The following is a 115,343-nucleotide window of genomic DNA, read 5'->3' on the forward strand; positions in this document are numbered from 1 at the left end:
ATTTGCAGCAACCGCCACTGCTGATCCTGAGCTTGAACCACCAACAAAAAGACCAACATCCCCATATGGATTTAATACTTGTCCCCCTCTTGAACTGTAGCCAGCCTGCATTTCAGAAGACATCCCATTAGCTAATTCTGTCATATTCGTCTTACCTAAGATAACTGCGCCTGCTTTACGGAGTTTTTTAACAAGAAATGCGTCTTTACCACTAATATTATTCTCAAGTGCAATTGTTCCTGCACTTGTATGCATTGAATCATTTGTTTCAATATTGTCTTTAATAAAAACAGGAATACCATGTAAAGGTCCTCTAACACCTTTTGTTACTCTTTCATAATCTAATGCTTCAGCAATGAATATTGCGTCAGGGTTTATTTCAAGAATAGAATTTATTTTCGGGCCGTCTTGGTCATACTTTGCTATTCTAGACAGGTAATACATTACCAACTCTTTTGAGGATACTTCTCCATTTTCCATAGCTTTTTGTATGTCATTAATCGTTAACTCATCTCTGAAAAATTCATTAAAATTAATTCCCATTAAACTCTCCTTGTACCATCAAATTTAAATGATTTATATTTAGACCTACATTTCTATTCTATATATAAATTCATTAATCCTTCTTCAACTATCTGGCCCCATACATTAGAAAGAGCGCAATTCTCATTCTGGAATTGCACCTGATATCCGCTATAAATTTGAATAGTTATTGAAACAAAATTATTCGCCTTTATCAAAACCTAAATGAACAGAATCTGCAATCCTTTCATAGCCAATTTCCCTATAAATCTTATTTGATGTAGGATTCATCAAATCTGTGTATAGTACGCAAAAATCGAAATCTTTGAGCAGTTCTCTTGAAACCGCCGCAACAAGCGCCCTAGCATATCCATTTTTGCGCTTTTCCTTTGGCGTAAATACCAAAGTAACGGTTACACCGTTCTTTGTCGGACGTGACTTCTTCATCATAGATACAATCTTTCCTTTATCCTCCCAAAGAAAAACCTCACGTTCCTTTAAAAACATTGCGACACGTTTTTTCACGTGTTCGATTGGTGAAATCGGCATTCCGGTATCAATTTCGAATAAGTTGAACCACTTTTCGATAAGTGAAGAATCATTTTCTTCTGCATAGCGCCAATTACCAGGACTATGTTCAAGCGTTTCATTTACCTCATTTAATCGATACAATCCCTGATCCATAAGTAGTCGATGAGTCATATCGGTTTTAATTTCCCACTTCTTCGCGACTTTATATGCCCACGGTTTCAAACTGATAATCGAACGAAAGTCAATGTCATGTTCGAGCATATTTTTTATGAAGAACTCTATTATTTCTTCTAAACGGATTTCATCGACAAAAATTAGATTTAACGGATGCGGGGGAGTCATTTGAAAAAGGGCTAATATTTTTCCGTCCTCTTCAATTGCCGCCATAAATGGATTCTCATAATTACCAGCTTTAATCGCTTGTAGCACACCAAAAAACAGACTGAATATATCTTCCTTTTCCAATAAAATCGGCTCTATCTTTCTCTCAAAATCATGAGCATTATCGTAAACTTTAAATTTCATTTTCAATACCCCATTCTTAATCAGATAATATCGAAAGCACCGATTTAGAAACACTATTTTATCCGGAAATCTGGCCCGTTTGACGCAAAGTCTTTACCCAGCAAATGCTCCCTCTTAATGGAATAACCTGATATGGCCTCATGCTTAGGAGCGATTAATTGTTCTTCTTCTTTCGCCGCGTTAGCTTAAGTATAATTGTTCACAATCTTATGTCACAGTTTATTAAATTCAGAAGTGTTCATTAATTTTTGGAAAAACTCATTTTTAGCTTCCCTATACTCATCCATTTCTTTCCCTTCAAACTCTCTTTTTAACTCATCATATTCCAGCCTGTAAGTATCATTTAGTAATAATACATCTCGAAATTTCCAAAAGAAATCATATTCAGAATCTATGACAGTTAATTGAACTCCTAAAGGAGGAACGGTTGAACCATCTTTAAAAGCCCTGAACCAGTCGGTTTTTACACTGCCTTCATTAAGCTCATAAACTGCTGAAAGTGTCTGAACTGCCTTTAGGAATTGCTCTGGAGAAACTCGTACCTGTATATCTATATCACCTTTTGTAAGGCTATTAGGTACAGCTGTACTACCGACGTGCTGAACATCAGATTCTGGCAAAAGCTCTCTAATTTTATTTTTGTGTACTAAGAAAGCTTTCTCAGCCTTTTCATAAACATGCCTATATTCAAAAAAACTAACATATTCCATATTCCCCCCCCCATAGGATATATTTTATGGTTAATTTTACCATATTATTCAGCTATACTGCCAAGTTAGCGACAGCTTTCTAAGGGCCATTCCTTCTTAAAACTAACTGACCTGTTTGCTGCAAAGTGAAAGGTTATTCACATAGGGATTCTACTTGTTTATCAAATTTTACATTTCCCTTGTAGTACACATCATTTAATTTTAACAGTATAAAGTCACCAACTTCTTTTTCGTTTCGGTAAGCTTTGACTAAGCAACCTTCGTATGTTAAAAGCAGCTCTCTTTCTTCTTGATTCTGGTCACGGATAAACTTTATTTTTCCTGCTCTGTCTATCCATTTGTTAATATCTTCAAGCCTGGTTATTTTCTTTACGTTTACCGTTTTTTTCTTTAATTTCAATTTTTGTTATATAGTTAGCGGTATAGATTTCCCCAAAAAGCATTTCGCCTTCTTTTTTTTGACAAGACATTAGACTTGCTATTAAAACAACTAAACAAGTGTACAAAAGAATGCTTCTCAAGAAACCTTTCCTCCTAATATCACAGAGTAATTTTGCTACTTATATTCTATTAATAGTTCATACAGTCCTTCTCTTATTCGAAATAAAGACTGTTGGAGTAATAAAAAAGGCTGCCGTAGCAGCCAAATCTTTGTTCAACGAACGCACACGTAAGTATATTTCTTCACTAAGCCAACCTAAAATGACTGAGCTGTATTGTATTACGCAATAAATCTTTTTACTCAACAGGCGCTCGAGAGTTGAATAATACTAAAGAGTTTATCAAGCAGTTTTAATTTCATTCCTCATTATTGACCAACCATTCTCTAATCTCTTTAATTGACAGCCCAGTTTTTTTTAACTTGTTAATTGTCTCAATTCTTTTAACTGAAGCTTCTCTAGGGTACCGTCGGGTTAAATTTTCTTCTTTTTGTTCAAATGGAATTAAGCCTGCCTCAGTGTAATGTTTTAAGGTGCTGTATCTTGAATCTGTAATTCGAGCTAGTTCTCCTATAGATAAATAGTCGGATTGCAGAATATCATCTAATGACCGCCTTCTGGACACTAAAATCCCTCCAAATCAACCGACAGACGCGATAATCGTAGTAATTGTGTGTGATATTCTATCTACTAGAGCAAAGATCTCTTTGTTTAATTTTTCATCGTGAAGTTCAGATAGTTTCTCATTAAGATCTTTTTCCTCAAACTCACTAAAATAATACTTTAAGATATGGCTTCCCAGTAACAAACTCGCCAAAGCAATTGTATCTTTTGTAACTGTTCCTACTTCTAATAACTCTGCACGGATTTGTTCAACAATTTGTTTCTTAGTTTCTTCTCCACCTGCATAGCGGTTAGAATGACCTAAAATGCCTCCACTATTTTTAGTGACAATATCCATATCCACTAAATAATCGCCAATTGAATTAAACATATCTTTGAAAAGACTACGGTTAGTAACTAATTTCCTTGCTAATTTTTTAAAGTTAAGTGACCTTTCAGCAAGAACTTCATTATAAATTGGACTTAAAAACTTTTTATTACTTGGTAATTCTTGTTTTACCATTACCTGATCATCTTCAATTAAAATAACCTCTTCTAAAGCAAGTTCCAAAATTCCACTTGCAATCAAAAAAGCGCGAATGCGTAAGCTTCCGAGAGGAGAAACCCCTCCTTTGTCATTTAATGATAACAACAAAAAGCTTTGAGAAATCTGTATATCCTTCATAAAAACACTCCTGAAATTATTATTTAACACTTACTACTTACTACTTACTACTTATCACTTACTACTTACTGTATAACTCAATTTGATTCTTGTCAATGCAATTTAAACTAGAAAGGCAATCCAAATTTTAAAGTTATGATTATCGATCATAAAGAATTTCACTTCTTTTAATCAATTTAATTATCTGATTGTTGAAAACTGCCGCCACTAAATAAAATCTCTCGTAAAGTACTTTCTTTCATAAACGAAATTATTTATTGCGCAGTGGCGTGGAGCATGTATATCACTTGGTAAAATGTAGAGTAAAATGTAACTCCTTATGCCTTCACGAATCCAAAATGACATGAACTCATTTCATTTAATCGCTAAATACATATCAAGGGTTATGAAATCCTACGAATAAGCGAGTATTCGTGAGAAAAACTGTATTTAATTGAGTGAATTCAATAAGATAGCAATGCATTATTCTTTATCATCTGGATTAGAGACCCTTAGTTCCAACAGATTCTGAATGGTATAATTGACTTTTTGAAGGTAATAAACTGAATATGCATAAAGTGATGGATAATATCATCATAACTAAAACACCTATAATCACTACATTCTGAATGGAAGTAATCTGAGCCATCATTCCCATAATGCTAGTTGCCGTTATCACTAAAATTGCTTGAACTAGACTATATAAACTGCCAATCCGTCCCATCACATCAACTGGTATATTATTCTGATAGAAGGTAAGAAACCCAGTATTGGCATAAGCGATAAAAAAGGCAAGAATAAAGAAACCAACTGCTGCAATAATAAACGAACTTGAAAATGCGTATATAATGTAACCAGTTGAGACTAATACCGAACCTAGACCAATTAATACCGATGTATGAATTTTTTTCACAATGATGGAGTTAATTAATGCTCCGACAGCAATACCAACTCCTGCTACCGTGACCAAAAAACCATATTCACTGTCTGATAAAAAAAGTACCTCTTTGGCAAAAGCAGCTTCGAGTGAATCAACAGCACTCGCCATAATAACCATCACACAACTAAATAAAAAGTAAATCAACATTATATAACTGTAGCGGCGGCTATATTCTGCAACAATATACCAATCCTTTTTTACTAATTCGAATGATATTCTGTCATTCGTTGATGTAACAATTGTTTGTTTCTCTATATCAGGCATTACTAAAGTAATTATTCCTGATATAAATAAAGAAACCGCATTTATATAAATTGCAACTATTGGTGTACCAATTAAAAACAATAATCCTGCAACTGCTGGACCTAATAAAAATGCACCTGATGTCACTAAACTATGCAGGGAATTAAATTGTTTTCTTTGTTCTTTCGGAATTAATTTTGTAATATAAGTCATTGATGTTGGACCAAACACCGAACTCGCCATATTTATGATAAATACAATTAAGTATATTAAAGCAATAGACGAAAAGAACGGTAATAATGCTATAAATATAGCTCTGAATACATCAAGAAAAACCATTAATTTTCGTTTGTTTAAACGATCAATCATACTCCCTGTCCAAAAGTTAGTACATAGAGTAGCCAAGGGTTTTATAATATAAAGACCTGTGACTGCAAGTGGTGAGCCATTCATATCCAAAACCATTAAATTAAGAGATATGAAATATATCCATTCACCGATATTTGAGACTCCAATTCCTAATAATAAAATTGATGGATATTTCCAAGAAGCTAGTTTTTTCTTTAAGCTCATCACTTTATCCTCCTATCCCAGCACAAATAAAGACTTCAAAAGAATGATTGATACTTAATGTTATTTATTAATTTTCCCAACAAAAAAATCTCGTCCCCAAGACTCTATGCTAACTAAAGTCTTGGGGACGAGATTTTTTAATCGTGGTGCCACCCCAGTTTATTAATATGTCGCCATATTAATCTTATTAGGTAAAATAATCCTATACCTTAGCTCTATAACGGGAGCTCCCGTCACATCATCCCCTAAAAGGTTCCGATATAATACTCAGAGGCTTGATTCAATAAATCATACTTACTCCTTTTCACCAAACGGAGCTCTCTGGAAAGAATTGATTTTATTTACTCTTCTCTTCATCGCATTTGTTTATTATTTCTATTTTACACAGGTTACCATTTTATGTAAATATAAAATTTTTCGCTATGGCTTCTAGCTATGCCCACAGTGCTAAAGCAATTATACGAACTCAGCTGTGGAAATACTTCATGGTTAGCGAAAGAAGAACTCCCATCAGTTCCTAAAATGCTGGTAGCTCACTCAAAAATCCCAAATGTTACTGCAGATCAACTAGAAAAGGAAATATATGAAGGATACACCAACCACTTTATTGAATGTATTTTATGATGCTTTAGGATATTATCAGGTTTAACACTCCCTGTTTTAGGGAGTGTTTTTGTTTGAACTAATCTCTTTGCAGCCAGGTTAGTCCCGATTTCTATGTAATTAATTCAAGGTAGCGGGATTTTTTGAAAAGATGATGGGCTGTCGATGAGGTCTCTGTCGTCGACTGCGCTTCTTGTGCCGATAAATCCGCTGTCGTCTCCAAAGTTTTGGCCAAAGCCTTGTGTTTTTTTATCTGAATTGTTCCAGTCTGCCAATAAATTTTGTCCGATATTGACCGCTGAAGCATTTTCAAAGGAATTAATTTTCAATAAAAAAATATTAATATTAATAGAAGCACCTGTCATGGTAGTCCCCCCTTTTTTCAATTTATATTCAGGGATTTGATTTTTATCACGCATTAAAAGGGCTTGAAGCCTATAAGCCCTTAGAGTGGCTAGGCAAGGAGGTGGCAGCATGGACTTTAATAAGCTGATGCAATGGATGGAGCTCGCCCAGAAATACCAGACGACGGATTTTTGGAATGGTGTTTTTGAACAGACCTCCTTTAACCAATTTATGAAGGAAAATATGGACATGAGTTCACCGCAGGGTCCCTCGCCTGACAATGGTGCAGCACCCATGCCGCGCAGTGATTTTCCAGCCGTTGATATTTATGTGACAGACACGGAAGTTATTATCCTTGCCGATCTTGCGGGGTATACGAAGGAGAATATTCAGGTATCTGTTTCCGGGGCAAGGCTTTTGCTGAGAGGAAGCATGAATTCAATGATTGCCGGCCAGGCCTTTTTAAAGGAAAGATCGCAGGATGGATTCCGGCGGATCATCGACCTGCCGGAGCCGGCTGAATCGAATCTAATCACTGCCAAATTCGAAAACGGACTTCTCCGTTTAACATATAACAGACAATTTATGGAGGAAGAGCGGGTCAATATCGAGTAAGTTCCGTATCAGAAAGCGAGGATATAACATGCCCTTATTCAGCCAAAAAAAGAACGGAGAAGACACACCAGACTTCGAAACACAGATACGGAGAATCAATACGCTTGAAGTCCATGTTGACCGGTTATTAAAGCTGGAAAACAAGGTCTCTCCCCTGCTAATTGGAAAGAAATATGCTGAGAAGAAGACTGAAACAGGCAGCACGGCTGGCGCTGGTGACCGCTCACTTCAGGATATTAACAAAAGACTTCACCGCCTCGAACAATCCCCCAGGGAATGGGCCAGCAAACTGAATGCGATTGAGCAGCGGGTAAAAATGGAACAAGCCTCAAGAAATTATGATGAATATCTGAATGAAATGGATGAACGGATTTTTGCCATGGAGGAGAAAATGATTCAGCTGCACGGGACACAGCTAGATATCCTTTCCCGCCTTGATGAGATGAGCGCGGAACTTTCGCAATATAAAGGGCAAGGCCCAACAAAAGATAAACAGCAGGTGATTGTCAAAGAAATCAATATTGAAAAGTTTTACCTCGATAAATACGAGCAAAACAATAACTTTGCACAGCTTGGCATCAAGGAATTAAGCGGTGCCCTCAATATCGGGGCAACTTACGGAACCGGAGTTTTTCCAGAGGCGCTCACACAGCAAATGAAGGATGATATGGCTGAGCTGCAGGCGGCGAAGGATGACTTGCCGGACAAGCAGGTGACACCGGAAGAAACAGAGATGAAAGTTGAGGAAGAGTTTTATTCAGAGGTTTCTATTGATGATGAATCAAGTTAGATCGTATTGCGGTCCTTTGTTATTCATGATAAGCGAATTTAATATTTAGATTCGAGGTGCAGTTATATTGGGGCCAAAGTCAAAAAATGATTCACTTCTAAAAAAAAGAGCATGTTTGTATAACATGCCCCCAACTTATCTATTTTTTTGGCCGTTTTCGTATAGATTGTTGCTTTTTTTACCAGAACACTATTTACAATATATGTTAAAATGACACTATGCAGTTAATAATGGCTGGAGGTAATTATAATGATGATTGGAATGCCTTTTTTGGTAGCTGTTGTCCCAGGTTTTTTAGTATTACTTCTAACTTGGTGGTTTAAAAAACTTAATTTATCGTTAGTTGTAAGGCTTTTGCCAAGTATTTTGACAGCTTGTACGTCTATTGTATTGTTTTTCTATGGATATATAGAGGTAAGGGGCTTCGAAGGAATAGCTTATGGGTTTCTTGCGTTTTTTTTGTTGTGTTTTTCCGCACTGAGTTCTGTTATTGCAACTAAAAGTTTTCGTGCAAAACAAGCTTAAATCCTCGTAATATCGTTTAAAGGTGTCAGTCATATCTAGAGACCTTTTATTTTTTTTATTAACAACAAAGTTTACGAAAACAGCCATTTTTTTTAGTATACTGGCATTGGACTTTATGTATTAAAAAGTGTTCCCTGCAGTGCTTTTATATAACGATCTGCTGACTTCTGAACAGCAAGGTCCGCATGCTCTGACACGACTCGGTGAAAAGCATTATAAATACGGTTGAATGGCAGCCCTTTTACTTTGTCCGCCATCTCTCTTACTTTACTGGCTGGAAGTGGAATCAGGTTAGGATAACTGTACATGAAACTCACCCACTGGCGGTCGGCAGCTACTTGAATAATATCACCTGTTAGCAGAATACCTTTATTATCGTTTCCGCCTTCCCAGTGTAAAACAGTTCCTCCTTTAAAATGGCCTCCAAGACGATTTAAAGTAATGCCATTTGTTAATTCAAAAGACTCTCCCGACCAAAAAATGATTTTGTTACTTGGACGTGCTACCCACTCCTTATCGTCTTCATGGATGTAAATAGGTGCATTGAATGTCTCGGCCCATTCAACTTGTGAAGAATAATAATGCGGATGAGACAGGGCAATTGCTTGAATTCCACCCAAACCATTTATTTTTCCAACCGTCTTTTCATCTAAATATGTAATACAATCCCATAACACATTAAAACCCTGATCTTGAATAAGATAGGCTGTTTGACCAATCGCAAATTCGGGTTTTGTTGTAATACTATATAAATGTTTCTCTTCATGCAATATGCTGTTTGAATATACCTCACGCATAGCTTCTAATGTTGTCCAAGACTGTCCCGCAGGATTTACATATTGTCTCTCTTCATTACAAATCAGACAGCTTTTGATTTCCCCCAGTTTTTGAAGGTATTGAACACCGCATGTTGTACAAATAGAAAATGACATAGTTTTTTACACCCCAATAGTAATCAATTGACTAAATATATCAAATATTTACTTATTTCTTCATCTTGAGTATACAACAGGAAACCGAAACACAGGGAGGAAAGTTTTAATTTAGATGGTATATACGGTCCTTCGTTGTTCCGGTTGACGGCAGGTTTAATGATTTAATTAGTTTAGTGGTGACAGATTTTGAAGGCAGGCGGAGAAATTCTCGGATTCGAGGGCCAGTTATGACGGGCCCAAAGAGGAGGATATAATCCTGAAGTGCCTGAATATGGGCATCCGTAGAGGTTTGCTGGCATTGATTGCATATCCACCTGCCGCCCCAAGCTCTAATCATGCTCAGAGCTTCACAGCATGGGCACCAGACACCTGGTAAGAGGTCTTTTTTTGAAAGGTAAAACCGCTGAAGGATGTTAATGTCACTCGGTGTATGATTTCTCAGGAGAAGATTGGAAAGTTTCCTCATTTCCTTTTTAGATAAAACGTCTTCAGTATGTTTCTTTTCGAGCTTGTTCATCAGGTTTTCAAAATTTCCGCTGTGCGTCACAACTCGCTGCAGTTCATGATTTCCTTTAATTATCGTATAAGGACTTGCCACTACGACCAGCGCTTCAATAGGGATAGAAATAAATTTTTTAGATTCCAGCCAGGCACTAAGTTGGCGCTGCTGCCGTTTCACCTGTAAAACGGGGTCTGGAAAAGCCTCCTCCTTTCCATTCAATGTCCGGATCAGCTGGTGAAAAGCTGTATCAAAAAACAGCGTGCCCGAGAAGTTCTTCACTTCAAGGATCAAGATAAATGATGGTGTTATTATTAATGTGTCAATCTGAAAGAACCGATCTTGATCTGACAGCCTAAGATCATGAAGGATGCAGTAATCTTTCGGCAAAAAACTGAGGTGATAATCGAGCGACTGCTCTCCGCGAAATCCCGCCTGCCTTTTTGCCAATTCGTCAGCAATATCCTGGCGTTTAGCATGACCCTGCGGCAGTCTCCTGAGCAAAGCCTCCAGTTTTTCATTATAAATGGGGACAACTCTCTCTTTTATGACCAAAACACCACTCCTTTTTAATAGATTCACAAATATTTCTATGTATATATATGAAACTCCTCCTGAAAATCAGGCATTTCTGTAAAAATCCGTTCTTTCATTTCCAAAAATATGGATAATAAGTCCAAATCGCCTTTCATTCAAGCGAAATGTCCCCTGATTAGAGCGAAACCCTAATCCATTAGAGCCAAATCCGGAATGATTCGAGCCAAATGCCGAAACCCGCAAAATTGAGCATTTTTCAACATGTGAAAGATTTGGATACTCTCTTCTGGTAAAACACTATTGAACCAGTACTCTATCTTCAGAAAATCCTCCTCTATCACTGTGTTTCACCAAAAATGACTCACTTCGTTCTTAAATCCCTTAAGAAGCTGGGCCTTTTTTGTTAACGGGCTAAACATTAGATACTCTTATCTTGTAAAACACTCTCTAAGAGGGTCAACCCTCTTAAAAACGACTCCTTTCTCAATAGTGAATTTCCATTTATTTGGATAATAAGTTCGAATCAGCCTTGATTCGAGCCAAATCCCTCCTGATTAGAGCGAAATCACACGTGATTCGAGCCAAACCCCTCCTGATTAGAGCGAAATCACACGTGATTCGAGCCAAATCAGCCTTGATTCGAGCGAATCCCCTTTCCCGCCTTTAAACCACAAAAAAAAACACCTCAAATGAGGTGCAAATGAGGTGCATCATTTATGCAGCAATTTGATACTCTCTTCTGGTAAAACACTATTGAACCAGTACTCTATCTTCAGAAAATCCTCCTCTATCACTGTGTTTCACCAAAAATGACTCGCCTCGGTCTTAAACTCCTTAAGAATCTGGACCTTTTTTGTTAACGGGCTAAACATTAGATACTCTTATCTTGTAAAATACTCTCTAAGAGGGTCAACCCTCTTAAAAACGACTCCTTCCCAATAGTAAATTTCCATTTATTTGGATAATAAGTTCGAATCAGCCTTGATTCGAGCCAAATCCTCTTCGATTAGAGCGAAATCACACGTGATTCGAGCCAAATCAGCCTTGATTCGAGCGAATCCCCTTTCCCGCCTCTAAACCGCACAAAAAAATACACCTCAAAATTTGAGGTGCATCAATTATGCAGCAGGTAGGCAATCAGGATATAGCGCTGCGGTGCAGATCCAATATATGAAAAAGGATAGCAGGTGCTGACTGTCAGTGTCGCCCTGGGCTTTGGTACAATCACGGTCCGGTCATTTTTATCTACGATTCTCACCTTCCGCACCTTATAGGTAAACTTACCGGCAGACGTTTTTACAATTAATAAATCGCCTACTCCCACTTCGCCAAGTCTGCGGAAAACGGTATCGCGGTGGCCCGAGAGGACTGAATTGTCATTTTCGCCGGGAAGGACACTTTTCGCGTAATGCCCGACTCCCTTTTTCAATTCATCCTCATCAGTTCCGTGGTAAATTGGCAGGCTCGCCTTCAGCTTAGGAATGTACAATGTGCCCATCTCTTCCCCTTGCTTCGGCCGAACAGGGTAAAGCTCTGGTGCAACATTCTGTTTAACGGAAGCTTCAGGAACTGCTGCCGGCTTACTCGCAGGTTCAGCCTTGCTGTCCATCTTGTATAGAAAATATCCTTTTGCAAACGTATAAGCATTTGTTGAGGTAAAAGCAATCCCTAACACAATCAGCAGCAGCGCAGCAATCAGGAGTCCTTTCTTTTTCATCAAGCAGACCTTCTGTATGTTCTGTAAAGCATGAAGCCTGATAAAATCATGGCTAATCCAAGGATAACGTTAGATACATAGTTTCCAGCTGTTTTAGGCAGTTTTCCGCCTTTTTCGGTATGCATGACAGCCGATTTTAGCTTCTTCGCTTTCTTAGAAGCTGTTTTCATAGACTCTGCCTTCTTAGGCTCAGCCTTCACAGCTTCTTTTACTTTAACGGCTGCTGTAGAGACATCTTTCCCGATATCCTTAACTGTAGTTGAGTCTACCATATCACCGGTGATAACCAGGTCAGCCAAAAGCTTTCCGGAAAGGTCATAAATACTTACCTTTAAATTGGCATTCGTCAATTCGTCCATATTTAACAGATCCCAAAGAGTTAAAGGAGTTTCTTTTCCTCCCTTTACAAGGTGGAAATCTGCCTTCAGCTCAAGCATTGAAAACATTTCATCATATATGGAAAGAAATTCTTTTACCTGCTGTGGAGAAAGCTGGTCCAATGTTTCAAATTGGTCGAACTCTTCCATCCTTGTTCCAAGTTCTTCAAACTTCGCAGTTGCTTCAGGCGTAGATAACTTCTCATCGAGTGCAGCAAAATGTTCGCTAATATTTTGAAGCTCTCCGTCTGTTAAGCCGATTTCATCCTTCATGGAAGAGAGGATTTCTTTGAAAAATGCCTCGTCCATTACAGGGCCATCTTCAGAATCTCCATAAAAAGAAACAGCATCATCCAAGTCGCTGACAAACACATAATCATCAAGACTTTCTCCGTTATCCTTCAAAAGGGATTTCAGCTCATCCATCGTTAAATCATAATCGCTCAAAAGTCCATCAAGGTTGCTGTAATCAGCGGCAATAGCTTCCCCTTGATAATCCTTCAATTCGGCAATATTTTTAAAATCTGCAAGCTCTTCATCATATTGTGACAGAGACATTTCGATATCTTCTTTTGTCACATCAAATCCCCGGACAGCAGACAATTCTTTTAAATAGGCATTCAGGTCTGACTCAAAGTTCTGGTCTTGAGCGGCAAATGATAGATTTGGCGAGAAAGACAGCGCGATCAAAAAGGCCAGCAATAGCAGTGAAATTTTCTTCATTAATTAACCCCGTTTCTGATTTATCATACGCCTTTGATTATATGACACTAGCATATTTAAGCACAATCGGTTTATTTTGGTAATTTTATAATGAGATAGTCATCTGCCTTTTGTATGGCCGTAATAAAATGAAAAAGTGTTGATGAATTGTCATTCCGGAGACTATTCTTATTTTACATAGACGTCAGCGGGTATCAAAGAGAACCGCTTGACAGAACCTATTAAAAAACAACAATCCTTATAGACACTTTTCTTAAAGTATGTTGCTATTAATGTAATATATCGGAAATAATTACAGTTTATTATTGAAACAGGGGGAGCAAATGAACAAGATTAAAGTATGGTATGTCCTTTTAGTTTTATCTTTTTTCTACCAAGTTACCTTTTTATACAGTTATCTTACAGAGCGATTAGCAGATTTTAACCTTGTGTTAGCAGATACTTATTGGATTACGGCAGGGTTTTTCGGAGTCATAATTGGCACCTGCATTATGTTTAAAAGGAATATTGGTCTATTTGGCAAGATATTAGCATTTGTCGTTATGTTCTTGGGGATGGGCTTAATTGGTCTATGGTTATTAGCTTTAGCCATTACATCCATGTAATAAGAGGGCTTATCCATAGCAGCAAGATTTACGAAAACAGCCATATAAAAAAAACACCGTTCACAAATTAGAACGGTGTTTCTCAAGCTTATTCTTTTCCTTCTGCACTTGCCTTCAGAAGTGCATTCACACTTTCATTGATTGATTTCCGTAAATCTTTGCTCACGTACATGTATGATCGTTCGTTATCCCACGAAATTGCTTTACTCATATATTTCCCGTTTGGGAGCTTTTCTACATCTATATCAATGAATTCCTCATTATGAATGAAAAATTGTCTTTTTCTCAATTTATCTCCCCCATATAATTTGAATAAATCCTGTTTATGATGGAATCCCCAACAAATCAGCATTTGTATAATTAATGGTAGCACATATCGTCCATTATTGTTCTGTTTTAAGATCTGTGCAAGAAAAAAACAGTGCAAAAAACCTGAAATTCCAGCTTTTTCTCTAATAACTCTCAATTTCTGCCTGATTAACACCCTTAAGGCTTTTCATGTGATAATAAATGTCAGTCGTGTAGACATCATTTGTGGAAACTACAACACAGCTCAGCGCCACATGGTCTTTCTCCTCCTTGACCTTTACCTTCCTTACTTTCAGGTTCTTGCTTTTAAGTTCTTTCAGTAAATCTGTTAAGTTTTGTTCTTTTTGAACCGCAAGCTTTACCCTCACCCGTTTTTCCTTTAAACGGGGTGGCCCGATTTTGTTCAGGACAGGAGGAATGACTTCTACGGCAATCAAAATGAAGATGAGGGCGACAATTGCCTCTTCATAAAATCCGGCTCCGATCGATATTCCGATGCCCCCAGCCACCCAGACAATGGCTGCGGTCGTGATGCCTGATATCACATCATTACTGCGCTGAAGAATGACGCCCCCTCCCAAGAACCCGATTCCAGATACAATCTGAGCAGCAAGCCTGAGCGGATCCATCGGTTTGGTATAGGCTTCGCTGTACAGAGCAGCGGAATGGATGCTCACAATGGTGAGCAGGCAGCTTCCCACAGTCAGAACCATGGTCGTTTTGATGCCTGCCGGCTTTTGCTTTAACTCCCTTTCCAAACCGATAATGATACCGACAATTGCCGCAATGCCAAGCTTGATGACAGTATCGTTATATAAATAAGGCAGAAGCACTTCCTTTAATGTATGCATGGTTTTCCCCCTTTTTCTCTTTCTTATATTTTAGCTGTTTTTAAAAGGATTGATGCCCACTTAAAAAAATAAAAGAGGTTATGAAACTACAAAGGGTTTGTGCGCCTGAAGCAGAAATCGGATAAGACTTTCTCAAAAACTTTCCCAAAAATATATGTATTATGCTATCATTCTTTTCAATCAGCATAACATACTTCGCGAGGAGGTGATTGAATGAACGAATATAAAGTTACGGTCAAGAATGGCAGCAGCATAATACTTTCTGAGATTGTGAAAGCTGAGGATGAAAGAGACGTTCTTGGCGCACTCCTCATTAACAGTGAGCTATTTAATCAGTCATTTACTGATATAAAGATTTTAGAACGCTGATCCATTGCGAGAAACAGCACTTAGTGATACGGGTGCTGTTTCTCGCAATGGATCTGTTAAACGTTAAGGTTGATATTTCATCAAAAACAAAGAACCCATTTATGAGTTCTTCTTGCAGGCATCTTCTTCAACTAAACACCCGGTAGTTGAAGTACAATTGTTCACATTTCTTTGTTAAAATAAAACAAATAATATATTTAAAGATTAAATGGACTAGAGGTGAAGCAAATTGTATTGGACTCCATTATTTGAAAACGATGTACCAGTAGCACACTTCTGCTCTTAATGGAGTAAGAGTGGCTACATCTCTCCGTTAGGGGCAGCTTTGACCTAATTAGACTACGGAGGGAATAAACAAATGAAAAACACCTTATTAGGTTCTTTATTTTTGATTTTGGCTTCAAGTATTTGGGGCGGAATGTATGTGGTTGTCAAAGTTGTAGTAGCGGTTATACCTCCACTGGAACTTGTGTGGTTAAGATACTTGGTCGCTATTGTAACACTTCTCATTGTCGGCTTCATAACACGGCAAAATTGGCGAATAGAGAAACGATATTTCTCATTAATTATAGCCATTGGAATTATTGGCAACGCCATTTCAATAGTGACTCAGGAAACTGGAACAATGCTATCATCTGCACAAATGGGAGCCATTATAACTTCGTCTACACCAGCGTTTATGGTTATATTTGCTCGCTTAATACTTAAAGAACGGTTGACCTTAAAGAAGATACTTTCCGTTTGTTTAGCAACAATTGGGGTTTTTCTTATCGTTGGAGTCGGTCATATAGATGTATCCAGTAAACTTGGTGGCATCTGGCTGATGACTGCTGCTTTAACGTGGGCACTTATGTCTGTACTTGTTAAGCGTCTGCCAAGTGACTATTCACAAGTTGTGGTAACGACCTATTCGATCTTGGTATCCCTAATTGTGTTGACTCCTTTTGTTTTGCCACGGTTACAAGCAATAAATATATCTCAACTGAGTCACCCAACAATCTGGGGAGGACTTTTGTATTTAGGGATTGTCTCAACAGCAGGTGGATTTCTACTTTGGAACCGTGGATTACAAATGCTAAATGCCTCAAGCGGGGGAATATTTTTCTTCTTTCAACCCTTGGTTGGAACATTGCTTGGGTGGCTTATTCTAGGAGAGACCATAGGTGTAATGTTTTGGTTAGGCTCTATCCTAATCCTCATAGGTGTACTATTCGTTATTAAACAGAAAGATTAATATTCACCCCCCTTCGATCAAATCTGAAGGGGGGTGATTCTGGAATGGAAATAATTGATTGCTTCTTAAGTTAACCTGCCCCATAAGCACGATAAAAAAAAGCGTCTCTGACGGCTCTTACTCCAGAGAACGAATCTGCAGTGAGTGAAGAAGGATAACAATATACCACGGAGTATAGTTGATATCCTATTCAAACACTTACGAAGCTATCCTTTAACACCAATTCATGTACTGCCTGCTGTAAAGTTCCAAATATCTGTATTAGGGATAAATCGGCTCCGAGCTGAACAACACTTTGGGCAATTTCGGGTCTTACTCCCGTTACAATAGAACGAACACCAAGCAAACCAAGTACGGCACTAGTTTCAAACAAACATTGGATTACTATTGCATCAAGTTCATAGATGCCTGAAAAATCGCTAATCAAAGTATGGGCATTCTGTTCCTGTACTTTTAAAGGCACATGTTTTAAAATATAATTCGCTCTTTCAGAATTGATAAAACCTACTAGGGGTAACACAGCGACCCCATCCAATATAGGGACGACTGGAGCTGATAGTGTGTTAATTTCTTTGGACACTTTTTCGAGTTTTCTTTCGATTTCTTTGCGCTTTGTTATATCTCTGACGACAGATTGAATCGCTTTTTTATCCTCATACAAAACAGGAGTACAATTTGCTTCTACATCAACTAGTGAACCATCAAACCGTTTTAATTGTTTTTCGATCATTCCAGTTGGTTTATTTTCATCCAAGATAGATTTTGTGTGACTTACTGTCATCTCTCTATACTCTTCGGGTATGATATCGAATACAGATTTACCTATAACTTCCTCACTGGAAGCAGCCCGTAAAAAGTCTACTCCTGCAGGGTTTATATACTTAAATTCTCCATCTTGTTGAATAATAATTGCCTCCGTGGTCGATTCCACAATTTGACGATACAATTTTTCATCCGTATTATTTCCCATGAAAATTCATCACTCCTTCCAAATGCTATAAATTTTCAACTATGAACATTATACAATATGTGAATAATTATTGTACTTTAGCCCCTTATATGTGCTTATTAGTTTAATAATCCTTCTTCCACTAACCTGTCCCGGTAGTTGAAGAAGAAAATCAACAACATACATTAACAGAGCCTTTTCTTTAAATAATTTCCTGGAACTTCACCCGATATAAAAATATGGTGCTTTTACTTAATTCAATAACGTTCTCTATCTCTATTTCAAAAGGCAGCCCCATATTCGTTCCTTCATATTGCCGGTTTATTGCTTCAACAATTTTTCCGGTACAGGCCTCCTGGACAGAAAAAAGTCTTTCAGCATTTAAGTCGACAGTGTCTGCCGCACATATGAATTGAGTTTGCGATGTTCTTTTGACACTGATGTTATTCATCATTCAATCATCCTTTGCCGGTTCGTATTTCTGCAATTATACCTTAAAACTTTCTTTATTTGAATGAAGTAGGCGGACTTTCAGAAGCCTGCTTATTTCTTTTTGAATTTGTCTGTCTTTCTTTACCGTAGACTGTGATGAATAAGAAGCCGATGCCGGCAAAAAAGGTATAAATGGTAATCAGCTGTCCATAACTGATCAGAGATGAAATAAAGCCGAAAAGCAGGTATCCTGCCGTCGAGCCAATTTGTGTGACATTCATATAAAGTGTTGTTGCTGTACCCGGTGCCTCAGGGATGAAGTCCTGGAAATAAGAGATGGCGATTCCTGCTGTAATGGATACTTGAGCTGCGCTTAAAATCTGAAGCGGATAAATCTGCTGAGGTTCTGAAACGAATCCAAATATCAAAAAGTAAACAAAGGCCAGGAAGTAGCCGGCTTTTATTAATATGGAATTATCCATTTTGGTTGCCATCATCCCTACAATAATCATCAAAGGCACTTCAAAAATTGGCGCTACACTAAAGATAATTCCTACCTGCATTTCCGTTCCGTGAAGGGTCTTTGTAACGAATTGAGGCACATTCAGCATGTGAATAGAAGATGCCGAGTATAACAGGAAGGCTGCAGCAAGATTTGCAAGTATATGCAGCCTGCTGACATATTTTTTTACCTTTATGCTTTCTTTATTGGGAACTTCCTGGCGTGCTATTTCTTTTAATAGAAAGATAGCTGTTAATGATCCTAGTAAATAACACGCTGCCACAAAATAGAACAGCCCTTTGAAATCCAGCATCATTACAAGCCAAGCTCCAAGCGCCGGACCGCCTATCCATGATAGGGCAAAAAACATCCGGAAAATATTCATGATGAGCGGAGTCTCCTCAGCAGGAACTTTAGCAGCAGTCATAGTGTCTCTCGCATATGCCCATAGCTGCGGAACGGTCGCAGCCGCACTGCCAAGCACGAAAAATCCGGTTAAACACAGCGCATAATAATTACGCAAGTAAGCAAAAAGGATATAACCGGCCGCTCCGGCTAATGACGAATAGATCAGTATCCTCCGCCGGCTGAGCGTTGTATCAGACTTCTTTGCTATATAACTGCTGATCACCACACCTCCGACCGCCATTATGGTCATAAATATCCCAAATCCAATATTGCTCATCCCTGCTTCATCAATCCCAAATAATGAAGAAAACGGGGCAAAAAAAGACATCCCCAATCCATAAATGATATTAAGCAGAAATAAAACCGGCAAGCCGGGAATCCTCCAAATATAAAGCAACTTATCTCTGAAAGCCGCAATCTTATTCATCATGTTTCGCACTCCTGACTATTTAGCAGTCTTTACATATAATTCGCAAAAAAAATCAGCCTTACAATAATTAATAGTTTCCTAACATACATGCACAAAAAAAGGCTTAAATCTCATCAGATATGGGAAAAAGCTAATGGACGATTATGTTTCTGCGTACTATTAGAAAGGTTTGGAAATTCCTTTTGTATCTTATGCTTGCTTCAATCTTATCATTCTCCTTCCACAAATGGTTACTTAACGGAGGAAAAATGTTAGTCCATAGTGCTCGGGATTCCCATTTTGCAGTTTCAAATGTTCCTTTTCACTTTACATATATACTCAAGTGCCGATAGAAGAAATAAGGATAAAAAAATTAATAGAGGAAAAGCAATATATGAAAAAAGGAGAACGCAACATGAACAATCAAAAAGGAGTTGACATTCAGGGAAGTATCTTTGCGGGTAATGGAGATGTTTCCCCGTGTGAATTCCTTGAAATGTTTAAAAGTTTCATTCGCCAGCACGGGTGGCATTTTGAAGGAAAAGCCATTGCCATTGAAGAAAACGGAGACTTTGTGAAAGAATATGCAGCTTATCACGGGAAATATATTAAGCTTTATGACTACCTTTTACAAAAAAGAAGATCTTATTCGGTTTTAACTCTATCATTTCAGGAGCTGGAAAACATCCTTCAGTTTCATCTTCCAAAATCCGCCTATAAATACGGGGCATGGTGGTCAAATGAATCAAGCGGCACTCATTCTCACGCCTATTCCTGGCTCAACTCCGGTTGGAAAACATCCAGAATCATCCTGGGTGAAAGTGTCGACTTCATCAGAAACGAACCAGAACCGAAGTAAAAAACTGACGGCGGCATAGATAAGAAACAGCCAGTGTGCATCGATGGATATTCGATGCACACTGGCTGTTTCAATTAATGTCCGCCAAGATAAGCCATTTTAATCTGCTCACTCGAAGTCAATTCTTCGGCATTTCCGGAAAGGACAATCCGGCCTGTTTCCATAACATACGCACGGTCTGCGATGGATAGCGCCAGGTTGGCATTTTGTTCTACAAGAAGAATTGTTGTTCCGGCAGCATTGATTTCTTCAATGATCCGGAAAATTGTTTTTACAAGCAGCGGTGCAAGACCCATGGACGGCTCATCCAGCAGCAGCAATTTTGGTTTGGCCATCAAGGCCCGTCCCATAGCAAGCATCTGCTGTTCACCGCCGGATAATGTGCCGGCCTGCTGCTTGAGACGTTCGAGCAGCCGAGGAAATAACTCGTATATTTTATCCATATCTTCACGGATGCCGCTTTTATCCTTTCTCAGGTAAGCACCCAGCTGCAGATTTTCTTCCACGGTCATATTGGCAAAAACGCGGCGGCCTTCAGGAACATGTGAAATCCCCTGCTTCACGATTGTTTGCGCCGCTTTTCCGCCAATCGAATTTCCTTCATAGACAATCTTGCCCTGCTTCGGCTTCAGGAGGCCTGAAATGGTCTTCAACAGCGTACTCTTGCCGGCACCATTCGCACCAATCAGGGTCACGATTTCACCTTCATGTATTTCCAGGGAAACTCCCTTGATTGCCTGGATGTTTCCGTAATAGACGTTAATATTTTCTGCTTTCAGCATTATGAAACCTCCTCGCCGAGATACGCTTCGATGACTTTTGGATTGTTCCGGATTTCTTCAGGTGTGCCGTTAGCAATCAGCTGTCCATGATCCAGTACATAAATCCTTTCGCAGACGCCCATAACAAGCGGCATATCATGCTCAATCAGCAGAACGGTCAGATTGAACTTTTCACGGATCAGCGCAATCAATTCCATCAGCTCTTTTGTTTCTTTAGGGTTCATCCCGGCTGCTGGCTCGTCCAACAAAAGCAGCTTCGGACTGGCAGCAAGAGCCCTCGCAATTTCGAGGCGTCTTTGCTTCCCGTATGGAAGGTTTTTCGCTTTTTCATCCTTATAATGATCAAGATCAAAAATCTTAAGGAACTCCAGCGCTTTTTCATCCATATCCTTTTCTCCGCCAAAATGTCCTGGCAGGCGAAGGATTGAACTTACAATGGTATGCTTGGCAAGCGAATGATAGGCTACCTTGACATTGTCGATTACCGACAGCTCGCTGAACAGGCGGATATTCTGGAAAGTCCGGCTGATGCCTTTTCTAGTAATTTTATAAGGAGGAAGCTTGTTCAGCTTTTCTCCATTCAGGGAAATGGTTCCTTCTGTCGGAACATAAACCCCTGTCAGCAGATTAAAAAATGTGGTCTTGCCTGCGCCGTTTGGCCCGATCAGGCCAACCAGTTCTCCCGGGTACAGCTCAACATTCACATCAGAAACTGCTTTTAACCCGCCAAAACGGATGCCCGCTTGATCTACCTTAAGCAATGGTTTGCTGCTTGCCATCTTTAGGACCTCCTCCGATGTCTTTTCGCTTTTTGAAATATGAAGTCAATTCCCTCGTACCCATCAAGCCTTGCGGACGGTACAGCATCATAACAATCAATACAAGGCTGTAAATGATCATCCTTGTTTCCGGGTAATCCTGCAGGAAGGTGGAAATGATGGTCAATAGAATGGCCGCAATCACTGCACCTGACAAGCTGCCAAGTCCTCCAAGAACAACGAAAATCAGGATATCAAAGGACTTCAGGAACCCGAAGTTCGATGGCTGGATAATATAGAAGTTATGTGCCCATAATGAGCCGGCAATTCCGGCAAAGAAAGATCCGATAACAAAGGCAATAACCTTATAATAAGTTGTGTTGATCCCCATCGCATCGGCTGCCGTCTCATCTTCGCGGACAGAAATACACGCGCGGCCATGAGTGGAGTTGGTGAAGTTGCGGATCACGATGATGGTCACAAGCACACATCCGAATACCCATGGCCATGTGGTGTAATGGGCAACCTGCATGCCGCTTGCTCCGCCGATATAATCAATATTTAAAAAGATAATCCGGACGATTTCCCCAAATCCAAGTGTTGCAATTGCCAGGTAATCTCCTTTAAGCCGCAAGCTCGGAATTCCTATGAGCATTCCGGCAAGCGCCGCTATAAGCCCGCCAACAATCAGTGCAGCGAAAAACGGCATTTCAAGCTTCATGCTAATTACCGCTGATCCATAAGCCCCGACTGCAAGAAAACCTGCATGTCCAATTGAAAACTGCCCAGTAATGCCTATGATTAAATGAAGGCTGACTGCTAAAATAATATTGATTCCCATGAATACCAGCATATTGACGTAAAAGGGATTAAGTGAGCCTCCGGTAATCATAATCTGGACGACCGCGAAAAATACAGCCGATAGCACTATTGAGAGCCAAAAACCTTTTGTCTGCTTCAGTTTAGTCATCGCTTTGTCTCCCTTACACTTTTTCTCTTTTATTTTTTCCGAACAAGCCCTGAGGAAGGAATATCAAAATCAGGATTAGGACCACAAAGGCCACTCCGTCCCTCCAGAGAGAATATCCTGCAGCACTTACCAGCGACTCGATTACTCCAAGTAATAGCCCGCCGACCATCGCTCCGGGAATAATCCCGATTCCGCCAAGAACAGCGGCAACGAATGCTTTCAAGCCTGGAAGTATTCCCATCAATGGCTCAATCTTGCTATAGTATGTACCGAAGATGACACCAGCAGCTCCTGCAAGTGCTGAACCAATTGCAAAAGTGGCAGAAATCGTATTGTTCACATTGATTCCCATCAGCTTTGCAGCTTCTGCATCAAAGGAAACCGCACGCATTGCTTTACCGATTTTCGTTTTATGTACAACGAACTGCAGAATGATCATAAGTACCACGGAAACCACAAAAATCATAATCGACTGGCTGTTTACAGATACACCGAACAAATTGATTTTATCCTGTGGCAAAAAGTTGCTAGGATATGCTTCAGGCTGTGCGCCGCGGATATAGATGACGCCATATTCAATTAATAGGGAAACGCCGATTGCCGTGATTAAAGCCGCAATTCTTGTGGCATTCCTCAGCGGTTTATAGGCGATTCTTTCAATGATCACCCCAAAGGCTGCACACACAATCATCGTTAATAACAAAGCAGGGAAAAAGGATAAGTGCAGAAATTTAATCGAATAAAAACCAACAAACGATCCGACCATGAAAACATCTCCATGTGCGAAGTTAATCAGTTTCACGATTCCATAAACCATTGTGTAGCCGAGAGCGATCAGAGCATATATGCTGCCAAGAGAAATACCGTTAATAATCTGCTGTATCAGTTCCATAGTTCGCCTCTCCTCAACCATTCTGTTTAAATTTCGAATAGGGGGACTATGCCCCCTATCCTTTTTTAATTTAGCTTTAACACCTTGGCCCCTAGGATGGGATTGTAGTCACAACGACGTTTCCGCAGGACGCAGTGTTCTTAGTCGTTGTTCCTTTTGTTCAGGCGCTTGCGCTTTTTTACTTAATCCAGCTCCAGCGCCTAGCCTCTCGAGGTCATAAGTGAATTGAAGGCAAAGAGCGCCTTCTATTCTGATGCGTCTTATGCTTGTCGGAGGCCCCCAGGATGGGGGTCACAAAGACGTTGCCGCAGGACGCGGCGTTCTTGTCTTTGATCCTCTGAACAGGTGCTTGCGCTTTTTGTTTAATCCAGCTCCAGTGCCTAGCCCCTCGAGGTCATAAGCCACATCAGAATTGAAGGCAAAGAGCGCCTTCTATTCTGATGCGTCTTATGCTTGTCGTGGCTGAACAGGCACTTCCGCTTTTTTTATGGGTTTACCTTTGTTTCATATGTTTGTTTGCCGTCGACGTATTTCAGGATAACGGCTGATTTGATTGGGTTGTGTTCTTTGTCCAGTGTAAGCTTTCCAGATACAAGGGAAAGGTCCTTTGTTTCTTCTAGAGCTTTTTTGATTTTTTCAGGACTTGCATCTTTAGAGCGTTTGATAGCATCAGCTAGGAAGTATGCTGTGTCATAGCCAAGTGCTGCGAATGCATCCGGGTCCTGATTGTATTTCTTGTGGTAGGCGGAAACGAATTCTTGAACCTTTTTATCCTTGTCTCCTGCAGAATAGTGATTAGTGATGAACGTGTTTTTCAATGGATCAGCACCGGCAATTTCCGTAAGTTTCGGAGAATCCCAGCCGTCTCCGCCCATGAACGGCACTTCAATGCCTGCCTGGCGGGCCTGCTTCAGGATCAGGCCGACTTCTTCGTAATAGCCTGGAAGGAAGATGAATTCAGGCTTCTTGGCTTTAAGGCGTGTAAGTGTGGCACGGAAATCTGTATCCTTCGCCTGGTATGCTTCTTCACCTACGATTGTACCGCCTTTTTCCGTAAATGACTTCTTGAATGCAGCAGCAAGTCCTTTAGAATAGTCACTCGCACTGTCAATGTAAATGGCTGCCGTCTTAACCTTCAGTGTATCGATGGCATAGTTTGCTGCAACCGTTCCCTGGAATGGATCGATAAAGCATGTCCTGAATACATAATCATTCACTTTTCCGCCTTTTGAAGTGATATCAGGGTTCGTTCCTGTCGGTGTGATCAGCGGCACTTTATTGGTGTCTGCAATCTGGACCTGTGCCAGCGTGTTCGTGCTTGTTGCAGCACCGATGACAGCAGCAACTTTATCCTGGCTGACTAGTTTGATTGAGCCGTTTGTTGCTTCTGCAGCTTCTGATTTGTTATCCACTGCGACCAGCTTCAGCTTTTTGCCGTTTATTTTCTTTTTGTTAATTTCTTCGAACGCAAGCTTTACCCCTTTGTTTACAGATTGGCCGTATGAAGCAACCCCGCCTGAGAGCTCAAGGTTTCCGCCAATCTTAATTGTATCTCCTCCGCCTGAACCGCCTGTGCTGGCAGCTCCGCATCCGGACAGCACACCTGCCGCAAGTGAAAATGATAATGCCATTCCTGCAAGCTTTTTCTTATTCATCAAAAAACCCCCTTAGTAATAGTTCCTATGTACTACCCTGAAAAAGTTAAAACGTAATAGCTTGAATAAAAATAATATTCTGAAAATATTTTATATCATAAATACGAATTCGTCTAGATACTATTTTTCAAGTTGAAAAAAGCGAACGTTTGCACAGCACACATGAGCTTAGAAGAAAAACTATTCTGTCCAAATGGTTATCCTTTTGCTTGTTATACAAAGGATTGTGGTGTTTTATGGATTTTGCCAAGAGGGAGTGGATAAGCTTAATATATCCAGGTGAAGTAACAGTGGCGTGAAGATGTTATTTTAAAAGAATAAAAAAGAAACTGATTCCGTTGGGAAACAGTTTCAAAATTTATAGTAATTTTTAATCATTTACACGGGAAATCGGGATGTCTTTTAAAATTTCACGCATAACCCAGCTTGCGGCAATCAGTCCGGCAACCGACGGAACAAATGCATTTGAGGAAGGAGGCATTTGTGCTTTCCGGATTTTGGCGGCATCATTGCCGACTTCTTTCCGTACTTCTTCTTTGATAACGATAGGGCTTTCGTCAGAGAAAATGACTGGTATCCCCTTTTTGATGCCTTCCTTGCGCAGCCTTGTGCGGATTACTTTGGCAATCGGGTCGGTGTGCGTTTTGGAGATATCGGCAATCTGGAATCTTGTCGGATCCATCTTGTTGGCAGCTCCCATGCTTGAGATCATCGGGATGTTGCGTTTAAGGCATTCCTTCATTAAATGAAGCTTATACATGATTGTATCAGAAGCATCCACTACATAATCAAGGCCATAGCTGAAAAATTCTTCGTATGTTTCTTCTGTATAAAACATTTTCAGTGAAATGACTTCACAGTCCGGATTGATATCTTTGATGCGTTCCTTCATTAAATCTGCCTTTGGCTGACCGACAGTTGAAAGCAGGGCAATTACCTGGCGATTGACGTTTGTGATATCCACATCATCTTTGTCCACCAAAATCAAGCGCCCAACTCCAGAACGTGCCAGCGCCTCCGCAGCAAATGAACCTACTCCGCCGATGCCAAGAACGGCAACCGTTGTATTTTTTACAGTCTCAAGACCATCTTTTCCTATAGCTAACTCATTACGCGAAAATTGATGCAGCATAGTCAGTTCAACTCCATATAATTGTCTTAATCTTTATAATTCCCATAGATGAATATATCATAAACCTCGCTAAAAACAAGCAAATTCCTCGGAATTACATGGGCTGCTGGATTGGATTTTCTTTGCTCTTTTTTGAAAAGCTTTTTTCGTAAATTTTGCTGCTTTGGAATAGGGTGGTTGATTTCCGCTTCAAGATGCTCGCTTTCCGCGGGGCGGGTGTTAAGCCTCCTCGGCTGCGCCTGCGGGGTCTCAACTTTCTCGCTAATCCCGCAGGAGTCTCCCACCTTACGCTCCAATCAACCAGATTTTACAATGGGATCGCCTTGCCGAACTATTTAAAAGACAACAATCTTTAAAAAGAGAGCTTTTTGAAAAAAGTCATTTGGCTCCAATCCCCTTCTATTTCGCTCGAATGGACTGTGAATTCGCTCTAATTAGGGGCTATTTGGCTCGAATGAGGCTTATTCGGAACTATTATCCATTTAACTGGAAATTAACCTGGTGTAAAATCTGTAATTACAGCCATCCATCGAGGGCAGCTTGCCTTATGATGGGTGTTTTTCTAAAAAAGCGTATCAAATGTTTGTCCCAGCGTTTAAAACCAGCCTAGTTTCTTACAGAATTCAGCTTACATGCGAGTCCTTTCGAAAAAATCCGGTGAGCTAGGATACCAACTCTATGAAATAGGGAAAAATTATGATTTACTTACGTTTCAGCCACTCTTCAAATGTCATCATTTCAAAATCTTCTTCTGTATCTAATCGTATTGGAGTTATCAGTTCAATGGAGTTGCCATCTGGATCATCAAAATAGATGGCAGCATGTGCTTGAGGATTGTTAGGCAATACAAGCGGCTGGCGATGTTCATCAAAACCAAAAGCTGTACGAATTGCAATCCCTTTTTCATTTAGCCATTGTTTCGCATGTAAAATATCCGCTCTATCTACATTAAATGCTATGTGGCGTAATGAAGGATGATAAGGCACCTCTACCCGTTCCGTTTCCCACAATCCCAGCCAGCTCTCTCCTTTTGCAATCCAGAAAAATACTAGCTTTTCCGTTTTATAGGCAATTTCCAATCCTAACTTTTTGTAAAATGAAATCGATACTTCTAAATTACTTACTGGCAAATGTGCTTCATATAACCCTTTTATCAATAGAATCACCCCTTTTCTCAGTATATGTTGAAGAATAGAACTTTTATATATTTTACGACATGATCTTGAACCCATAAAAATACCAGCCAGCATGCTACTCCTAAACCAATTGATGTAAATAAATGAATGGAGTTTTGTAAAGCCAGATAAACAGTTATTAACAAAACAGCAGTTGCGGGAAATCCCCAAAGCACTCCTAGTGCAAACTTGCTTAATGTTGCTGTTTCTTCTCCTTGAACATATAGCCATATAATGCTAAGTAAGCTGACAAGCGGAAGAGCAGCTATTATTCCTCCATACGAAGGGAACCTTCTTGAAATCTCCGTAACAACACTGATAACGATAGCTGAAGCAATTATTTTTGCTATTACATACATTGTTTTGCCCGCTCACTTAAAATTTTCAAGGCTTGTTCTACTATATTCACTTCATTTTGGTCGAGTTGTTTCAAAACATCCTCCAATTTTTCTTCATCTAAACTTGTATTTCTATGTAATACTTCTTTACCAGCATCTGTTAAAAAAAGGATTACTTTTCTCTCATCAAAAGGATCTCTTTCCTTTGTTAAATATTTTTTCTCAATCGCTCTTTTAACATGTTCTGAGGCTGTATTATGGGAAACTTGTAAGTATGAAGCTACTTCATTTACCCCTATCTCTTTCTGCTTATCTACAAGCTGAAGAATCCTGATAACTTGGTGGGAGATTTTTTCTTTATGGGGATAATGTAAATGGAAATATATGTCTGTCCAATATTGGTTTAAGAGTGAAACTTTGCTGTTCATTAATACCTCTCCTTTTTATCTTATAATGCGATTATATCGTATAACAGGATATAAAGTAAAGACGTGCTTTAAATACGAATTTCTCTGCCTAAACTAAAAAAACCCCCAGCACATTCAGTACTGGGGGTTGGATTAGACAATATAAAGGCAAGAGTCCCGATTGTGCCGTTTACGCCTTCGTTTTGAACCCGCTCTCCGCAGGTGGGTGCTCGGTTCTGGGCTTCTGTAAGTCCTCCTCGAGGGAAGGCTTTTACGCAGCCTGGAAACTAGGGGCTCCCGTAACTATAAGTGTTCGGTCAAAACTTATAGGTTAAAGAACGTACACATCAGGACTCTTGCTATTGAATGTATCTTATCATATTGTCAGACTATTTTTCAAGAGATATATTATAGGACATTATTCATGTTTTTTTGGTGCAATGCTTAGGGAAAGTTCCTTCAGCTGGCTATCACTTACGCTGCTTGGAGCCGCTGTTAACAGGTCACTTGCACTTGCTGTTTTCGGGAATGCAATGGTGTCGCGCAGGTTCGTGCGGCCTGCCAGCAGCATGACAAGGCGATCAAGTCCAAGAGCGATTCCTCCGTGCGGCGGCGTTCCGTATTCGAAGGCCTCCATCAGGAATCCGAATTGTTCATTTGCTTCTTCAGCAGAGAAACCTAATACTTCGAACATTTTTTCCTGAATGCCGCGTTCGAATATACGAAGAGATCCTCCGCCAAGTTCGTAGCCGTTCAAAACTAAGTCATAGGCTTGTGCGCGGACGCTTGCAGGATCGCTTTCAAGCTTATCCAGGTCTTCGCGGAAAGGCATTGTGAATGGATGGTGAGCTGCAAAATAACGGCCCATTTCATCGTCATATTCAAGAAGCGGCCAGTCTGTCACCCAAAGGAAATTGAACAGGCTTGAGTCAATTAATCCTCTTTCTTTTCCTATTTTAATGCGCAGCGCTCCAAGGGCATCGGCCACAATGCTTTTTTTGTCTGCTACAAACAGCAGAAGGTCGCCGTCTTCGGCTTCAGTGGAGGCAAGTAGTGCTTTTTGTGCTTCTTCGTCAAAGAATTTAGCGATTGGCCCTTTAACAGCGCCCTCTTCAGCTTTAAGCCATGCAAGGCCCTTTGCTCCGTAAACAGCAGCGAATTCGCCAAGAGCATCGATATCTTTGCGGGAATAAGCGGAACCTCCGCCTTTCACATTAATGGCTTTAACCTGTCCGCCATTTGCAACCGCACCAGAGAATACCTTAAATCCGCTGTCTTTTACAAGCTCGGAAAGATCAATCAATTCCATAGCAAAGCGTGTGTCCGGTTTATCAGATCCATAGCGGCTCATTGCTTCATCATAGGTCATTCTTGGGAAAGGAAGGGTTACATCAAGTCCTTTCACTTCTGTCATGACTTTGGCCATCATGTTTTCCGTCATCTTAATGATGTCTTCCTGGCTCAGGAAGCTTGTTTCAATATCGATCTGTGTAAATTCAGGCTGTCTGTCTGCACGCAGGTCTTCATCACGGAAACAGCGGGCAATCTGGTAATATCTTTCTACGCCTGAAACCATCAGCATTTGCTTGAATAGCTGAGGAGACTGCGGCAATGCGTAAAATTCGCCTTCGTGCACACGGCTTGGCACCAAATAGTCACGCGCACCTTCTGGAGTGCTCTTCGTCAAGATTGGCGTTTCAATATCAAGGAAGCCTTCGCTGTCCAGATAGTCGCGGACTGCCTTCGTTGTCTGGTGGCGCATTTTCAATGTCTCGAACATGGCCGGACGGCGCAGATCCAAGTAACGGTATTTCAGGCGAAGATCCTCAGATACTTCCGTTTTGTCTGCAATCATAAAAGGAGGAGTTTTTGCTTCATTAATAATGCTTACAGAATCAGCAGAAACCTCAATTTTTCCAGTCGCGATATTGCTGTTGATGTTGCTTTCGCTCCTTGCAAGCACGGTGCCTGTAATATCAAGCACATACTCTGTACGGATCTTTTCGGCCGTTTCCAGCGCTTCCTTTGAAGCATCCGGATTGAAAACAACCTGGACGATTCCTGAACGGTCTCTAAGATCGATGAAAATCAATCCGCCAAGGTCCCTTCTTTTTTGTACCCAGCCTTTTAATGTAACCTTTTCACCTATTGCTTGTTCAGTGACTTCACCACAGAAATACGATCTCCCAAACATTTCGTTTCCTCCTCAGGATTGCTGCTTTTTAAATTCTTCTACAAATGACTCAAGCGCCATTTCTACTTGCTCGCCTGTTGCCATATTTTTTAAATTGATCTTGTCATTTTCAAGCTCATCATCGCCAAGAACAGCCACATATCGGGCTCCAAGGCGGTCCGCTGATTTGAATTGAGCCTTTGCTTTGCGGTCGAGATAATCCTTTTCAACAGCAAAGCCTGCATTCCGCAGCTGATAGGCAAGCTTAACGGTATAATCTCTTGCAGCATCCCCTAATGAAACAAGATAGCAGTCAATGCCCTGTTCAATCGGAAGCTCTACCTTTTCAGCCTCTAATGCCGCAATCAGCCGCTCGATGCTTAATGCAAAGCCGATCCCTGGCGTTCCCGGTGCATCCGAGCCGCCGATTTCTTCAGCAAGGCCATTGTACCGGCCGCCGCCGCATAATGTTGTAATGGCGCCGAAGCCTTCTGCATCGCTCATGATTTCAAACGCGGTGTGGTTATAGTAATCAAGCCCGCGGACAAGTGTAGGATCCAGGATATATTCAATTCCCAAATCGTCCAGGTGCTGTTTCACCTTTTCAAAATAAGCCACAGATTCTTCATTCAGGTAATCCAAAATGGAAGGAGCTGTTTTCATCAATTCGTGGTCATGATCTTTTTTGCAATCCAGAATGCGCAGCGGATTTTTGTGAAGGCGGTTGTTGCAGTCACTGCAGAATTCATCGATCCGCGGTTCAAAGTGTGCAACAAGCGCATTGCGGTGCGCTGTTCTGCTTTCTTTATCGCCAAGACTGTTCAATACAAGCTTCAGCTTTTTTAAGCCAAGCTCTTTGTACAGGTTCATTGCAAGGGAAAGGACTTCAGCATCAATGGCCGGATCTGCACTTCCCAATGCCTCGATACCGAATTGGACGAACTGGCGGAAGCGTCCTGCCTGCGGGCGTTCATAGCGGAACATTGGGCCCACATAATAAAGCTTTACAGGCTGGTTCGCCCAGCCGAACATTTTATTTTCCACATATGATCTTACAGCTGAAGCGGTACCTTCCGGACGAAGCGTTAAATCACGGTCGCCGCGGTCCTTGAAGGAGTACATTTCTTTTTGCACAATATCCGTCGTATCTCCGACTCCGCGAAGGAAAAGCTCAGTGTGCTCGAAAATCGGTGTCCGTATTTCCTTATACTGATAGCGTCTGCACAGCTCTCTTGCTTTGTTTTCAATATATTGCCAAACCTCTGAAGTACCAGGCAATATATCCTGGGTGCCTCTTGGTATCTGAATCGACATGAATTTTCCTCCTTGCATTTTTTCATGGTAAAAACAAAAAACTCCCGTCCCGTGTAACATCATCGTTACAAGGGACGAGAGTTTGAATTCCCGTGGTGCCACCCTAGTTGAAGCACAGATTCATGCTTCCTCTTAAAAACAGTTAACGCCTGTCTACGTCCATCTCCTACTAAAGATCACTTTTTCAGAGTGAAGCCTACGGAGTGTTCATTCATTAAGGCAGCATGCGGAAATGTTTTCAGCCTGAGGCATTTCCTCTCTTTTCATGTGGTTCTTAACTACTGTTCTCCATCATTGGTTATTGCTTGATATGTAATATAATGTTCTAATCATAAAGACACCCGGTCTAATTGTCAAGACCGGTTTCTGTGAAATCTTAATTTCCTTTTTTATTTTTCAGTTTTTTAACGGCCCTGACATTCATCCCGAATTCTGTGCTGAACTCCATTCCGCTTTGTTCTTTTTGGGTAAAATCCCGGAAATCCACACCTGCCAATTGATTGGCGCCATGCAGGCTCACCTGTCCTTTTTCGCTGAACTTCATGTGTCCATCCTCCTTCAATACTTTCCATTTCCTGCCGATATATAAGCCACAATGACTATTCTTCCCTTTCTCAGCTTTTTTTTGCAGGGAAATTCATTTTTTTATCGAAATTACAGAAGTGGAAAAAGGAGGCCTATTATTAACAGATGAAAAAAAACAGAGTGTTCGCTATACTTACAGCCCTCCTGCTTTTAACTTTGCTTGTGCCATCGCTGAATGTTAAAGGAGAAAGCAGCAAAAACATCACAGTTCCATCTGGGACCGTAAATGTGCGTCAGGGACCTGGTTTAACGTATCCGGTGATCACAAAAATATCCTCTGGTGAAAACTATGAGGTGGCCAGTGAAGATGGAGACTGGTATAAGATACATACAAGCTCGGGTGAAGGCTGGGTCGCAAACTGGCTGGTATCTGCCTCATCCCGTGAAGAACAAACGGAAACCGCCCTAAACTCACGAAAGGGCACCATTACAGGGAGCTCAGTCCGGGTCAGAACAGGGCCAGGTACTGATTTTCAGATCGTTGGCAAACTAAAAAAGGGAACTTCGGTCAGCATTATCGAAACTAGCGGAAATTGGGTGTCCATCGCCTCAAAGGATGATAATGGCTGGATTTCGGCAGATTTCATCACTGCTGGTGTGAAGGAAAAAGAGAAGAAGAAGAAAGAAAAGCAACAGTCTTCTTCAGGAAAAACAGGAACCATAACAGGAAATCATATCAATCTGCGCTCAGCACCTTCGCTTAACGGAGGGGTGCTCGGAAAGCTTGGCAAAAATGAAATTGTATCTGTAATCAGCGAAGAAGAGGGCTGGGTGCAAGTTCAGGCTGAAAATACTGCAGGCTGGGTTTCACATCAATACATACAAATAAACGGTGACAAAAAGAAACAAAAACATGATGCTGTGGCCAAAATCACGGCAGATGATCTGATTGTCCACGAAACTCCCTCCCTATTAGGCAAGGTGATCGGAGTCGTCCATTCGGGAAAAACCTTTCCGATTCTGGATGAGTTAGGCAATATGACGAAAATCAAAATATCCGATTCAAAATCAGGCTGGGTGATGAACTGGTTTACAGTCAGGGAGAATGTGAAAGCACAGACACCGAAAAAAGATGACTTTAAAAACAGTACAGCAGAAATTATCCACGACGGCACAAGCATCCGCAAAAGTCCTGATACGAATGCTGCCATTGTAAAACGCGCCCATACAGGTGAGACCTATAAAATACTTGATGTAAAGAAGAACTGGTGCAAAATTCAGCTTCCATCAGGAAAAACCGCCTATGTAGCAGGCTGGGTCATCTCGATAAAGGGAAGCATGCAGCAAATTGAAAAAGAAGGCATTGAAAAGTATCTCACAGGCAAAACCATTGTGCTTGATCCGGGACATGGCGGCAGGGATAACGGCACAACCGGAATGAGGGGCACTCTTGAGAAAAACCTTACACTCCGGACAGCCCTCCTGCTCAGCGCCAAGCTTAGGGCAGCTGGTGCCAATGTCATTTTAACGAGAAGCAATGATACATATATCCCTCTGACTTCACGTGTTGCAACAGCACATATCCATAATGCCGATGCTTTTGTCTCCATGCATTATGACAGCACACATGATGAGCTTGTCAGCGGGCTCACTACTTATTATTATCATGACTACCAGCAGCAGCTTGCGATGGCCTTAAACAGCTCCCTGCAATCCTCGCTGCAAGTCAAAAACCGCGGCTGGCGTGTTGGAGATTACCATGTAATCCGCGAAAACAAACGTGCCGCCGCTTTGATCGAACTTGGCTATCTGAGCAATCCGGCCGAGGAAGTCATGATCACATCAGACTCCTACCAGGAAACACTTGCACAGAGCATCTATACGGGGCTTGCCCGGTACTTCAAATAAGTAAAGCCTGCAGCACTTACGCTGCAGGCTTTACTTATTTCTTCTCTTTACTGTCAATAATCAGGGTTACCGGTCCATCGTTCGTAAGCTGAACATCCATCATAGCGCCGAATTGGCCTGTTTCAGTAACAATTCCTTTTTTGCGGAATTCTTCGTTGAACAGTTCATAGATGTTGTTTGCTTCTTCAGGCCTGGCCGCTTCCATGAAGTTTGGGCGCCTGCCTTTTCTGCAGTCCCCGTACAGGGTGAATTGGGAAATCGAAAGAACAGCCCCGCCAACATCGATGAGAGAGAAATTCATTTTTTCATTTTCATCTTCAAAGATGCGCAGGTTGGCAATCTTGTCCGCCAGGTACGCGGCATCCTCGGCTGTATCGCCGTGTGTGACCCCGACAAGCAGGACAAGGCCAGATTCGATTTCTCCTATTGTTTCATCATTCACAATCACTCTCGCTGCTTTTGAACGCTGTACGACGACACGCATGCTATCAGACTCCTTAGTTCATGATCCTTCTTACGGAATAAATATCAGAAATTTGCTTGATCCGATCGACGACCTTTTGAAGATGGCTGATGTTATGGATCATGATCGACATGTTGATGGTCGCGACTTTATTGCGGTCAGATTTACCTGACACCGCAGAAATATTTGTTTTCGTTTCATTGACCGCCTGCAGCACCTCGTTCAGCAGTCCTCTTCTGTCATAGCCTGAGATTTCGATATCTACGTTATATTCCTTGCGGTCATTTAATGAGCTTTCCCATTCAACAGGAATTAAGCGGTTTTCCGCCTCGTCTGTTTCAAGGTTAGAGCAGTCGGTGCGGTGAACGGATACGCCTCTCCCTTTGGTGATGAAGCCGACAATATCATCGCCAGGCACCGGATTGCAGCATTTGGATAACCGGATCAGCAGGTTATCGATGCCTTGCACACGCACTCCAGACTCCCTTTTCTTGTTCTTATGGAAGGATTTAAGTTCAGAAACAGCTTCGGAAATGGTCGGTTCCTGTTCCTGCTCTTTTTTCTTCCGCAGCTTTTCAGTCAGGCGGTTTGCAATTTGAAGAGCCGTAATGCCGTTATACCCGACAGCCGCGTACATATCTTCTTCATTTGAAAAATTGAATTTCTCAGAAACGCGTTTGATATTTTCGGCGGTCATGACTTCCTTCAAATCAAATTCCATATTTTTAATTTCTTTTTCAACAAGCTCTTTGCCTTTTTCGATGTTCTCATCACGGCGCTGCTTTTTGAAGAACTGGCGGATCTTATTTTTAGCCTGTGAAGTCTGGGTGAGCTTGAGCCAATCCGGACTTGGGCCGTATGAATGCTTGCTTGTCAGAATTTCAATGATATCGCCGGTTGCAAGCTTATGGTCAAGCGGGACCATTTTGCCGTTCACCTTGGCACCGATCGTTTTATTTCCGATCTCCGAGTGAATGCGATACGCAAAATCAATCGGATTGGAACCTGACGGCAGTTCTATGACATCGCCTTTTGGCGTAAAAATGAACACCATATCCGAAAACAGATCAATTTTAAGAGACTCCATGAATTCTTCTGCATTTGTGGCATCATCCTGGAACTCTAGAATCTCCCTGAACCATGTCAGCTTATCTTCAAGCGAAGATTGTTCATCGATTTCTTTTCCTTCTTTATAAGCCCAGTGAGCCGCTATCCCGTATTCAGCGATCCGGTGCATGTCGGTCGTCCGGATCTGAACCTCAAGCGGGTCGCCTTTTGGACCGATTACCGTCGTATGAAGAGATTGGTACATATTCGGTTTCGGCATGGCTATATAGTCCTTGAACCTGCCTGGCATCGGCTTCCAGCATGTATGGATAATCCCAAGAACCGCATAGCAGTCCTTGATGCTGTTCACCACAATACGCACGGCAAGCAAATCATAAATCTCGCTGAATTGTTTATTCTGAAGGGCCATTTTGCGGTAAATACTGTAGATGTGTTTAGGGCGGCCTGAAATATCAACCTTGATATTGACTTCGTCTACGCGGTCACGAACTTCATCAATAACTTCTTCAAGATATTGCTCGCGTTCAGCGCGTTTTTTCTTCATCAAGTTCACAATCCGGTAGTACTGCTGCGGATTTAAGTATCGAAGGGCTGTATCTTCCAGCTCCCATTTGATCGTGCTGATTCCGAGACGATGTGCCAGAGGAGCGAAAATTTCGAGTGTTTCGTTTGAAATCCGGCGCTGCTTTTCATGAGGAAGATGCTTGAGCGTTCTCATATTATGCAGTCTGTCGGCAAGTTTAATCAAAATGACCCGGATATCCTGGGCCATGGCAACAAACATTTTCCTGTGGTTTTCTGCCTGCTGTTCTTCTTTGGATTTATATTTTATTTTTCCGAGCTTGGTTACGCCATCAACGAGCATTGCCACTTCCTCGCTGAAGCTGTCTGCAAGATCCTTGAGCGTAACGTCCGTATCCTCCACTACATCATGAAGAAATCCTCCGGCAATTGTCGAAGCATCCATTTCAAGGTCAGCCAATATTCCCGCAACCTGGATCGGATGGATGATATACGGTTCGCCAGATTTGCGGAACTGCTCGCGGTGAGCATGCTCGGCAAATTTGTATGCCCTGTGAATAAAGGCAGCATCATCTTCTGAAAGGTATCGTTTTGCCCGTTCAACAACCTGCTCGGCTGTCATTATTTGATCATTAGCCATGAAATCACCTTTACCCCTTAACCGGCACCGAAAGTTCTCTATTTATATAAACTGCCGGCTTCAGTCTGTTTAGTTCAACTGCCTATCGTTTGTCGGACTTTTTTGCATAACCTGACAATTTTTGCACTGGCTATCTGCATGAACGAATCCGGCTATGGGATAGAAGTTTCGCATTTTATCCAAAACCTGAGAGTGAAAAAACATTATTATTACTATTATCGAGAAAATAACAAGAGATGTAAAGCGTTTAGGTACGGTTTTCTGTATTATATGCCGATTTTTTACTGGCAAATCAAGTTTTTTTTATACCTGAGTGCTGCAAACCCTGCTTTTAGCCCAGGAAATGGAGGTGAAATGATGAGTTCGCAGTACATTCAGGGGGGGAATTCTTTTAGACAGTATTAAAAAGTAGAACGAAATGACTGTAACCTCTGTTAAAGGGTCACTTACCTTTAAGAATATCGCTGTCTGTCAGCAAGCTCTTATGACACTGGGTTTTTCTCGCATGGATTTGGAATTCTGTAAAAAACTAAATTACTTTTTATAATAAAACAAACATTTGATACGCTTTTTTTGGAAAAACACTCATGATCTGAGGAGCACCCCCTCGATATATGGCTATTAATACAATGTTTTCAACTGATCATTTTCCATTAAAATGGAAAATAAGTTCAAATAGCCCCTGATTAGAGCCAATTACCTCTCCATTCAAGCGAAATACCCTTCCATTAGAGCCAAATCCACCTTGATTCGAGCGAAATATCTCTAAGAACAAAACAGACTTTCTCTAGCATCCTATTCCACTGGTTTTTTTTGAAAAAGACTCGTCTGGATCTGGAATTCCGTAAGAAACTAGATTCCTTTTTATAACAAAATACACTTCCAGAGGATGGCTGGCTTTACCGGGCTGCTTTATCTGCTGGAAATCAAAATCCCCCCGCTGTTAGCAGCAGAACTCTAGAAAAATAGGAAAAGCACTCCCCTAATGGAAGTGCTTTTTCGTACTGCTTAGTAGGTCATCAATGTGAAAACGTCGTAACCGTTAAGTTTTTCTTTTCCATCCAGGTACGAAAGCTCGATAAGGAATGCGATTCCTGCAACTACGCCGCCAAGTTCTTCAACTAGCTTGATTGTTGCTTCGATTGTTCCGCCTGTAGCCAGCAAATCATCTGTAATCAATACGCGCTGTCCTGGCTTGATGGCATCTTTATGGATGGTCAATACGTCTTTGCCGTATTCTAAGCCATAATCCACCTTCATTGTTTCACGGGGAAGCTTGCCTTCTTTTCTTACAGGTGCAAAACCTATTCCAAGAGAGTAAGCGACCGGACATCCGATAATGAATCCTCGGGCTTCTGGTCCAACGATGACGTCAATGCTTTTATCCCGGGCATATTCAACAATCTGGTCTGTTGCATATCTATATGCATCTCCATCATTCATTAATGGAGTGATGTCTTTAAACTTGATTCCCGGTTTCGGCCAGTCAGGCACGATTGTTACAAATTGCTTTAAATCCATTGCTTTGTTTCCTCCTCAAGGTCTGATGCCTCATGAGCTAATTGACTGAACCAATCGAATAATTGCTGATAAGAAGAATAAACAAGCTCTTTTTCAAGCTCAAATTGCTCTTTCTTTCCTTTAAAAGATTCTGATTCACTCAAATCGCGTTTGCTCGCTTTTTGCGCAAGCATAATTAACCCATTCTCTATTGTAACAAAATCCAGCTCAAAAAACACCTTTGAGATAAAATCAATTGTATCCCGCGACCATCCGCGGTATTTGGCGATGTCATCTCCATACCTTTTAATATCAAGCGGGCCTCTTTTTGATATATATGCATAAAACCATTTAAAATGATCGCGGGTCGGCATGGTGCTTAAGAAATTTTCCTGCTGGTGGTAAAAGTGTGCATAAATCCGTTCTGGCGTTTTGCCGGATATCAGCTTTTCAATCAGGCTGCGCCGCGGCGGCATGTCCATTAACACCAGGTAACTTCCATCAAGCATCAGCTGTTCTGCTTCATGATCTTCTTTAATATGCACTAAATCATCGATTTTCTGTAAAAATGGATAATGTGTTAACGTATCCTCAGAAAAAACGACTGTCTTTCTTGTTTCGGCTGGAATTGCGCCAAGCCATTTTTCTGCTCCATTCAAGCCCCTGTAATCAAAAAGCTGCCATTGTTCCACAGCAAGATCTGCCAGAAAAATCTGCGGCTTGCGGACATTGTTCCATTCATTCACAGAAAGCTCCCCGATGACAGATATCTTAGCAAGCGGGGATAAATGGTCGAATTTGTGTCCAAGATTAAAGCCGACTCCATCGAGTGCCGTTTCATTTTTCTTAAGCTGCAGCTTCAGATGGTTTTGATTTGCCCCGATTTTGCGGATGCCTGCTATCTCTGATTTCTCAATAAGGATTTTCGGTTTGGGGTTGCCCATTCCAAATGGAGCAAGCAGGTTCATTTCTTCAATTGTCTGGATGCTGATGTCTTCTAAAGAAGCGATGCCATCTAGCATGGTGACTGGCATAAAATCCTCTTCTGTCAGCTGTTCTTTGGCAAGCGCATTTAAGCGGCTTCTAAGCTCTGCTACATCCTCGATTTTCAGCGTCATGCCCGCTGCCATCGGATGGCCGCCAAAATGGGGAAGCAGATCGCGGCATTCTGAGAGATTTTTAAACAAATCAAATCCCATAATGCTGCGCGCTGATCCCTTGGCAAGACCCTTTTCCCTGTCAAAGCTCAGCACAATGGCAGGACGGTAAAAGCGTTCTACTAGCTTTGAAGCTACAATTCCCACAATTCCGGAATTCCATCCTTCCTGGCCGACAATCAGGACACCATTATCCCCCGGCGGATACAGCTCTTCCACCTGCCGGATTGCTTCTTCCGACGTCGTCTGCACAATCGCTTGCCTTTCTTTATTCATTGCATCTATTTCATCGGCTATGCTGTCAGCTGTCTCAGCATCTTCTGCCATAAGCAAATCCACAGCAGGGTCCGCATCTCCAAGCCGGCCCGCCGCATTGATGCGCGGCGCCATACCAAAACCAATGGATTCTTCATTCAACTCCTGCTGCTTTGTACCGGACTTCTTGATCAAAGAAACCAGGCCAGGCCGTTTTGTTTGCCGAAGCTTGGCTATTCCGCGCGCTGCAATCAGCCTGTTTTCCCCGAATAAAGGCACCAGGTCGGCAATCGTGCCGATGGCTGCTATCTCCAGTAAATCTTCAGGAAGCTCTCCAAGAAGCGCATGTGCAAGCTTAAACGCCACACCTACACCTGCAAGATCCTTGAACGGATAAGGATTTCCCTCAATCTTCGGATGAATAATCGCCAGTGCCTCAGGAAGCTCAGGCCCCGGCTCATGGTGATCGGTGATGATATAATCCATGCCAAGCTCTTTTGCAATCCTTGCTTCCGCTACCGCAGAAATCCCTGTATCTACCGTGATCATTAATTTTACGCCTTCATCCGCAGCTAGGCGGAAGGCCATTTCGTTCGGGCCATAGCCTTCTGTGAAACGGTTCGGGATATAAAAATCAGCATTGGCACCCAGACGGTTAAGGGCAGTCATCATGACAGTCGTTGAGCTGACGCCATCCGCGTCGTAATCTCCAAAAATCCTGATCTTCTCATTATTTGAAATGGCTTTTTTTATTCTGTCTGCTGCAATATTCATATCTTTCATTAAAAACGGATCATGAAAGGAATCTTTATTTGTAAATAAAAAGGACTGTGCTTCTTCAACTGTCTTAAGTCCGCGATTGGCTAACAGCGTCGCAGCCAAAGGTGTTAAATGAAGCTGTCCTGCTAATGTTTCAACTATATGGGAATCAGCGCTTTGTACGTTCCAGCGTGTTCTTGGCTTTAACATAAATTCACCCCTCAGCCTATTAATTATACAAAAGGCGGCGAGGGGTTTCAAATACATTATTCATTTAGGGGTGCTTTGCCTTCTATCATTTCTTCTTTCACAGGATCCGTGTTTGCCTCTTTTTCAAGCGCCCGGATTCTTCTGCGAAGGGTGAAAATCTTCACCATGCTGATCATGCCGACAATAAACCCGCCCATCAGAACAGAACCTAATATCACTAAAATGAGAGGTGAATTTGCCTTGCCGAAAAGATAATTCACGGTTACAGAATCCACATTGATTACAGCAAATGTTGCAATGATAATAGCAAAAACAAGAGACAGCAAAAACATCCATTGAACCTTCATCACATTCACCTCTCTAACAGATGATATGTAATATAGCTACCCATTCAGTACTCACCCATAAACAAAAAAGAAAGGCCGGCACATCCAATGTGTGCTGGCCTTTCCACTTATTAAACGGTGCCTTCTGTACTTTGTCTTTTTTCAGGTACTGTTTTCAGCGTGCCTTTTTTCTTCAATTCCTTAATCTTAAGATCGACCCAGAACTGGGAAGCAATGAAAAGAGAAGAATACACGCCGCATAACAGGCCAATCAATAACGCAAGCGAGAAGTTGCGGATTGATTCACTGCCGAAGATGAGAAGCGCAATGACTGTGATAACCACCATCAGCACGGTATTGATTGAACGTGTCAGCGTTTGGCGGATACTGATGTTCACAATATCCTTCAGCTCTTCTGGAGTTTTGATCCTTTTTTTCATTCTTAAATTCTCACGGATCCGGTCAAATGTAACGATTGTATCATTGATGGAATATCCGATAATCGTCAGCACGGCAGCAATGAAGGTAATGTCCACTTCAATCCTGAATACACTGAACAGCGTGATGATGAAGAATGCATCATGTATCAGGGCTACAACAGCCGGCACAGCCATTCTCCACTCAAATCGGATGGTTACATAAATGATGATTCCAATTGAAGCGATGATAACGGCTTTAATGGCATTTTTCGCAAGCTCTTTGCCGATTGTAGGCGATACTGTGCTTACGTTCGGCTCATCTCCGTAGACTTGTTTCATATGATCCTTCAGACTGGAGATTTCTGATTTATCCAGAACCCCTTTAATCCGGACGATCCAGGTTTTATTGTTTTTGCCTGCAGAAACAATATCCTCTGTTTTGATATCCATTTTATCGAATTCGCTTTGAATATTCTCAGTTGTTAAAGCATTCTTGGCAGTGAATTCCACTCGGGAACCGCTGCTGAAATCAATTCCAAGGTTCAGCTTGAACACGAACAGGAAAATAATCCCGATGATTGTAACACCAATGGAAATTCCGTAAAACACTTTGCGGAACTTTACGAAGTCAAGCTTATCAAAGTGTGTCGGCATATCCATTGTGTCAATTTTTTCATTCAGGCTGTGAATGTCCTTTTTGCGGACACCGAACCATCCTGGACGTTTATTCACCACTCCGCTGTTCACCCACATACCAAGGAACCACCTTGTTCCATAAACAGCCGTGATGAAGCTCATAAGGATGGAAATGATCAATGTTGTCGCAAATCCTTTTACAGAGCTTGTACCGTAGAAAAATAATACAGCTGCTGCAAGGATGGTTGTTAAGTTTGCATCAATAATAGTCGCAAGCGAGTGCTTGTTTCCTTCAGCAAAGGCGGATTTGATTGTCCGGCCGATCCTTAGTTCGTCCTTGATCCGCTCGTAGGTGATGATATTGGTATCAACTGCAATCCCGACTCCAAGTATCAATGCGGCGATGCCCGGAAGCGTCAGCACAGCATTCATCCAGTCAAACACCACAAGGGTAAGGAAGATATAAATCGCAAGCGTAACAACCGCAATAAGTCCTGGCAGACGGTAGTACACAAGCATGAACAGGAAGATGGCAGCTATGCCGATAATTCCGGCATAAATCGTTTCATGCAGGGCCTGCTGTCCGAACTGTGCTCCAACAGATGTGGAGTACGTTTCCTTAAGGTCTACAGGCAATGCACCTGCATTCAATAAGTCAGCAAGATCTTTTGCTTCTTTCAGTGAAAACTGACCGGTAATCAAAACCGTATTCTGGTTGAAAACCTGGCTTACCCGAGGATCGGATATCATATTATCCTGGGTTTCTTTTTTCTTGATTGAATCTTTTCCTTCTTTAAAATCCATCCATATTGCCAGGATATTTGTCGGAACTGGCATAGATGAAATTTTTTGTGTAACCTGCTTAAATTTATTAGGATCCTTAAGCGTTACTTCTACGACAGGATTGTTATCCTGAAACGATTGCTTCGCGCTTTTAATATCAGCGCCTGTCATCATTTCTTTATCGTTGTAATCACGGAAAGACAGTTTCGCCGTTGTGGACAGAATCTTACGTGCATTATTCTGATCCTTCACACCCGCCAATTGAACGCGGATTCTGTCATTTCCTTCAATCTGGATGCTTGGTTCGCTGACTCCAAGAACGTCCACACGCTTTCTGAGTGCTGTAGCGGCACTCACCAGCTGCTTTTCATTCGGTTTCTTTCCGTCAAGCGTCTTCACCTGATAAAGCACCTCAAAACCGCCCTGCAGGTCAAGCCCCAGCTTGACTTTGTCGAGCAATCCCTTTGTTGTTGTGCCCATCCCTGTGAAAATCAAGATCGCAATCAGGAAAAACGCAACGAGTCTGCTTCTTTTTACCATTATGTAGTAGGCCCCTTTCTTTATACGCCTTATTCTTCCGGTATTTAATGATGGGTAAATCACCACTAAACACCATGATGTTCTGATTAGGACCTGCCTGACCAAACGATAAAAGCGTATCATAAAAAAACAAAATATCTATCCTAATAGCCCCGAAAAACAAGGCTTGTACCACAATTTCTCTTTATTTGCCAAAAAACGCCCGCAACATACTCATTATGATTCAATTTCAAAAGCCTGTCAATTTAAGATTATCTATAAAGCGGAAGCGCCTTGTTCAGCTCGCGAAGCAAATAGGGTTTTGGCCTTGGAAGGCGCTCTTTGCCTTCCGAGGACAAAACATCTTTTGCACAGCGAGCTAGGCGCTGGAGCTAGATTACATAAAAAGCGCAAGCGCCTGTTCAGCCTCGACCAGCATAAGGCGCGTAAGAATAGAAGGCGCTCTTTGCCTTCAATTCTTGCGTGGCTTATGACCTCGAGAGGCTAGGCGCTGGAGCTGGATTATCTATTAAGCGGAAGCGCCTTGTTCATAGGATCAAAGACTAAGAACGCCTCGTCCTGCGGCAACGTCTTTGTGACCCCCATCCTGGGGGCCTAAGCAAATAGGGTTTTGGCCTTGGAAGGCGCTCTTTGCCTTCTGAGGACAAAACATCTTACAAGGAACGAAGGCTAAAAGCTCTGCATCCTGCAGAAACTCCTTCATGACCTGCATCCTGCAGGCCTCAGCGAGCTAGGCGCTGGAGCTGGATTACATAAAAAGCGCAAGCGTGTAGAGGATCAAAGACTAAGAACACCGCGTCCTGCCGCAACGTCTTTGTGACCCCCATCCTTGGGGCCTCCGACCTGCATAAGACGCGTAAGAATAGAAGGCGCTCTTTGACTTCAATTCACTTATGACCACGAGGTGCAGGCAAAAAACAAATATATTAATATTCAGAAAAATAAACTGAGAACTGGCTGCAGGCTCGCCCCTTTTGGCCTCCAGCCCTAGTCCCTGAACAGCTCAGCAAGCTCTTCCAGGGAATTTCCGTCGAGCAGGCTTGGACCTTTATAGGCTTCTATGGTTGTGAAGGTCATGAAGGTGCCGGGGGCCAGGGACAGGATGTCATCCATAATTTCATAAATGTGAATGTCCTCAATCGGCTTTTTCCATTTTTTCTTGATCAGGCATTGCCAGATATCTTCTTCCTTCACAGCATCGAAACCCAGCAATTGCAGTTCCTCTTTTTTATTCTTCAGCGCTGGCAGCATATGCCCGTAATAAGCCTGATACGGATGCTTTTCTTCCATGACCATACCCTCTTTCATTTTAGGGTGAAAAGCAAGTTTTTTAAGTCAGCTTGTCATGCTTTGTCCAGCTTCATGCATATAGATAATTGTATATGATATCAGCTTTTTTGAGAAGGCAGGGATTGGATAAGATGTCAAAATTTTTAAAAGGGACGCTGATTCTTCTTTTAGCCAGTTTAATCACTCGGGTATTGGGCTTTATCAATAGAATTGTCATCGCCCGGTTTATTGGTGAAGAAGGCGTTGGCTTATATATGATGGCACTTCCGACTCTGTTTCTTGTCGTGAATATCACCCAGCTTGGCCTGCCTGTCGCCATATCGAAGTTTGTGGCAGAGGCGGATGCCAAGGGCGATGAAAAGAAAATCAAGAAAATCCTGATTGTAGCCATTACATGCACCTTTTCTCTTTCGATGATTTTCACTCCAGCCATGCTTATCTTAGCGCCTAAGCTGTCCGATACGCTTTTCACTGATTCGCGCACGGTTTGGCCATTAATGGCCATAGCACCGATTGTGCCTATTATTGCGGTATCATCTGTCATCAGGGGATATTTCCAAGGAAAGCAGAATATGAAGCCATTCGCCTTTTCACAGGTGATTGAACAGATTGCCCGGATTACCTTTATTGCCGTTTTAACAAAAGCGTTTCTTCCTTATGGAATTGAATTTGCAGCTGCAGGGGCGATGTTTGCCTCTATTATCGGGGAATTGGTGTCGCTGGTGTATTTAATGACTGCGTTTAAGTTAAAGAAGCATTTTAAGGTCAGAAAGAACTTTTTTGGCATGGTGAAATCAGGAAAAGGAACCTTCCAGGAATTGATGAGCATCGCCCTTCCCTCAACAGGAAGCCGATTCATCGGATCTTTGGCATGGTTTTTCGAACCGATTGTAGTGGCGCAAAGCCTGGCACTTGCTGGTGTCTCTGCCTCCATGGCAACAAGGCAGTATGGTGAGCTGACCGGATATGCACTTCCGCTTTTGATGCTGCCATCGTTCGTGACCACATCACTTGCAACTTCACTCGTTCCTGCCGTAAGCGAGGCAAATTCCAGAGGCGATGTTTTGCTTGTCGAGCGCAGGCTTCAGCAGACATTAAGAATTACCTTCGTCACCGGGTGCCTTGCTGTTGTCTCGATGTTTGTTCTGGCAGAGCCGATTCTGCAGGTGATGTACGGATCATCCAATGCCGCTGTCTTTATAAAATTCCTCGCTCCTTTTTTCATTTTGTTTTATTATCAAATGCCTCTGCAGTCCATGCTTCAGGCAATGAATCTGGCAAAGTCAGCCATGTTCAACAGCCTTGCAGGTGCGATTGTTAAGATTGCCATCATCTGGCTTCTCGCTTCAAAAGAGAACTTCGGGATCATGGGAGCCGCAATAGGAATTGCCGTCGGAACGATTTTAGTTACATTCCTGCACTTTACGACCATTATTAAAATTATTCCCTTCACACTGAAATTCCGGGATTATGCCATACCGCTCGCAATAGCCTTTGCCGCTGGCTGGTGCGGTGATTATACATACCGCACGCTGCTTTATGGAGAACCAGTAGTGCCGCGCCTGCTCCTATCGCTCGCTGTCATTACGATCACCTATACCTTTTTATTGCTTTTGACAGGCGGAATCAAAAAGAAGGAACTAAAGCGGATACCTGTTGTCGGAAACATGCTCTCTAAATTAGCCTTTCACTGACTGTCCTGTTCGTCAATATACAGTTTTCCATCAATGCAGGTGCAAAATGAAACCTGGCTGATGGAATGATAGCCTTGCCTGTTCAGCTGCTGCAGAAGCCATTTTTCATCCTTATGCAGCCTGGAGAGGCTTTTTTCCTGTATCACCCCGTCTATGATTAATGGGAACGGCGAAACCTTTTCCTGCTTTTCCCCCTGTTTTTTTTCAATCACAGAAAGCTGGCCGGATGGCTCCAATATCGCATATTCCACTTCCCCGATATTGAGGATGTCTTTTTCACGCAGCTGTGAAAGCAAATCATCAAAATTATAGCGCTGCTTCCTCATCACATGTTCATCTATTTTCCCCTGGCTGATAATGATCGAAGGTTTTCCGTCGAGCACCTCCCTGAATTTCTGGCTTTTTAGAGAAAGTAAAGCCAGGATAATTTGAATAATCATCAAAAGAACCATAGGCAAAATGGACTTTACTATCGGAATATCAGGGTTCTCAATGGAAAGGACAGCCATTTCTCCAATCATGATAAACACCACTAAATCCAGGATGCTTAATTCACCGATTTCCCGTTTTCCCATCAGCCTGAAAATGACCATCATCACTAAATATAAAATAAGGGTCCTTATTATCACTCCTGCATATTCCATTATGAAAAGCCCCTTTCATTTTTGGCATCGATATCATTAGAATGGCTGGTTTTGTCAGGAATAATGCGTGTTTAAACTTACCATTCCATTTGTTCTAAAAAAATGCCCCCCTGAATATGCTTGTACAAAGACACATATAGCGTGGTGCTCAGAATAGAGGCTTGAAGGGAGAGGAAAATCATCGAAACAAAAAAGATGGGTTCAGCAATTTTATACGGTGCGGGTGTCATCTTCGTCCTCGCAATTATTTCGAGCTTTATCTTCTCGATTCTGCTCCGATTTACAAGCGTGACCGAGACCTCACTCACGTATATCATTATGGCTGCTTCGTTTATTTCCCTGTTTATCGGAGGATTCATCTCTGGCGGAAGGGGCAAAAAGCAAGGCTGGATGCTCGGGGGAGGAACTGGGCTGCTTTATCTTATTATCATCATGCTATTTAAATATCTTGGACACGACTCCCTCTTTTCACTGAAAGAATGGATTTATCAGGGCTGCTTTATTTTAACGGCCATGATGGGCGGCGTGCTCGGGGTCAACTTAAGCTCCAATTCGAAGTGATTTTTTCGGACAATCATCAATTGGCTCGAATGCAGGGATATTTCGCTCTAATCAAACCCGATTTCGCTCTAATCAGGGCTGATTTGGACCAATTATCCATTTTTATGGAAATCAATAACCTTTCCCCTCTTAATAAGACTGAAAAAGCTCTTTACTTTATTGATTGGAGCGAAAGACGCTTGACTCCTGGGGGATTAGCGTTTCAGGCGAGACCCCGCAGGAGCCAAGCGACGAGGAGGCTCGGCGAACGCCCCCCGGAAAGGAAGCGTCTGTAGCGGAAATCTACAGACAACCCTTAAAAAGGCATAAAAAAAGACGGCATCTTTTCAAAAGATACCGTCTTTTTTATGTTATACCAGTTCCTTTTTTTCCGGAGCGCTCTCCGTTACTTCACGGATAGCTGAGCGATCGTATGTAAGTCTGCTTCCATCTCCGCAAAGAACGACGATTTTAGTTTCGTCAATAGAGTCGATGCTTCCGTGCAATCCGCCGATTGTTACGATTCTGTCGCCCTTTTTCAGGCTGCTTTGCATGTTAGAAACGTTTTTCTGGCGCTTTTGCTGCGGACGGATCAATAAGAAGTAAAACACAACAAACATTAAAATCAAAGGAAGAATTGTGCCTATGCCTCCACCCATCATGTATCTCTCCTTTCAATTATCATTATGAGTTAAAAGTTTTTAGCGTTCGGTTTGTTGAATCCGTAACGTTCAAAAAATTCTTCTCTGAAGTCACCAAGACGGTCCTCGCGGATGGCTTGTCTGACCTGTTCCATTAAGTTTAACAGAAAATGCAGATTATGATAAGTCGTAAGTCGAATTCCGAACGTTTCTTCACAGCGAATTAAGTGGCGGATATAAGCACGGCTGTAGTTTTGGCAAACATGGCAGCTGCAGTTTTCATCAATCGGGCCAAAATCACGTGCATATTTGGCATTCTTGATGACAAGGCGCCCATTCGAAGTCATCAGTGTCCCGTTTCGTGCAATCCTTGTAGGAAGTACACAGTCGAACATATCAATCCCTCTGATCGCACCATCAATCAGCGAATCCGGAGAGCCTACTCCCATCAGGTAGCGCGGCTTGTTCTCAGGAAGAAGCGGTGTCGTGAATTCAAGCACACGGTTCATCACATCTTTCGGTTCACCGACAGATAAACCGCCGACAGCGTATCCAGGGAAATCAAGAGAAGTCAGATCCTTCGCACTTTGCCTTCTAAGGTTTTCGAATTCTCCACCCTGTACGATTCCGAACAGCCCCTGGTCAGAAGGGCGTGCATGCGCTTCAAGGCAGCGCTCTGCCCAGCGTGATGTACGCTCTACCGATTTTTTCATATATTCCTCAGTTGCCGGGAACGGAGGGCACTCATCAAACGCCATCATAATATCCGAACCAAGCGCATTCTGGATCTCCATCGCCTTCTCAGGTGACAAAAAGAGCTTGTCCCCATTCAGATGGTTTCTGAAATGTACGCCTTCTTCTTCAATTTTGCGGAATTCACTCAGGGAAAAGACCTGGAATCCCCCTGAATCAGTAAGGATGGCACGGTCCCAGTTCATAAACTTGTGCAGCCCGCCCGCTTCCTTGATGATTTCATGGCCGGGTCTTAGCCACAGGTGATACGTATTGCTGAGGATGATGCCTGCGCCCATCTGCTTTAAATCCTCAGGCGCCATCGTTTTAACAGTGGCAAGTGTTCCTACAGGCATAAAAGCCGGTGTATCAAATGAGCCATGTGGAGTATGGACCCTCCCAAGCCTGGCACCTGTTTGTTTATCTTTTTTTATAAATTCATAACGTATTGCAGTCAACGCAATAACTCCTTTCGTGAAAAACAGCCAAACCGTAAAGGAAGGCATACTCGGATTTAAAGACAGGCAATTACTTAATCAGCATAGCATCGCCAAAGCTGAAAAAGCGGTATTCTTCGCGCACGGCCGTTTCATAAGCATTCAATACATGCTCACGCCCTGCCAGCGCGCTGACAAGCATGATCAGCGTGGATTTCGGCAAATGGAAATTCGTGATCATTCCGTCAATGCCCTTGAATTCATATCCCGGGAAAATAAAGATACTTGTCCAGCCGCTGTCTTCTTTAAAAACACCATCATTTTTGGAAGCAATGGTTTCAAGCGTTCTTGTTGAGGTCGTTCCGACGGTAATGATCCGGCCGCCCTGTGCCTTCACTTCGTTCAAAAGCCTTGATGTGCCTTCGGTCATTTGGTAAAATTCCGAATGCATTTCGTGTGCATCAATATCATCCACACTTACAGGCCTGAACGTGCCAAGGCCGACGTGAAGCGTAATAAACGCGATATGTACACCCATTTCCTTAATCTCTTCTAGCAAATGCTCTGTGAAATGCAGCCCTGCAGTCGGTGCTGCCGCTGAGCCGCGCTCTCTTGCATACACAGTCTGATAGCGGTCCTGGTCATCCAGCTGTTCCTTGATATAAGGAGGAAGCGGCATTTGGCCAAGGTCCTCAAGTATTTCATAAAAAATCCCGTCATATTGGAAATCAAGAATCCGCCCGCCATGATCAAGGACGCCTGTGCAGACAGCCGTCAGCTTTCCGTCTCCGAAAATGATCTTTGAGCCTTCTTTAATTCTTTTTGCCGGTTTAACAAGAGTTTCCCAGGAATCGCCGTTTTCCTGCTTCAGAAGAAGCACCTCGATTTTGGCCCCTGTATCATCCTTGCTGCCAAAAAGCCTGGCCGGAAGCACTTTTGTATCATTCAAAACAAGGCAGTCACCCGGTTTAAGATAGCTTGTAATATTTTTAAATATTTCATGATTGATGCTGCCTGTTTGTTTATCGAGAACCATTAGCCGGCTTTCTTCCCTATTTTCCAATGGAACCTGTGCAATTAAGTTCTCAGGCAAATGAAAATCAAACATATCTACTTTCATGCTGTTCCTCTTCTTCCTGTTTGCAGTTTTTATTCTTGGGCATTTGCTAAAATGCCTGTTTCCCTTTTACGGAGAAGGAAGCTCCATATTAAAATGGCGGCAGGCAAGGTCTGTAATCAGCCTTCCCCTTGGAGTGCGCTGAATGAATCCGATCTGCAGCAGATACGGCTCATACACATCCTCAATGGTATGCGACTCCTCGCCGATCGTTGCCGCAATGGTTTCAAGACCGACTGGGCCGCCGCGGAATTTTTCGATAATCCCTTTAAGTAATTTATGGTCAATATGATCAAGTCCTAAACGGTCAACCTGCATCAATTCCAGAGCATAATCCGCAAGCTCCTCTGTAATCGTGCCATTTCCCCTGACCTGGGCAAAATCCCTTACCCGCCGGAGGAGACGGTTTGCAATCCTCGGCGTGCCCCTTGACCGCCTGGCAATTTCACCGGCAGCGCGGACATCAATATCCGTATCCATGATTTCTGCTGTACGGACAACGATTTCCTTCAGCTGCGGCTCTGTATAATACTCAAGCCGGCTCATGACGCCGAAACGGTCCCTTAGAGGTGCGGAAAGAGAACCAGCCCTTGTTGTCGCACCAACAAGCGTAAAGGGCGGCAGGTCAATGCGGACAGAACGCGCAGCCGGTCCTTTGCCAATGACGATATCCAGGCAGAAATCCTCCATCGCCGGATACAGCACCTCTTCAACCGCCCTTGGCAGCCTGTGGATTTCATCGATAAAAAGCACATCCCCCGGTTCAAGTGCGCTTAGGATGGCGGCGAGATCTCCCGGCCTTTCAATAGCAGGTCCTGAGGTGGTGCGGACATTCACGCCCATTTCATTGGCAATGATGACGGCAAGGGTTGTTTTCCCAAGTCCCGGCGGTCCATATAAAAGCACATGGTCAAGCGTTTCTTCCCTCATTTTCGCAGCCTCGATAAAGACGCTGAGGTTAGCCTTCACTTTTTCCTGGCCAATATATTGTCTGAGTGTTTGCGGTCTAAGGCTTTGTTCAAAGGATTGTTCGCTTAGGTCGGCTTCCTGGCTGAAAACTCTCTCCTCCATATCTCCACCCCTTATTTTAACATCAATTGCAGCGCTTTTTTAATATATTGTTCAGTCGTTAATTCTTCCTTGCCTAGTACCTTTGCAACCTTCTGGACTTCTTTTTCAGAATAGCCGAGCGCCTTCAGGGCGAGCACCGCTTCTTCCAGGTCTTCAAGGTATCCGGCAGCCCGCGCCCCTTCTGCAAGCTTATCATTGAAAAGACTAGGGAAGTAATCCGGCACAATGTTTTCAAGCTTTCCTTTTAAATCAAGAATCATTTGGCGTGCTGTTTTCTTTCCTACTCCAGGAAACTTGACAAGGAAGGTTTCATCTTCATTTTCAATCGCCTGGACCACCTGATCCACCTGCCCGGACGCAAGGATCGCAAGCGCACCCTTAGGCCCGATTCCCGTTACATTCAGAAGCTTTGTGAACAAAGCCTTTTCTTCTCTTGCTTCAAAACCATACAGCGCAAAAATATCCTCGCGCACATGGTGATATATGAAAATCTGGACTTGATCATGCAGCTTCGACGAAAAAATAAAAGGATTCGGTGTCATCACCTGATATCCGATTCCCCCGTTTTCCACCACAATGTATTCAGGCCCGATATAATCTATTGTTCCTTTAATATAATCATACAAATCGCTTCGCTCCCTGATTTTGCTGTACCTCTCATTGTACCATACCACACCTTGAAAGTTGAGAAAAGATTGGGAAGCAACCACGAAAAAGCGGAACACCTTCATGTCCGCTTTGCTTTCTCTTATTCTTATGAAGGAGATTATACGACGCTGCGGCAATTCGCCCGAATCAGCGGGGATTCCGCTCGAATCACCCCTGATCCGGATTTGTTATCCAGTAAAATGGAAATTACCTGCCCCTTCACTGCCCTAGTTTTTAGTTTTCAGGACGGAATAAGGCTTATAAGCTTCTATTACTTCTTCATAATGGTCTTTATTCATAATAGGAATGCCCTTTAACAGTTCTTTTTGTTTATAAGAATCAAGACGGCCTAAATCAATTTGGAAAAAGGAATGTATGATTATCGGGTGATTATCGGGCCTGCCGTTGAATATGGAAAGTGTTCCATCCTCTGATATGCCAAAAAATCCATTAACCTTCATCAAAGGTGAAATGTCATTTTCCTGCTTTTTGAATACCATTTCGTCTGAATTTTGATCCACGAGCTGCCAGTCTTCGTACTTGGCCCAAAAATCCTCCATGGACAAAATGGTTTCAGTTACGGTTTCTTCGCTCACTTCTCCGTCTAAATAGTGCCTCTTGAGAATGACCTTCCTTTCAAGCGGCTCCTTTATAACCGGAGTTGTTTCCTTTTCAGAATGAGATGGCTTTTCCGCGCCAGCTGCCAGCGCACCGGAGGCCGAAATTCCAATAATCATCACGAACAGTAACAGTAAACGGCTCTTCATCTCCAATCACCTCTTCTTTAGAAAATGGAATACCTTTTAGCCCTAGTTTGGCCAAAACAAGAAATTTTATCCGGCTTAAAAAAGTATTTTATAACTAAAAAGCCCGGCACCTCATCAGGATGCCGGGCTCGTCTTATTGAGCGTGATTTTTATGAAGATCCAGGTTGTCAAACAAATCCTGCGCGTCTAAAAGGACCGTATCTCTCGGGCCGCCGTCGCGAAGGTCATTATCAAGTGAAATCACCCTGTAGTAAAGGCCCTGGTCACTTACAACAGTCAGCTCCCTTTTTCCTGAAAGATTATTTATCTTGTTTCTCACTTCTTGTTTAACATCAGAAGGAGACTGATTATTTTTAACGAGCAGGGTGACCAGTATCCGGTCACGTGTAATAATTGCCCGTGAATCTTTTACACCCTGAACGGAGTTGGCTTTTTTGACAATGCGGTCAACAAGCGCACCTTCATACGCAGTGTAATACGAACTTCTTGTTCTTTGGGGAATTCCTTCATGATTATGATAGTTTCTGTCTCTTGTGCTGTAATCCTGGTCTAAGTTTCCGCTGTTATAGCCAAGCGGTACAGCAGGGTTTCCCAGATTCCCCAATCCGTTCCCCTTATTGCCTGAAGACCCAAACAATGGTGCACGGTCACTGATATTCCTTGCCAGGTTATCTTTTGCTGTCATGTTCTTTTCGGATCTGACGGCATCCGTATTTTTCTGGCCGTTTTCAGCTACATTTCCCGCAGAACAGCCGGCTAATCCTGCAGCAAGCATCATACAAAGCGGCATCGTCCATCGTTTTCTCAACGGCAAAACCCCCTTCGCAAAGTGAGATAAAACGTATCTCCCTAATAGGATTCATGACGGGGGCCTGCTTTATACTGACACTTCACACCAGATTTACGCTCCGCTGCTTTCCAGGATTTTTTGCGATATACCGGCATTCATTTTCATCCTTTTTGGATATTCTTCAACGGTCAGCTTCCAGATATGATGCAGCTGTGCCCCGTTTCCGAGCTGATTTTCGCGAATCAGCCTGTTCCATTCTCTGAACACATCTGCAGGATAGGTAAGTGCATATAAAAAGGCCGTATTGTTTTTGTACCTGTTTATTTCAGGATACGTCCATAATTCTTCTGCCGGATTTTCCAGATAGCTTAAAATACGATTGCAATACTGCAGATCATCCATCATGGCTGGAGCGGATGAAATTAAGTCAAAGTCAATTAAAAACAGCTCTCCTTCCTTACTGCGCAAAAAATTATGGTGTGCACAGTCTCCGTGGATGATGACATTTTCCTCAGCACAAAGATCATATTGATGATCTCTCATCCCCTGGAGGGCCCATTCACCCCAGCTTAGCCAGCTCTTCAAGATACTGTCAGACACATACCGCGAAACGTTCTGGAAGTTTTGCCTGAAAGCCTGCAGACGTTCCTGCCATTTATCGATTTGCCGAAAACGGTGAATGCGCACTGAAAATTCCCTTGGAAGCTGCGAGGAAATAGCATGGAATTCGTCCAGCAGACTGAGTCCCTCACTTCGGTCTCTGCTGTCAGAAAAGTGAAACGGCCTGCTTGCGGGCTCTAAGTACTGAATACATCCAAATACCCCGTATTCATAGTAAAACGGGGGAATGTCGTATATATCATATGTTTTGTAAAAACCTCTTTCTTTCAGTAATGAGGTGAGCAGCTTTTGGTTTTCCCAATCCCCCGCAGAATCAAAACGTTTTAAAATCATCGGCTCTGCATTATGGCATTTCAGGATGAACACATGGCTTCTTATATGCTTCAGTGATTCAAGGAGAATGCCATTTTCTTTTAAATAAGACAGGAGACGAGTGTAAAATACACTGTCTCCCCCAAAATTAAAACTCATCGCTTTCATCTGCATAAACCGGCATGCCATATGCTGGCATTGGGCTGTTTCCATCAAAGAAAGGCCCAGCGTATGGATGTTCCTGACCTAAAGGCTGAAAAGGGATTCCTTCTCCTCCAAATTGCGGCTGGCTGAACGGAGCCTGCATCCCGTCAAATGCCGGGTTGCCAAATGGCCTTCCGTCACCCATCTGCGGCCCGCCAAACATTCCTGGCTGAGGTCCCATCTGCGGACCTCCGAACATACCCGGCTGAGGTCCCATTTGCGGACCTCCAGGCATTCCCGGCTGGCCTCCCATTTGCGGGCCTCCGTACATTCCCGGCTGGCCTCCCATTTGCGGACTTCCTTGCATTCCCGGCTGGCCTCCCATTTGCGGGCCTCCGTACATTCCCGGCTGGCCTCCCATTTGCGGACCTCCTTGCATTCCCGGCTGGCCTCCCATTTGATGGCCTCCATACATTCCTGGCTGGCCTCCCATTTGCGTGCCTCCATGCATTCCCGGCTGGCCTCCCATTTGCGGGCCTCCATACATACCTTGCTGGCCTCCCATTTCAGGGCCTCCGTACATTCCCGGCTGAGGTCCCATTTGCTGGCTACCTTGCATTCCCGGCTGGCCTCCCATTTGCGCGCCTCCATGCATTCCCGGCTGGCCTCCCATTTGCTGACCTCCGTACATTCCTTGCTGTCCATATGGTTCCATTCCGTGTCCTTGCATGCCGAAATGTTCCTGTCCGCCTCCATGCTGCATATATTCGCCCATCGGCGGATATCCTCCAGGACCCGGGTTTCCGTCATGTCCCGGATTAGCATATTGCGGATAATGCCCCATAGACGAGCCGTATCCATCAGAAGATTCTCCAGGTCCGCAGCCGCAGCCGCTCTGCGGTTTATATTTCGGCTCTTGATAATATTGCGGCATCGGCGGTCCGAAGTGCTGATTGCTGCCGTGATGGTGCATCATATCACTTGAAGATTCGGATGAAGACTCAAAATGATGATGCATGCCATGTGGCGCAAATTGAGTGTTCGCTCCCTGGACCATCGGGCTGCCGTAGCCAGGCTGTGTTCCACCGTAAAAAGGCTGCTGGTAGTTAGGCATGATGTCAGAGGAGGACTCGTATCCATGATGATGATGGTGATGTCCATGCTCCTGCTGATAGTGCTGGTATGGCTGGTACAGTCCGCCTTGAGGATATGGCGGCATATTCATTGCATGATGATGTTCATGCATATGTGAGGATGAGCTTTCTTCATAATATGGATTCATTGTCACTCCCTGCACCTGCTGCATGGGCTGTATGGGCTGTATGGGCTGCATGGGCTGCATGGGCTGCATGGGCTGTATGGGCTGTATGGGCTGTATCGGCAGGCCATAAGACCATGGCTCAAAACCCATCGGCGGGCAAAAGCCGCTTCCAGGCATGATCGGCGTCACAGGTACACATTCCGGCTGCTCCATCACCGGCATTTCCACAGGCTTTGGCGGCAATACTTCCGGACTTTCTATTTTAACCGGCTTTATCTTTTTGGGTGCAGGCGGCTTTTGCACACTCATGTTGGCCATATTGACCATATAATAATTATTTATGTCGATTTCCGGCATAACCGGCTGCGGAACAGGAACTTCTTTTATAATCGGTTTTTCCACTATGATTGGTTTTTCCTTCACGATCGGCATTTCTTTTGGAGCGGGCGCCATCGGCTTCGGGGGAACCGGCATTTCCTTAGGCTTTGCTATCGGCGCTTCCTTTACCGGTGGTTTATACTGCTGGACCGGCTGCTGATGGGGCTTTGGAGCCTCCTTCACCGTCCCGTGCCCTGATTGTGATGGTGCTTCTTTTTTCACTCCGGAAGATCCCGGTATTTTAATTTTCATGCCCGGCATCATCATATCCGGGTTACTGAGCTGGGAATTTACTTGCTTGAGCTCTTCAAAACTGACTCCGTACTTTTTCGAGAGCTTCCAAAGTGTATCGCCCTTTTGGACTATATGAATTTTCACGCTGACAATCCCTCCTGTGCATATGTCCATATATACTATGAAGCATTAGGCAAATTGCTATCATTTTCCTCAAAACTTATGCGAAAGGAACCCTTTTTATGATGCTGTCATGGGATTTGGAGGACAAAAAAGTTTCTTCCTGACTCTGCTTTTATCTTACCGTACATAAAAAAAAGCCTGCAGCATCCTTTTCAGAGCGCTGCAGGCCTTATGTTATAAATCAGTTTTGTTTTGATAAAAATAATTCGGTGTTTTGATTTCGTTTTTATATGACTGATGAAAAATGTGGGTGGCTGCTGGAGAAACGGGTGGAATGAGCCATGTCCAGTCTCCCGTCATTTCCCTTTCTTTTGCCTTTTCTCTTTCTTCAAAAAGCTTGAACTGATTTGCCGCTGTATGATGGTCGACAATTGAGACCCCTGCCTTTTTAAAGGAATGCAAAACAGCTGCATTCAATTCCATCAGGGCCCGGTCTTTCCAAAGAGTATTATTTCGCTTTGTGTCAAGCCCCATTAAATCTGCCACTCGAGGCAGCATATTATACCTGTCCGCATCAGCCAGATTCCTTGCCCCTATTTCCGTACCCATGTACCAGCCATTAAAAGGAGCGGCAGGGTACGAAATGCCGCCTATTTCCAGACGCATATCGGAAATGATCGGAACTCCATACCATTTCAGCCCCAGATCTTCAAACCAGAGATATTCCGGATGTGTTACATCCACCTCTTTTATAAGGCTTCGGGGTATTTCAAATAACTCAGGAGAACAGCCCCCAGCACTAATGACGATAGGAAGCACATCAAAGTGCGTATTCCCGCCCTTCCATCCAAGATCAAGGCACTGTTTTGTGAACGGTATGGAAGCAGGATCTCCAAGAATCCCTTGTTCTGTTTCATATCCTGCATAACGGATCAGCTGGTGATTGTGAATGCGGACACCGTTTTCTCTTTCTTTTGCAGGCTTAAAGATTGAAATTGAAGGACGGATTGCACCGCCGTTCGTTGCAAATTCTATATGCTTTTGCAGGGCATCGTTTATGTCACCGGCTGCAATAAGCTCCCTTTGATCAAATACGTTCAGGCTTTCCCAAAACAGCCTTCCAATGCAGCGGTTGCTGTTTCTCCACGCAAGCCGCGCGCCGTATTCAAGCTCCTCAAATGTATGCTCATAAAAACCGTCTTCTTCAATGGCCGCTCTGACTTCTGTAATGCGCCCTTGTATTTCTTCTTCTGATTTACCCAGCTCTTCATAACTGCTTTTAATGAAGGCCTCTGCTTCGTGTAAGAGAGCTTTATCCAAATTATGCTGCCTCCTAATTGCTGTTATGTTGAGAGTATCATAACAGAATGAAAAAGGTAAGCAAGGTCCATGGATCATCGAACATTGATATCATATATGAGAATTTCTATATACCCGGGAGATTTTATGCTCTTTCAAGCATTCTATTTAGTGCAAGTACTGCATCATCCGCAATCTGCTTATCCACGCTTATCACATTGACCGGATTTTTATCCACAATCGACTCAAGTGACCACAGCAAATGAGGCAGATCAATTCTGTTCATGGTAAGGCATGGGCACATATTAGGATTCAGCGAAATAATCTCTTTATCAGGATGATGATTCATCAGCCTTTTGACCAGATTCATTTCTGTTCCGATTGCCCACTTACTGCCCGGCGGCGCATTTTCAATCATTTTGAGGATATAGGAGGTAGATCCATTATAATCAGCTGCTTCGACCACTTCCCTCCTGCATTCAGGATGCACGATGATATTCATGTCAGGCTGTGTGGCACGTAATGCCTCAATGTTTGGGACAGTGAAATTTTCATGGACAGAGCAATGCCCTTTCCAGAGAAGCACCTTGATATCGGACTTCCCTTCATCCTCAAGCACATCTTTTACCGGATCCCAGACGGCCATGGCATCAAGCGGAATCCCCAGATCAAACGCTGTATTCCTGCCAAGATGCTGATCAGGCAAAAATAATATCCGCTCTTTCTGAGATAACGCCCATGTCACCATCTCTTTTGCATTGGATGAAGTAACGGTCGCTCCTCCATGTCTGCCGACAAACGCCTTGATGCTCGCTGTTGAATTTACATATGTCAGAGGAATGATGGTATCTCCGTATATATCCTGAAGCTTTGCCCAGGCGCGTTCTGTCTGGCTGATATCTGCCATATCCGCCATGGAGCAGCCTGCCCTCATATCAGGAAGCAGAACCACCTGATTTTCGTTTGTCAGGATATCTGCCGTCTCAGCCATAAAATGGACGCCGCAGAATACGATATAATCCGCTTCTTTGTTCAGCGCAGAAAGCTGGGCCAGCTGAAGGGAATCACCCGTATCATCCGAAAACATGATCACTTCTTCCCTCTGGTAATGGTGGCCGGGGATATAAAGTGAGGTACCGAGCAGCTCTTTAATCTCCCTGACCCGAGCTTCCATTGCTTCGGTGCTCATTGTTTTATACTTATCAGGCATCATTGTGCTTTGTTTTTGGGCAAGTTCTAATATGTTCATAGTAGCCTCCTATTGTACCTGCAATGAGGGAATCTTCACTTTGGCACTAATATCAAGCGCCCGTACACTGTGTGTCAGGCAGCCGAGGGAAATATAGCCGACGCCCGTATCTCTGTAATGAACTAATGTATCAAGGGTGATGCCGCCTGAAGCTTCTGTGATGATATGATCTGGCACAAGTGAAACCAGTTCCCGGATTTCTTCAGGTGAGCGGTTGTCGAACATGATAATGTCCGCACCCGCCTGTACTGCTTCTTTCACCTGTTCTGCGGATTCGGTTTCAACCTCAATTTTGACCGTGTGGCCGATTTCTTCTTTCGCCAGCTCCACTGCTCTTGCAATCGATCCAGCAAACGAGATGTGATTGTCCTTGATCATGACCGTATCGTATAAGCCATACCTATGATTGGAAGCGCCTCCGCAGCGCACAGCATATTTTTCAAGCATTCTGAGTCCCGGGGTGGTTTTTCTTGTATCGCAGACTTTGGTGATGGTTCCCGCCACAATATCCGCCGCTTTTCTTGATTCTGAAGCAATGCTGCACATCCTTTGGACAAGGTTCAGCACCACGCGCTCCGCCTTCAGGAGGGCCGCAGCATTTCCTTTAATATGCACAAGCTCTGTGCCCTTTTCAAAAGAATCTCCGTCTTTGATAAACAGCTCAGCTTCTGCTGTATCATCAAGCAGGGAAAATCCGGTCCTGATTACATCTTCGCCTGCAAAAACACCCGCTTCTTTGGCAATGAAGGTCAATGTGCCAATCTCGTTTTTAAATAATGAATCACTCGTCACATCCCTGTCGCCAATGTCTTCAATGAAAAAATGTTCCAGCATTTTTTTAAGCTTTAATTTGTTCATACGAACACGTCCCTTTCAAAGAATCTAGCAGTTCATTTTTCGTAAATGAAATAAAGTCCGTAAGCCAGACGCCGTCATTTTCAAGAGGATAGTCACTCCTGAAATGTCCTCCCCTGCTTTCTGTTCTCAAAAGTGCCGACTCACAAATGAGCCATGACACAATCAGCCCATTCACACTGGCAAGCTCCTCATGAGTCAGCATTTCCCTGCTAATATCAAGCACCTCAGGCATGCCATAGGATTCAATCCAGCTTTTGAGTTCTAAAAGCCCCTGTTCATTGCGGACAATCCCGGCATGCTGCATCAGATTTTTCTTCAGAAGAGAAAGTTTCGGCAGGTTTCCTGCTTTATAGAACTTCTCCGATTTTTCCATGCTGCCGCATCTTTCTGCTTTGAGATCACCAAGATGCTTTCCAAGCTCCGTGCCAAAAATGATCCCTTCAAGCAGAGAATTGCTGGCAAGCCTGTTTGCACCGTGAACGCCATTACAGGCCGCTTCTCCTGCCGCATATAAATTTTTAACAGATGTCCTGCCAAGATGGTCTGTTTCAATCCCGCCCATTAAAAAATGATTTCCCGGTGCAACTGGTATTTTGCCTTTCTCAATGGAAATGCCATGTTCCAGGCAAAGTGCTGCCACCGTTGGAAACCGGTCGCGGAACTGGCTGATCATGGAGATATCCAGATACACTTTTTTTCCGAGAGTAAGATAGGAATATATCGTCTGCGCGACAATATGGCGGGGTGCGAGATCTCTGAGAGCGTGGACATCCTCCATGATCCTTTTTCCCGACTCATCCACAAGAACGGCCCCTTCGCCTCTCACTGCTTCTGATACAAGCCCTTTTGTGACTCCATCAATAGAGAGGAGCGTCGGATGAAATTGGATGAACTCCATATCCCGGATCCGGGCTCCTGCCAAAAAAGCAAGCGTCAGCCCGTCACCCGCCACTCCAGGTGAATTGGAGGTAAACCGGAACAGCGAACCGCAGCCGCCTGATGCGATGACAATATGCGAACCGTAATGCTTCATGATGTTCCCCTCATGATCCCTCGTTTTGACGCCCATGCAGGCTCCGTCTTCGGCAAGAATCAATTGGATAGCACATGTATCCTCCAATATTTCAATGGAAGTTTCTTTTACTTTTTTCAGATAATGTTCAATCAAGTGTTTACCTGTTTCATCTCCATGGCTATGGAGAATTCTTCGTTCACTGTGGGCACCTTCCATGCCAAGAATCAATTGACCTTCAGAGTTTCTATCAAAATCCATTCCGGCAGAAATTAACGCCTTCATTGCTTCAGGCGCATGTTCCGCCAGTTTTTTTACCGCCTGAAGAGAATTTGTATTTCTCCCGGCCATGATTGTATCTTCTATATGTTTTGAAGTTGCATCGTCCTCAGACATGACAGCAGCAATCCCGCCCTGTGCCAGATAGCTGTTGCTGTCGCGAAGCTTTGACTTTGTGATGATTCTCACATTCTTTGACCTGCTTGCTTCTATTGCAACAGCGAGCGCTGCAATGCCGCTCCCGATTACAATTACATCACTGAATTCCATATTTGCGCCTCCTGTTTTAACAGGTGTCTTGACAACTATATTTACACATTATTAAACTATTATCAAGAGTTTTTTAGCTGAAGCTCTCCCAAACCAATAATTAGGATGTGAAGGGCTTTGATTTATTTCGATTATGCCGCAGCCGCGCCAATCGCCGAAGAAGCGCTGGAGGTTTTTATAGAAGCTTCACGAAGGTTTTACGCAAATTCAAGCAGTCTTCATGACGCGGGCTCTTCTGCCAAAGAGCTGCTTGAGCTGTCACGGAAACAGCTTGCAGAAACAGCAGGAATTGCAAAAGAAGGAGTCATCTTTACAAGCGGCGGCTCTGAAAGCAATATGCTCGCATTGCAAACTTATACATCCATGACAAAAAAGAATCATATTATCGCAAGCAGCACCGAGCATTCCTCCCTATCGAACTACTTAAAAAAGCTTAATGGAGAAGGCTATGAAATAACCTATTTAAAGCACAGCCCTGACGGAAGGATCTCCCTTGCACATCTTCAGGAAAGCATAAAGGATAAAACATTTCTCGTTATTTGCGGTCACGTGAATTCTGAAATAGGATGTGTACAGGACTTAGCGGCCATTAAAACAGCCATCGGCAACCGGGACATCTTCTTGCACGGTGATTGTGTCCAATCCTTCGGCAAGCTGAATTTGGAGGAAGCCGTCCTTGCCTGTGACAGCCTGTCCATTTCCGCTCATAAAATATATGGCCCAAAGGGAACCGGAGCCCTTCTCTTTCCAGCCATACACAAACTGAAGCCGGCTATCCCGGATGTAAGCCATGAAATGGGGTTCAGGACAGGCACGGTCAATGTGCCGGCTGCCGCTTCATTCGCAGCTGCTGCTGCATTAATCGAAACAACGCGGGAGGATGAATTCGTCCGGATCTCTGCGCTCAGGGAACAATTCAAGCAGGAGCTTCTGCAAATGGGAGTTCCCCATGAAATCATCGAATCGCCGGATCACCAGCTTCCGCACATCATTGGAGTGACTTTCCCTCGGCATCAGGGACAATATGTCATGCTTGAGCTCAACAGCAGAGGTTATGCCGTTTCAACCGGCAGCGCCTGCCAGATCGGCAAGCAGGAGCCTTCAAGGACCATGAAGGCAATCGGAAAAAGCAATGAAGAAGCAAAAAGTTTAATTCGTATCTCAATGGGAAAAAATACAACAGAAAACCATATTTCAGGAATCTGCCAGCACCTCTGCGCTATTATCAATAACCGATAAGCTTATAGGAAGGCTTCTTAATCCATGTATGGTAAAATAACTCCATATATAAGGAGAGGTTACATATTGGAAAAAAAGAAACTACTAGGTGAAGAGAGGCGCAGCCATCTTCTCGAAATCTTGAGATCAAGCAAAAAGCCCATCACCGGAACAGAGCTTTCCCGAATCAGCAATGTGAGCAGGCAAGTCATCGTTGGAGACATTACATTGCTTAAAGCTAAAAACGAACCTATCATCGCAACAAGCCAAGGCTATCTGTATTTTCAGGCAGGCGAAACACAGCAATGCGAGAGGACTGTCGCCTGCCAGCATGGCCCCGAGCGTACAGAGGAAGAACTCAACATGCTTGTGGACCTTGGCATTATCGTAAAAGACGTCAAAATTGAGCACCCGGTATACGGCGACCTCACTGCTTCCATCATGGTCAGCAACCGCAAGGAAGTCCGGCAATTCATGCAGCAGATCAAAGATACCGGAGCCGCCTTTTTATCACAGCTCACAGAAGGAATCCACCTTCACACCCTCACCGCATCCTCAGAAGAACTTCTGGACGAAGCCGAGGAAACACTAAAAAAAGAAGGCCTATTGATCACCTAAAAAGCGCAAGCGCCTTGAAAGCCTCGACCAGCATAAGACGCGTAAGAATAGAAGGTGCTCTTTGCCTTCAATTCACTTATGACCTCGAGAGGCTAGGCGCTGGAGCTGGATTGCCTGACTCCCTTAGCATTCTAAAGGGGGGGTCAGGCACTAGTTTTTAAAAGATTCTTAAAAAATTGCCTCCTATTATTTTTTGCAGCTCTTCTTCCTTATAGCCCCTATTTATCAAGCCTTCTATTAATTTCGGCAAGCTTTGATGGCCGTCTATTACATCAAAGGGTTTTCGCGGCATTCTGGCTAAATCGTCTGCGTCCATATATTTGAAGAAATCATCGCACAAATCGAGCCCGATCCCAACATGATTAATCCCAATTAACTGAACTATATGGTCAATGTGCTTAATAAATTGTTCCAACGTACTATTTTCGTCTTCCGCTGCAACAATGATGCTTACCGCATTGACTCCAATCACACCGCCTTTTGATGCAATAGCTTTCATCTGCTCATCGGTTAAATTACGCATCGTATTCGAAAGAACCCGTGAATTCGAGTGTGATGCAATGATCGGCTTTTTTGACATTTTGATCACATCCCAAAATCCTTCATCATTCAAATGGGAAACATCAATCATCATTCCAAGTTTTTCTGCCTCTTCAATTACCTTCACTCCAAAGTGGGTTATTCCACCCTTTGTCCCTTCGTCTATCGGACTGAAATGGCTGCCATCTCCCACCGCGTTTCTTCTGCTCCAAACCAAGCCAAGGTTTCGGACACCCAATTCATAGAACACTCTTAATAAGCTTAAATCAGTTCCAATTGGTTCCGCTCCTTCAAGGGATAATAAGAAACCAATTTTCCCTGATTGCTGTGCCAGAATCATATCGTCTCTATTTTTGCAAATCATCAATTTATCCGGGGACTCCTGTACTTCTTCGTACAATGCACTAACCTGATTGAGCGCTTTTCGCAGGCCCATCTCGGGTAAAAATCCGCTGTCGATAAAAATGGCCGTGATAATGATATTGACCCCGCCTTCATTAAAACGCGGCCAGTAATCTGTTTCAATCACCTTCCTTCTGCCTTTTTCCCTTTGGATAGCGACATCCATCAAAAGATCAAAGTGGGCATCAATGATCAATGTTTTATTTTTGATTTCCTCTATGTATGTTTCTATACTCATATTCTTTTCCTCCAATATTTGATAATAATCAGTATTAGAAAAAGCTCTAGATTGGACTAGAGCTTTTTTATATTAACGATAACTGCCTAGCTCCAGCGCCCAGCCCCTCAAGATCAAATAACCTCCTCCCAAAAAGTCAAAGAGCGACTTTCCGGGTAGAGATGATTTGCCGTGGTTTAACAGGTCGCTTTCCTTATCCAGTTTGTACTACACCAGTTCATTCATTTCAACTTGTGCTAAATCACCTGCTGCTTTGACACGAATACGCGTCGCGTTTCCTGGCATGTAGGCAAGCGGAACATCCTCTATATCGACAATAACCAGGCTATCGGGATCTGCACCAGCATTAATCGCTTCTGACATCGCTTTTTCCTTTGCATGCTCAAGCGCCTTTTCCCGGCTGATTTCTGCTAGGGCATAGACCTTTTCAATTTGTCCGCTAACCTGGGCGATCGCCGCCCCGATGGCATTTGCCACTCCTGAATGTTGAGGGCGAATGACCTCTGAAGCTCCTTTTAAATCTTCTGGCAGCAAAATGCTGCCGCCGCCAACGAGAATGACCGGTACAGGTGTTGAGCTGGTTTTCATTTTATCAATCGCTTCTTCGACGAGTTCTACCATTTTATCATAGACTCGATTTAATAATTCCTTATCAAGATGCGCCACTTTTAAAGGATCACCAAGATTGACTTTTCCAAGGGCTACTGCAACATCAGTTGTAGTTAAAGTGTCTCCTCCAAAAATCAGGCTTTTTTCCGGCAGGCGGTACCCGACACTGTCTGGTCCAACCGTGAATTCGCCATTATCCTGGATGCGAATGATTGTTCCTCCCCCAAGGCCGATGGAAATAAGGTCGGGCATCCGAAAATTGGTCCGCGCTCCGCCTATCTCTACTGCCAATGAGGATTCCCTTGGGAACGATTGAACGAGTACGCCAATATCAGAAGTTGTTCCGCCAACGTCCACCACAATCGCATCGGAGAAATCAGTTAAATAAGATGCTCCCCGCAAAGAATTCGTTGGTCCGCAGGCAATCGTAAAAATGGGGTATTTAACCGCATATTCTACCGACATTAATGTTCCATCGTTTTGTCCGAAGAAGACTCTCGCCTCAATCCCTTCGTTCTTCAGTGCATTGATGAATCCGTCCGCTGCAGTTTTAGCGACCTTAACAACAGCAGCATTGAGGATCGTCGCATTTTCTCTTTCCAGCAATCCTACCGAACCGATCTCTGATGATAAAGAAACAGAAACGCCGTCCCCAAGTATTTCTTTCAGTATTTCACTTGCCCTCTGTTCATGTTTTTGTGATACAGGAGAAAAGACTGAAGTGATGGCGATAGAATCCACTTCCCCTTTGATTTCTTCGGCGATTTGATATAAATGCTCTTCATCTAAAGAGACAATTTCCCGCCCATCGAATTCATGCCCTCCCCGAATAAGATATACATACTTTCCAAGTGCCGCACGGAGGTCGTCCGGTACACCAATCAGTGGTTTGACGGCCAATGTAGCTGGGGCGCCAATGCGAATCGCTGCAATTTTATTCAATCTTTTCCTCTCAACGATGGCGTTTGTGCAATGGGTGGTCCCAAGCATAGCATATTTGATTTGTTCACGAGGAACATTCGCATCGCTGATTATTTTTTTCATGGCTGCATAAATGCCTGATGCTACATCTTCAGTGGTCGGTGATTTTGTTTCCGATATCACCTTATTGTTCTGATCCAATAGGACCGCGTCTGTATGGGTTCCTCCTACGTCAATTCCAATACGATATACGCCCATTAGTTTGTCACTCCTTTTTTCGCAAGTTCTTCTACAGGAATATAGTCAACATCGTAGCCAAAGTATTTAGGACCAACTACTTCAATGCCCTTTTCCGTTCTCCACTTTGGATGGCAAGGCATTCCAATTACGACGCATCTAGCGCCATATCTGATACCTTCTGTTGTAATTGGCAAGCCAGTTTCCGCGTCAAGCACAGCAATTAAATCAGGAGTGACGCAAAGGAGCCGCTGCTCGGTCTGAGCAAGCAAATGCTCATTCTGGAAACGGACCTCGAGGGTTTCACCCTTATATTCATTGATTCCCTCGAATGTCGCGACTCCTCTTGCAAAACCGGTTTCAGTTTTCCGGTTAATATCACTGACTTTGCCCCGGAACAATTCAAACCCTACTGCCTTTTTGAGAACTTCTTTGATCGGATCTGCATTGTTTTGCTTTGCAAGCCTGATGGCTTTGCCGATTTCTTCTTCCAGCTTTAAGATATTGCTAATTCCGCTTTCCTTTACAATCTTGCCTGTCATAGGATAGATGGCAATCATCGCTGAACCGCCCATTTCAATTGTAGCTGCGCGGGCAATCCTCTCTGTCCAAACATTATTGATTGTTGACAGAAGCGAAGTGTTCCCTTTTTCATCAGCAAGGACCATAGGTGTAGCGGCGACACCATCCAAATAGAAAGTGACCATTTGCAATTCCGGGAACGCTCTGCCCATTCCATCTACATCGACAACAGGTAAACCTAATTTTGCGGCAAGGGCCAATGGAAGCATTGAATTGAGTCCACCCGCCTCAATTGGCATCGTTGCGAAGATCTTTTTTCCTAAATAAGCTTCAAGGTTTTTGAAAGCAGCTGCTGCTTCCTCACCGCTTGGGGCTTTTTCAAGCATGACAGTCGGTGCTCCCATCATTGCAGAAGGCACAACTAAAGCGTCATCTGGCACTTCATCCACATCCAGCAAGGTGATTTCCCCATATTCTTCAATCGCCTGCAATGCCATTAACTTGCCGATGTATGGGTCTCCTCCGCCTCCAGTACCAAGTAAGGCCGCGCCAACCGCGATATCTTCGATTTCCTGTTTGCCCAATTTTCTCATTATTTAAAAACCTCCAATAATACGTAAGTTTATTATGCAACTTTTCCCTTTAGCTCTTTTTTACCCTGAAATGCTTTCACCGTTAACACACCAACGTAATAGACGATACCGCTTATTAAAAGTGAATTGATGGATGGGATGCCAACTGAAATAAAATAACCGCCTCCAAAACCTGTCGCCCAAGCCACTAATGTAATTGGATTTATTTTTTCAGGCTCTGCCGGCAAGGTTCCTTTCTCCCTGCTTTCATCAAGTGCTTTCCGATACGTTTTTAACACGAAGTAATCAACCACCATGATCCCTGCAATTGGCGGAATCATAATTCCCAGTAAAACAAGGAAGCCGACAAACCGATCAAGAATCCCCATGATGGATAGAACTGTTCCGATTACCCCGATCACAAGGGTCACAATTGCACGATTCACTTTGACCTTGAATAACGAATCTATGATATTCGTAAAACCTAAAGAAGAAGAGTATAAATTCAGGTTATTGATTTTAATTGTTGAAAAAACAACTACAGCTGCTCCAAGCCAACCGGATGTTTGCAGCATGATACTGACAACATCATTCGTTTTTGCAGCATGGGCCATCAACACAGCAACCATGCCGACACCCATCTCACCGACTATGGTACCAATCGTGGTCATCCAAAAAACATCTTTCCCGTTTCGTGCAAACCGACTGAAATCAGGAGTGATGACTGCACCAATCATGAACCCTCCGGCCACCATTGTTGCACCTACTCCAAGTGAAAGCGCCTCTCCTGGAGGTGGAGTTCCTATTAAACTCATAACCGAATAATCACTTAGAACTTGATAGATTCCGAATCCTACTACCAATAGAAAGGCAGGAACGGCAATTTTCGCTGTCATGCTTAACAGCTTGAATCCAAAGATAACCAATACCGTTACGCCCATGCCAGTTATCGCAGCGGAAACGGGAAGAATCAATTTACCGCCGGTTGCCTGGACTAATCCATTGGCAAAGACTGAATTTTGCACCCCAAACCAGCCTATCGTACAAATGGCAATAACTATGCCGATAATAGTGGAGCCATATCGGCCGAATCCAGTCCACCGCGATAATAAACTCGTAGAAAGACCTTCACGTGCTCCCGCATAACCGATAAGAAAACTGATACCCTGTAAAATAACACTTCCAAGGAACATGGCCCAAAACGCCTGCCAGAAAGTCATACCGTATCCTAATGCAGCACCCAGCATAAATTGAGACAAGGTGGCAAGAGCTCCTACCCGAACAAGCATGATGTCCCACATTGGCAATCGTGCTGATTTCGGAACCCTGGACAGCGAGTAATCGTCTCCTAATTTCTTTGTATCTTCCATAAATCCAACTCCTTTAATTTATTATTTACTCCCCTGACTGTGGTTTTAATAAAAAAGGATTTTGCCCTATTCATGGAAAGCCACGCCATAATCCCCGATCAGTATTCGGAACGTTCTGTTAATTATTTTTACAGGAGTGTACTTGTTGTGTATTTTCAATCCCAATTATGCTTTTATTCTCTGTTTTGAGGGTGGCGTCATGTATGTCAGACGGCTTTGTTTTACTCCCATTGTGATCAAGCTTTCCAACAGTCGAGTTGCCGCGAATACTGGGTCAATGACCGGAACATCAAACCCGTTTTGTTTTAGGCGTTTCTGAAGTTCTGCTGCAACACCCATGAATCCTGTACAGCCTAATACTAATGCGTGGGCGCCATCTTGCTCGATTGCTTTGATCATTTCCTCGTACAATTCTCTTTTTAACCGATCCTTATCGTGAACTTCCAATACAGGAATATTTACATATCGGACGGAAGCTAAATTACCGTTGACCCCTAATGTTTTGCTAATGTTTTCAATCATAGGGACTACATTCGGCAGCACTGTCACGACAGAAAATGATTTAGCCAATGAGCTTGCGAACAGCATCGAGGATTCACAAGCACCAACAACCGGAATGTCCAGAATTTCTCTTGCCGGCTTTACTCCAGGGTCACCGAAGCAGTCACTGATGATACCGTCGTATCCGTCTTCCTCAGCCTCCTTAGCTTTTTCCAGAAAATTAGGTACACACAGTGCTTCATCATATTCGCTTTCAACAGATGCAGGCCCATAATCAAGGCTGGTCACTCCAACCTCAGTTGTTTCAGATGCATAATATTTAACTTCTTCCAGAATTTCCTCATTAAAAATATCTGATGTGATTGGCATGATTACTTTGATTTTCATTTACTTTCACTCCTTTTAATTTGTGTAATTTTCCAAATACTTATCTCGTGAAAAAATTAATCGACCCTATCACCTGCATCAGGAATAAACTCCAATTCTCCTAAAGCCTTCAAACGGATTCTCAAAACCTCTCCTTTCATATAATCAAAGGGGAACTCTTCTATAGATACCATCTCAATGCTCTCTCTTTTTGCTCCTTTTAGAAGAAGCTGTTGAACCAGTTGTTCCCTTTCCTCATCGATTACTTCCTGTTTCGTCTTGTCTCCCAGCCAGAACACTTTATCCACCTGGGCACTAAGAGGTGCGAAACAGGCGCCAACTGCATTGCAAATATGAAAGCCAGCGGGATGGTAAACTTTTTGGTATTTTCCAAATAACCTATTCACAAGTAATGAACTTCCTCCGCCAACTAAAACAACCGGAAGGGCTTCATTACTCAGCTGGAGTCTGGATATCTTTTTTTTGATTTCACCCGTTACTGTTTTAATCACTTTTTGACAGTCATCCTCTGACACGTTATCTAATCCCTTTAGTGTTATTTTTTCATCTGAAAAGGAATCTGGATAAACTTTAAGGAAAGAATCGGTTAATGTCCAAGTGTCACCGCCCCATGATATCCCCTGCTGTTCAATATCGCTGGCAATCGTTTCTTTTATTTGGACTGATTCTTCTTCGATAGAAATGAGACTGCCTCCTCCATAAGGAAGGGAATACATTTTCGGTACCCGCATATTTACATCTATATCCAAAATAGATGTCGAACCTATAGAAACTTCAGGCCGGCCGTTCTGAAACTTTCCAATATCAATCGTACTTCCACCGACATCGACGACGATACAGCGGTCCAATCCGCTCAAGATACTGGCTCCTCTGATACTGTTGGTGACCCCGGACCCAATTGTTAAAATGGGGTAATCAATCGCTTCCTGGATTTCCATAAGTGAGCCATCATTTTGAGTTAACCAACATGGACATTCTAATGCTAGTTTCTTAAATAATGTCGATAAATCAATCATTGCTTGGCGGATCACCTTGGATATTATTGCATTTAAAAGTGTGGCATTTTCTCTTTCTATGAATCCGGTACTTCCGATTTCATGAGACATTGTGATAGGTATCTCAGGAAAAGAAGCTTTAATGCGGTCGCGAATTTCCCGTTCTTCACTTTCATATAACGGGGAATATGCTCCCACAAGACAGATTGACTCAATACCGTATTTTTTTATATCTTGGTATAACTGCTCGAATTCATTTGGATTTGGCGTTAATTGCTCTTTTATTTTGCCTGTGTAATCATAAGAACTTTTAAAGTGATAAACCTTTGAAATATATTTCTTTAAGTTTTCGGGCCATTGTAAAGCTGGTTCAATTAACGAAGGCTTTTTCGTGATACGGATAAGCGCCGTTTTAGAAAGATTGACAGGGTGATATAATGCGTTAAGCACATGAGTTGTACCTAAGAAAATACCTTTTATTTGGTCTGACGGGATGTTTGCTTCTTTTAACACTTCTTTCGCAGCCGACTCAATTCCAGAAATAATATCATTCGTTGTTAAGTGCTTCGACCAGGAAAGAAGTTTGCCATCATTCCTGACAATCACAGCATCTGTATTTGTTCCTCCCACATCAATTCCCAGTTTCATGATCTAATTCTCCTGGCAGAGGTTTATAGGATATGGTTAAATCAAAGTTTTCTGGACCCACGAGCTCAAGCATTTCTTTTGTTCGAAGAATGGATGGAGCTGGCAGCGCGAAAATAATGACGGAATGACCCGCCTGGATCTCGGAAACATTGTATGGGAATAAATTTTCCTCATTCAAAACAAGGATGAGATCAGGCGTTGTACAAATATACTGATCCTCTTTTATAGAAATAAACTCATTCTTGAATTCTATTTCAATTCTTTTATTTGAAAAAACTGACCGCCCCTCTATTACGAGCCTTCCAATTAATGATCCTTTTTCAAACCATCGATTAACCTCAGAAACCACACCACTGATGATTTCTAGAGGTTTACCATAAATTGAGTTTTCGAAAACCCTGTACATCTCTTCAATTTTCCGGCTTATTTGTGTATCTTTTTTGATGGCAGTTCCTAACCGATGAATTAAATTTAATGATCCAGGGACCATAGATGTTTTCATTTTTCTTCCATTAGCAGCGTAACAAAGGAAATGGGCATACCCTCCATTTCTCACCATAAAATCTTTTGCCAATTCTGCTATGTTATCAATATCCTCCAAACCATCAATTATCGTGCTTTCATCATGTGTTTGCAGGACGAATGGTAATAAAGGAATATCCGAGAGATGAAAGGTTGTCATAGATATCTCCGGAAAAGCCCTTCCCATTCCATCTCCGTCTACAACAGGCAACTTTTTCATGACCGCAGTTACTAAAGGAGTCAGGGCATTCACTCCGCCAATTTCTACAGGGATAAGTGCATCTACTTTTGTTTGACTGGTCGATTCATAAACATCAAGGACTCTGACTCCCTCTTGGCCGCTGGGGATGTTTTCATCATATAAAATGGTAGAACCCATAATGCCGACTCCTACAATCCAATCGTCCTCAATATCAGTAATGGACTTTACGGTTATTGAGTCCTCATTCGTCATGATTGACATTAATAAACTCTGTATCGTCTTGGTATCACCGCCTCCGCCACAAGATAAGATTTTTGCTCCCATTGCCAATAGTGGTATATCCTGCTTTTTAATTTGCCATGACATAGATTGTTGCCCCTTTCTTTTTATAATGCAAGAAGTGTGCCAAAAAAAAGAAATACCCTCAAGTCTGTGGTTGATGGATTATCAGGATTCGATTTACAAGAATTTTGAGAATTTTTAAATAATGATAAAGCCAAAAATGGCCGGTAAGCACTGGTAATCATATCTTTTCTCATGCTTTCTCATTTTTCTTCATATTTTCTCAGTTTTTATCAGCTACTGTTTATTATTTAATATTGTATTTGCTAATTCTTCTATATAAGGTAGGCAAGCTGATATTCATGTGTTTCGCAACCTTCTTTTTACTGGGAGTATCCCGGCCATACTGATTCAATAATTCAATGATCAAATCTTTTTCTTCCACATGGGTATTCCTTTTACCTGAAACTGCATGGCTATCAACTTGTTTAATTTTTGTGCCATGAACATATAAATCTCTTAAATATTTGGGCAGGCTTTCCACTGTTACCAGGTCACCAATCTCTAATTGGACAAAATGATGGACTACATTCTGAAGTTCTCTGATATTCCCTGGCCATTGATAACTAAGGAGGATTTCATATACATCATTAGAAAGTCTCTTCAGTGAGCGAAATAGCTCCCTGGAGAATTTTTTCAAAAAATGTTCAACGAGGAGCGGAATATCCTCTCTTCTTTCTCTTAATGGCGGAATCGTTATGGGAATGACATTTAGCCGGTAGTATAGATCCTCTCTGAATTCGCCCTTTGCTACAAGCTCTTCAAGATTACGATGTGTGGCAGTTATAATCCGGACATCAACGGGAGTGCTTTTCGTATCTCCAACCCGCTCAATTTTCCGCTCCTGGACAACCCTCAGCAGTTTTGCCTGTAAATGGAGGGACAGGTCTCCAATTTCATCAAGAAAGATTGTCCCGCCATTGGCCATTTCAAATCTGCCTGGTTTGTCTCCACCTGAACCAGTAAAAGCTCCTTTAACATGTCCAAAAAGCTCGCTTTCCAACAAAGATTCAGGAATGGCAGCACAATTCAATGCAATGAAAGAACCATCTGTTCGATTGCTTTCCTGATGGATCGCTTGTGCGAAAACTTCCTTTCCAGTCCCGCTCTCGCCTCTTAGTAAAATGGAAGTATCGCTGGGTGCCACACGTCTAGCCATGTCAACAACCGCTTGAATGGAGTCGCTCGTTCCTTTCACATCTTTAAACGTGTAGAGGACTCTTTGTTCAGTCATTTTCTTTTTTGAATCCTGGATGGAGGCCAGCTTGATAAGAAATAAAACGATTTCTCCATTTGCTATAAGAGGTTTAACTTTCACTATATATTCTGCTTGTTTGCTTTTTAAAGAAGGAATAGATATTTTAAAATCCTGTTGGTTTTTGACATTCTTTATTTTCAGCCAATCTGAAGCAGACATTATTTCGTTGATGTTTTCGCCCAGTAAAACCGTCTTGCTTTTGTTAAACTCCTTGCTGACATTATTGCTCAAGCTATGAATCGTTCCATCAAGCCCAACGATTAAAATGGGTTCTTGAATAAAAGAAAACAGTCCCATCATTTCTTCCAAAACCAAGGCATTTTCCTTTTTCAAATCATCATTTTCAATTTTATTGCTGATCCATTCACAGCAAAAGTCAAGCTGGGTTTCAATATTTTCGAAGTTCTTATTCATCCTGCCTGCCTGTCCATCCAGGGGAGTAACCAGCAAAACCCCTATTACTTTTTTGTTCTTGGTTATGGGCTTAATAATGGCGGTTTCAGCCACGCATTCATTTTTCACAGAACATAATTCACACGAACTTTGCTCTGCTTTATTTCGAATGAATACATCTATACCGTTTTTCTTGATTTTACTAATGATCGGACACTTTAGCGGCAGTGACTTTTGGTCATCATCCTGCAACACTACTTCAACCCTAACAGGAAAGGATTGAAACAACTTGGTGATAGTCGAACTTATTTCTTGATTATTTATTTCAGCAAACATAGCGCCGCCACCTAATTTTAAAAATTTATTGTTTATTATATCAGACTTTTTTAGCAGGCTATATTATTACTGAATAATCCTCCACTTCTTCCGATGCATATAAAAAGCAGCCTGCTAGAAATAGGGATTAGTGGCACCGCCCATGTTCTATTAAGACATAGGCCGGCCAATATGTTTTGATTAATCAAGTCCTGGCTAATCTTTGGGCAGCAATAAAAAAGACAAACCAATAAACTGCTATTTGGTCTGTCTTATAATTATTATAATTATTATTTTATTGTTTCTCTCCCAAAGGAGAACCGTTTAAGAATGTTCCGGATCTTTTTCTATATGTTTATTTAGTTTTCACATTCTCCAGCTCAGCCTGCGCTTCCGCTTTAAAGCTCGGATAGCTGCCAAGCAGTTCAACATGGCACCCAAGGGCTGACAATTCTGACATCGCGCCGGGAATAAGGACATCATCCATTTTCTCTTCAATATCGATGATAAAGAAGTAATTGCCCAATCCTGTTTTCATCGGGCGTGATTCGATTTTAGACAGGTTCAGCTTCCTCCAGGCAAAAGCAGACAAAACCTGATGCAGCGCTCCGGAGTGGTCCTCAGGCATTGTGATGATTAAAGTCGTTTTATTGCCAGTAAAGGCTGCCAAACGGCCTTTATAATCAATATCCTTTTTTGAAACCACGACAAACTTTGTATGGTTATGCTTATAATCGTGAATGTTTTTTCCCGCAATCGCCAGGCCATATTCTTGTGCAGCCATTTCATTGGCAATCGCCGCTATTTTCATTTCGGGATTTTCTTTGACCATCTGTGCCGCCTGTGCAGTTGAAGTTGTGGCAGCCTGCTGGACACCTTTTAATTCTTGATGAAGAAACTTATGGCACTGGGCGAGAGCATGAGGATGAGAGTAAACCGCATCTGGAACAAATCCCTCATAATTATGATTGGGGTGCACCATATAGTGCTGTTCAATCGGGATAATCATCTCGCCCTTCACCGGCAAGTTCACCTCATGCACTAAGTAATCAATGGTAATGTTAACTGAGCCCTCGAGGGCATTTTCAATCGGAACTACCGCTAAATCGGCTGTTCCGTCCTGCACAGCATCCAGGCAATCCGGGATCGTGCTCATCGGCATTTTTGTATCTTCAGGAAATAAGCTTGATACGGCAATATCCGTGAACGTAGCTTTAGGTCCCAGAAAAGCAATCTTGTACAACATGGCTGACTCCTCACTTCACGGAAAAATTTACTGTTTATACTATGCTATTTTCTTGCTGAATTCAAGAGTTTTAAAGATGAAATCCAGTTAATCATGTAAAAGAGGCCCTCTATCCCAAAATATTGGATACAAATGGGGGCACCGCTGTATTAAATAACTCTATTGATATCGGATTAATAAGAACACTTGTTCTACAATATATTTCTCATTGCCATTCTAATAACGTAAAGCTGCCTGTTCTCAACCAAAAATGGTGGGAAAGTAGTCGGTGTTGGGGGGATTATATGAAAATATATCAATTTAACAAAGAGGTAGGGAAGAAAATCACAAAATTCGACTCGAATTTTGTATTGTCACGTATTACGCATATAGAGAAAGCAGCACATATAGGTTGTATGCACTTAGATGCGAATGGGTTAATTGGTTATCATCAAGCTGATGTTCCTCAGCTTCTTTTAATTGTAAGCGGTGAAGGCTGGGTTAGAGGTGAAACCGATGAATACCTCAAAGTTCACAGTGGCGAAGCAGTATTCTGGGATAAAGACGAATGGCACGAAACCAAAACAGATACAGGTTTAACTGCAATCGTTATAGAAAGCCAAGAGCTAATCACTTCATCATTGATACCTTTATAGAGATTATAGGTGTTAAACAAATATGGGTATTAATTAAAGGCTCTTTTTTTAAAGATTGTTGTTTTTTAATTGTTCTGTGAAGCAATCCTGTTGTTAAACCGGGTTGATTGGAGTGTAAGGTGCGAGACTCCTGTGGGATTAGCGGGAAGGTGAGACCCCGCAAGCATTGCTTGTGAGGCTCACCGCCCGCCCCACGGAAAGCGAGCATCCTGGAGCGAAAATCAACCCCTTGTTCAATAGCAACAAATTTTTACGAAAACAGCCTAATTAAAAGAGGGAACTCCAACAATTATGTAGTCCCATTTCCTTAATATTAAAAATTAACAGTATCCATTAACATAGCTTACTTTTAAATGGACCAATTTATAAAAACCTCAGGATATCACTGAAGTTCTTCGAGTTCTTCTACTTCTTCCATCTTACACCTTCAGGAAGGTATTTATGATCTTCAGAAGTCGTTCTGAATTCTCAGTTGAAACATGCTCAGATAATCTTGCCCCAGCAATGATTGGTGCCCATTGAAAAATCTCAGAGCATAGCAATCCACTCTTTTTACAATACAGCCGCAAATACATGTCAGCTAATTCTGATGAAAAATGTGAATATAAAAGAAAAGTCCGATATACATCAGCCCGTATATCTCCTGAACTCGAATCAACCCAATCTATGACTGCAACCCGATAATCTGTTTTAATCAAATTAAATAGATGAAAGTCACCATGACATAGCCTATTAGTATAAGTAATTGATTTCAATTCTTTGAGCAAATATGATTTTTGCCTTTCATTTAAGATAGGAGCTTCTTCAATTTGACGGTGTAATTTATCATTCATTAATTCAATTGCATCAGGAATTATGCTATGAATTTCAATTTGCGTATCGACAGAAATATCCAAATAATATTCTGCTTGTTCTTTATCTTTGAAAAGTAAATCCCCTAATGTTTCTCCTTTGGTATATTCCATTATAATTGCTTGCTTCCCGTTTACCTTGGTTACTTCAAATATTTCAGGTACAGGAAGTCCGCAGGAATATGCATATTTTTGCTTGTTTGCTTCTTTTATAGCTTCTGTATCTGGCAAAAAATCATTAAAAATTTTCACTATTTTGTTGTCGGTAAGATAAATTTCCGCAGTATTTCCACTTGCTATTGGGTTGCCTAAATTCATCTTGTACTCCTCCGCACTTTAATTTACCTGCTCTATTAATTGAAAAAAAACATGTTTATACCATTAAGACCAGATAACTTAAATGTATCATGTTTTACAAATTATGTATGTGAATATTCCTTCTAGTCATTAATAAATGCTTAGTTCTCTTTGGATTTTCTGAAATTCTAAACCAATTAAAATGTTATTTCAGCTATTACAGAATGTAAACTTTTAAAAATCTATATAAAAGCCCCGCAGACCATAAAGATCTGCGGGCCGTTTTCATGCACCAGTCCCCAATATATCCACTTTTTCAACAAAGTCCAGCTTGCGGAGCTTTGACAGGAGCTCCTCAATTTCAATCCTGATGCCGTTTGTATTAAGGGAAAGTGTAACATTTGCCCGCCCTTGCAGAGGAATGGTCTGGTGAATGGTCATAATATTGCAGCCTGACTGTGCCACTGCGCCGAGCAGCTGGGAAAGCGTGCCTGAACGGTCTTCCAGGTAAAAGAAAAGCGTAATCAGCTTTTCCTTGACAACTGTGTGGAAGGGAAATACAGTATCGCGGTATTTGTAATACGCGCTTCTGCTCAAGTCCACCCGCTGTACAGCTTCCCAGACGGATTCTGCCTTGCCGCGTTCAATCATTTCTTTGGCATCCAGTGTTTTTTTCATTGCTTCCGGAAGTACATCCTCACGAACCAGGAAAAATTTCTTATCCGTACCTTTCAATCCGCGCACCCCGCTTATCCTGCATCATATCCGGTAAAAGCCCCGGACACAAAAATCATTAATCCACGAATTCAAATTCGTATTCAAGGATTCGGACGATATCGCCGTCTTTTGCACCTTTTTTGCGCAATGCCTCATCTACGCCAAATGAACGGATTTGGCGGGCAAAACGCCTGATCGACTCATCTCTTGTGAAATCGGTCATCTTGAATAAACGCTCGATTTTGAACCCTGAGACAACAAAGCTGCCATCCGGATCACGGGTGATATCAAATTCATCCTGTGAATTTACATGTTTATAAATAACACGGTGAATGCCTGTTTCTTCTTCTTCATGATCCAAAGGAAACTCTGGCGTTTCTTCAATTTTATCTGCCACAGCAAATACTAATTCACGGATGCCGGACCTGGTCACTGAAGAAATTTCGAATATAGGGAAATCCTCCTGCAGCTTTTCCTTGAAGATTTTCAGGTTCTCCTTGGAATCAGGCATATCCATCTTGCTTGCAGCGATTATCTGCGGACGCTCTGTCAAGCGAAGGTTATATTCACTGAGCTCTTTATTGATGGTTAAATAATCTTCATAAGGATCGCGTCCTTCAAGTCCGCTCATATCAATAACATGAATGATGACACGTGTTCTTTCAATGTGGCGGAGGAACTGATGGCCAAGACCCACTCCCTCTGATGCCCCTTCGATAAGCCCGGGAAGATCGGCCATTACATAACTGCGTCCGTCTTCTGTTTCCACCATTCCAAGGTTAGGAACGATCGTTGTAAAGTGGTACTCGGCAATTTTCGGCCTTGCAGCAGAAACAACAGAAAGCAATGTGGATTTTCCTACGCTGGGAAATCCGACAAGGCCGGCATCAGCAAGAAGCTTCAGTTCCAGGACAATATTTTTTTCCTGACCCGGCTCACCGTTTTCAGCAATTTCAGGTGCAGGGTTGTTCGCAGTGGCAAAGCGTGAGTTGCCCCTCCCCCCGCGGCCTCCTTTAGCTATGACAGCCTGCTGTCCGTGCTCAACTAAGTCTGCGATGACTTCCTTCGTTTCTTCATCGATGACAACTGTGCCCGGAGGAACTTTTACTATCATGTCAGAGGCATTTTTCCCGTGCTGGTTCTTGGACATTCCGTGCTCGCCTCTTGGTGCCTTAAAGTGGCGCTGATAGCGGAAATCCATGAGCGTTCTCAAGCCTTCCTCCACTTCAAAAATAACATCGGCGCCGTTACCGCCATCCCCGCCTGCAGGACCGCCCAGCGGAACATATTTTTCACGGCGGTAAGAAACGATTCCGTTTCCGCCGTCTCCACCTTTTACAAATATCTTGACCTGATCGACAAACATGTAATCACTTCCTTGTTTTCTTTATGTACATCAATGCTGTACGTTCATCTATTTATCACACTTAAGTTCAACAGAAAAAACCCATTCGCTGTCTGTGATTTCTTCAATCTCCACACTAGTATGGTCATCTATTGGCTTGTTTAAAAATTCCTGAAGCTGCGATTCATCTTTTAGCATACCCTGCAGTTCAAAGGAAAATCGGATATACCCCGCCATATTTTCAAAAATGGAAACAGACAAAACATTTTCTCCAAACATATCCAGTGCAGCATCCAGGACAGAAAATAATTGGCTTGTCCAGTGGTGCATCGTGCCATCGAGCGGCGCGCAGCCCTTTAACAGCTCAATAACTTCGAATTCCAGGCGAAACGGCCTGCTGCCCCAGTTGGCAGTCATCAGAAGTTCGCCAAACCTGGACATTTTCAAATTGGAAAGCCTCGCCTCATGCTGTGCATCTATAATGATTTCGTCTATAATTGCTTTCACACGTTCGGTTTTATTTAATTCGAGATTTCCTTTTATCAGCTGGATCTTATTTAGCCAATCATGTCTTGAATGGCCCAAAATCTCCACTGTCGTCCAATTTTTTTCCATTCTATAGCTCCTGTAATTATAATAAAAAACAAATCCTCACTGCTCTGACTTGTGGTGAATAGTAACGGGATCCTGGATCACTTCGATTTCCTTAAGTATACCAAAAAAGCCAGCTGCAGGAATAGGAGAAAATCCCTGCCCTATTGTCCATAAGCTCCACCGTCCAAAAAACAGATCCCGGGGATTCATTCTTTGGACGATGGCAGAGCATTGTGCTGTTTTATCATAACAGAAATATATAAAGGGCCTGACTCCTTCCCCATAATACCGCAGCCATTACGAATGGTGCCGTACCATGTCCAATAGAAGGAGTCAGACCCTTATGAGCCAGCCTCTATTAAAAGATGCCGAATTATGCTTCTTGTGCTGCCGGGTATACACTTACTTTTTTGCGGTCACGGCCGTAACGTTCGAAACGTACAACACCGTCAACTTTTGCAAAAAGAGTGTCATCTCCACCGCGTCCAACATTCTCGCCTGCGTAGATTTTAGTACCGCGCTGACGATAAAGGATAGAACCGCCAGTTACGAACTGACCGTCTGCACGCTTAGCGCCAAGACGCTTAGAGATTGAATCACGGCCGTTCTTTGTAGAACCTACTCCCTTTTTGGAAGCGAAGAACTGAAGATCTAATCTTAACATATGTTCCACCTCCTACTTGTTAAGGATGATTTTAATGTATTTGCCATAATCACTTTCGATCGTCTGGAGCGATATCAGCATGGCGTTCAGGAGAAGCTGAACTTTTTCCTGCGATTCTTCTGAGATATTCTCAGGAATCCCGCATCGAAGGTAGCCGCCTTTTCCGCCCTGCTCAATCTCAGGCTTTACATCCGTAAGGGACATAATGGCATTCACGGCTCCAAAGGAAACCGCGGATGCGCCTGCACAAACAATATCAGAACCTTTTTTCGCATAATCAGCATGTCCGCTTAAAGTGAACGAAACAATCCGTTCCTGCGGAGCATCGATTGTAACTTTAATCATATAAGTCTAGCCTTATGCATTGATTGCATCAATAACAACCTTTGTGTATGGCTGACGATGACCTTGTTTTTTACGGTTGTTTTTCTTCGCTTTGTATTTGAAAACGATGATTTTCTTTTGGCGACCGTGTTTTTCAACTTTGCCAGTTACAGTAGCTCCTGCCACTAATGGAGAACCTACCTTCACGTCTTCACCGCCTACGAATAAAACCTTGTCAAATGTAACAGTTTCGCCTGCTTCAACGTCTAATTTTTCAATGTAAACTGTTTCGCCAGCTGCTACTTTAATTTGTTTACCGCCAGTTTCGATAATTGCGTACATACCTGCACCTCCTTATATAACTCAGACTCGCCAATCACAGGCGTTCTGCATTGCTGCAAAAACTTATCAACCTGATCTGTGCGGTTGTAGCACGGGTGCTACAAACATAACATTAAAATCCTATCATATATTTAAGGTTTATGTCAATAGCTTTTGTGCATTGCTTCTTGTAATTCTTTCATGCTCCCGAATCGTTTAATATGATAATGATTTTGTCCGCCTTCAGTAATGGAAAACAGCAGCTTTTTGCCGATGGCTCCTTCCAAAACGTCCCTGTGCGCTTCCCATTCCCCTAGCAGTGCCTCTGAAACTGCGCTGTTCGCTTCAATCCAGACTGCTTCTTCATCCCGCTTACGATGCTCAAACAGCTCCCGCTCAAGGCGGAAAGCTGCCGTTTCTGCACTGTCGACTTTTCCGGTGCCGGCGCACACCGGGCATGGTGACTGTGTTTTCTCTATCAATGAAGGAGATGTCCTCTTGCGGGTCAGCTGAAGAATGCCAAGCTCAGTGAAGCCAATGACCTGAACACGTCTTTCATCTCTTGATGCTGCTTCTTTTACAGCACCAGCAACCAGCGCCCGATTTTTATGCTCCTTCATATTAATGAAGTCAATGAGAATAATCCCGCCTATATTCCGGAGCCTCAGCTGGCGGGCAATTTCCTTAGCCGCACTCATGTTTGTTTCGAAAATCGTCTGTTCCTTTTCGCCTTTTCCGGTGTTTTTCCCGCTATTCACATCAATGACAGTAAACGCCTCTGTTTCTTCAAAAATAAGTGAGCCTCCGTTATCGAGCCATACCATTTTTTTCAGTGCCTTTTCTGCCTGGGCTTCAATGCCATGCTGTGAAAAGATATTCTTTGTCCCTGTTTCATAAAATAGTTTCCACTGGCTTCCCTGCGTCTTCACCCAGCTTTCAATCGATTTATATCCTTCAAAATCATCGATAGCAATTTCTCCGGGCACAACGGAGGAAAGCTCACCGGCAACATTTTCAAGAAATGTGTCATGACGGTGTATCAGCCCAGGAGATTTCGCTGAGTCTGCACGCTTTTTGAGCTCCTGGAATTTTCCGCGGAGAGAGCCGAGCAAATGCTTGAACGCTTCCTCAGTTTGATTTTCCATTGAGGTCCTGATGATCAGGCCTTCATGTTGTCCCTTCCATGCTGAGGCCGTTTCCCTCCAATGAAGCTGCTTTTGATGGTCGGTGAATTTTTTTGAAACCCCGACATAATCAATGCCATGCATATACACAAGAGAATCTGCAGAAAGCTCAATCAATGCTGTTAACTTCGCGCCCTTCAACCCGGTTTCATCACGGGTCACCTGCACCATAAGCCTTTCTCCCTGTGTGATGTAGCGGCTGATTGATCCTTCCGCTTCTCCCGCTCTTTTAGCAGCCTGGTAGGAGGGCAGGTCATCACGATGAAGAAAACCATTTCTCTCTCCGCCAAAATCAATGAAAGCCGCTTCCATTCCGGGAAGGATTTTCACAGCTTTGCCTGCATAAACATTCCCGACGAGGCTTGCCTGGTGCGGCGGAAATATTTCAAGCTTAACAAGCTTTCCATCCTCCACAACACCATATCTTTTTTCCCTTGATAACATATTCACAATTACTTTTTTCATAAAAAAAATCCCTTCTCCAAAACCGCTGCATCCAGCTCATTTGAAGAAAGAATATCATAATTAATAGGAATATAACAGTTCGCCAATTTTTACATTTGTCATTTTATCGGTAAAATACGCATGCAGGATTTCATTTTCATCAAGAGAACCGCTTTCCCGGCCATTTTTAGTGATGATGATCGGGTGCTTGCAGCCTCTTTGGAATTTTTCCAGCACCTTATAAATGGCCTCATTTTCGTCTACAATTATCGGCTTCAGCATATCAGGCTTGCCGCCCCTTCCGTAATACCGCTCAAGGAGAAACCTGATGAATGCATAATAGCGCTGCTTCCACTCCACCACAAGCGAAAAAACGAGAAATGCGGCAATGATCAGGACATTTAAGCTGAATGGCTGGATCAGGGTGACCAGCAGCACGGATAAAGCTGAAAACGCCGCTGAAAAAATCAATGTGAAGCGATGGGCCTCAAGAAAGGACCTGTAAAGAGATACACCCATGAACAGCAGCTTTCCCCCATCAAGCGGCCAGACTGGCAGCAGATTAAATACCATAAGCGATAGATTCATATAAAAAAACTGCTGATACGTTTCGTATGATAAAAAAGATGCCTGATACAGCAAAAACGAAGCACCCGCAAGCCACAGATGCTGAATAGGCCCTGAGAGCGTCACAATCAGGTCCTCCTTCAGTGTCTTGTTTCCGTGCTCCTCCGTTTCAAGTACCCCACCAAAAGGAAGCAGCTTGATGGACTTGATCCGCCAATCAAAATGAGCAGCAGCGATCCCATGTCCCAGTTCATGAATGAAAACAATCATAAATAGCATGATGACTGAGGTAAAATGAGCAGTCAGGATACTAATGCCCATAACAATCCATAGGGTAGGATGGACGTTGATTTTAAAAAGCAGCTTCAAGTATTCATTCAAAGGTTATCACCTTTTTAGGATCGATGAAGGCATCGTTTTTTCGTATGGCTAAATAATAGGTTCCCTTTGAACCATCTTCTGTAGGTGAAACCTGTCCGATTTCTTTTCCTTTTTTAACCGCATCATAGACTTTCACCTGTATGTTCTCAAGCCCGCCATACCAGGATTCACTTTTATCAGTGTGCTGGATGATCACTGTTTTGCCCAAATTCGCTTTTTCCCCGGCAAATGTGACGGTCCCTTCTTTTATTGCATCAACTGCTGAATCCTTTCCGGTTTCAAGCATGATGCCTTCACCGTTTGTCTGGAAGCTTTGCGTGATTCTACCTGTAACCGGAAGCGCCTCTTCCCTGCTTACAATCGTCTTTTTATCCCCTGCAGCATCTTCCTTAGGCAAAAAAGCGATCGGTTTTCCGAATTTATCTTCATACCAGGAGGAAATCGCCGCAAACTGCAAGTCATGATTCATTGTTTCCTTCACATAGCTGCGGGCCGTATCAAGCTTGGAAGATGGATGCTTGTACATGACAGCAATCAGCAGAAACAGCACAGCTGCCCCAAGGATCTTAAAAAAGAAAATCTCTTTCTTAAATAATGGATGATCTTTCTCCGGACCTGCGCCATCATAGGCAGCCACTCGTTCAAATCCATGCATTTCTTCCTGGTGATCAAAAGACTGCCAAATCCCATCCGCTTTCGCTTCATTCATTTTCCTTCGTTTCGCAATCCGTTCCTGGACTTCCCTTCTTCGGTCCTTCATCCCGGCAGCTCCCCCCTGCTTAGTTCAAGCTCTTTATCTCCATGTTATGAGCTCCTTGTCCAAACTATGACGGAGGTTTTCGTAAACTTTGAGCTTTGGAACGAAGGCCTCACGTCACTTACGCTCAAAGAGTCAAAGAATAAAGGCTAAAGTGGATTTCGCTCGAATGAAGCGGGATTTGGCTCTAATCGGGATGGATTTCGCTCGAATGGAGGGGGATTTGGCTCTAATTAGGGCTTAATTGAATCGATTATCCATTTTATTGGAAAATATTCATATAAAAACCCTTGCATTTACAGCCATTTATCGAGGAAGCTCCTCTAATCTTGAGTGTTTTGCCAAAAAAGCGTATCAAATGTTTGGTATGTCTTAATTATGAATCTATTTTCTTACAAAATTTAAGATCCACGCGAGTCATTTCCATAAAAACTCAGCAAAATAGGCAGCTTGATAAAATCTGCATTGCTCTCAGCGATATTCGCTCGAATGAAGGGTGATTTGGCTCTAAGCGGGGGCTAATTGAACCAATTATCCATTTTTATGGAAACAAACACATAAATGCACCCTCGCCCTTCCACATATCCGGCAAAAAAAAAAGAGCGCGGAATGTAATTCCCGCACTCTTTACTATCTTCCGACAAATATTTTCTTGATTTTTGCCATGAATCCTTTTGGTTCGGATTCAAGCGGGTTCAATGGCACAGATTCACCAAGGATTCTTCTTGCAATATTGCGGTAGGCGATTGATGCACGGTTATTCGGGTCAAGCGCAATCGGCTCTCCCTCATTGGATGCTTTGATCACCTGGTCATCATCCACCACGATTCCGATCAAGTCGATGGATAAGTGTGTCGTGATTTCATCTATATCAAGCATTTCACCGTTTTTCAGCATATGGCTGCGGATCCGGTTAATCACAAGCTTTGGCGCCTCGATGGTTTCTTCCTTTTCCAAAAGGCCGATGATTCTGTCTGCATCACGCACTGCAGAGGTTTCCGGCGTTGTAACCACAATTGCCCGGTCAGCACCTGCAATGGCATTCTTAAAGCCCTGTTCAATTCCAGCAGGGCAGTCGATGACAATGTAATCATAATCCTGCTTCAGCTCTGTAACAAGCGTTTTCATTTGCTCAGGGCTGACGGCGGACTTATCGCTCGTTTGGGCAGCCGGCAAAAGATACAGCAAATCGTCAAAGCGCTTATCTTTTACAAGCGCCTGATGAATTTTGCAGCGGCCTTCCACTACATCAACCAAATCATAAATGATCCGGTTTTCAAGGCCCATGACAACATCCAAATTGCGCAGGCCGATGTCAGTGTCTATCAGGCACACCTTTTTGCCAAGCAGAGCCAGCGAGGTTCCTAAATTGGCGGATGTTGTCGTTTTTCCTACTCCGCCCTTGCCGGATGTAATAACTATAGCCTCTCCCACAATTAGAGTCCCCCTTCAAAACTATCTAAATTAGGTCTATGTTTCTTTAAGACTTGCAGTTTATCTACTATAATGTGTCCGTCGTCATCAATGAATGCACATTCCATGGCATGCCCGTCCTCCGTATACTGGTCTGGGCCGCGGTTCACGGAGCTGCCGATTCTCAGCTGTGCCGGCTTCATAACAGAGGCCGTCACCACTGCTTCACTGTTGCCGTTGCACCCGGCGTGAGCAATGCCTTTTAATGTGCCCATAATATAGATGTTTCCCCCGGCTGCAACCGTTCCTCCAGGATTCACATCACCGACAAGCAGTAAATCTCCAGTGACTTTAAGAACCTGTCCTGACCGGACCATCCTGACGATCGTCTCGATCTGGTTTTCTTCTTTCCACTGTGATGCCTCGGCCTTTGTCATGACATTGGAGACAATTTCGTCCACTACAAGCTTCTTTTTTTTGCGTATCAGGTCTTTTATTTCTTCTTGCTGTATTTCAGTTAAATAGCGATTGCCTGTGTGTACCTTCACGGCAATTAACGGGTCATTTTCCTGGAACTGATAATTAGCAGAAATCTTTGTTTCAAGCTCTTTCAATAACTCAGAAAAGGAGCACGAATCATCGAGATGCAGCGTGAGCCCGTCCTTTGTGCCTTTAATCATAACATTTTGCGGTATTCTTTTATTCATGACGCCTGTTTCACCTCAATGAAGTATAATTCGACATGCCCGGATAAATTTCCTTTTTCTAAGTATATTGAAAATTAAAGGCCCAAGCCCTGCTCAAGCAGCAGGGAGGAACTGGTCCTATTCTATTTCTTCGTCCAGCTTCAGCTTTTCAACCATTGCTTTAAGCGGCAGTGAGAAGATGATCAGGAAAATCAGATTGAGCAGCAAGGTCGGCCATAATCTGACAGAAACAAATTCGCTGAAGCCCATTTTTGTAAAATGAATCAAAAAGTTAATTTCATAATCGACAAATTCCAGTACTGCCACTGAAAAAATCGTCACAAAAATAGTAATGATCAAATTCGCCTGAAGCACTTTCATCGCCTTGCTGATCAGGTAGGCTAGAGCAGGGAGTGTATACATGTAAACTCCCAATATCTCAGTATACACCACATCATAGGCAAGTCCCATGAAAAATGCGTAAATCATACCCATTCTTCTTGAACCGTAAATTGTCAGGAAAGCAATGAAAATCAAGATAAAACGGGGAACGAAAATTTTTTCGCTCCCAAAAACATGCCCGGCAAACAAATTGGCCAGCAAACTCTCAAATATAAAAAAAACCAGGGCTGCAAGGGGAAGGATAAAACGTTTCACTTATTCAGCCCCCCGCACATCTCTTTTTAAAACCATGACATTATTAATATCATAAAAGTCCGTTGAAGGCTCGATATATGCAGTCTGGTTCAATCCATATTGGTCGATCTTTACATCGACGACTTTCCCGATCAGCTGTCCGCTCGGGAACACGCCGCCAAATCCGGATGTGATAACATTCGAATTCTTCTTGATTTTCTTATCATATGGTATCCGCTTCATGAGAAGCAGATCGCGTTTATTATCATAGCCTTCTATTACGCCATACGCATCTTTGTCACCCTGGACAATGGCAGATATCCTGTTTTCGGGATCAATGGATGTCAAAAGCTGGACAGATGAAGTAAAGTTATTGGCACTTTTCACTTTACCGATGAGACCTTCAGCTGTAACGACCGCCATATCCTTCTCGACACCCTGCAGCTTTCCTTGGTTGATCGTGATCATTTCATGCCAGCGTGACGGATTGCGGCCAATGACAGTCGCCTGGATAGGCGAAAATTTCCGAAGATCATCTTCTTTCCCGATGATCTTACGAAGATCCTTATTTTCCTTTTCAAGCGCCTGGACCTCTGTTTTGATTTGCACATATTCGTCCAGACGTGATTTAAGCCTTTTGTTTTCGTCGTATGTATGCTGAAGATCGCTGACATTAGAGAATAATCCGGAAACCGCTGATACAGGTTTATCGAAAATATTCTCAAAGAATCCTGATGTATCCTTTAAAAACTGTTCCGGCCAGGTTAATTTGCTTCTTTCTCTTAACGAAAAGCCAATCAATGCCACGAGAATGATGATGCTTACAAGTAATAAAATGAGCCTTTTATTAAAGAAAAATTGTGGCATGGAAAATTTGCACCTCTATCGTTTTTCCGACTTTGCCCGTCAGCCAGCCTGCATTTTCAGATAGAAATAAAAAAACAGACAGCAGGGCAGCGTTCGTTTTTTCACAGGAAAATAAGCAATGCCAGCACAAGTCTGACATCACTGATTCCTTATTTATCAAGACTCAGGCTCAGTATCTGCTTGAATCCTTTGATTTTGTTTTAAATAAATGAATATGATCAAGGGCTTTTCCTGTTCCGATTGCCACACAGTCAAGCGGATTTTCTGCGATAAGTACCGGCATTTTCGTTTCTTCACTGATGACTTTATCCAAATTGCGAAGAAGAGCTCCTCCGCCAGTCAGGACGATGCCGCGGTCCATAATATCAGCTGCAAGCTCAGGAGGTGTTTTCTCCAGTGTGTTTTTCACAGAATCCACGATAGCATACACTGTATCGCGAAGTGCAGAAGAAATTTCCTTAGCCGTAATTTCAATCGTTTTCGGAAGTCCTGTCAAAAGATCGCGTCCGCGGATTTCCATGTTATCAATTCCGTCTATTTCACCTGCAGAACCGATTTCCATCTTAATGTTTTCTGCTGTGCGGTCTCCGATCATCAGGTTATAATTTTTGCGGATATAACTGATAATCGCATCATCCATTTCGTTCCCTGCAATACGGATGGACTGGCTTGTCACGATGCCGCCAAGTGAAATAATGGCAACCTCTGTCGTTCCGCCGCCGATATCCACTACCATGCTGCCTGTAGGCTCCCATACGGGAAGGTTTGCACCGATTGCAGCTGCAAACGGCTCTTCAATCGGATAGGCGTCACGTGCACCTGCCTGTCTTGTTGCATCAATGACTGCACGCTGCTCAACCGCTGTAATACCTGAAGGAACGCAGACCATGACATATGGCTTGCTGCCGAATACGCCTTTTTTCTGTGCTTCATTAATATAGTACTTCATCATAGTAGCCGTTGTTTCATAATCAGCAATAACGCCGTCCTTCATCGGGCGAAGGGCAACAACATTTCCGGGAGTACGTCCGATCATATTTTTCGCATCATTTCCGACAGCGACGATTTGCTTTGTATCTGTCTGCAAAGCCACGACGGAAGGTTCTCTTACAACAATGCCTTTACCTTTTACATAAACCAGCGTATTAGCTGTTCCTAAGTCGATTCCAAGATCTCTTGCACCAATTCCAAACATTGAAGTATCTCCCTTTCGTAAAACAATATACTTTTTTATAGTAAGATTATAGTTAACATTATTAATGGAAATAGTCTCTCTAAGACAAGAATTTCCTGCAAAAATCACAAACCATATTATAGCCTATCCTGGAGAATTTTGATAGTGTCATAAATAACCTTTTTCCTTTAAACTCACAAATTTCTGTTCTCCGATAATAATATGGTCCAGGATGTCGATCCCGATGATTTTCCCGCATTCAGACAATCTTTTTGTTACCTCAATATCTTCCCTGCTGGGAGCGGGGTCACCTGAAGGATGGTTATGGAGACAAATGATAGAGGCCGCCGAACGGCGGAAGGCTTCCTTGAATACCTCGCGCGGATGGACAATTGAGGCATTGAGGCTGCCTATGAAAACGGTTTGCTTATGGAGGACCTGATTTTTCGTATTCAGATACAGGCAAACGAAGTGTTCCTGAGAAAGGAAACGCATTTCGTCCATGCAGTAATTCGCACAGTCTTCCGGTGTGCGGATGACATAGCGGTCATGGTAGTTCAGCGAGCTTATTCTCCTGCCAAGTTCCACTGATGCAAGAATCTGAATGGCCTTTGCCGCTCCGATTCCCTTAATAGCCGTGATTTCTTCGATGGATGCATCCTTTAAAAGCCTCAACCCTTCAAAGGTGCTGATCAGCTTATTGGAAAGCTGCAGGACAGATTGATCCCTCGTCCCTGTTCTCAGCAAAAGAGCCAGCAGTTCCTGATTGGACAGGCTTCTTGGCCCTTCCTGCAAAAAGCGTTCACGTGGTCTTTCATCTTTCGGAAAATCTTTGATCAGCATTTTAGTCATAGCAATCCTGTCCTTCCTTTCTATTATGAGGGAAGATTGTCAGGAAATCGAAAAAAATGTTCTATGTTGTCAATTTTTTTTGAAAGGCTTTTAATTCTCTCGCCAGCCTTGAAACAGGCAATCCTACGACTGTGAAATAATCACCGTGTATTTCTTTGACCAGCAGAGAGCCAAATCCTTGGATCCCATAGCTGCCTGCCTTATCAAAAGGTTCTCCGCTGTCCAGATAATTTTCAATTTCATCATCTGACAGTTCCCAAAAAACGACTTCTGTGCTTTCTGAAAACACTGTGCTGCGAGTTCCATGCATGATGGCAACACCAGTATGCACGGTATGTGTGCTGCCGGACAAGCTTTGAAGCATACGCTTTGCGTCTTCCCGCCCAGTTGGTTTCCCGAGGATCTCGCCATTAAGGGAAACCACCGTATCAGAACCGATGATGCAATGATCATGATAATCCCCTGATATCTCGGCAGCTTTGCGATACGCCAGATCTTTCACAGCTTCAGCAGCTGAAGTGCCTGGCTCAATGGTTTCATCAATGTTAGAAGGTACACTTTGAAATGGAATCTGAAGAAAATTGAGAAGTTCTTTTCGACGCGGTGATGAAGAAGCTAAAATTAAATCTTTCATGGTGTACACCTTACCTTACAAAAGCATATTTAGGGAGATACATTTCCTATCGTATCAAATTCTTCATCATCTAACAATCTCTGACAAAAAAAGAATTCTAAACGATAAGAAATCTTTGCCGGCACAATCTGCTGCCAAACAAGTTTCCAACGTTTAGAATTCACCCGAATGTAATACTTTATGTCTATAATGGCAGAAGTTTTGTTATATTTCCCGGAAAATACGCATATCCCGACAATTAGCTTCCAGATGTTTTTTGGTACCCGGCTAAAAACGACAGCAATTTTCCCTGTGCCTGAAGAAGCTGGGAGGTTTGCCTGGAGGTTTCATATTGCTTCAGAAGTTCAGCAGCGGATAAAACATCACTCTTCATTTCGTCGGTGGCCGGATTCTTTGCCAGATTTTTGACGGCTGCGGTTTTCTTTGCCCATGTTTCACTGTTTGCTGCTGACTTATCACCAATCAGATTTTTAGAAGAAGAGCCAGACAGAAGATGATAGAGAGAAACCATCTCTTTTAGACCAGCTGCAGATGTGCTGTCCATTTTTTCAGATCCCTGCTTGATGTCTACTTCCTTCCAGAATACATCAGCTCCGTAGCTTTTTAAGAATAATGCCAGCTTCTTGCTTTCATCAAGGCTTTCTGCCGTTCCAAGAAAAAGATAATAGCCGTCCTTCCTTTTGAATATTTCTGATGGAATCTGTTTTTGGGCTACCCTTTGCTGAATGCCCTTTGCAGCTGCCTCACTTGAAAAAATCCCCCCCTGCACCAAATACGCCTTTAATTCAGGCAGTGCAGCGCTTGCCTTCCCGCTCACAGGAACTGCAGTACCCTGAATGGCCGGCTGTATGCTTTTGGCACCCTGATTTGCAGTAATCATTTTCAATACAATAAAACCAAGCAGCGAGCCGCAGAGTACTGCACAAATAATAGAAACCAGCGGGGCTTTCATCATAAAGCTTCTTTTAGTCTTCCCCCCGGGTTTATTATGATGGGAAAGGATCAGCGCTTTTCCTTCCTTCGTTTTTCCCGTAGTGATTTCATCATGATTTCCATAATCCTCAGGCAGGATCCATTCAAAGCTGTCCTCCGTTTTTTCCGCTGCCGCAGCAATTTCAGGACCGGGTAGATCGGACTCTCTATGGATGAATGATTTTTCTTTTCCGTTTATTTTTATCGTAATGCCTTTTCGCCTTTCATCAGTCTTGTCCATCTCTATCATCCCCCCTTCTCGTTCTTTTTTTCCATCCTATCATAGAGGCAAAAAAAAATAACAAGACTTTTGTCGTCTTGTTATCATTAGCGTTCGTCATATTTTTCAGGGGTTTTCTGTCACATCATCTGCGGACAGTCCAAGAAAGGGCAGCGCCTCTTTTGATGTGCTGCCTTTTTTGCCGCAAAGCTGCCGCTTTTCGCCAAGAAGGCAAACCGCTTTAGCTTTTGAATCTTCTACAGCAATAAAAGAAAGATTGGTGTCAGCATCCCAAAGACCGCCTGTATCAGGATCACGGATTTCATCCAGATAATCATGTTCTACCAGCTCTTTATAGGTGATTTTCTCAGGGATTGTTTCTTCTTGCATAACTTTATCCTTCAAATAAAACCCTGCAGCTTCTTTTGCAGATTGTGCATTTGAAACAAAGGCATTCGTTTTTGAATGCTGGATAATCCCCGCAATGGAAGGAACAGCAATTGCCGCTATGATTCCAAGAATTACGACGACAGCCAGCAGCTCAATCAGTGTCAGCCCCTTTTCATCCAGCATGCTGCCTTTTGCCGGATGTATCATGGCTGATTACCGGCAGAACTACTAGATGCTTCAGTACCCTCACCCGCAGAGTCAGGGAAATCATTGAAAGGATTTGCCTTTTCACTCGGCTGAGGTGATTCCATTTTCGGAGACTGATCTTGAAGATCCTTAAGACCTGGAGAATAATAGGCAGAAACAGTCAGTTCATAAACAATCGGCGCAGCTGCCTGGGTGACAGAAGAAATTTCCTTTGAACCTATAAACTTAAGATTTTCTATCCTTACTATTCTCTCCATGGACTCTAATGAAGCCAAAAATCGTTCCATACCAAAATAATCGGGAGACTGGGCCTTGATTACGACCGTTACTTTCTGGACGCCAGACGGAAGAATTTCGGTATCTGATCCCGTATTTGTACTTCCCGGCTGGGCAGCGGCCGTGTTAGCGGAATTGCTGGCTGCTGCATTTTTATTTTCTGATGAACTGGCTGCATCGCTGACTGCCTTTTCCTGCTGCTGGGATTGTGAAGGCGGTGCCTGTACTGCAGCTGTGCCAGTGGGGTCGGCTTCATCCTTAAATTCCATGTCCGTTATGAAGCTTTTAGAAACCACCTCGGCTTTTTCAAAATCCAGCATCAGCTGCTGAACAGAGGCTTTTACCGGAAGACGTTTTTGCAGCTCAGTGGTAGCTGCAAATGCTTCTTTTTTGGTTTGTACAGAATTCGTGCCCATCATTTCGAGCATCTTTTGCTGTGTGTTTAAATCATTTTGTGCAAGCTTTGTTTTTGAATCCAAAGGATAGATCCGCCAGAAGTACAATCCCACAAGCAGGAGAGAGCCGGCTAAAATGGCTGCAAACAGCAGAAATCCCTGTTTTTTGTTTAAACGAAGATTCACTTTGCAGCCCCTCCTTCATCAGACACGCTTTCAGTTTCCTCGGATACTTCTTTTTTAGCATATTCAGCATCCAGTTTAACTTCATAAACAACCAAATAACGCGGCAGGAAAGGGACATTCTCCATTGTTTGATCCTTCGCCGTTCCATCAGAATTCGTTTCATTGCTGACAGTGGTTTTTTCATCCTCTGGATTTTCAACTTTTAATGAGTTCATTTTTGCTTCTGACAGCATCTTTAACTTTGTCAGGTCGTTGAGATAATATGCCGCATCACTCGATGTATCGAATTGAACCGTAACCAAGATGGTTCCATCTTCTGTATAAGCAAACTCACGGAAAAATCCCCGTTCTGGAAGCTTGGAAATCAGCTTCTTCATCACTGGTACTGTTTTCACCGGGTATGTTTCTGCCCAGTCCACCATGCTTTTCATTTGCGATGCTGAATTGGCATCCTGGATTGTGATGGCCCTTTGCTGTTCTGCGGCTATCGTTTGTTTTGTTTGCTGAGTTTGGCTTTGGATGCTGTTCAAATTCTGCTCCTTCGCCTGGTGCTGAAAGTAAATTACAGTAGTGCCGATTGCCAGAAGAACAACAAACACAATGATAATCAATAAAAAGGCGAGACTCTTTGTTTCTCTTTTAGGAAGCAGGTTAATTTCTGCGAGCATCATCTCACCCCTTTAAGAGCGAGCCCTGCGGCCGCATAGTAGGAAGGAGCCAAAAGCCCGTTTTGTTCCGGATCATTTAACTCTCTGGAAAGCTTGATGACGGATGCTGCCACACGATTTTCAAGCCTTGAAATAATGTCATCAAGATACGGATGGTCGCCGCAGATTACGATTTCTGAAATATCCTCTTGTGCTTCATTTAAAGAGTATTTATAAAAATCCAGCACTCTTTCAATCTCTGTGAAGGAATCTTCAAAGGTTTGAAAGTACTGTTCTTTTTGTCCCCCATATACAAGCTCGGCATTTCCGAGGCGCGACATGCCTTGTTCCCAGTCATCTATATCTCCAGAGACCGGAATATGCCGCATGAAAATCGGCTTGTTATCAGCAAAAATGCTGGCATTCACCGTCAGCAAATCAAACTGAAGCAGCATGACAGCCCCTTTTTTCGCGCGGGCACGCTCATCCAGAAAGTAAAGCCGGTACAGTGCAAGTGCAGAGATGTCTGCAGCAATCGGCCTTAATTTACTTTCCTCAAGAAGTCCGCTATATTCGGAAACAATTTCTTCGGGAGCTGCAAAAAGCAGAATCTCGCGTTTTTCTTCTGATTCTCCCAGCACAACTGCATCAAATACAGGATCTTCAAACGGCAGGTGAATGCTTGTTCCAAGTTCAAGGTATAAATACCCTTCAATTTCGTCATCTTTGATATCCTTTGGAATGGATAGCTTGCGGATTACAACAAAAGGGTCCGGAACTAAAAACCGGACCTCCCGCTTTGATAGCTTCCATTCATCCAGACATTGCTCCAGGATATTCTGCAATGTCCCATAATCCATAATTTTTCCATCTTTGATGATTCCTGAAGGCAAATAATGTTCTCCGCACGCTGAAACGACCGGAGGATTAGTCTGTTTAAATTCAACAAAACGGATCGCATGGTCCTTCATAACAAGGTTGACGATCCGATTTTTACCGGTAAAAAAGGATAAAGACATGCAGAATACTCCTTACTATCAAATTCATGATGAAGTTAAAAATTGCAGATACCAGCTCAAGATGGCATCTCCATAAAAATAAGCTGTAAGTGTTCCAAATACAATGAAAGGGCCAAACGGGATCGGATTCTTCCTCTTAACCACTCCTGTCAGCAAACCGGCAATGCCGATTACGGCTCCGTAAAAGGTGGAGAAGATAAAAGCAAGAAGAACAAGCTTTAGCCCTAGAATGAAGCCCAGCAGGCCAAACAGCTTGATATCGCCGCCTCCCATTCCTCCCCTGCTGATAATTGCGATAAACAAAAGCAAACCAAATCCGCACACGGCCCCAAGCAGCGGGTCCCACCACGGATGCAGCGGAATGAATATGCGTATAAACAAAAAAACAACTGCAAAAAACAGCAGTATTTTATCAGGGATCAGCATATAGCGGATGTCACTTACAAAGATAATCATTAATAAAGAAATCAATGTCCAGGCCACAAACACTTCATATGTCCAGCCAAGCAATAACGGAGAAGCCGCAAACAGCATCCCTGTCAGGAACTCGACAATCGGATAAAGCGGAGAAATGCGCGACTTGCAGCCGCGGCATCTTCCCCCCTGAATCACATATGAAAGCACTGGCACCAATTCTATTGGCGTAAGCGTCCTGCCGCAGATCGGGCAGGCAGAACGCCGGTTAGCAAATGGTCTCTTGACCGGCACGCTCAGTCCTACTACGTTGTAGAAGGAACCGAGTATTGTGCCAAGTATGAAACATGCTAGCAGTAATAGAGTCATAGGTTATCCTTTGAGTTAAAATCTAATATTGTAGTAATTCTTTCACGAAGTTTTAGTATTAGCTTTAGTCTCATATTACGGCTTAGCTACCTCTGTAACCTTACTTCTAGTCATTTTTCCAGTTTTAGCAAAGACTCCTCTTGTACTATTAGTTAATGTGACCGTATAAGTATAGGCATTCCCACTTTTAGCTATTGCTACAAAAGAGCCAGTTTGAGAATAAGTACCGCCGTCAGGATCATCAATAGTATCGAGCAGGTTGTCATCGTACATATCTTTTAAAGTCAAGTTTTTCGATCCAGTAAAGGTATCATCAGTACTATGTGCAGAAACCCAGAGTTTAGCAGAGTTAATCATCTGCTGTGCATTTCCAGCATGTGCATCCTTCTTAGAGTTATCAATCAAGCCGCCGATGCTCGGAATGGCGATAGCTGCGATGATTCCAAGGATTACAACAACTGCCAAAAGCTCTATCAGGGTTAATCCCTTCTCGTTTTTAAGGTGCTTTTTAATAAAATTCATACATAATTCCTCCTATTTTCCTATTTTCCTACTTTTTTACTACTTATTCTACAATATACTATATTTTTCTAAAAAGAGATATTCATTTTTTGTCGGATAATGTGCTTCTATTTTCCTACTTGATTATAGATTTCGAACATTGGAACCATGATGGAAATGACGATGGTTCCTACGATTCCAGCGAGCACGACAATCATGATGGGCTCAATCAATGATTTTAATTGGTCCGTGCTGTTCTCTACTTCTTTTTCATAAAAGTCGGCTACCTTTGATAGCATGGCATCAAGCGCACCGGTTTGTTCACCGATGGCGATCATCTGTGTGACAAGGGGCGGAAAGGCCCAGTGATCCCTCATCGGATCTGTTAGAGATTGTCCCCTTTCAAGCGAATCGCGGGATTTTCGGATCACTCCGCCAATCACTTCGTTTTCCACCACCTGATCCACGATTGTCATGGCCTGAAGAATCGGCACAGAGCTTGTGAACAGTGAGCTTAGTGTCCTTGTCATCCTGGCCAGCACGGCTTTTTGCATCATCTTGCCGAAGATTGGGACCCTTAAAAAGAAATAATCATAATAATACTTGGTAGTTTTATTTTTCTTAATATAAATGATCAATATAGCCATCAGCACGAAGAATAAAATAATCAGGTACCAGGCCTTCTGCATGAACGCACTGCTGTTCAGCACAAATTGGGTAATCGGAGGCAGCTGTCCGCCAAAGTCCTTGAACATATCCGCAAATGTCGGCACCACTGATTTTAATAGGAAGATGACAACAAAAATCGCGATGAATGCCACAACAGTCGGATATGCCATGGCTGACTGGATTTTCTGGCGTGTGCTATGCTGCTTTTCATAATGATCGGCCAGGCGCTCCAGTGTTTCATCCATGTTTCCTCCTGCTTCCCCTGCCCTCACCATATTGATGAACATGGCCGTGAAGATGTTTTTGTGCTGAGAAGCCGCCTGTGACAGCGGATTTCCATCTCTAAGCTCTTGTTCAATGCTTTGCAGAGCCTTTCTTAAATGCTTGCTTTCGGTTTGTGAAGATAAGATATTAGTAGATTCCACTACTGAAACCCCTGCACGCAGCAAAGTGGAGAACTGGCGCAGATATATGACGAAATGCTGCAGCTTCACAGGATTTCCAATCGTAATTTCCCTTGTGAGGAAGGTTTCTGGAACAAGTGTCATCTCAACCACCCTGACTCCGTCATCCTTCAGTTTCTGGATGGCTTCGCGCTTTGACTGGGCTGTGATGATCCCTGATTTCTTGCCGCTTTTGTCGCGGCCTGTATATTTAAAGCGTGCCATTTACTCCACCTTATCCTGCAAAAATGAAAATGCACTTTCCTTTGAAATAACTCCTGCTGTCAAAAGCTCTTTGATATCACTATCCAATGTATGCATGCCCTGGGCCCGTGATGTTTGCATGATATTCACAATCTGATGGATTTTTTCGTTTCGAATCAGGTTGGCTACCGCTGAGTTGTTGACAAGTATTTCCGTTGCTGCTCTCCGTCCCTTTTTGTCCACTGTCGGGAACAGCCTCTGCGATACAATCGACACGAGCACGGAGGCAAGCTGAATCCTGACCTGCGCCTGCTGTGCAGGCTCGAAGACATCAATGATTCTATCAATCGTTGATGGAGCGCTTGAGGTATGGAGTGTGCCGAAAACAAGGTGACCCGTTTCTGCTGCCGTAATGGCCGTATGGATTGTTTCAAGATCCCTCATTTCGCCGACTAATATAACATCCGGATCCTGTCTCAGTGCCGCCCGCAGCCCATTGGCGAAGTTATTTGTATCAAAGCCGACCTCACGCTGGTCAATGATGCAGTTTTGATGCTTGTGCAAATATTCAATAGGATCTTCTAGTGTAATGATATGCTTCCTCATTGTATGGTTCATATATTGAATCATGGAGGCAAGCGTTGTTGATTTCCCGCTTCCAGTAGGCCCAGTCACAAGCACAAGCCCCTGCGGCTTCTCGGTAATCTTTTTTAACGTATCCGGAAGCTTCAGCTCTTCAATGGTCGGAATCCTTGTCGGGACAATCCTGATAGCCATGGCAATACAGGAGCGCTGAAAATAGGTGTTAATCCTGAACCTGGAGACACCGGGAATTCCGTAAGAAAAATCCAGCTCCCCTTTTTCCTTTAGCTGTTTCCACATATTCTCGGGAATGATGGACTTGGCCATTCCTTCCGTATCCTCTGGGCGCAGCTCTTCTTTGCCATACTTCTTTAGCTCGCCATTCAAGCGCATGATGGGCGGCACACCGACGGTAATATGGATATCTGAAGCCTTCAATTCAAAGCCGGCTCGAAGCAAATGATCAATCTTTGTATTCATCGGGCACCTCTATTCCAATGTGGCAACACGCAAAACTTCCTCTGTTGTCGTAAGGCCCTGTTTGACCTTGAGCAATCCATCATCAATCAGGAAGATCATTTTATTTTTTACGGCAAGCTCCCGAAGCCTTGTGAAGGATTCACCGTTCATGATTACCCTTCTCATTTCGTCATTGATGACCAGAACCTCATGAAGCGCAATCCTGCCTTTATATCCAGTCATATTGCAGGAAGAACAGCCGGAACCTCGTGTGATTTGCTCGATTTTCAAGCCGCGCTTAGCGAATATCTCCACTTCGCGTTTTGACGCAGGAACACTTTTCCCGCAGTCTCTGCATACCCTTCGCACCAAACGCTGTGACACGATGCCGCTTAGTGAGGATGCGACCAGAAAAGGCTCCACACCCATATCTGCAAGTCTCGTAATCGTGCTCAGTGAATCATTGGTATGGATCGTGCTCAGTACAAGGTGGCCTGTCAATGAAGCCCGTATCGCGACTTCCACCGTGTCTTTATCACGGATTTCCCCGACCATGATGATGTTGGGATCCTGCCGGAGAATGGACCGGAGACCTGCAGAAAACGTCATGCCTACGTTTGTATTCACCTGTATCTGATTAATTCCTTCAAGCTGGTACTCTACAGGATCCTCGATGGTAATGATGTTCACTTCTTCGGTGTTCAGCTTGTTCAGAGCTGCATACAAGGTGGAGGATTTACCTGATCCGGTAGGGCCTGTAATTAGCACGATTCCATTCGGCTGACTTATCATTCCTTCGAAACGCTGCAGATTCAGTCTGTTGAATCCGAGCTTTCCGATATCGTTTAATGAGCTTCCAAGATCCAGGATTCGAAGAACCATTTTTTCTCCATAAACGGTTGGAAGAGATGATACGCGCAAATCAATCGGATGAAACTCTAAATTGATTTTAATCCGCCCGTCCTGGGGAACGCGGTGTTCTGTAATATCCAGATTGGCCATGATCTTTATCCTGGCAATCAGCACATTTTGCATATTCTTCGGCAGTACTCTTTCTGTCCGCAGAACTCCGTCCACACGGTAACGGACTATCATTTTTGTTTCCTGCGGATCAATATGGATGTCACTTGCCTTCTGGGTGACAGCATTGGATAAAATCTGGTTAACAAGACGGACAACAGGAGAATCCTGTTCAGTTGTCTGCTCTTCCTCGCCGCTGTCTGAAGCGGTCAAGTCACCCATAAATTCTTCAAGGCCTTCGTCGCGGTCATAATATTTGGCTATTGTGCGCTGGATTTCATCTTTTGTCGCAATGGCCGTTTCGATTTGAAAGCCAGTGGACAGCCTGATGTCATCAATTGCATAAAAATCCATAGGATCTGCCATCGCAACAAACAGCTTATCCGCTTCACGCTTTAAGGGAATCAGCAGATTTCTTTTTGCAGTCTCCTTTGTAATCAGAGTGAACAGCTTGGTATCAAATGGATAGCGGTATAAACTGACATGCGGAATGCCAAGCTGGAATTCGAGAACCTCAATCAGCTGCTGCTCTGTTATAAACCCTTTTTGAAGAAGAACATCACCAAGACGCTGGCCTTTTGCTTTATCTTTTAATGCCGACTGAAGCTGTTCCTCTGTGATGAGTCCTGCTTCAGCCAATAGATCTCCAAGGCGCTTTCGGGTTTGTGTCATTTTTCTTCCCCGCTTTTTTCAGAATCACTATTAAAGACATCTTCTTTTTTTCTCTCAGAATCCGAACTGCTGTCTGGAGGCGTTTTAGAGCTTGCTCCAGATCCTTGTGGCAAGCCACTTTTCCAGTTGTTTTTATTTATTCCCATAGGGGGAATACCGGGATTCCAGGGATTCTGATTAGAAGAATCTGCTGGCGGAACACCATCCGTGCCCGTTTGAGGCACTGTATTTGGATCAGAGGGAACCATATTCGGATCTGCTGGCGGGACGGTATTTGGATCTGCCGCAGGAATTGTTCCATCACCCGCTGCAGGTACTGTAGTCCCCCCATCCGCAGGGATCACTGCCGGCTCAGCAAGGGCTGATACCTCCACCCTTTGTACAGGCGGATAAAAATCATCCGAGATTTGCTCGGTTTTTACAAGCTTGCCTGTTTCATTGAATATCTTCCTGACAACTTTCACTTCCAGGCCGTCCTTGCCCTGTTCTTTCACTGTTCTCTCGCCTGTAGACAGAAGGGCGCTGAATTGCTGTACGGTGCTTGGAGGGTATTTCTTTTTATCGGTTTCCAGGATGGAGTACTTGTTCAAAAATGCCTGCCCTTTTAATGTAACGATTAATGTATGATTTTTAATCAAAAAAAAGAGCGAGTAAGCTGTGTCATTCATGTTGGCCACGACTAAATCCATGTCATTTCCGTTATCTGCTCTTGCTTCATATCCGAGTCTTGCATATGAAGGCAGTTCTCTGCTGATATTGCGTTCAACAACGGCGAAGTTCGTCGGAAGAATAGCACGGTAAATTCCAGAAGCCACTCTGCTAAGCGCATCGCTGCTCAACTTCTCAGCTTTGGCATTCTTCAATGTGTTTAAAAGAGAAAATTGACTCTGGCCCTGTATTTCTGTTTTGCCAAGCCTTTTGACGATTTCTTTCAGCTCTTTTTCATCTTTTCCAGCCTTAATCTCCGCTTTTGTGATGACTTCATGCTCCTTTGAAGACCCTGAAACATAGTTTTCAAGATGAAAGGTATATGTTCCGCCCTCAAGCATAGCAGCACTGACTAAAAGATCCTGTGTAAGCTTGTCAAAGTCCAGCTTCTGGGAAGACAGGCTGATCGATGTGTCATATACGGCATCTTCGAGCTTGTTTTGATCTAGTTTCACAGCTGCAAGATTTTTCTGGCCGGACTTTAAACGGCCTATCGTTTCCTCATTTTGAAATTGAAAAATCGAGTTATCGATCTTCATATTTTTTTCTTTATAGGTAAAAGTAACACGGTTTTCACTTGTCCATTTCTTAACTGCCTGCTCAAGCTGAAGTGCGGCTTGCTGTGATGTTTTTTCAGAAACATTTAAACTGCCGATCTTTGTCCCCTGTTCCCATACATCTCCCTGATGCACAAAACGGTCAAACGCAAATGCGGCAAAATGGGAGAAACTGAAAATGTAGGCTGTTGATAAAATCAGCGTAAGAAATATTTTCATCATGGGCTGGTTTTTCACCTTATGCCCCTCCTTTACCTCACGCTCCAACATTCATCGAGAGTCCCACAAGGACACCCGGCCCTTCCTGCTGTGCTCTTTTAATATCTTCCTCTGTCAGGACTGAACCCTCTGTGAATAACACATTTCCTGCTTTATCGAGGATATCCTTCTGCAGCACTTTTCCCTGCAGAAGTTCGATTTGCTTTTCTCTCAGCTCATGGCTGATGGTCCCAGATTCATCACTTTCCTCTTCCGGATGGATCAGATGCAATGGATTTGTCAGAAAATGTGAAGCTGCATCTTCTGTCACTATCAAAATGTCCTTTCCAAATGTCAGAACTGTTTCTGATGGCAAAACAAATTCGTTTTCTTTCTGTTTCATCAGCATTCCGATAACCATTCCATTTTCTTCGTCTGTAAAGAATTCATTAACCGCTCCCAATAGCTCGCCTTTTCGTGTCATCACCTTTGCATCAGTGATTTTAATTTTTTTATTCACAAGCTGATTCGCAATCGGTATTTCATTCAAGTCAATAACAGAGCGCTCGCTTTCCACTGTCACTGCATATTCCCCAATGCCTATAACCTTCTTGAACGGAATTGCTTTGACGCTTACCTGCCATTCCTCATGTTCAATTGTCAGGAAATCAACAGAACCCTTCTCCGGATTAATAACAAGAGATTTAACTGTTCCAATTTCCTGTCCTTCTTTAATGCTGATGATAGGAAGTCCTAATATTTGTGCACTGGTTCTCATAGCCTTCACCTTACCTAATCTTCTTAGTTTGATATTATGCCTTGCAGTATCTATCCATTAAAAATTGCAGTTCTTCTTTGATGATGGAATGCTTTTCAAACTTTCTCTGTAATTCTATAATTTCATGTCTCAGCCTGTCCCAATCGCCTTTTTGGATATAGTGATTCACCAAAATGCTTGCGAACGTGTAATATTCAAGATCAGGAAGATCCGGGTTCAGGTGGCTTTTTACTAACTCTTCAAACTGGCTGCTGCTGTATGTGCTTCTCGCAAGTTCAATTTGATCTATCAGTGTTTGAAATATTTGCTGCTGAAGCTGTGTTGCAATGACATTTTCTTTTTGTACTTCTATATAAGAAGGTGTGATGTTGGAATTTACTGTCTCTTCCTCATCTGTATGGATGTAAATCGAATTATCTTCAGGCTCTTCGTTCATATCTGCCATTTCTTCAATGTGCGCAATTTCTTCTCTGACTTTTTTCACCGAATCTTCCCAGTGTGATAATTCTGCCTCTTCTGCAGTCTCAGAAATTGTTTCATTAGAATCAGGTAATTGTTTTTGTAAGTTATGCTCTTCAGTACTTTCTTCAAAGGAAATAAACTCTTCATCCGCATTCGTAACATAATCGCTTTCTATAACTATCTCAGAAGATTGGGATTCTTCTTCCAGCTCGTTAAGCTCTTCTAATTCTGGAAGTTGATTGTCTTCAAGCGGAACTTCAATCTCTAACGTTTCAGAATTCAATTCACTGTTGCTGTAAATATCGGCATCTTCTATCTCTTCATCCATAGGAACAATGACATATTCTTCACTTTCTAAAAGCTCAAGCCAATCATTTGCTGCGGTCTCAGCTTCTTCTTTTTCATGGTCATCCTTTGGAGATTCATCCCATCCGGAAATCTCTAACTCTTCTATACTTTCTCCCGGATTTTCGAGCAATAATTCATATTCCTCTGGAGATAGTCCTTTTACATTTTCCGCTTTTTCCAGAGAAATAGATTCCACTGAGTCCCCGTCTTGGAGCATCATTTCTATTTCGCTTAAATTCACGGCTGTTTCGGGTTCCATCACTTCTTCTGGTTCTGTTTTTTCCAGAGAAATAGTTTCCTCAGAGTCTCCGTCTTGAAGCATCATTTCTATTTCGCTTAAATTCACGGCTGTTTCGGGTTCTATCACTTCTTCTGGTTCTGCTTTTTCCAGAGAAATAGTTTCCTCAGAGTCTCCGTCTTGAAGCATCACTTCTATTTCGCTTAAATTCACGGCTGTTTCGGGTTCCTCGACTTCTTCTTTTACCTCGAGGTCATCCCATAAAAGCTCTCTTTGCTCGGAAAAAGAAGAATCCTCTTCAATTTCTGCTAGTTCTTTTTCTTCTATGCCTTCAGCTGAATCTATATCGTTGGCAGCTGCATATTGCTGTTCCACAAGAAGCTCTTCCGGTAATTCTGGACGATCCTGCTCCTGGACTTTTTCCTGAGTGTCCATTTCCGGATCTTTATCCCTAAATGCAGGTTTTTCACTTTCAATCACAAAAACATCGTTCATTTTGGTGATAGCACTTTTCGGCTCCCCTTCAGCATAGTAATAATCGTCATCTGCATCGTCTGCCGCAGTCAAAAAACGGTCAGACCTCTTACCGATCATATAAATCACACACAGAAACAAAAGCAAGGATATCAGCAAGCTCTCCCATAGCGGAAAGACCGACGTTGCAGCAAGCCCGACAAGCGAAATAAAAAGTGCTGAAACTGTTACGGTGGCTTTTCCCTTCCAGTTAATTCCGATAGGCAGGAAAATGATTACTGGAATCAGCAGAATAAGAGACAAAAGCGCAAACGCTATATTCTCCAATTCTTCACCCCTTTTCGATAGATTTCTCTATATTTTTCATATTTACACAATTATATCTATTTTTTCTAAAATCAACTATAAAGTATTGTATAATAAATATAGGTATTTTGAAAGATTTCTCATGTCGAAAAAATGTCAATTTATCTAATACTTTTGAAATAGGTGTCGAAATGAAAACGAAGCGAATTTTAGCGAATGATGGATTCACACTCATTGAACTCCTTGTTTCCCTAGTAATAATCAGCATTTTTTTGTTTACCATGGGCTCAGTTTTATCAAACAGCTTCAATTTCTCCAGCTCATCCGACAAAAAATTCGATTCTATTTATATAGGTAAAAATACCCTGCAATATTACCAGGACCAAAACTTCCCGGATATTAAGAACAAGGTTAGCACAAAAGAAACGGTTAATTTCACAAACATCATTCCTTCTTTAACGGAATCAGAAAAGGCAGATCTAAAAAACTACAATATTTATGCAGAATTCACAAAATACATAGACAACCCGGCTGATAGTACGGATAATAGCCTGCCAACTAAGCTCATTCTTATTAAAATTACTGTCGTTTCTCTGGAAAAAAAGCAAAAATCACAAACCTTCGAGGGGTATATAAAAGATGAAACAACACAATGAGGAAGGTCTTACCTTAATAGAAGTTTTGGTATCAACCGTCATTTTCTTGATCATCTCTTCTATGCTATATACCGTTTTTTTAACCACCATCTCTCAATCTAAAAAAGTTGCAGTCTCACATACATTAAGAAATGAGCTATCGGTTGTAACACAGAAGATGGATTTGGCTATGGAAAATATTGATTCAGTCACATTAGTCAGCCAAAATACAAACGGGGACTTTACTCTTCAATTGAATGATAAAGACCTAGGCATTAACGATCCTAAAGTCCTACTTGAAAAAAAGAGTGATGATTTATTTATTAATGGAATGAAAATTAATAGCGATGACACCACCTTAAAGGAAACTTCATTTGAATTAACTAATAATCTGAGACTTCATTTCATTCTTTCTAACAAAGTCCTATCAAAAGGCGAAAAAAGCATCGACATTGAAACCATTTACCGACTGGCAGGTGATAAGTGATGAAGAACTATTTTCAAAACCAAAAAGGATATGCGCTGGTTATCGTATTGCTTTTTATTGCGGTCGTTGCTATCGGTACAGTCACCATGTACAGCTATTCCGTCAATTCGCAGAAATTCATTAATACATCCAGTGCTTCCGTTCAGGATAAATTAAGGGCGGAAAGAATCATGGATGAAGCCATCATGAAAGTCCAGACAGGGCTGGAGGCTATTAATCCGACTCTTACTAATGCTTCTCCGATCATTGATAAAATAACTGCATTAATAAATAATGTAAATGCTTCTAGCGGCGGGAAATATAACATTGTCCAGACTGTTACAGAAGATGGTCAAAGAGAAGGCGTTTATAATGTCAACGCTACATTTACTGTATACGTTAATAAAAACGGAAAAAAACTGGTGAAAACGGTCGCATTATCCACTATTAAAGACATTTTTCAATATAGTGCCGTAAGTAATAGTGATTTCAAATTAAATGGTTCCGCCTATTTACAAGGTGATGTATTTACAAATGGCAATTTGTATTCCCTTAATTACGGAAAATTCCTATATGGAAAATATTCTTATGCACCAACCTCATTTCCGGCCATAGATGGGAAACTTACTGTTAAAGGCTCTATAAACGGCGGAACTATGAATGGCTTAAATCCTATATGGACCCCAGTGCCCAAGAACACTCAAAATTTACAAAGTATATTTTCATTGGCACCGGTCATTAAAGATAGAAATACAAGCTTTACACCAATCGCTGTCAGCAGCATAATAGTTCAAAAATCTGCTTATCCAGCTAACGGCAATAACTTTCCATACTATGGAAATACTTCTAGCTGGTTTTATAATTATCCTGTGACCTATAACACATCCGAAACGATAAGAGGAAATGCCCGTTATAATCCATTAGTGATAGGTAATAACGGAAACTTAACAATAAATGGCGATCTTATAGTAAATGGTTCTCTAACCATAACAGGTAACGGCAAGCTTACCGTTAATGGAAATATTTACGTATCAGAAAACGCAACTTTAAGCGGTACTCTAAACCTTGCTCAAAATAAATATATTTATATAAATAAAAAAGCAACCATAGAGAGTTTCACGCTAAACGGACAAATGTATGTAGGTCAAAATGTAGATATACAAGAAGACTTCAATACAAATGGTACTCTTTATGCTAAAACTGGAATTGAAGTTACGAATCTATCTAATAACAGTGGAGGAACTTTAGTATTAATTTGTGATGGGATGATAAAGGTTTCTAATAATAATCAGTTTGAGGATAATCCTAAGGAAATAAATGCCTATTTCTATTCCAATAGTTCACTTGAAATATATGGGGTAGGATCTAATTTAAAAATAAATGGCGGTGTCTATGGAAATCCTGTTGAATTAAACGCAATGAAAGGGAAAACAAGCACCAGTCAATTTAAAAATTCATTTGAAAACGGTGGTTTGTGGTTTGAAAATAACCAGCTTGGCCTTGAACCTTCTAAATCAAGGTTATCCATTATTTTTAAAAATGAAATGATTTATAACCCTCCAAACGGTATTCCTACTGTAGAGAAAATCTCCATGAAGGAAATCGAAAAACATTATACGAAGTAAACGACTTCTCAATCAAAAAAACATTGCCCTTTCGTTCCAGAAAGGCAATGTTTTTTTTGTTACATATTCATATAGCTTCCGCAACATTATTTTCTCTCTTCTTTTCAATACTCTTTCCTCGATAATATATGTAGGAAACAGCAAACAGCAATGCGGCAAATGTTAATACAATCATGTTATTAAGCACAAAATCTATATTTCCCTTGTTAATTACCAGTATTCCCCCGCCTTCTTTGCCATTCAGCCCATAAAGCAGACCAAAGGCTGTATTCAATCCAAAATGAATCCCTGTATCTGCCCAAATAGAACCTGTTTTTAAAAAAGAATAGGTTAAAGAAAGGCCAAGGATCATAGAGAAAACAAAATTCATAACAGTCAGGCCGCCATTCCAAAAGTCATCTGCCGCATAAACAAAAATACTGATGCCGGCCAAGTATATTGGAGCAAGCTTCCCCTTTAGGAGGTTAATAATTAATCCTCTTGTTATTAAATCATTGATTAGTGATCCTAATAAAAACCCGACAGCGACAAACACCAGTGTCATCACCGCATCCATCCCTGATTTGATGCCAATGATTTCAAATTTCCCAAGCCTCCAGTATATCGCATACATAATCGCCCATGCACCAAATCCCATTATGAAGCTTGCTGTAAAGTACTTTAGGCTTTTCTGATCCAACCTCAAACCTATCCCTTTAAGTCCATCGAGGCCATTTATCTTTGCTATGTATGAAGCAATCGGAAAAAACAGCAAAAGACAGATAAATTGAGCGGCACCGTTTGATATAAAATGTGCTGAAGCATTGAAATATACGTCTAATATAAAAATACTCGCCGCTCCCGTTATAAATTTCTTCATAAGTATCTCCTCTTCATCTCCATAGAAAAGCAGGAGATCTCTGTATGAAATCCCCTGACATTTTTGTATTCAGCTGTTACCCCACATACTGCGCAACCTTATTCCGCCCAGCCTGCTTTGCGCCTGTGTACATGGCGCGGTCTGCGTGGCGGATAAGGGCCTGGGCGTCTTCTGCATCGGTCGGCGCAGAGGCCACACCGATGCTTGCCGTGATAGGCACAAGCAGCTTACTGCGGTGCTCGTCCAGGTCGGAATGGACGGTGAATGGCTTGTTGGCAATAGACAGACGGATGAATTCAGCAAAATCATATGCCTCCGCTTTCTCCATATTAGGCAGCAGCATGACGAATTCTTCCCCGCCGTATCTGGCAAGCACTCCACGTTTGCCGATAATCTGGTCAAGCCTTTCTGCCAGCTGTGTGAGAATTTCATTACCGCTTTGATGGCCATATGTGTCGTTCACCGATTTAAAACGGTCAATATCAAGCAGTATGATCGATAGGCTTTTTAAGATATTCATGTCCAATTTATTGAACTCTTCCTGCAGCTTTGCATCGAAGTAACGGAAGTTGTATAGGTTTGTCAGCGCACATCTCTCGCTCTGCTGTCTGGCCTTTTCATGATGGCGGGCATTTTCGATGGCTACCCCAAGATAAGAGCATAAAATATCCATAATCATCATTTGATATTGTTCGTATGCCCGTTTTTTTGCTGAAGTCATGACTACAACACCTACAACAAGGTTATTGCGGACAATCGGGACAGCCAGAATGCTTTCAACATGCTCGGGAAACACACCTGTGTCGAGATGGCTCCATTCTTTTCGCGAATGATAGAATTGGGCTTTTCTTGTTTTCCACACAGTCCCGCAGACTCCGGAATCCAGCCTCATGGCCTTCATTCGTTTATCCATTTCTTTTCCATTCTCTGTATATCTCAAAAGCTGTATTTCTATTTCTTTATTGAATACGTCAAAAATATAAGCTCCTTCTGCAGAAATGATGGCCGAGATGCGGTCAATGAATAAACTGAGCACCTCTTCCTTCTGAAGGCTTTGAGTGAGCTGCTGACCGAATTTGCTCGCCTCTTTCAAGTGGGCATTCATTTCTTTCGAATTATAATAGAGCCTCAAAATCAAAGACATGCTGATGATCGGGATTCCGATCAGCAGGATGGAAACCATGCCCATTTGCTGATAAACCAAAAATAAAATAATCCCGATAGGAAGTATCATCAGTGTCGATACACCATCCCACAGGGTATCAATTGTAAAAAGCGTGAACTTCTTTTTATGCAAAGACATTTGCACAAAAGCAATCAAAAAGCTGTTTAATACAAAATAAGCAAGCTGATAGACAATGACATACCATAAATGTGAAGCATCAAGCATTCCGTTAAATTCAGCGCTGCCGCCAATGGCATAATAAATCATGCCGCTCAAAAGGCAGACAAAGAAAAAAATCAGCGAATTCAGCGGAAAACGATATATTTCACTTTTTCCAAGCCGCAACGTCAATAGCAAAAAGACGAATGCCAGCTGGGTAACAATAATTTCTGCAGATAGTCCAAACACGAGAAAGACAGCCAGAGAAACTCCCTGATATGCTGAAATGGGAATGTTATTAATGATGATTGGAATATACGAAAGAATTCCCATCAAAATTAAAAAGAAAGCCATATCCAAAAGGCCTCTGTCCAGGTTTAGAGGGTAGAAATGTAATGTCATCATTAGCCCCGCCGGAATAATCAGGAGCCATAATATCCACACTGTGAGCTGTTTGCCTTTTGACACATCCATGTTCCACCGCTCCTTTCTCTTATATCGGGCATATTGAAATCTATGAATAGTTTATCTGGTAAAATAGTCTCGATTTTAAGAATATTTTAACAAATATATACAATATTGTCACACTAATTTATTTTCGTTCATTTATTATTATTTCAGTCTATCAGAAAGCCAGGCCCTGACTAGCGTTAAAAAATAAAGCGAACCTGTGAATATGACCAGCTCATCTTCACCGATTTCCTGCAAAGCCTTCTGGGATGCGTTTCTCCAATCTCTTATTTCAATGGTATTGTCTGAACTGCTAGTCCCTAGCAGCTCTCTTGCACTTGCAGCTCGCTCATGTGGAAACTCTGTCACAATAACTTCAAAAGCGCTGTTCTCAATGGCAGCAAGCATTTTTTTGTAGTTTTTGTCTTTTAATGCAGAAAAAACAAAACGATATTTAAACTCTGGATAATTTTCACGCAATGTCTGCAGCAAAACATCCATTCCCGCCGGATTGTGTGCTCCGTCCAAGATGACCAGGGGATTTTTCGCTAAAACTTCAAAACGCCCATTCCACTTGGAACGCCAAATCCCCTCTTTCATGCTGCTTTCACTTATGGAAAAACCGTATTTTTCCTTCAAAAGGAGCACAGCAGCAAGCGCAAGTGCTGCATTGTCACCCTGATGCCTGCCAAGCATGCGGGACTTTACACCGGCCAGCCTGAAAGAATTCATGCTAAATGAAAAGGACTGCTGTACGGCATGTGAAGAATAATCCGATAGAATAAAGTCCTCGCCAAGCGTATATCGTTCAGAATGATTTTTTTCAGCTGTCTCAGCAATAATCCTGGCAGGCCCTGTTTCAATGGCGCCGGTAACTACCGGAACCCCCGGCTTGATGATTCCTGCTTTTTCCCCGGCAATTTCTTCAAGCGTATTGCCGAGAATATTGGTATGCTCAAGGGAGATCGAGGTAATGACAGATAACAGAGGAACCACAACATTTGTCGAGTCCAGCCGGCCGCCAAGCCCGGTTTCAAGCAAAACAATATCCGGCTTTTTTTTGCTGAAAAATAAGAGTGCCATGACGGTGAGTATTTCAAACGCGGTCGGACCGCAATTTTCTTCATCCATTTCTTGTATCACAGGATATATTTCCTGATAAATCGAGATGAAATCCTCATCGCTAATAGATTCCCGGTTCAGGCTGATCTGCTCGTTCACCTTCACCAGATATGGAGATGTGAACGCTCCCAAAGATATTCCTTCAGTTATCAGGATTTCTTTCATATAATTTAGAGTAGAACCTTTTCCGTTGGATCCGGCAATATGCACATATTTCAGCTGCTGATGCGGATTACCGAGCCTTGCGAGAAGCCTTTCCATTCGCGATAAGCCAAAATCCATGCCAAGCTTGAGCTGTCTTTTTTCTATAGCACTGTTTATTTCATCCATTTTCGAGTATTTCATTATATAAGCCCCCTATACACAAAGAACCATGCAATATCATTCTCATCCTATCATAATTCAAGGCAGAGAGATAATCTGATACCAAAAAGGAAGTGCATCACTATGAATACGAAAGCATTACGCTGCTGGATCATTGTAAATGGATATTTGCAGCAGAAAAAATTTTCTGATTTAGCTCTTTTTATAAAACATTCAGCAGAACGTTACTCTGTCGATGCAGAGATTGTCCGCAATACTGAACTCATCCCTATGATTGAGGATGGCAAGCCTGTTCTTGCCGGCTTTAAGGGGGACCTGCCCGATTTCATTCTATTTATGGACAAGGATATCCATCTTGCCCGGCACCTGGAAACAATGGGCCTGCACGTTTATAACAGCAGTGAAGCAATCGATATTTGCGACAGCAAAGCAAAAACCCATCAAGCGCTCATAAACAGCGGAATTTCTATGCCTAAAACAATCTTCCCTCCTTTTACCTATGAAGGAATCCTTAGGAATGATTATGAAGCTTTTGCAAAAATGGGGGAAGTGCTGGGTTATCCTCTTGTGATCAAAGAATCGTATGGGTCATTCGGCCAGCAGGTTTATTTAATACATAATGAAGCAGAGCTTTTGGAAAAAATAGCTGTGCTTAAGCACAAGCCGTTCATCCTTCAGGAATTCATTTCACACAGCAAAGGCCGCGATATCCGGCTGAATGTAGTAGGAGATGCTGTGGCCGCTTCCATGTACCGGGAGTCCGAAACCGATTTCCGGGCCAATGTTACAGCCGGCGGCAAAACATATCCCTATACGCCGACAAAGGAAGAATGTGAGCTGGCCCTAAAATGCGCGAAAATCCTAAAAACTGATTTTGCTGGAGTGGATCTGCTGTTTGGGGAAAACGGCCCGCTGCTTTGTGAAGTAAATTCCAACGCCCACTTATTGAACATTTATGATTGTACAGGGGTTAATGTTGCAGACAGCATGATTTCTTATATTTTAAAAAAACAGTTTGGATTCGGGGCTGGCAATGAATAACGGTTGGCTTATCTACAGCAAAAGTGATGCAGAAAAAAATCAAGCCTATATCAACTGGATGCTTGAGGAGGCGGGTTTGCTCGGAATTTCCCTTGACCTTCATTTCAGGGAAGATTTCCAAATCGGATATCAAAACCAGGAGCTGTTCTTATCTCTTCACGGCAATAGTATTGATCTTCCCGGCTTCGCTATTGTCCGGACAATTGATCCTTTTTTCACAAAACAGCTGGAGCTCATGGGAGTGAAGTGTTATAACTCCTCATTTGTTTCGGAAATCTGCAATGATAAAGCAAAAACACATCAATATCTGAGCACTCATGGAATTCCAATGGCAGATACCCTTTTTTATGAAACTTCATTGGACCGGGTATTTTCTTTTCCTTACATTGTCAAAGAGGTACATGGACGCGGCGGAAAAGCCGTCTATTTAGCGGAAAATGAAAACGATAAAAAAAATATCAGGCTGGACCCTCACGGTAAATGGATTGTTCAAAGACCCGCGCAGCTAGGAAAGGATGTCCGTGTTTTTGTTATCGGCAAAAAAGTAATCGCAGCTGTGCTGCGGCATTCTGATCGTGACTTTAAGGCGAATTTTACGCTTGGCGGCAGCGCCTCCCTATATGAGCTATCAGAGGATGAACACCTTCTTGCAGAAAAAATTGCCTCTTTATTTGATTTTGGGCTTGCCGGCATTGACTTTGTTTTCGATGAAGATGGCAGCCTGCTTCTGAATGAAATTGAAGATGTGGTCGGAAGCCGGACATTGAGCATGCTTTCAGACATTAATCTTGTCAGGGAGTATTTAACATTCATTTTGGATGATTTGAATGCGGAATCTGAATAACGGCTGCACTGTGAACAAGCTTATTACAGAAACCAAAAGCCGCCCGGATATAATATTCCGGGCGGCTTTTGGTTAACAAGGCGCTTGCGCTTTTTATTTAATCCAGCTACAGCGCCTAGCTCGCTGTGCAAAAGACGTTTTGTCCTCAGAAGGCAAAAAGCGCCTTCCAAGGACAAAACCCTATTTGCTTCGCGAGCTTGACAAGGCGCTTGCGCTTTTTATAGTTGTTTCATTTCTTCGATGCGGCGGATTACGGCGTCGCGTTTTTCGCTGTAGTCTTTTTCTTTTGCGCGTTCTTCTTCAATTACGCTTTCAGGCGCTTTTTTAACAAAGCCTTCGTTGCCCAATTTCTTTTGAACCCGCTCTACCTCTTTATTCAGCTTATCGAGCTCTTTTTCGAGGCGTTTGATTTCTTCTTCTACATTAATCAGTCCCTGAAGAGGAAGAATCAGTTCGGCACCTGTGACCACGGCTGTCATGGCCTGGCCTGGTTCCTCAACGTCAATGCCAATTGTCAATTCTTCAGGATTGCAGAAACGCTCGATATAGGCGCTGTTTTTCTTAAGTGTACTTAGCGCCTTTTCGTCTTTGGCTTTCAGTATCAGCTTAATTTTTTTGCTGAGAGGAGTGTTAACCTCAGCACGGATGTTGCGGACAGAACGGATGATTTCAACAAGCAGCTTCATTTCCTCGGCGGCTTCTTCATCATGCAGCTCTCCGTTCACTTCCGGCCATGCTGCTGTTGTGATTGATTCCCCGTTATGAGGCAGGTTCTGCCAGATTTCTTCTGTGATGAATGGCATGAAAGGATGAAGCAATCTCATCGTATTGTCTAAGACATAGGCCAGGATGGATCTTGTCGTTTTCTTGGCAGCTTCGTCTTCACCGTATAGCGGAAGCTTCGCCATTTCAATATACCAGTCACAGAAATCATCCCAGATAAAGTTATAAAGCACACGGCCCACTTCACCAAATTCATACTTATCAGCAAGTCTTGTCACAGTTTCAATCGTTTCGTTCAAACGGGTCAGTATCCATTTATCAGCAACAGATTTCTCGCCGGTCAAATCAATGTCCTCATACTGCAGGCCTTCCATATTCATCAGTGCAAAACGGGAGGCGTTCCAGATTTTGTTGGCAAAGTTCCAGACAGCTTCAACCTTTTCATTGCTGTAGCGAAGATCCTGTCCTGGCGAGCTTCCTGTTGATAAGAAATAGCGAAGAGAATCTGCCCCGTATTTCTCGATAACATCCATAGGGTCAACACCATTGCCAAGAGACTTGCTCATTTTCCGGCCCTGTTCATCACGTACAAGCCCGTGGATTAGCACATCCTTAAATGGACGCTGTCCTGTGAATTCTATCCCCTGGAAAATCATCCTTGATACCCAGAAGAAAATGATATCATAGCCTGTAACAAGCGCTGCTGTCGGATAGAAGCGTTTATATTCTTCACCTTCCGTATCTGGCCAGCCCAT

The 115,343-nt window shown here is 42.6% G+C and carries 113 protein-coding genes, 1 other RNA gene and 3 other annotated features (2 of these 117 running past the window's edge); of the genes, 18 read left to right on the forward strand and 96 right to left on the reverse strand.

Annotation, left to right across the window (positions count from 1 at the left end; all coding sequences use genetic code 11):
* From BM126_RS10845 to BM126_RS10885, 9 genes are all read right to left on the reverse strand, one after another.
* A protein-coding gene (locus BM126_RS10845) for an amidase family protein (RefSeq protein WP_090989533.1) crosses the window boundary here: on the reverse strand, positions 1-543 show its beginning. Its footprint begins 930 nt before the window's first position; only the first 543 of its 1,473 coding nucleotides appear in the window; the start codon lies at positions 541-543; the stop codon falls past the left edge of the window.
* Positions 544-723: 180 nt separating this feature from the next.
* Positions 724-1,578 carry a GNAT family N-acetyltransferase gene (locus BM126_RS10850; protein ID WP_090989534.1) on the reverse strand — a complete coding sequence of 285 codons (855 nt, stop codon included), beginning with the start codon at positions 1,576-1,578 and terminating at the stop codon, positions 724-726.
* A 212-nt stretch (positions 1,579-1,790) separates the two neighbouring features.
* Positions 1,791-2,288, reverse strand: coding sequence for a GrpB family protein (locus BM126_RS10855; RefSeq protein WP_090989535.1), 498 nt, complete (start codon positions 2,286-2,288; stop codon positions 1,791-1,793).
* Positions 2,289-2,421: 133 nt separating this feature from the next.
* Entirely contained in the window at positions 2,422-2,688 is a 267-nt protein-coding gene (locus BM126_RS10860; protein WP_090989536.1) for a hypothetical protein, read from the reverse strand.
* Positions 2,639-2,809 (reverse strand): hypothetical protein, encoded by a 171-nt coding sequence (locus BM126_RS22365; protein ID WP_177201399.1) that lies wholly within the window; start codon positions 2,807-2,809, stop codon positions 2,639-2,641. The genes BM126_RS10860 and BM126_RS22365 overlap by 50 nt, the downstream gene beginning before the upstream one ends.
* 277 nt (positions 2,810-3,086) lie before the next feature.
* Positions 3,087-3,353, reverse strand: a complete 267-nt coding sequence (locus tag BM126_RS10870; protein ID WP_090989538.1) for a helix-turn-helix domain-containing protein — start codon at positions 3,351-3,353, stop codon at positions 3,087-3,089.
* A 15-nt stretch (positions 3,354-3,368) separates the two neighbouring features.
* Positions 3,369-4,016: a GOLPH3/VPS74 family protein gene (locus BM126_RS10875; protein WP_090989539.1), complete on the reverse strand. Its 648-nt coding sequence runs from the start codon at positions 4,014-4,016 to the stop codon at positions 3,369-3,371.
* A gap of 481 nt (positions 4,017-4,497) precedes the next feature.
* A complete protein-coding gene (locus BM126_RS10880; protein WP_090989540.1) occupies positions 4,498-5,751 on the reverse strand; it encodes an MFS transporter in 1,254 nt (417 codons plus the stop codon).
* 120 nt (positions 5,752-5,871) lie between these two features.
* Positions 5,872-6,117 (reverse strand) — a binding site (T-box leader).
* Between the two features lie 362 nt (positions 6,118-6,479).
* Positions 6,480-6,719, reverse strand: coding sequence for a hypothetical protein (locus BM126_RS10885; protein ID WP_071352448.1), 240 nt, complete (start codon positions 6,717-6,719; stop codon positions 6,480-6,482).
* Positions 6,720-6,828: 109 nt separating this feature from the next.
* Between BM126_RS10885 and BM126_RS10890 the strand changes: the two genes are divergently transcribed.
* From BM126_RS10890 to BM126_RS10900, 3 genes are all read left to right on the forward strand, one after another.
* A complete protein-coding gene (locus BM126_RS10890; protein ID WP_090989541.1) occupies positions 6,829-7,314 on the forward strand; it encodes an Hsp20/alpha crystallin family protein in 486 nt (161 codons plus the stop codon).
* Positions 7,315-7,342: 28 nt separating this feature from the next.
* Complete coding sequence (locus BM126_RS10895; RefSeq protein ID WP_090989542.1) at positions 7,343-8,104, forward strand: hypothetical protein; 762 nt, start codon at positions 7,343-7,345, stop codon at positions 8,102-8,104.
* Positions 8,105-8,353: 249 nt separating this feature from the next.
* Positions 8,354-8,629, forward strand: a complete 276-nt coding sequence (locus BM126_RS10900) for a YesK family protein (protein WP_090989543.1) — start codon at positions 8,354-8,356, stop codon at positions 8,627-8,629.
* Between the two features lie 113 nt (positions 8,630-8,742).
* On the opposite strand, the gene BM126_RS10905 is transcribed toward BM126_RS10900, so the two are convergent.
* From BM126_RS10905 to BM126_RS10920, 4 genes are all read right to left on the reverse strand, one after another.
* Positions 8,743-9,561: an MBL fold metallo-hydrolase gene (locus BM126_RS10905; RefSeq protein WP_090989544.1), complete on the reverse strand. Its 819-nt coding sequence runs from the start codon at positions 9,559-9,561 to the stop codon at positions 8,743-8,745.
* 106 nt (positions 9,562-9,667) lie between these two features.
* The gene (locus BM126_RS10910) at positions 9,668-10,645 is read right to left on the reverse strand and encodes a nuclease-related domain-containing protein (protein WP_177201400.1); all 978 of its coding nucleotides are present in this window, start codon (positions 10,643-10,645) and stop codon (positions 9,668-9,670) included.
* A 1,069-nt stretch (positions 10,646-11,714) separates the two neighbouring features.
* On the reverse strand, positions 11,715-12,317 hold the full coding sequence (locus tag BM126_RS10915; RefSeq protein ID WP_177201401.1) for a class D sortase: 603 nt from the start codon (positions 12,315-12,317) through the stop codon (positions 11,715-11,717).
* Positions 12,317-13,417 carry a processed acidic surface protein gene (locus BM126_RS10920; RefSeq protein WP_090989546.1) on the reverse strand — a complete coding sequence of 367 codons (1,101 nt, stop codon included), beginning with the start codon at positions 13,415-13,417 and terminating at the stop codon, positions 12,317-12,319. Before BM126_RS10920 ends, BM126_RS10915 begins: the two co-directional genes overlap by 1 nt.
* A gap of 323 nt (positions 13,418-13,740) precedes the next feature.
* Between BM126_RS10920 and BM126_RS10925 the strand changes: the two genes are divergently transcribed.
* The gene (locus BM126_RS10925; protein WP_090989547.1) at positions 13,741-14,022 is read left to right on the forward strand and encodes a hypothetical protein; all 282 of its coding nucleotides are present in this window, start codon (positions 13,741-13,743) and stop codon (positions 14,020-14,022) included.
* An 88-nt stretch (positions 14,023-14,110) separates the two neighbouring features.
* Here the strand turns inward: BM126_RS10925 and BM126_RS21935 are convergent, their stop codons facing one another.
* Both BM126_RS21935 and BM126_RS10935 read right to left on the reverse strand, forming a co-directional pair.
* Positions 14,111-14,311, reverse strand: a complete 201-nt coding sequence (locus BM126_RS21935; RefSeq protein ID WP_071352455.1) for a hypothetical protein — start codon at positions 14,309-14,311, stop codon at positions 14,111-14,113.
* A 163-nt stretch (positions 14,312-14,474) separates the two neighbouring features.
* On the reverse strand, positions 14,475-15,182 hold the full coding sequence (locus BM126_RS10935) for an MgtC/SapB family protein (protein WP_090989549.1): 708 nt from the start codon (positions 15,180-15,182) through the stop codon (positions 14,475-14,477).
* A gap of 213 nt (positions 15,183-15,395) precedes the next feature.
* Between BM126_RS10935 and BM126_RS22370 the strand changes: the two genes are divergently transcribed.
* Both BM126_RS22370 and BM126_RS10940 read left to right on the forward strand, forming a co-directional pair.
* On the forward strand, positions 15,396-15,551 hold the full coding sequence (locus BM126_RS22370) for a hypothetical protein (RefSeq protein ID WP_170846174.1): 156 nt from the start codon (positions 15,396-15,398) through the stop codon (positions 15,549-15,551).
* A 358-nt stretch (positions 15,552-15,909) separates the two neighbouring features.
* Complete coding sequence (locus tag BM126_RS10940; RefSeq protein WP_090989550.1) at positions 15,910-16,785, forward strand: DMT family transporter; 876 nt, start codon at positions 15,910-15,912, stop codon at positions 16,783-16,785.
* 190 nt (positions 16,786-16,975) lie between these two features.
* Here the strand turns inward: BM126_RS10940 and BM126_RS10945 are convergent, their stop codons facing one another.
* From BM126_RS10945 to BM126_RS10955, 3 genes are all read right to left on the reverse strand, one after another.
* Positions 16,976-17,755: a PAS domain S-box protein gene (locus tag BM126_RS10945; protein WP_090989551.1), complete on the reverse strand. Its 780-nt coding sequence runs from the start codon at positions 17,753-17,755 to the stop codon at positions 16,976-16,978.
* 181 nt (positions 17,756-17,936) lie between these two features.
* Positions 17,937-18,185: a hypothetical protein gene (locus BM126_RS10950; RefSeq protein ID WP_090989552.1), complete on the reverse strand. Its 249-nt coding sequence runs from the start codon at positions 18,183-18,185 to the stop codon at positions 17,937-17,939.
* 55 nt (positions 18,186-18,240) lie between these two features.
* Positions 18,241-19,506: a sugar efflux transporter gene (locus BM126_RS10955; RefSeq protein ID WP_090989553.1), complete on the reverse strand. Its 1,266-nt coding sequence runs from the start codon at positions 19,504-19,506 to the stop codon at positions 18,241-18,243.
* Between the two features lie 394 nt (positions 19,507-19,900).
* Between BM126_RS10955 and BM126_RS10960 the strand changes: the two genes are divergently transcribed.
* Complete coding sequence (locus BM126_RS10960) at positions 19,901-20,344, forward strand: DUF7662 domain-containing protein (RefSeq protein WP_090989554.1); 444 nt, start codon at positions 19,901-19,903, stop codon at positions 20,342-20,344.
* Between the two features lie 74 nt (positions 20,345-20,418).
* On the opposite strand, the gene BM126_RS10965 is transcribed toward BM126_RS10960, so the two are convergent.
* The 14 genes from BM126_RS10965 to BM126_RS22375 all read right to left on the reverse strand — a co-directional run bounded on the left by BM126_RS10965 (position 20,419) and on the right by BM126_RS22375 (position 32,484).
* A complete protein-coding gene (locus tag BM126_RS10965) occupies positions 20,419-21,126 on the reverse strand; it encodes an ABC transporter ATP-binding protein (protein ID WP_071352463.1) in 708 nt (235 codons plus the stop codon).
* Positions 21,126-21,905: an ABC transporter ATP-binding protein gene (locus tag BM126_RS10970; protein WP_090989555.1), complete on the reverse strand. Its 780-nt coding sequence runs from the start codon at positions 21,903-21,905 to the stop codon at positions 21,126-21,128. The genes BM126_RS10965 and BM126_RS10970 overlap by 1 nt, the downstream gene beginning before the upstream one ends.
* On the reverse strand, positions 21,880-22,854 hold the full coding sequence (locus BM126_RS10975; protein ID WP_090989556.1) for a branched-chain amino acid ABC transporter permease: 975 nt from the start codon (positions 22,852-22,854) through the stop codon (positions 21,880-21,882). The genes BM126_RS10970 and BM126_RS10975 overlap by 26 nt, the downstream gene beginning before the upstream one ends.
* Before the next feature lie 13 nt (positions 22,855-22,867).
* The gene (locus BM126_RS10980) at positions 22,868-23,746 is read right to left on the reverse strand and encodes a branched-chain amino acid ABC transporter permease (RefSeq protein ID WP_071352466.1); all 879 of its coding nucleotides are present in this window, start codon (positions 23,744-23,746) and stop codon (positions 22,868-22,870) included.
* Positions 23,747-24,231: 485 nt separating this feature from the next.
* Complete coding sequence (locus BM126_RS10985; protein WP_090989557.1) at positions 24,232-25,401, reverse strand: ABC transporter substrate-binding protein; 1,170 nt, start codon at positions 25,399-25,401, stop codon at positions 24,232-24,234.
* A 370-nt stretch (positions 25,402-25,771) separates the two neighbouring features.
* Complete coding sequence (locus tag BM126_RS10990; protein WP_071350007.1) at positions 25,772-26,533, reverse strand: tRNA threonylcarbamoyladenosine dehydratase; 762 nt, start codon at positions 26,531-26,533, stop codon at positions 25,772-25,774.
* A gap of 26 nt (positions 26,534-26,559) precedes the next feature.
* Positions 26,560-26,829, reverse strand: coding sequence for a hypothetical protein (locus tag BM126_RS10995; protein ID WP_141770065.1), 270 nt, complete (start codon positions 26,827-26,829; stop codon positions 26,560-26,562).
* A 405-nt stretch (positions 26,830-27,234) separates the two neighbouring features.
* Positions 27,235-27,690, reverse strand: a complete 456-nt coding sequence (locus BM126_RS11000; RefSeq protein WP_177201402.1) for a VOC family protein — start codon at positions 27,688-27,690, stop codon at positions 27,235-27,237.
* Between the two features lie 17 nt (positions 27,691-27,707).
* Positions 27,708-28,067, reverse strand: a complete 360-nt coding sequence (locus BM126_RS11005) for a DUF3147 family protein (protein WP_090989560.1) — start codon at positions 28,065-28,067, stop codon at positions 27,708-27,710.
* Positions 28,058-28,474 (reverse strand): MarR family winged helix-turn-helix transcriptional regulator, encoded by a 417-nt coding sequence (locus tag BM126_RS11010; protein WP_090989561.1) that lies wholly within the window; start codon positions 28,472-28,474, stop codon positions 28,058-28,060. Before BM126_RS11010 ends, BM126_RS11005 begins: the two co-directional genes overlap by 10 nt.
* Before the next feature lie 149 nt (positions 28,475-28,623).
* A non-coding RNA gene (gene ssrS, locus BM126_RS11015) (6S RNA) lies at positions 28,624-28,810 on the reverse strand.
* Between the two features lie 61 nt (positions 28,811-28,871).
* Entirely contained in the window at positions 28,872-30,647 is a 1,776-nt protein-coding gene (gene aspS, locus BM126_RS11020) for an aspartate--tRNA ligase (RefSeq protein ID WP_090989562.1), read from the reverse strand.
* A gap of 12 nt (positions 30,648-30,659) precedes the next feature.
* The gene (gene hisS / locus BM126_RS11025) at positions 30,660-31,940 is read right to left on the reverse strand and encodes a histidine--tRNA ligase (protein WP_090989563.1); all 1,281 of its coding nucleotides are present in this window, start codon (positions 31,938-31,940) and stop codon (positions 30,660-30,662) included.
* A 67-nt stretch (positions 31,941-32,007) separates the two neighbouring features.
* Positions 32,008-32,244, reverse strand: a binding site (T-box leader).
* A 72-nt stretch (positions 32,245-32,316) separates the two neighbouring features.
* Complete coding sequence (locus BM126_RS22375) at positions 32,317-32,484, reverse strand: hypothetical protein (RefSeq protein ID WP_170846073.1); 168 nt, start codon at positions 32,482-32,484, stop codon at positions 32,317-32,319.
* Between the two features lie 146 nt (positions 32,485-32,630).
* On the opposite strand from BM126_RS22375, the gene BM126_RS11030 reads away from it, so the two are divergent.
* Positions 32,631-34,373: an N-acetylmuramoyl-L-alanine amidase family protein gene (locus BM126_RS11030; RefSeq protein ID WP_090989564.1), complete on the forward strand. Its 1,743-nt coding sequence runs from the start codon at positions 32,631-32,633 to the stop codon at positions 34,371-34,373.
* Positions 34,374-34,407: 34 nt separating this feature from the next.
* Here the strand turns inward: BM126_RS11030 and dtd are convergent, their stop codons facing one another.
* The 7 genes from dtd to BM126_RS11065 form a co-directional block, all read right to left on the reverse strand.
* Positions 34,408-34,857, reverse strand: coding sequence for a D-aminoacyl-tRNA deacylase (gene dtd / locus BM126_RS11035; RefSeq protein ID WP_090989565.1), 450 nt, complete (start codon positions 34,855-34,857; stop codon positions 34,408-34,410).
* Between the two features lie 13 nt (positions 34,858-34,870).
* Positions 34,871-37,066, reverse strand: coding sequence for a RelA/SpoT family protein (locus BM126_RS11040; RefSeq protein ID WP_090989566.1), 2,196 nt, complete (start codon positions 37,064-37,066; stop codon positions 34,871-34,873).
* Between the two features lie 1,008 nt (positions 37,067-38,074).
* On the reverse strand, positions 38,075-38,587 hold the full coding sequence (locus tag BM126_RS11045; protein ID WP_090989567.1) for an adenine phosphoribosyltransferase: 513 nt from the start codon (positions 38,585-38,587) through the stop codon (positions 38,075-38,077).
* On the reverse strand, positions 38,578-40,947 hold the full coding sequence (gene recJ, locus BM126_RS11050; protein WP_090989568.1) for a single-stranded-DNA-specific exonuclease RecJ: 2,370 nt from the start codon (positions 40,945-40,947) through the stop codon (positions 38,578-38,580). Before recJ ends, BM126_RS11045 begins: the two co-directional genes overlap by 10 nt.
* Positions 40,948-41,003: 56 nt before the next feature.
* Positions 41,004-41,294 (reverse strand): LapA family protein, encoded by a 291-nt coding sequence (locus BM126_RS11055; RefSeq protein WP_090989569.1) that lies wholly within the window; start codon positions 41,292-41,294, stop codon positions 41,004-41,006.
* A gap of 110 nt (positions 41,295-41,404) precedes the next feature.
* Positions 41,405-43,651 (reverse strand): protein translocase subunit SecDF, encoded by a 2,247-nt coding sequence (gene secDF / locus BM126_RS11060; RefSeq protein WP_090989570.1) that lies wholly within the window; start codon positions 43,649-43,651, stop codon positions 41,405-41,407.
* A gap of 987 nt (positions 43,652-44,638) precedes the next feature.
* A complete protein-coding gene (locus BM126_RS11065) occupies positions 44,639-44,959 on the reverse strand; it encodes a post-transcriptional regulator (protein ID WP_256213063.1) in 321 nt (106 codons plus the stop codon).
* Between the two features lie 113 nt (positions 44,960-45,072).
* On the opposite strand from BM126_RS11065, the gene spoVB reads away from it, so the two are divergent.
* Positions 45,073-46,635 carry a stage V sporulation protein B gene (gene spoVB, locus BM126_RS11070; protein WP_090989843.1) on the forward strand — a complete coding sequence of 521 codons (1,563 nt, stop codon included), beginning with the start codon at positions 45,073-45,075 and terminating at the stop codon, positions 46,633-46,635.
* On the opposite strand, the gene BM126_RS11075 is transcribed toward spoVB, so the two are convergent.
* Positions 46,629-47,279: a DUF421 domain-containing protein gene (locus BM126_RS11075; RefSeq protein ID WP_090989572.1), complete on the reverse strand. Its 651-nt coding sequence runs from the start codon at positions 47,277-47,279 to the stop codon at positions 46,629-46,631. The genes spoVB and BM126_RS11075 overlap by 7 nt on opposite strands.
* A gap of 195 nt (positions 47,280-47,474) precedes the next feature.
* Here BM126_RS11075 and BM126_RS11080 point away from each other — a divergent pair, with 195 nt between their 5' ends.
* The gene (locus BM126_RS11080) at positions 47,475-47,840 is read left to right on the forward strand and encodes a TIGR04086 family membrane protein (RefSeq protein ID WP_090989573.1); all 366 of its coding nucleotides are present in this window, start codon (positions 47,475-47,477) and stop codon (positions 47,838-47,840) included.
* A gap of 350 nt (positions 47,841-48,190) precedes the next feature.
* Here BM126_RS11080 and yajC read toward each other — a convergent pair whose 3' ends face one another.
* The 13 genes from yajC to nadB form a co-directional block, all read right to left on the reverse strand.
* Complete coding sequence (gene yajC / locus BM126_RS11090; RefSeq protein WP_071350028.1) at positions 48,191-48,478, reverse strand: preprotein translocase subunit YajC; 288 nt, start codon at positions 48,476-48,478, stop codon at positions 48,191-48,193.
* A 32-nt stretch (positions 48,479-48,510) separates the two neighbouring features.
* A complete protein-coding gene (gene tgt, locus BM126_RS11095) occupies positions 48,511-49,656 on the reverse strand; it encodes a tRNA guanosine(34) transglycosylase Tgt (protein WP_177201419.1) in 1,146 nt (381 codons plus the stop codon).
* Between the two features lie 64 nt (positions 49,657-49,720).
* Complete coding sequence (gene queA, locus BM126_RS11100; protein WP_090989576.1) at positions 49,721-50,749, reverse strand: tRNA preQ1(34) S-adenosylmethionine ribosyltransferase-isomerase QueA; 1,029 nt, start codon at positions 50,747-50,749, stop codon at positions 49,721-49,723.
* Positions 50,750-50,815: 66 nt separating this feature from the next.
* Positions 50,816-51,817, reverse strand: coding sequence for a Holliday junction branch migration DNA helicase RuvB (ruvB, locus tag BM126_RS11105; RefSeq protein WP_071350031.1), 1,002 nt, complete (start codon positions 51,815-51,817; stop codon positions 50,816-50,818).
* Between the two features lie 11 nt (positions 51,818-51,828).
* Complete coding sequence (ruvA, locus tag BM126_RS11110; protein WP_090989577.1) at positions 51,829-52,443, reverse strand: Holliday junction branch migration protein RuvA; 615 nt, start codon at positions 52,441-52,443, stop codon at positions 51,829-51,831.
* A 249-nt stretch (positions 52,444-52,692) separates the two neighbouring features.
* Positions 52,693-53,232 carry an intercompartmental signaling factor BofC gene (locus tag BM126_RS11115; RefSeq protein WP_090989578.1) on the reverse strand — a complete coding sequence of 180 codons (540 nt, stop codon included), beginning with the start codon at positions 53,230-53,232 and terminating at the stop codon, positions 52,693-52,695.
* Between the two features lie 133 nt (positions 53,233-53,365).
* Positions 53,366-54,040 (reverse strand): YhcN/YlaJ family sporulation lipoprotein, encoded by a 675-nt coding sequence (locus BM126_RS11120; protein WP_141770066.1) that lies wholly within the window; start codon positions 54,038-54,040, stop codon positions 53,366-53,368.
* A gap of 93 nt (positions 54,041-54,133) precedes the next feature.
* Positions 54,134-55,114 (reverse strand): phosphotransferase, encoded by a 981-nt coding sequence (locus BM126_RS11125; protein WP_090989580.1) that lies wholly within the window; start codon positions 55,112-55,114, stop codon positions 54,134-54,136.
* On the reverse strand, positions 55,104-57,116 hold the full coding sequence (gene safA, locus BM126_RS22380; RefSeq protein ID WP_177201403.1) for a SafA/ExsA family spore coat assembly protein: 2,013 nt from the start codon (positions 57,114-57,116) through the stop codon (positions 55,104-55,106). The genes BM126_RS11125 and safA overlap by 11 nt, the downstream gene beginning before the upstream one ends.
* A gap of 213 nt (positions 57,117-57,329) precedes the next feature.
* On the reverse strand, positions 57,330-58,415 hold the full coding sequence (locus BM126_RS11135; protein WP_256213064.1) for a nitric oxide synthase oxygenase: 1,086 nt from the start codon (positions 58,413-58,415) through the stop codon (positions 57,330-57,332).
* A gap of 124 nt (positions 58,416-58,539) precedes the next feature.
* Entirely contained in the window at positions 58,540-59,643 is a 1,104-nt protein-coding gene (gene nadA / locus BM126_RS11140; RefSeq protein WP_090989582.1) for a quinolinate synthase NadA, read from the reverse strand.
* A gap of 9 nt (positions 59,644-59,652) precedes the next feature.
* Positions 59,653-60,501, reverse strand: coding sequence for a carboxylating nicotinate-nucleotide diphosphorylase (gene nadC / locus BM126_RS11145; protein ID WP_090989583.1), 849 nt, complete (start codon positions 60,499-60,501; stop codon positions 59,653-59,655).
* The gene (nadB, locus tag BM126_RS11150) at positions 60,482-62,062 is read right to left on the reverse strand and encodes an L-aspartate oxidase (protein ID WP_090989584.1); all 1,581 of its coding nucleotides are present in this window, start codon (positions 62,060-62,062) and stop codon (positions 60,482-60,484) included. The genes nadC and nadB overlap by 20 nt, the downstream gene beginning before the upstream one ends.
* 117 nt (positions 62,063-62,179) lie before the next feature.
* Between nadB and BM126_RS11155 the strand changes: the two genes are divergently transcribed.
* Positions 62,180-63,301: an IscS subfamily cysteine desulfurase gene (locus tag BM126_RS11155; RefSeq protein ID WP_090989585.1), complete on the forward strand. Its 1,122-nt coding sequence runs from the start codon at positions 62,180-62,182 to the stop codon at positions 63,299-63,301.
* 63 nt (positions 63,302-63,364) lie between these two features.
* Complete coding sequence (locus BM126_RS11160; protein ID WP_090989844.1) at positions 63,365-63,898, forward strand: transcription repressor NadR; 534 nt, start codon at positions 63,365-63,367, stop codon at positions 63,896-63,898.
* Between the two features lie 157 nt (positions 63,899-64,055).
* On the opposite strand, the gene BM126_RS11165 is transcribed toward BM126_RS11160, so the two are convergent.
* The 9 genes from BM126_RS11165 to pheA all read right to left on the reverse strand — a co-directional run bounded on the left by BM126_RS11165 (position 64,056) and on the right by pheA (position 76,115).
* Positions 64,056-65,078 (reverse strand): dipeptidase, encoded by a 1,023-nt coding sequence (locus BM126_RS11165; RefSeq protein WP_090989586.1) that lies wholly within the window; start codon positions 65,076-65,078, stop codon positions 64,056-64,058.
* Between the two features lie 207 nt (positions 65,079-65,285).
* The gene (locus tag BM126_RS11170) at positions 65,286-66,866 is read right to left on the reverse strand and encodes a hydantoinase/oxoprolinase N-terminal domain-containing protein (RefSeq protein WP_090989587.1); all 1,581 of its coding nucleotides are present in this window, start codon (positions 66,864-66,866) and stop codon (positions 65,286-65,288) included.
* Entirely contained in the window at positions 66,866-67,960 is a 1,095-nt protein-coding gene (locus BM126_RS11175; protein WP_090989588.1) for a DUF917 domain-containing protein, read from the reverse strand. Before BM126_RS11175 ends, BM126_RS11170 begins: the two co-directional genes overlap by 1 nt.
* A gap of 32 nt (positions 67,961-67,992) precedes the next feature.
* The gene (locus BM126_RS11180) at positions 67,993-69,309 is read right to left on the reverse strand and encodes a purine-cytosine permease family protein (RefSeq protein WP_090989589.1); all 1,317 of its coding nucleotides are present in this window, start codon (positions 69,307-69,309) and stop codon (positions 67,993-67,995) included.
* Between the two features lie 165 nt (positions 69,310-69,474).
* On the reverse strand, positions 69,475-70,197 hold the full coding sequence (locus tag BM126_RS11185) for an aspartate/glutamate racemase family protein (protein WP_090989590.1): 723 nt from the start codon (positions 70,195-70,197) through the stop codon (positions 69,475-69,477).
* A 56-nt stretch (positions 70,198-70,253) separates the two neighbouring features.
* On the reverse strand, positions 70,254-71,840 hold the full coding sequence (locus BM126_RS11190; RefSeq protein WP_090989591.1) for a hydantoinase/oxoprolinase family protein: 1,587 nt from the start codon (positions 71,838-71,840) through the stop codon (positions 70,254-70,256).
* Positions 71,824-72,930 carry a DUF917 domain-containing protein gene (locus tag BM126_RS11195; RefSeq protein WP_090989592.1) on the reverse strand — a complete coding sequence of 369 codons (1,107 nt, stop codon included), beginning with the start codon at positions 72,928-72,930 and terminating at the stop codon, positions 71,824-71,826. The genes BM126_RS11190 and BM126_RS11195 overlap by 17 nt, the downstream gene beginning before the upstream one ends.
* Before the next feature lie 223 nt (positions 72,931-73,153).
* Complete coding sequence (locus tag BM126_RS11200; protein WP_090989593.1) at positions 73,154-74,893, reverse strand: sigma-54 interaction domain-containing protein; 1,740 nt, start codon at positions 74,891-74,893, stop codon at positions 73,154-73,156.
* Positions 74,894-75,227: 334 nt separating this feature from the next.
* On the reverse strand, positions 75,228-76,115 hold the full coding sequence (gene pheA / locus BM126_RS11205; RefSeq protein ID WP_256213065.1) for a prephenate dehydratase: 888 nt from the start codon (positions 76,113-76,115) through the stop codon (positions 75,228-75,230).
* Between the two features lie 287 nt (positions 76,116-76,402).
* Between pheA and BM126_RS11210 the strand changes: the two genes are divergently transcribed.
* Positions 76,403-76,753 (forward strand): cupin domain-containing protein, encoded by a 351-nt coding sequence (locus BM126_RS11210; RefSeq protein ID WP_090989595.1) that lies wholly within the window; start codon positions 76,403-76,405, stop codon positions 76,751-76,753.
* Between the two features lie 419 nt (positions 76,754-77,172).
* Here the strand turns inward: BM126_RS11210 and BM126_RS11215 are convergent, their stop codons facing one another.
* The 30 genes from BM126_RS11215 to BM126_RS11360 all read right to left on the reverse strand — a co-directional run bounded on the left by BM126_RS11215 (position 77,173) and on the right by BM126_RS11360 (position 105,196).
* Positions 77,173-77,922 (reverse strand): phosphotransferase family protein, encoded by a 750-nt coding sequence (locus tag BM126_RS11215; protein ID WP_090989596.1) that lies wholly within the window; start codon positions 77,920-77,922, stop codon positions 77,173-77,175.
* A 264-nt stretch (positions 77,923-78,186) separates the two neighbouring features.
* Positions 78,187-78,636, reverse strand: a complete 450-nt coding sequence (locus BM126_RS11220; RefSeq protein ID WP_090989845.1) for an ACT domain-containing protein — start codon at positions 78,634-78,636, stop codon at positions 78,187-78,189.
* A gap of 58 nt (positions 78,637-78,694) precedes the next feature.
* A complete protein-coding gene (obgE, locus tag BM126_RS11225; RefSeq protein WP_090989597.1) occupies positions 78,695-79,984 on the reverse strand; it encodes a GTPase ObgE in 1,290 nt (429 codons plus the stop codon).
* A gap of 48 nt (positions 79,985-80,032) precedes the next feature.
* Positions 80,033-80,578 carry a Spo0B C-terminal domain-containing protein gene (locus BM126_RS11230; RefSeq protein WP_090989598.1) on the reverse strand — a complete coding sequence of 182 codons (546 nt, stop codon included), beginning with the start codon at positions 80,576-80,578 and terminating at the stop codon, positions 80,033-80,035.
* 352 nt (positions 80,579-80,930) lie between these two features.
* Positions 80,931-81,221: a 50S ribosomal protein L27 gene (rpmA, locus tag BM126_RS11235; RefSeq protein ID WP_071350054.1), complete on the reverse strand. Its 291-nt coding sequence runs from the start codon at positions 81,219-81,221 to the stop codon at positions 80,931-80,933.
* Between the two features lie 12 nt (positions 81,222-81,233).
* Positions 81,234-81,566: a ribosomal-processing cysteine protease Prp gene (locus BM126_RS11240; protein WP_090989599.1), complete on the reverse strand. Its 333-nt coding sequence runs from the start codon at positions 81,564-81,566 to the stop codon at positions 81,234-81,236.
* A 12-nt stretch (positions 81,567-81,578) separates the two neighbouring features.
* Positions 81,579-81,887 carry a 50S ribosomal protein L21 gene (gene rplU, locus BM126_RS11245; RefSeq protein WP_071350056.1) on the reverse strand — a complete coding sequence of 103 codons (309 nt, stop codon included), beginning with the start codon at positions 81,885-81,887 and terminating at the stop codon, positions 81,579-81,581.
* Between the two features lie 13 nt (positions 81,888-81,900).
* Positions 81,901-81,983: a sequence feature (ribosomal protein L21 leader region), on the reverse strand.
* A gap of 47 nt (positions 81,984-82,030) precedes the next feature.
* Positions 82,031-83,515: an Rne/Rng family ribonuclease gene (locus BM126_RS11250; RefSeq protein ID WP_090989600.1), complete on the reverse strand. Its 1,485-nt coding sequence runs from the start codon at positions 83,513-83,515 to the stop codon at positions 82,031-82,033.
* A 60-nt stretch (positions 83,516-83,575) separates the two neighbouring features.
* On the reverse strand, positions 83,576-84,442 hold the full coding sequence (locus tag BM126_RS11255; protein WP_090989601.1) for a M50 family metallopeptidase: 867 nt from the start codon (positions 84,440-84,442) through the stop codon (positions 83,576-83,578).
* On the reverse strand, positions 84,435-85,202 hold the full coding sequence (locus tag BM126_RS11260) for a M23 family metallopeptidase (RefSeq protein WP_256213067.1): 768 nt from the start codon (positions 85,200-85,202) through the stop codon (positions 84,435-84,437). The genes BM126_RS11255 and BM126_RS11260 overlap by 8 nt, the downstream gene beginning before the upstream one ends.
* A 627-nt stretch (positions 85,203-85,829) precedes the next feature.
* Positions 85,830-86,633: a septum site-determining protein MinD gene (gene minD / locus BM126_RS11265; RefSeq protein WP_071350064.1), complete on the reverse strand. Its 804-nt coding sequence runs from the start codon at positions 86,631-86,633 to the stop codon at positions 85,830-85,832.
* A 2-nt stretch (positions 86,634-86,635) separates the two neighbouring features.
* A complete protein-coding gene (minC, locus tag BM126_RS11270) occupies positions 86,636-87,319 on the reverse strand; it encodes a septum site-determining protein MinC (RefSeq protein WP_090989602.1) in 684 nt (227 codons plus the stop codon).
* Between the two features lie 117 nt (positions 87,320-87,436).
* Complete coding sequence (gene mreD, locus BM126_RS11275) at positions 87,437-87,955, reverse strand: rod shape-determining protein MreD (protein WP_090989603.1); 519 nt, start codon at positions 87,953-87,955, stop codon at positions 87,437-87,439.
* Positions 87,956-88,801 (reverse strand): rod shape-determining protein MreC, encoded by an 846-nt coding sequence (gene mreC, locus BM126_RS11280; RefSeq protein ID WP_071350067.1) that lies wholly within the window; start codon positions 88,799-88,801, stop codon positions 87,956-87,958.
* A 169-nt stretch (positions 88,802-88,970) separates the two neighbouring features.
* Positions 88,971-89,996 (reverse strand): rod shape-determining protein, encoded by a 1,026-nt coding sequence (locus tag BM126_RS11285; protein ID WP_090989604.1) that lies wholly within the window; start codon positions 89,994-89,996, stop codon positions 88,971-88,973.
* Positions 89,997-90,143: 147 nt separating this feature from the next.
* A complete protein-coding gene (gene radC, locus BM126_RS11290; protein ID WP_090989605.1) occupies positions 90,144-90,827 on the reverse strand; it encodes a RadC family protein in 684 nt (227 codons plus the stop codon).
* A gap of 61 nt (positions 90,828-90,888) precedes the next feature.
* Positions 90,889-91,461 carry a Maf family protein gene (locus BM126_RS11295; protein WP_090989606.1) on the reverse strand — a complete coding sequence of 191 codons (573 nt, stop codon included), beginning with the start codon at positions 91,459-91,461 and terminating at the stop codon, positions 90,889-90,891.
* 238 nt (positions 91,462-91,699) lie between these two features.
* Positions 91,700-92,674, reverse strand: a complete 975-nt coding sequence (locus BM126_RS11300) for an SPOR domain-containing protein (RefSeq protein ID WP_177201404.1) — start codon at positions 92,672-92,674, stop codon at positions 91,700-91,702.
* 105 nt (positions 92,675-92,779) lie between these two features.
* Positions 92,780-93,250, reverse strand: coding sequence for a prepilin-type N-terminal cleavage/methylation domain-containing protein (locus BM126_RS11305; RefSeq protein ID WP_090989608.1), 471 nt, complete (start codon positions 93,248-93,250; stop codon positions 92,780-92,782).
* Complete coding sequence (locus BM126_RS11310; protein WP_090989609.1) at positions 93,247-94,107, reverse strand: hypothetical protein; 861 nt, start codon at positions 94,105-94,107, stop codon at positions 93,247-93,249. The genes BM126_RS11305 and BM126_RS11310 overlap by 4 nt, the downstream gene beginning before the upstream one ends.
* The gene (locus BM126_RS11315) at positions 94,104-94,775 is read right to left on the reverse strand and encodes a hypothetical protein (RefSeq protein WP_090989610.1); all 672 of its coding nucleotides are present in this window, start codon (positions 94,773-94,775) and stop codon (positions 94,104-94,106) included. Before BM126_RS11315 ends, BM126_RS11310 begins: the two co-directional genes overlap by 4 nt.
* The gene (pilM, locus tag BM126_RS11320) at positions 94,775-95,773 is read right to left on the reverse strand and encodes a type IV pilus biogenesis protein PilM (protein ID WP_090989611.1); all 999 of its coding nucleotides are present in this window, start codon (positions 95,771-95,773) and stop codon (positions 94,775-94,777) included. The genes BM126_RS11315 and pilM overlap by 1 nt, the downstream gene beginning before the upstream one ends.
* Positions 95,774-95,797: 24 nt before the next feature.
* Entirely contained in the window at positions 95,798-96,556 is a 759-nt protein-coding gene (locus BM126_RS11325; RefSeq protein WP_090989612.1) for a prepilin peptidase, read from the reverse strand.
* A gap of 75 nt (positions 96,557-96,631) precedes the next feature.
* On the reverse strand, positions 96,632-97,078 hold the full coding sequence (locus BM126_RS11330) for a type II secretion system protein (protein ID WP_090989613.1): 447 nt from the start codon (positions 97,076-97,078) through the stop codon (positions 96,632-96,634).
* Positions 97,079-97,185: 107 nt separating this feature from the next.
* Entirely contained in the window at positions 97,186-98,394 is a 1,209-nt protein-coding gene (locus tag BM126_RS11335) for a type II secretion system F family protein (RefSeq protein WP_090989614.1), read from the reverse strand.
* Positions 98,395-99,435 (reverse strand): type IV pilus twitching motility protein PilT, encoded by a 1,041-nt coding sequence (locus BM126_RS11340; RefSeq protein ID WP_090989615.1) that lies wholly within the window; start codon positions 99,433-99,435, stop codon positions 98,395-98,397.
* A 9-nt stretch (positions 99,436-99,444) separates the two neighbouring features.
* Entirely contained in the window at positions 99,445-101,106 is a 1,662-nt protein-coding gene (locus BM126_RS11345; protein ID WP_090989616.1) for a GspE/PulE family protein, read from the reverse strand.
* Positions 101,103-102,608: a G5 domain-containing protein gene (locus tag BM126_RS11350; RefSeq protein WP_177201405.1), complete on the reverse strand. Its 1,506-nt coding sequence runs from the start codon at positions 102,606-102,608 to the stop codon at positions 101,103-101,105. Before BM126_RS11350 ends, BM126_RS11345 begins: the two co-directional genes overlap by 4 nt.
* A 19-nt stretch (positions 102,609-102,627) precedes the next feature.
* On the reverse strand, positions 102,628-103,347 hold the full coding sequence (locus BM126_RS11355) for a PRC-barrel domain-containing protein (protein WP_090989618.1): 720 nt from the start codon (positions 103,345-103,347) through the stop codon (positions 102,628-102,630).
* Between the two features lie 34 nt (positions 103,348-103,381).
* Positions 103,382-105,196, reverse strand: coding sequence for a hypothetical protein (locus BM126_RS11360; protein ID WP_090989619.1), 1,815 nt, complete (start codon positions 105,194-105,196; stop codon positions 103,382-103,384).
* A gap of 170 nt (positions 105,197-105,366) precedes the next feature.
* On the opposite strand from BM126_RS11360, the gene BM126_RS11365 reads away from it, so the two are divergent.
* Genes BM126_RS11365 through BM126_RS11375 form a run of 3 tightly spaced genes read left to right on the forward strand, consistent with a single transcriptional unit; the run spans position 105,367 to position 107,901 of the window.
* Positions 105,367-105,831 (forward strand): type II secretion system protein, encoded by a 465-nt coding sequence (locus BM126_RS11365; protein ID WP_090989620.1) that lies wholly within the window; start codon positions 105,367-105,369, stop codon positions 105,829-105,831.
* Positions 105,815-106,297 carry a PulJ/GspJ family protein gene (locus BM126_RS11370; RefSeq protein ID WP_090989621.1) on the forward strand — a complete coding sequence of 161 codons (483 nt, stop codon included), beginning with the start codon at positions 105,815-105,817 and terminating at the stop codon, positions 106,295-106,297. Before BM126_RS11365 ends, BM126_RS11370 begins: the two co-directional genes overlap by 17 nt.
* On the forward strand, positions 106,297-107,901 hold the full coding sequence (locus BM126_RS11375) for a hypothetical protein (protein ID WP_090989622.1): 1,605 nt from the start codon (positions 106,297-106,299) through the stop codon (positions 107,899-107,901). Before BM126_RS11370 ends, BM126_RS11375 begins: the two co-directional genes overlap by 1 nt.
* Positions 107,902-107,968: 67 nt before the next feature.
* On the opposite strand, the gene BM126_RS11380 is transcribed toward BM126_RS11375, so the two are convergent.
* The 3 genes from BM126_RS11380 to BM126_RS11390 all read right to left on the reverse strand — a co-directional run bounded on the left by BM126_RS11380 (position 107,969) and on the right by BM126_RS11390 (position 112,001).
* Positions 107,969-108,760 (reverse strand): CPBP family intramembrane glutamic endopeptidase, encoded by a 792-nt coding sequence (locus tag BM126_RS11380; protein ID WP_090989623.1) that lies wholly within the window; start codon positions 108,758-108,760, stop codon positions 107,969-107,971.
* A 76-nt stretch (positions 108,761-108,836) separates the two neighbouring features.
* The gene (locus BM126_RS11385; protein WP_090989624.1) at positions 108,837-110,558 is read right to left on the reverse strand and encodes a sensor domain-containing diguanylate cyclase; all 1,722 of its coding nucleotides are present in this window, start codon (positions 110,556-110,558) and stop codon (positions 108,837-108,839) included.
* A gap of 138 nt (positions 110,559-110,696) precedes the next feature.
* Positions 110,697-112,001, reverse strand: a complete 1,305-nt coding sequence (locus BM126_RS11390) for a bifunctional folylpolyglutamate synthase/dihydrofolate synthase (RefSeq protein ID WP_090989625.1) — start codon at positions 111,999-112,001, stop codon at positions 110,697-110,699.
* Between the two features lie 102 nt (positions 112,002-112,103).
* On the opposite strand from BM126_RS11390, the gene BM126_RS11395 reads away from it, so the two are divergent.
* Positions 112,104-113,021 (forward strand): RimK family alpha-L-glutamate ligase, encoded by a 918-nt coding sequence (locus BM126_RS11395; protein ID WP_090989626.1) that lies wholly within the window; start codon positions 112,104-112,106, stop codon positions 113,019-113,021.
* Positions 113,014-113,865 carry an ATP-grasp domain-containing protein gene (locus BM126_RS11400; RefSeq protein ID WP_090989627.1) on the forward strand — a complete coding sequence of 284 codons (852 nt, stop codon included), beginning with the start codon at positions 113,014-113,016 and terminating at the stop codon, positions 113,863-113,865. Before BM126_RS11395 ends, BM126_RS11400 begins: the two co-directional genes overlap by 8 nt.
* Before the next feature lie 218 nt (positions 113,866-114,083).
* On the opposite strand, the gene BM126_RS11405 is transcribed toward BM126_RS11400, so the two are convergent.
* Positions 114,084-115,343: the end of a valine--tRNA ligase gene (locus BM126_RS11405; protein ID WP_090989628.1), read on the reverse strand. It continues 1,389 nt past the right edge of the window; 1,260 of the gene's 2,649 nt are visible here — the last part of the coding sequence; its start codon lies beyond the right edge, outside the window; it ends in the stop codon at positions 114,084-114,086.

Source organism: Bacillus sp. OV322 (assembly GCF_900112495.1).
In the GTDB taxonomy this organism is placed as follows: domain Bacteria; phylum Bacillota; class Bacilli; order Bacillales; family DSM-1321; genus Peribacillus.

Excerpts from the sequence above, each read along its gene's own strand:
- BM126_RS11380 (WP_090989623.1), bottom strand. The coding sequence starts at position 108,760 with ATGAAGAAATTTATAACGGGAGCGGCGAGTATTTTTATATTAGACGTA.
- BM126_RS11230 (WP_090989598.1), bottom strand. The coding sequence starts at position 80,578 with ATGGAAAAAAATTGGACGACAGTGGAGATTTTGGGCCATTCAAGACAT.
- BM126_RS22375 (WP_170846073.1), bottom strand. The coding sequence starts at position 32,484 with ATGAAGTTCAGCGAAAAAGGACAGGTGAGCCTGCATGGCGCCAATCAA.
- BM126_RS11185 (WP_090989590.1), bottom strand. The coding sequence starts at position 70,197 with ATGAAAATCAAAGTAATCATGCCAATCACATCAGATATTTTTAATGAG.
- BM126_RS11075 (WP_090989572.1), bottom strand. The coding sequence starts at position 47,279 with ATGGAATATGCAGGAGTGATAATAAGGACCCTTATTTTATATTTAGTG.
- BM126_RS11200 (WP_090989593.1), bottom strand. The coding sequence starts at position 74,893 with ATGTTTGCTGAAATAAATAATCAAGAAATAAGTTCGACTATCACCAAG.
- BM126_RS11240 (WP_090989599.1), bottom strand. The coding sequence starts at position 81,566 with ATGATTAAAGTTACAATCGATGCTCCGCAGGAACGGATTGTTTCGTTC.
- BM126_RS11305 (WP_090989608.1), bottom strand. The coding sequence starts at position 93,250 with ATGATACATCCGGCAAAAGGCAGCATGCTGGATGAAAAGGGGCTGACA.
- BM126_RS10895 (WP_090989542.1), top strand. The coding sequence starts at position 7,343 with ATGCCCTTATTCAGCCAAAAAAAGAACGGAGAAGACACACCAGACTTC.
- BM126_RS11005 (WP_090989560.1), bottom strand. The coding sequence starts at position 28,067 with ATGTATGTAATAGCAAAAATAATTGCTTCAGCTATCGTTATCAGTGTT.
- BM126_RS10885 (WP_071352448.1), bottom strand. The coding sequence starts at position 6,719 with ATGACAGGTGCTTCTATTAATATTAATATTTTTTTATTGAAAATTAAT.
- BM126_RS11030 (WP_090989564.1), top strand. The coding sequence starts at position 32,631 with ATGAAAAAAAACAGAGTGTTCGCTATACTTACAGCCCTCCTGCTTTTA.
- BM126_RS11065 (WP_256213063.1), bottom strand. The coding sequence starts at position 44,959 with ATGAAAGAGGGTATGGTCATGGAAGAAAAGCATCCGTATCAGGCTTAT.
- BM126_RS11215 (WP_090989596.1), bottom strand. The coding sequence starts at position 77,922 with ATGAATTTAGGCAACCCAATAGCAAGTGGAAATACTGCGGAAATTTAT.
- BM126_RS11040 (WP_090989566.1), bottom strand. The coding sequence starts at position 37,066 with ATGGCTAATGATCAAATAATGACAGCCGAGCAGGTTGTTGAACGGGCA.
- BM126_RS11165 (WP_090989586.1), bottom strand. The coding sequence starts at position 65,078 with ATGAGTATAGAAACATACATAGAGGAAATCAAAAATAAAACATTGATC.
- BM126_RS11375 (WP_090989622.1), top strand. The coding sequence starts at position 106,297 with ATGAAGAACTATTTTCAAAACCAAAAAGGATATGCGCTGGTTATCGTA.
- BM126_RS11115 (WP_090989578.1), bottom strand. The coding sequence starts at position 53,232 with ATGAAGAGCCGTTTACTGTTACTGTTCGTGATGATTATTGGAATTTCG.
- recJ (WP_090989568.1), bottom strand. The coding sequence starts at position 40,947 with ATGTTAAAGCCAAGAACACGCTGGAACGTACAAAGCGCTGATTCCCAT.
- BM126_RS10960 (WP_090989554.1), top strand. The coding sequence starts at position 19,901 with ATGAACAATCAAAAAGGAGTTGACATTCAGGGAAGTATCTTTGCGGGT.
- dtd (WP_090989565.1), bottom strand. The coding sequence starts at position 34,857 with ATGCGTGTCGTCGTACAGCGTTCAAAAGCAGCGAGAGTGATTGTGAAT.
- BM126_RS11260 (WP_256213067.1), bottom strand. The coding sequence starts at position 85,202 with ATGAAGGACCGAAGAAGGGAAGTCCAGGAACGGATTGCGAAACGAAGG.
- hisS (WP_090989563.1), bottom strand. The coding sequence starts at position 31,940 with ATGTCGATTCAGATACCAAGAGGCACCCAGGATATATTGCCTGGTACT.
- BM126_RS11335 (WP_090989614.1), bottom strand. The coding sequence starts at position 98,394 with ATGGCACGCTTTAAATATACAGGCCGCGACAAAAGCGGCAAGAAATCA.
- BM126_RS10905 (WP_090989544.1), bottom strand. The coding sequence starts at position 9,561 with ATGTCATTTTCTATTTGTACAACATGCGGTGTTCAATACCTTCAAAAA.
- BM126_RS11210 (WP_090989595.1), top strand. The coding sequence starts at position 76,403 with ATGAAAATATATCAATTTAACAAAGAGGTAGGGAAGAAAATCACAAAA.
- BM126_RS11340 (WP_090989615.1), bottom strand. The coding sequence starts at position 99,435 with ATGAATACAAAGATTGATCATTTGCTTCGAGCCGGCTTTGAATTGAAG.
- BM126_RS10935 (WP_090989549.1), bottom strand. The coding sequence starts at position 15,182 with ATGCATACATTAAAGGAAGTGCTTCTGCCTTATTTATATAACGATACT.
- BM126_RS10925 (WP_090989547.1), top strand. The coding sequence starts at position 13,741 with ATGAACAAGATTAAAGTATGGTATGTCCTTTTAGTTTTATCTTTTTTC.
- BM126_RS10900 (WP_090989543.1), top strand. The coding sequence starts at position 8,354 with ATGATGATTGGAATGCCTTTTTTGGTAGCTGTTGTCCCAGGTTTTTTA.
- BM126_RS10940 (WP_090989550.1), top strand. The coding sequence starts at position 15,910 with ATGAAAAACACCTTATTAGGTTCTTTATTTTTGATTTTGGCTTCAAGT.
- BM126_RS11180 (WP_090989589.1), bottom strand. The coding sequence starts at position 69,309 with ATGGAAGATACAAAGAAATTAGGAGACGATTACTCGCTGTCCAGGGTT.
- BM126_RS10985 (WP_090989557.1), bottom strand. The coding sequence starts at position 25,401 with ATGAATAAGAAAAAGCTTGCAGGAATGGCATTATCATTTTCACTTGCG.
- ruvB (WP_071350031.1), bottom strand. The coding sequence starts at position 51,817 with ATGGAGGAGAGAGTTTTCAGCCAGGAAGCCGACCTAAGCGAACAATCC.
- BM126_RS10965 (WP_071352463.1), bottom strand. The coding sequence starts at position 21,126 with ATGCTGAAAGCAGAAAATATTAACGTCTATTACGGAAACATCCAGGCA.
- BM126_RS11365 (WP_090989620.1), top strand. The coding sequence starts at position 105,367 with ATGAAAACGAAGCGAATTTTAGCGAATGATGGATTCACACTCATTGAA.
- BM126_RS11345 (WP_090989616.1), bottom strand. The coding sequence starts at position 101,106 with ATGACACAAACCCGAAAGCGCCTTGGAGATCTATTGGCTGAAGCAGGA.
- BM126_RS11295 (WP_090989606.1), bottom strand. The coding sequence starts at position 91,461 with ATGAAAGATTTAATTTTAGCTTCTTCATCACCGCGTCGAAAAGAACTT.
- BM126_RS11125 (WP_090989580.1), bottom strand. The coding sequence starts at position 55,114 with ATGAGTTTTAATTTTGGGGGAGACAGTGTATTTTACACTCGTCTCCTG.
- rplU (WP_071350056.1), bottom strand. The coding sequence starts at position 81,887 with ATGTACGCAATTATCGAAACTGGCGGTAAACAAATTAAAGTAGCAGCT.
- BM126_RS10850 (WP_090989534.1), bottom strand. The coding sequence starts at position 1,578 with ATGAAATTTAAAGTTTACGATAATGCTCATGATTTTGAGAGAAAGATA.
- BM126_RS11195 (WP_090989592.1), bottom strand. The coding sequence starts at position 72,930 with ATGTCATGGCAAATTAAAAAGCAGGATATACCACTATTGGCAATGGGA.
- BM126_RS10955 (WP_090989553.1), bottom strand. The coding sequence starts at position 19,506 with ATGATGAATAAGATTGCGGCTTTCAGAGATAAGTTGCTTTATATTTGG.
- BM126_RS11175 (WP_090989588.1), bottom strand. The coding sequence starts at position 67,960 with ATGAGAAAATTGGGCAAACAGGAAATCGAAGATATCGCGGTTGGCGCG.
- BM126_RS11250 (WP_090989600.1), bottom strand. The coding sequence starts at position 83,515 with ATGAAAAAAGTAATTGTGAATATGTTATCAAGGGAAAAAAGATATGGT.
- BM126_RS10970 (WP_090989555.1), bottom strand. The coding sequence starts at position 21,905 with ATGGCAAGCAGCAAACCATTGCTTAAGGTAGATCAAGCGGGCATCCGT.
- BM126_RS10975 (WP_090989556.1), bottom strand. The coding sequence starts at position 22,854 with ATGACTAAACTGAAGCAGACAAAAGGTTTTTGGCTCTCAATAGTGCTA.
- BM126_RS11080 (WP_090989573.1), top strand. The coding sequence starts at position 47,475 with ATGGGTTCAGCAATTTTATACGGTGCGGGTGTCATCTTCGTCCTCGCA.
- BM126_RS11395 (WP_090989626.1), top strand. The coding sequence starts at position 112,104 with ATGAATACGAAAGCATTACGCTGCTGGATCATTGTAAATGGATATTTG.
- BM126_RS11370 (WP_090989621.1), top strand. The coding sequence starts at position 105,815 with ATGAAACAACACAATGAGGAAGGTCTTACCTTAATAGAAGTTTTGGTA.
- aspS (WP_090989562.1), bottom strand. The coding sequence starts at position 30,647 with ATGTTTGGGAGATCGTATTTCTGTGGTGAAGTCACTGAACAAGCAATA.
- secDF (WP_090989570.1), bottom strand. The coding sequence starts at position 43,651 with ATGGTAAAAAGAAGCAGACTCGTTGCGTTTTTCCTGATTGCGATCTTG.
- obgE (WP_090989597.1), bottom strand. The coding sequence starts at position 79,984 with ATGTTTGTCGATCAGGTCAAGATATTTGTAAAAGGTGGAGACGGCGGA.
- pilM (WP_090989611.1), bottom strand. The coding sequence starts at position 95,773 with ATGTCTTTATCCTTTTTTACCGGTAAAAATCGGATCGTCAACCTTGTT.
- BM126_RS11170 (WP_090989587.1), bottom strand. The coding sequence starts at position 66,866 with ATGGGCGTATATCGTATTGGAATTGACGTAGGAGGAACCCATACAGAC.
- BM126_RS11400 (WP_090989627.1), top strand. The coding sequence starts at position 113,014 with ATGAATAACGGTTGGCTTATCTACAGCAAAAGTGATGCAGAAAAAAAT.
- spoVB (WP_090989843.1), top strand. The coding sequence starts at position 45,073 with ATGTCAAAATTTTTAAAAGGGACGCTGATTCTTCTTTTAGCCAGTTTA.
- BM126_RS11390 (WP_090989625.1), bottom strand. The coding sequence starts at position 112,001 with ATGAAATACTCGAAAATGGATGAAATAAACAGTGCTATAGAAAAAAGA.
- BM126_RS11010 (WP_090989561.1), bottom strand. The coding sequence starts at position 28,474 with ATGAACAGCAAAGTTTCACTCTTAAACCAATATTGGACAGACATATAT.
- BM126_RS10950 (WP_090989552.1), bottom strand. The coding sequence starts at position 18,185 with ATGAATAACATCAGTGTCAAAAGAACATCGCAAACTCAATTCATATGT.
- rpmA (WP_071350054.1), bottom strand. The coding sequence starts at position 81,221 with ATGTTAAGATTAGATCTTCAGTTCTTCGCTTCCAAAAAGGGAGTAGGT.
- BM126_RS11325 (WP_090989612.1), bottom strand. The coding sequence starts at position 96,556 with ATGACTCTATTACTGCTAGCATGTTTCATACTTGGCACAATACTCGGT.
- nadA (WP_090989582.1), bottom strand. The coding sequence starts at position 59,643 with ATGAACATATTAGAACTTGCCCAAAAACAAAGCACAATGATGCCTGAT.
- minC (WP_090989602.1), bottom strand. The coding sequence starts at position 87,319 with ATGAATAAAAGAATACCGCAAAATGTTATGATTAAAGGCACAAAGGAC.
- BM126_RS10945 (WP_090989551.1), bottom strand. The coding sequence starts at position 17,755 with ATGGGAAATAATACGGATGAAAAATTGTATCGTCAAATTGTGGAATCG.
- yajC (WP_071350028.1), bottom strand. The coding sequence starts at position 48,478 with ATGGGTGGAGGCATAGGCACAATTCTTCCTTTGATTTTAATGTTTGTT.
- BM126_RS10990 (WP_071350007.1), bottom strand. The coding sequence starts at position 26,533 with ATGCTGCATCAATTTTCGCGTAATGAGTTAGCTATAGGAAAAGATGGT.
- BM126_RS11315 (WP_090989610.1), bottom strand. The coding sequence starts at position 94,775 with ATGCTCGCAGAAATTAACCTGCTTCCTAAAAGAGAAACAAAGAGTCTC.
- BM126_RS11190 (WP_090989591.1), bottom strand. The coding sequence starts at position 71,840 with ATGAAACTGGGAATTGATGTGGGAGGAACAAATACAGATGCTGTGATT.
- BM126_RS11355 (WP_090989618.1), bottom strand. The coding sequence starts at position 103,347 with ATGAGAACCAGTGCACAAATATTAGGACTTCCTATCATCAGCATTAAA.
- nadB (WP_090989584.1), bottom strand. The coding sequence starts at position 62,062 with ATGGAATTCAGTGATGTAATTGTAATCGGGAGCGGCATTGCAGCGCTC.
- mreC (WP_071350067.1), bottom strand. The coding sequence starts at position 88,801 with ATGCCACAATTTTTCTTTAATAAAAGGCTCATTTTATTACTTGTAAGC.
- BM126_RS11045 (WP_090989567.1), bottom strand. The coding sequence starts at position 38,587 with ATGGATTTAAAGCAATTTGTAACAATCGTGCCTGACTGGCCGAAACCG.
- BM126_RS22370 (WP_170846174.1), top strand. The coding sequence starts at position 15,396 with ATGAACGAATATAAAGTTACGGTCAAGAATGGCAGCAGCATAATACTT.
- BM126_RS11285 (WP_090989604.1), bottom strand. The coding sequence starts at position 89,996 with ATGTTTGGAATTGGTGCAAGAGATCTTGGAATCGACTTAGGAACAGCT.
- BM126_RS10915 (WP_177201401.1), bottom strand. The coding sequence starts at position 12,317 with ATGAAAAAGAAAGGACTCCTGATTGCTGCGCTGCTGCTGATTGTGTTA.
- BM126_RS10855 (WP_090989535.1), bottom strand. The coding sequence starts at position 2,288 with ATGGAATATGTTAGTTTTTTTGAATATAGGCATGTTTATGAAAAGGCT.
- BM126_RS11385 (WP_090989624.1), bottom strand. The coding sequence starts at position 110,558 with ATGGATGTGTCAAAAGGCAAACAGCTCACAGTGTGGATATTATGGCTC.
- queA (WP_090989576.1), bottom strand. The coding sequence starts at position 50,749 with ATGAAAGTAGATATGTTTGATTTTCATTTGCCTGAGAACTTAATTGCA.
- BM126_RS11055 (WP_090989569.1), bottom strand. The coding sequence starts at position 41,294 with ATGAAGGTTCAATGGATGTTTTTGCTGTCTCTTGTTTTTGCTATTATC.
- BM126_RS10875 (WP_090989539.1), bottom strand. The coding sequence starts at position 4,016 with ATGAAGGATATACAGATTTCTCAAAGCTTTTTGTTGTTATCATTAAAT.
- BM126_RS10890 (WP_090989541.1), top strand. The coding sequence starts at position 6,829 with ATGGACTTTAATAAGCTGATGCAATGGATGGAGCTCGCCCAGAAATAC.
- BM126_RS10880 (WP_090989540.1), bottom strand. The coding sequence starts at position 5,751 with ATGAGCTTAAAGAAAAAACTAGCTTCTTGGAAATATCCATCAATTTTA.
- nadC (WP_090989583.1), bottom strand. The coding sequence starts at position 60,501 with ATGAACAAATTAAAGCTTAAAAAAATGCTGGAACATTTTTTCATTGAA.
- BM126_RS11330 (WP_090989613.1), bottom strand. The coding sequence starts at position 97,078 with ATGAATTTTATTAAAAAGCACCTTAAAAACGAGAAGGGATTAACCCTG.
- BM126_RS10920 (WP_090989546.1), bottom strand. The coding sequence starts at position 13,417 with ATGAAGAAAATTTCACTGCTATTGCTGGCCTTTTTGATCGCGCTGTCT.
- BM126_RS11300 (WP_177201404.1), bottom strand. The coding sequence starts at position 92,674 with ATGGACAAGACTGATGAAAGGCGAAAAGGCATTACGATAAAAATAAAC.
- BM126_RS10980 (WP_071352466.1), bottom strand. The coding sequence starts at position 23,746 with ATGGAACTGATACAGCAGATTATTAACGGTATTTCTCTTGGCAGCATA.
- radC (WP_090989605.1), bottom strand. The coding sequence starts at position 90,827 with ATGACTAAAATGCTGATCAAAGATTTTCCGAAAGATGAAAGACCACGT.